This is a genomic window from Xenorhabdus budapestensis (assembly GCF_002632465.1).
Lineage (GTDB): Bacteria > Pseudomonadota > Gammaproteobacteria > Enterobacterales > Enterobacteriaceae > Xenorhabdus > Xenorhabdus budapestensis.
The window spans coordinates 171,942-287,284 of record NZ_NIBS01000003.1 but is presented as its reverse complement, the minus strand read 5'-3'; the positions used below and the strand labels follow the sequence as shown (position 1 = coordinate 287,284).

The 115,343-nt window shown below is 43.6% G+C and carries 94 protein-coding genes, 4 tRNA genes, 3 pseudogenes and 2 riboswitches (2 of these 103 cut by a window edge); of the genes and pseudogenes, 60 read left to right on the top strand and 41 right to left on the bottom strand.

Features of this window, described 5'->3' with window-relative positions:
* On the bottom strand, positions 1-725 hold the 5' portion of the coding sequence (locus Xbud_RS05590; protein ID WP_099135130.1) for an FCD domain-containing protein. Its footprint begins 25 nt before the window's first position; the window shows 725 of its 750 coding nt (coding positions 1-725); its start codon is at positions 723-725; the stop codon falls past the left edge of the window.
* A 119-nt stretch (positions 726-844) separates the two neighbouring features.
* Positions 845-1,837 (bottom strand): TRAP transporter substrate-binding protein, encoded by a 993-nt coding sequence (locus tag Xbud_RS05585; RefSeq protein WP_099135129.1) that lies wholly within the window; start codon positions 1,835-1,837, stop codon positions 845-847.
* A 266-nt stretch (positions 1,838-2,103) separates the two neighbouring features.
* Here Xbud_RS05585 and Xbud_RS05580 point away from each other — a divergent pair, with 266 nt between their 5' ends.
* From Xbud_RS05580 to Xbud_RS05550, 8 genes and pseudogenes are all read left to right on the top strand, one after another.
* Positions 2,104-2,610 (top strand): TRAP transporter small permease, encoded by a 507-nt coding sequence (locus tag Xbud_RS05580; RefSeq protein WP_099135128.1) that lies wholly within the window; start codon positions 2,104-2,106, stop codon positions 2,608-2,610.
* Positions 2,611-2,644: 34 nt separating this feature from the next.
* Entirely contained in the window at positions 2,645-3,943 is a 1,299-nt protein-coding gene (locus Xbud_RS05575; protein WP_099135127.1) for a TRAP transporter large permease, read from the top strand.
* Positions 3,944-3,957: 14 nt separating this feature from the next.
* A pseudogene (gene uxuA, locus Xbud_RS20135) lies at positions 3,958-5,139 on the top strand (mannonate dehydratase); the annotation flags it as partial.
* On the top strand, positions 5,131-6,606 hold the full coding sequence (locus Xbud_RS20130; RefSeq protein WP_211283497.1) for a fructuronate reductase: 1,476 nt from the start codon (positions 5,131-5,133) through the stop codon (positions 6,604-6,606). The pseudogene uxuA and the gene Xbud_RS20130, both read left to right, overlap by 9 nt.
* Positions 6,607-6,624: 18 nt before the next feature.
* On the top strand, positions 6,625-8,064 hold the full coding sequence (gene uxaC, locus Xbud_RS05565; RefSeq protein ID WP_099135125.1) for a glucuronate isomerase: 1,440 nt from the start codon (positions 6,625-6,627) through the stop codon (positions 8,062-8,064).
* Between the two features lie 3 nt (positions 8,065-8,067).
* On the top strand, positions 8,068-9,027 hold the full coding sequence (locus Xbud_RS05560; protein WP_099135124.1) for a sugar kinase: 960 nt from the start codon (positions 8,068-8,070) through the stop codon (positions 9,025-9,027).
* Between the two features lies 1 nt (position 9,028).
* A complete protein-coding gene (locus Xbud_RS05555) occupies positions 9,029-9,472 on the top strand; it encodes a type II toxin-antitoxin system TacA family antitoxin (RefSeq protein ID WP_244589856.1) in 444 nt (147 codons plus the stop codon).
* Positions 9,473-9,496: 24 nt separating this feature from the next.
* Positions 9,497-9,680: pseudogene (locus Xbud_RS05550) on the top strand (IS1634 family transposase); the annotation flags it as partial.
* A gap of 806 nt (positions 9,681-10,486) precedes the next feature.
* Here Xbud_RS05550 and Xbud_RS05540 read toward each other — a convergent pair.
* From Xbud_RS05540 to fruB, 5 genes and pseudogenes are all read right to left on the bottom strand, one after another.
* Positions 10,487-10,783 carry a plasmid stabilization protein gene (locus tag Xbud_RS05540; RefSeq protein ID WP_099135121.1) on the bottom strand — a complete coding sequence of 99 codons (297 nt, stop codon included), beginning with the start codon at positions 10,781-10,783 and terminating at the stop codon, positions 10,487-10,489.
* A gap of 65 nt (positions 10,784-10,848) precedes the next feature.
* Positions 10,849-11,076: pseudogene (locus Xbud_RS20385) on the bottom strand (type II toxin-antitoxin system Phd/YefM family antitoxin).
* A gap of 209 nt (positions 11,077-11,285) precedes the next feature.
* Positions 11,286-12,971 carry a PTS fructose transporter subunit IIBC gene (gene fruA, locus Xbud_RS05530; RefSeq protein WP_099135120.1) on the bottom strand — a complete coding sequence of 562 codons (1,686 nt, stop codon included), beginning with the start codon at positions 12,969-12,971 and terminating at the stop codon, positions 11,286-11,288.
* 28 nt (positions 12,972-12,999) lie between these two features.
* Positions 13,000-13,956 (bottom strand): 1-phosphofructokinase, encoded by a 957-nt coding sequence (fruK, locus tag Xbud_RS05525; protein WP_099135149.1) that lies wholly within the window; start codon positions 13,954-13,956, stop codon positions 13,000-13,002.
* A gap of 11 nt (positions 13,957-13,967) precedes the next feature.
* Entirely contained in the window at positions 13,968-15,131 is a 1,164-nt protein-coding gene (gene fruB, locus Xbud_RS05520) for a fused PTS fructose transporter subunit IIA/HPr protein (RefSeq protein WP_099135119.1), read from the bottom strand.
* Positions 15,132-16,102: 971 nt separating this feature from the next.
* Between fruB and potA the strand changes: the two genes are divergently transcribed.
* The 4 genes from potA (at position 16,103) to potD (ending at position 20,136) form a co-directional block, all read left to right on the top strand.
* Positions 16,103-17,218: a spermidine/putrescine ABC transporter ATP-binding protein PotA gene (potA, locus tag Xbud_RS05510; RefSeq protein WP_099135117.1), complete on the top strand. Its 1,116-nt coding sequence runs from the start codon at positions 16,103-16,105 to the stop codon at positions 17,216-17,218.
* Complete coding sequence (gene potB, locus Xbud_RS05505; protein ID WP_099135116.1) at positions 17,202-18,062, top strand: spermidine/putrescine ABC transporter permease PotB; 861 nt, start codon at positions 17,202-17,204, stop codon at positions 18,060-18,062. Before potA ends, potB begins: the two co-directional genes overlap by 17 nt.
* Positions 18,059-18,838 (top strand): spermidine/putrescine ABC transporter permease PotC, encoded by a 780-nt coding sequence (gene potC / locus Xbud_RS05500; RefSeq protein WP_099135115.1) that lies wholly within the window; start codon positions 18,059-18,061, stop codon positions 18,836-18,838. Before potB ends, potC begins: the two co-directional genes overlap by 4 nt.
* Before the next feature lie 245 nt (positions 18,839-19,083).
* Positions 19,084-20,136, top strand: coding sequence for a spermidine/putrescine ABC transporter substrate-binding protein PotD (gene potD / locus Xbud_RS05490; RefSeq protein WP_099135114.1), 1,053 nt, complete (start codon positions 19,084-19,086; stop codon positions 20,134-20,136).
* 57 nt (positions 20,137-20,193) lie between these two features.
* Here potD and Xbud_RS05485 read toward each other — a convergent pair whose 3' ends face one another.
* Complete coding sequence (locus Xbud_RS05485; RefSeq protein WP_099135113.1) at positions 20,194-21,066, bottom strand: phosphorothioated DNA-binding restriction endonuclease; 873 nt, start codon at positions 21,064-21,066, stop codon at positions 20,194-20,196.
* A gap of 189 nt (positions 21,067-21,255) precedes the next feature.
* Between Xbud_RS05485 and vapB the strand changes: the two genes are divergently transcribed.
* The gene (gene vapB / locus Xbud_RS05480) at positions 21,256-21,426 is read left to right on the top strand and encodes a type II toxin-antitoxin system VapB family antitoxin (protein ID WP_099135148.1); all 171 of its coding nucleotides are present in this window, start codon (positions 21,256-21,258) and stop codon (positions 21,424-21,426) included.
* Positions 21,427-21,666: 240 nt separating this feature from the next.
* A complete protein-coding gene (locus tag Xbud_RS21580; RefSeq protein WP_244589855.1) occupies positions 21,667-21,792 on the top strand; it encodes an RtcB family protein in 126 nt (41 codons plus the stop codon).
* Between the two features lie 55 nt (positions 21,793-21,847).
* Here the strand turns inward: Xbud_RS21580 and Xbud_RS05470 are convergent, their stop codons facing one another.
* Positions 21,848-22,837, bottom strand: a complete 990-nt coding sequence (locus tag Xbud_RS05470) for a 5-bromo-4-chloroindolyl phosphate hydrolysis family protein (RefSeq protein ID WP_099135112.1) — start codon at positions 22,835-22,837, stop codon at positions 21,848-21,850.
* Positions 22,838-22,919: 82 nt separating this feature from the next.
* Complete coding sequence (locus Xbud_RS05465) at positions 22,920-24,023, bottom strand: toxic anion resistance protein (RefSeq protein ID WP_099135111.1); 1,104 nt, start codon at positions 24,021-24,023, stop codon at positions 22,920-22,922.
* Positions 24,024-24,730: 707 nt separating this feature from the next.
* Here Xbud_RS05465 and Xbud_RS05460 point away from each other — a divergent pair.
* Both Xbud_RS05460 and Xbud_RS05455 read left to right on the top strand, forming a co-directional pair.
* Positions 24,731-25,045, top strand: coding sequence for a DUF3761 domain-containing protein (locus tag Xbud_RS05460; protein ID WP_099135110.1), 315 nt, complete (start codon positions 24,731-24,733; stop codon positions 25,043-25,045).
* Positions 25,046-25,726: 681 nt separating this feature from the next.
* Positions 25,727-26,500, top strand: coding sequence for a protein bax (locus tag Xbud_RS05455; RefSeq protein WP_099135109.1), 774 nt, complete (start codon positions 25,727-25,729; stop codon positions 26,498-26,500).
* A 104-nt stretch (positions 26,501-26,604) separates the two neighbouring features.
* On the opposite strand, the gene gntU is transcribed toward Xbud_RS05455, so the two are convergent.
* The 3 genes from gntU to gntR all read right to left on the bottom strand — a co-directional run bounded on the left by gntU (position 26,605) and on the right by gntR (position 29,695).
* Complete coding sequence (gene gntU, locus Xbud_RS05450) at positions 26,605-27,942, bottom strand: gluconate transporter (protein WP_099135108.1); 1,338 nt, start codon at positions 27,940-27,942, stop codon at positions 26,605-26,607.
* A complete protein-coding gene (gene gntK, locus Xbud_RS05445) occupies positions 27,942-28,478 on the bottom strand; it encodes a gluconokinase (protein WP_099135107.1) in 537 nt (178 codons plus the stop codon). The genes gntU and gntK overlap by 1 nt, the downstream gene beginning before the upstream one ends.
* Before the next feature lie 221 nt (positions 28,479-28,699).
* Positions 28,700-29,695, bottom strand: coding sequence for a gluconate operon transcriptional repressor GntR (gene gntR, locus Xbud_RS05440; RefSeq protein WP_099135106.1), 996 nt, complete (start codon positions 29,693-29,695; stop codon positions 28,700-28,702).
* A gap of 378 nt (positions 29,696-30,073) precedes the next feature.
* On the opposite strand from gntR, the gene Xbud_RS05435 reads away from it, so the two are divergent.
* From Xbud_RS05435 to Xbud_RS05425, 3 genes are read left to right on the top strand one after another with little or no spacing between them, the layout of a single operon-like run.
* Positions 30,074-31,075, top strand: a complete 1,002-nt coding sequence (locus Xbud_RS05435; RefSeq protein WP_099135105.1) for a hypothetical protein — start codon at positions 30,074-30,076, stop codon at positions 31,073-31,075.
* Complete coding sequence (locus Xbud_RS05430; protein ID WP_099135104.1) at positions 31,075-32,226, top strand: BamA/TamA family outer membrane protein; 1,152 nt, start codon at positions 31,075-31,077, stop codon at positions 32,224-32,226. Before Xbud_RS05435 ends, Xbud_RS05430 begins: the two co-directional genes overlap by 1 nt.
* A gap of 14 nt (positions 32,227-32,240) precedes the next feature.
* Positions 32,241-33,374, top strand: coding sequence for a DUF4056 domain-containing protein (locus tag Xbud_RS05425; RefSeq protein ID WP_099135103.1), 1,134 nt, complete (start codon positions 32,241-32,243; stop codon positions 33,372-33,374).
* Positions 33,375-33,599: 225 nt separating this feature from the next.
* Here Xbud_RS05425 and Xbud_RS05415 read toward each other — a convergent pair whose 3' ends face one another.
* Positions 33,600-34,637: a zinc-dependent alcohol dehydrogenase family protein gene (locus tag Xbud_RS05415; protein ID WP_099135101.1), complete on the bottom strand. Its 1,038-nt coding sequence runs from the start codon at positions 34,635-34,637 to the stop codon at positions 33,600-33,602.
* Positions 34,638-34,762: 125 nt separating this feature from the next.
* Entirely contained in the window at positions 34,763-35,422 is a 660-nt protein-coding gene (gene plsY / locus Xbud_RS05410; RefSeq protein WP_099135100.1) for a glycerol-3-phosphate 1-O-acyltransferase PlsY, read from the bottom strand.
* A 108-nt stretch (positions 35,423-35,530) separates the two neighbouring features.
* Between plsY and folB the strand changes: the two genes are divergently transcribed.
* Positions 35,531-35,884: a bifunctional dihydroneopterin aldolase/7,8-dihydroneopterin epimerase gene (gene folB / locus Xbud_RS05405; RefSeq protein WP_099135099.1), complete on the top strand. Its 354-nt coding sequence runs from the start codon at positions 35,531-35,533 to the stop codon at positions 35,882-35,884.
* On the opposite strand, the gene Xbud_RS05400 is transcribed toward folB, so the two are convergent.
* Positions 35,881-37,035 carry a multifunctional CCA addition/repair protein gene (locus Xbud_RS05400; RefSeq protein WP_099135098.1) on the bottom strand — a complete coding sequence of 385 codons (1,155 nt, stop codon included), beginning with the start codon at positions 37,033-37,035 and terminating at the stop codon, positions 35,881-35,883. The genes folB and Xbud_RS05400 overlap by 4 nt on opposite strands.
* Positions 37,036-37,065: 30 nt before the next feature.
* Positions 37,066-37,686 (bottom strand): TIGR04211 family SH3 domain-containing protein, encoded by a 621-nt coding sequence (locus Xbud_RS05395; protein ID WP_099135097.1) that lies wholly within the window; start codon positions 37,684-37,686, stop codon positions 37,066-37,068.
* Positions 37,687-37,995: 309 nt separating this feature from the next.
* Between Xbud_RS05395 and Xbud_RS05390 the strand changes: the two genes are divergently transcribed.
* The 3 genes from Xbud_RS05390 (at position 37,996) to hldE (ending at position 43,345) form a co-directional block, all read left to right on the top strand.
* Entirely contained in the window at positions 37,996-38,931 is a 936-nt protein-coding gene (locus Xbud_RS05390) for a CYTH domain-containing protein (protein WP_099135096.1), read from the top strand.
* Positions 38,932-38,956: 25 nt separating this feature from the next.
* A complete protein-coding gene (gene glnE, locus Xbud_RS05385; RefSeq protein WP_099135095.1) occupies positions 38,957-41,824 on the top strand; it encodes a bifunctional [glutamate--ammonia ligase]-adenylyl-L-tyrosine phosphorylase/[glutamate--ammonia-ligase] adenylyltransferase in 2,868 nt (955 codons plus the stop codon).
* A 96-nt stretch (positions 41,825-41,920) separates the two neighbouring features.
* Complete coding sequence (hldE, locus tag Xbud_RS05380) at positions 41,921-43,345, top strand: bifunctional D-glycero-beta-D-manno-heptose-7-phosphate kinase/D-glycero-beta-D-manno-heptose 1-phosphate adenylyltransferase HldE (protein WP_099135094.1); 1,425 nt, start codon at positions 41,921-41,923, stop codon at positions 43,343-43,345.
* A gap of 114 nt (positions 43,346-43,459) precedes the next feature.
* Here the strand turns inward: hldE and ubiK are convergent, their stop codons facing one another.
* Positions 43,460-43,738: a ubiquinone biosynthesis accessory factor UbiK gene (gene ubiK, locus Xbud_RS05375; RefSeq protein WP_099135093.1), complete on the bottom strand. Its 279-nt coding sequence runs from the start codon at positions 43,736-43,738 to the stop codon at positions 43,460-43,462.
* A 178-nt stretch (positions 43,739-43,916) separates the two neighbouring features.
* Positions 43,917-44,165, top strand: a riboswitch (FMN riboswitch).
* A 120-nt stretch (positions 44,166-44,285) separates the two neighbouring features.
* Between ubiK and ribB the strand changes: the two genes are divergently transcribed.
* Both ribB and ygiD read left to right on the top strand, forming a co-directional pair.
* Positions 44,286-44,939, top strand: a complete 654-nt coding sequence (gene ribB / locus Xbud_RS05370) for a 3,4-dihydroxy-2-butanone-4-phosphate synthase (protein WP_099135092.1) — start codon at positions 44,286-44,288, stop codon at positions 44,937-44,939.
* Between the two features lie 329 nt (positions 44,940-45,268).
* Positions 45,269-46,045: a 4,5-DOPA-extradiol-dioxygenase gene (gene ygiD / locus Xbud_RS05365; protein WP_099135091.1), complete on the top strand. Its 777-nt coding sequence runs from the start codon at positions 45,269-45,271 to the stop codon at positions 46,043-46,045.
* Between the two features lie 5 nt (positions 46,046-46,050).
* Here ygiD and Xbud_RS05360 read toward each other — a convergent pair whose 3' ends face one another.
* The 3 genes from Xbud_RS05360 to tolC form a co-directional block, all read right to left on the bottom strand.
* Positions 46,051-47,211: a glutathionylspermidine synthase family protein gene (locus Xbud_RS05360; protein WP_099135090.1), complete on the bottom strand. Its 1,161-nt coding sequence runs from the start codon at positions 47,209-47,211 to the stop codon at positions 46,051-46,053.
* A gap of 24 nt (positions 47,212-47,235) precedes the next feature.
* Positions 47,236-47,916 (bottom strand): DUF1190 family protein, encoded by a 681-nt coding sequence (locus Xbud_RS05355; RefSeq protein ID WP_099135089.1) that lies wholly within the window; start codon positions 47,914-47,916, stop codon positions 47,236-47,238.
* Positions 47,917-48,087: 171 nt separating this feature from the next.
* Positions 48,088-49,449 carry an outer membrane channel protein TolC gene (tolC, locus tag Xbud_RS05350; RefSeq protein WP_099135088.1) on the bottom strand — a complete coding sequence of 454 codons (1,362 nt, stop codon included), beginning with the start codon at positions 49,447-49,449 and terminating at the stop codon, positions 48,088-48,090.
* A 219-nt stretch (positions 49,450-49,668) separates the two neighbouring features.
* On the opposite strand from tolC, the gene nudF reads away from it, so the two are divergent.
* The 10 genes from nudF to folA all read left to right on the top strand — a co-directional run bounded on the left by nudF (position 49,669) and on the right by folA (position 61,906).
* The gene (gene nudF / locus Xbud_RS05345; RefSeq protein ID WP_099135087.1) at positions 49,669-50,340 is read left to right on the top strand and encodes an ADP-ribose diphosphatase; all 672 of its coding nucleotides are present in this window, start codon (positions 49,669-49,671) and stop codon (positions 50,338-50,340) included.
* 106 nt (positions 50,341-50,446) lie between these two features.
* Positions 50,447-51,286 carry a 3',5'-cyclic-AMP phosphodiesterase gene (gene cpdA, locus Xbud_RS05340; protein WP_099135086.1) on the top strand — a complete coding sequence of 280 codons (840 nt, stop codon included), beginning with the start codon at positions 50,447-50,449 and terminating at the stop codon, positions 51,284-51,286.
* On the top strand, positions 51,286-51,894 hold the full coding sequence (yqiA, locus tag Xbud_RS05335; protein WP_099135085.1) for an esterase YqiA: 609 nt from the start codon (positions 51,286-51,288) through the stop codon (positions 51,892-51,894). Before cpdA ends, yqiA begins: the two co-directional genes overlap by 1 nt.
* 140 nt (positions 51,895-52,034) lie before the next feature.
* Positions 52,035-53,930: a DNA topoisomerase IV subunit B gene (gene parE / locus Xbud_RS05330; RefSeq protein ID WP_099135084.1), complete on the top strand. Its 1,896-nt coding sequence runs from the start codon at positions 52,035-52,037 to the stop codon at positions 53,928-53,930.
* A 68-nt stretch (positions 53,931-53,998) separates the two neighbouring features.
* Entirely contained in the window at positions 53,999-56,245 is a 2,247-nt protein-coding gene (gene parC, locus Xbud_RS05325; RefSeq protein ID WP_099135083.1) for a DNA topoisomerase IV subunit A, read from the top strand.
* 84 nt (positions 56,246-56,329) lie between these two features.
* Positions 56,330-57,070 (top strand): 1-acylglycerol-3-phosphate O-acyltransferase, encoded by a 741-nt coding sequence (locus Xbud_RS05320; protein WP_099135082.1) that lies wholly within the window; start codon positions 56,330-56,332, stop codon positions 57,068-57,070.
* Positions 57,071-57,391: 321 nt separating this feature from the next.
* A complete protein-coding gene (ftsP, locus tag Xbud_RS05315) occupies positions 57,392-58,816 on the top strand; it encodes a cell division protein FtsP (RefSeq protein ID WP_099135081.1) in 1,425 nt (474 codons plus the stop codon).
* Positions 58,817-59,366: 550 nt separating this feature from the next.
* Positions 59,367-59,765 carry a JHE-like toxin PirA gene (locus Xbud_RS21090; RefSeq protein ID WP_339353669.1) on the top strand — a complete coding sequence of 133 codons (399 nt, stop codon included), beginning with the start codon at positions 59,367-59,369 and terminating at the stop codon, positions 59,763-59,765.
* A 102-nt stretch (positions 59,766-59,867) separates the two neighbouring features.
* Positions 59,868-61,145 carry an insecticidal delta-endotoxin Cry8Ea1 family protein gene (locus Xbud_RS05305; protein WP_099135080.1) on the top strand — a complete coding sequence of 426 codons (1,278 nt, stop codon included), beginning with the start codon at positions 59,868-59,870 and terminating at the stop codon, positions 61,143-61,145.
* A gap of 275 nt (positions 61,146-61,420) precedes the next feature.
* A complete protein-coding gene (gene folA, locus Xbud_RS05300) occupies positions 61,421-61,906 on the top strand; it encodes a type 3 dihydrofolate reductase (RefSeq protein ID WP_099135079.1) in 486 nt (161 codons plus the stop codon).
* A gap of 74 nt (positions 61,907-61,980) precedes the next feature.
* On the opposite strand, the gene apaH is transcribed toward folA, so the two are convergent.
* From apaH to lptD, 6 genes are all read right to left on the bottom strand, one after another.
* Positions 61,981-62,805 (bottom strand): bis(5'-nucleosyl)-tetraphosphatase (symmetrical) ApaH, encoded by an 825-nt coding sequence (apaH, locus tag Xbud_RS05295; protein WP_099135078.1) that lies wholly within the window; start codon positions 62,803-62,805, stop codon positions 61,981-61,983.
* 2 nt (positions 62,806-62,807) lie between these two features.
* Positions 62,808-63,185, bottom strand: a complete 378-nt coding sequence (gene apaG, locus Xbud_RS05290) for a Co2+/Mg2+ efflux protein ApaG (protein ID WP_099135077.1) — start codon at positions 63,183-63,185, stop codon at positions 62,808-62,810.
* 35 nt (positions 63,186-63,220) lie between these two features.
* The gene (gene rsmA / locus Xbud_RS05285) at positions 63,221-64,036 is read right to left on the bottom strand and encodes a 16S rRNA (adenine(1518)-N(6)/adenine(1519)-N(6))-dimethyltransferase RsmA (protein WP_099135076.1); all 816 of its coding nucleotides are present in this window, start codon (positions 64,034-64,036) and stop codon (positions 63,221-63,223) included.
* Positions 64,029-65,021 (bottom strand): 4-hydroxythreonine-4-phosphate dehydrogenase PdxA, encoded by a 993-nt coding sequence (gene pdxA, locus Xbud_RS05280; protein ID WP_209028814.1) that lies wholly within the window; start codon positions 65,019-65,021, stop codon positions 64,029-64,031. Before pdxA ends, rsmA begins: the two co-directional genes overlap by 8 nt.
* Positions 65,011-66,312 carry a peptidylprolyl isomerase SurA gene (gene surA, locus Xbud_RS05275; protein WP_099135074.1) on the bottom strand — a complete coding sequence of 434 codons (1,302 nt, stop codon included), beginning with the start codon at positions 66,310-66,312 and terminating at the stop codon, positions 65,011-65,013. Before surA ends, pdxA begins: the two co-directional genes overlap by 11 nt.
* Positions 66,313-66,379: 67 nt before the next feature.
* Positions 66,380-68,725: an LPS assembly protein LptD gene (gene lptD / locus Xbud_RS05270; RefSeq protein WP_099135073.1), complete on the bottom strand. Its 2,346-nt coding sequence runs from the start codon at positions 68,723-68,725 to the stop codon at positions 66,380-66,382.
* Between the two features lie 200 nt (positions 68,726-68,925).
* Here lptD and djlA point away from each other — a divergent pair, with 200 nt between their 5' ends.
* On the top strand, positions 68,926-69,735 hold the full coding sequence (djlA, locus tag Xbud_RS05265) for a co-chaperone DjlA (RefSeq protein WP_099135072.1): 810 nt from the start codon (positions 68,926-68,928) through the stop codon (positions 69,733-69,735).
* Between the two features lie 26 nt (positions 69,736-69,761).
* Here djlA and rluA read toward each other — a convergent pair whose 3' ends face one another.
* The 3 genes from rluA to Xbud_RS05250 all read right to left on the bottom strand — a co-directional run bounded on the left by rluA (position 69,762) and on the right by Xbud_RS05250 (position 76,134).
* Entirely contained in the window at positions 69,762-70,415 is a 654-nt protein-coding gene (gene rluA, locus Xbud_RS05260; RefSeq protein ID WP_099135071.1) for a bifunctional tRNA pseudouridine(32) synthase/23S rRNA pseudouridine(746) synthase RluA, read from the bottom strand.
* 217 nt (positions 70,416-70,632) lie between these two features.
* On the bottom strand, positions 70,633-73,542 hold the full coding sequence (rapA, locus tag Xbud_RS05255; protein ID WP_099135070.1) for an RNA polymerase-associated protein RapA: 2,910 nt from the start codon (positions 73,540-73,542) through the stop codon (positions 70,633-70,635).
* 243 nt (positions 73,543-73,785) lie between these two features.
* Positions 73,786-76,134 (bottom strand): DNA polymerase II, encoded by a 2,349-nt coding sequence (locus Xbud_RS05250; protein WP_211283493.1) that lies wholly within the window; start codon positions 76,132-76,134, stop codon positions 73,786-73,788.
* A 197-nt stretch (positions 76,135-76,331) separates the two neighbouring features.
* Between Xbud_RS05250 and Xbud_RS05245 the strand changes: the two genes are divergently transcribed.
* Both Xbud_RS05245 and Xbud_RS05240 read left to right on the top strand, forming a co-directional pair.
* Complete coding sequence (locus Xbud_RS05245; RefSeq protein ID WP_099135068.1) at positions 76,332-76,691, top strand: hypothetical protein; 360 nt, start codon at positions 76,332-76,334, stop codon at positions 76,689-76,691.
* Positions 76,692-76,811: 120 nt separating this feature from the next.
* Positions 76,812-77,174, top strand: coding sequence for a hypothetical protein (locus Xbud_RS05240; RefSeq protein WP_099135067.1), 363 nt, complete (start codon positions 76,812-76,814; stop codon positions 77,172-77,174).
* 50 nt (positions 77,175-77,224) lie between these two features.
* Here the strand turns inward: Xbud_RS05240 and thiQ are convergent, their stop codons facing one another.
* The 3 genes from thiQ to thiB are packed head-to-tail and all read right to left on the bottom strand — an operon-like array spanning position 77,225 to position 80,518.
* A complete protein-coding gene (gene thiQ / locus Xbud_RS05235) occupies positions 77,225-77,920 on the bottom strand; it encodes a thiamine ABC transporter ATP-binding protein ThiQ (RefSeq protein WP_099135066.1) in 696 nt (231 codons plus the stop codon).
* Positions 77,913-79,517: a thiamine/thiamine pyrophosphate ABC transporter permease ThiP gene (gene thiP / locus Xbud_RS05230; protein ID WP_099135065.1), complete on the bottom strand. Its 1,605-nt coding sequence runs from the start codon at positions 79,515-79,517 to the stop codon at positions 77,913-77,915. Before thiP ends, thiQ begins: the two co-directional genes overlap by 8 nt.
* A complete protein-coding gene (gene thiB / locus Xbud_RS05225; protein WP_099135064.1) occupies positions 79,493-80,518 on the bottom strand; it encodes a thiamine ABC transporter substrate binding subunit in 1,026 nt (341 codons plus the stop codon). Before thiB ends, thiP begins: the two co-directional genes overlap by 25 nt.
* Before the next feature lie 126 nt (positions 80,519-80,644).
* Positions 80,645-80,749: riboswitch (TPP riboswitch) on the bottom strand.
* 116 nt (positions 80,750-80,865) lie between these two features.
* Between thiB and rppH the strand changes: the two genes are divergently transcribed.
* The 12 genes from rppH (at position 80,866) to recD (ending at position 99,592) form a co-directional block, all read left to right on the top strand.
* A complete protein-coding gene (rppH, locus tag Xbud_RS05220) occupies positions 80,866-81,396 on the top strand; it encodes an RNA pyrophosphohydrolase (RefSeq protein WP_099135063.1) in 531 nt (176 codons plus the stop codon).
* A gap of 22 nt (positions 81,397-81,418) precedes the next feature.
* Positions 81,419-83,665: a phosphoenolpyruvate--protein phosphotransferase gene (gene ptsP / locus Xbud_RS05215; RefSeq protein ID WP_099135062.1), complete on the top strand. Its 2,247-nt coding sequence runs from the start codon at positions 81,419-81,421 to the stop codon at positions 83,663-83,665.
* A gap of 84 nt (positions 83,666-83,749) precedes the next feature.
* Complete coding sequence (lgt, locus tag Xbud_RS05210; protein ID WP_099135061.1) at positions 83,750-84,655, top strand: prolipoprotein diacylglyceryl transferase; 906 nt, start codon at positions 83,750-83,752, stop codon at positions 84,653-84,655.
* Complete coding sequence (thyA, locus tag Xbud_RS05205; protein ID WP_099135060.1) at positions 84,652-85,446, top strand: thymidylate synthase; 795 nt, start codon at positions 84,652-84,654, stop codon at positions 85,444-85,446. Before lgt ends, thyA begins: the two co-directional genes overlap by 4 nt.
* 360 nt (positions 85,447-85,806) lie before the next feature.
* Positions 85,807-86,295, top strand: a complete 489-nt coding sequence (locus Xbud_RS05200; protein ID WP_099135147.1) for a prepilin peptidase-dependent protein — start codon at positions 85,807-85,809, stop codon at positions 86,293-86,295.
* Positions 86,296-86,309: 14 nt separating this feature from the next.
* Complete coding sequence (locus tag Xbud_RS05195) at positions 86,310-86,933, top strand: prepilin peptidase-dependent protein (RefSeq protein ID WP_099135059.1); 624 nt, start codon at positions 86,310-86,312, stop codon at positions 86,931-86,933.
* Positions 86,926-87,387 (top strand): YgdB family protein, encoded by a 462-nt coding sequence (locus Xbud_RS05190; RefSeq protein ID WP_244589854.1) that lies wholly within the window; start codon positions 86,926-86,928, stop codon positions 87,385-87,387. Before Xbud_RS05195 ends, Xbud_RS05190 begins: the two co-directional genes overlap by 8 nt.
* Positions 87,384-87,755, top strand: a complete 372-nt coding sequence (locus Xbud_RS05185; protein WP_099135058.1) for a prepilin-type N-terminal cleavage/methylation domain-containing protein — start codon at positions 87,384-87,386, stop codon at positions 87,753-87,755. The genes Xbud_RS05190 and Xbud_RS05185 overlap by 4 nt, the downstream gene beginning before the upstream one ends.
* The gene (gene recC, locus Xbud_RS05180; protein ID WP_099135057.1) at positions 87,748-91,128 is read left to right on the top strand and encodes an exodeoxyribonuclease V subunit gamma; all 3,381 of its coding nucleotides are present in this window, start codon (positions 87,748-87,750) and stop codon (positions 91,126-91,128) included. Before Xbud_RS05185 ends, recC begins: the two co-directional genes overlap by 8 nt.
* 15 nt (positions 91,129-91,143) lie before the next feature.
* On the top strand, positions 91,144-94,029 hold the full coding sequence (ptrA, locus tag Xbud_RS05175; protein WP_099135056.1) for a pitrilysin: 2,886 nt from the start codon (positions 91,144-91,146) through the stop codon (positions 94,027-94,029).
* Positions 94,026-97,685 (top strand): exodeoxyribonuclease V subunit beta, encoded by a 3,660-nt coding sequence (gene recB / locus Xbud_RS05170; RefSeq protein WP_099135055.1) that lies wholly within the window; start codon positions 94,026-94,028, stop codon positions 97,683-97,685. The genes ptrA and recB overlap by 4 nt, the downstream gene beginning before the upstream one ends.
* Before the next feature lie 17 nt (positions 97,686-97,702).
* Positions 97,703-99,592: an exodeoxyribonuclease V subunit alpha gene (recD, locus tag Xbud_RS05165; RefSeq protein WP_211283496.1), complete on the top strand. Its 1,890-nt coding sequence runs from the start codon at positions 97,703-97,705 to the stop codon at positions 99,590-99,592.
* A 33-nt stretch (positions 99,593-99,625) separates the two neighbouring features.
* On the opposite strand, the gene argA is transcribed toward recD, so the two are convergent.
* Entirely contained in the window at positions 99,626-100,960 is a 1,335-nt protein-coding gene (gene argA, locus Xbud_RS05160) for an amino-acid N-acetyltransferase (protein ID WP_099135054.1), read from the bottom strand.
* Between the two features lie 300 nt (positions 100,961-101,260).
* Here argA and amiC point away from each other — a divergent pair, with 300 nt between their 5' ends.
* Positions 101,261-102,508 (top strand): N-acetylmuramoyl-L-alanine amidase AmiC, encoded by a 1,248-nt coding sequence (amiC, locus tag Xbud_RS05155; RefSeq protein WP_099135053.1) that lies wholly within the window; start codon positions 101,261-101,263, stop codon positions 102,506-102,508.
* 30 nt (positions 102,509-102,538) lie between these two features.
* Here the strand turns inward: amiC and Xbud_RS05150 are convergent, their stop codons facing one another.
* The 5 genes from Xbud_RS05150 to Xbud_RS05130 all read right to left on the bottom strand — a co-directional run bounded on the left by Xbud_RS05150 (position 102,539) and on the right by Xbud_RS05130 (position 104,028).
* Entirely contained in the window at positions 102,539-103,294 is a 756-nt protein-coding gene (locus tag Xbud_RS05150; RefSeq protein WP_099135052.1) for a hypothetical protein, read from the bottom strand.
* 246 nt (positions 103,295-103,540) lie between these two features.
* Positions 103,541-103,617 (bottom strand) — tRNA-Met (locus tag Xbud_RS05145).
* Positions 103,618-103,677: 60 nt separating this feature from the next.
* Positions 103,678-103,754 (bottom strand) — tRNA-Met (locus Xbud_RS05140).
* Between the two features lie 60 nt (positions 103,755-103,814).
* Positions 103,815-103,891 (bottom strand) — tRNA-Met (locus Xbud_RS05135).
* Positions 103,892-103,951: 60 nt separating this feature from the next.
* Positions 103,952-104,028: transfer RNA gene (locus Xbud_RS05130), tRNA-Met, on the bottom strand.
* 225 nt (positions 104,029-104,253) lie between these two features.
* Between Xbud_RS05130 and mltA the strand changes: the two genes are divergently transcribed.
* Entirely contained in the window at positions 104,254-105,351 is a 1,098-nt protein-coding gene (gene mltA / locus Xbud_RS05125) for a murein transglycosylase A (RefSeq protein WP_099135051.1), read from the top strand.
* A gap of 104 nt (positions 105,352-105,455) precedes the next feature.
* Positions 105,456-106,268, top strand: coding sequence for a tRNA cyclic N6-threonylcarbamoyladenosine(37) synthase TcdA (tcdA, locus tag Xbud_RS05120; RefSeq protein ID WP_099135050.1), 813 nt, complete (start codon positions 105,456-105,458; stop codon positions 106,266-106,268).
* Positions 106,269-106,270: 2 nt separating this feature from the next.
* Here tcdA and csdE read toward each other — a convergent pair whose 3' ends face one another.
* Together csdE and csdA are read right to left on the bottom strand one after the other, a co-directional pair.
* Complete coding sequence (gene csdE, locus Xbud_RS05115; protein WP_099135049.1) at positions 106,271-106,738, bottom strand: cysteine desulfurase sulfur acceptor subunit CsdE; 468 nt, start codon at positions 106,736-106,738, stop codon at positions 106,271-106,273.
* A gap of 7 nt (positions 106,739-106,745) precedes the next feature.
* Positions 106,746-107,984, bottom strand: coding sequence for a cysteine desulfurase CsdA (gene csdA, locus Xbud_RS05110; protein ID WP_099135048.1), 1,239 nt, complete (start codon positions 107,982-107,984; stop codon positions 106,746-106,748).
* Between the two features lie 467 nt (positions 107,985-108,451).
* Here csdA and Xbud_RS05105 point away from each other — a divergent pair, with 467 nt between their 5' ends.
* The 7 genes from Xbud_RS05105 to Xbud_RS05075 all read left to right on the top strand — a co-directional run.
* Positions 108,452-109,372 carry a transcriptional regulator GcvA gene (locus Xbud_RS05105; protein WP_099135047.1) on the top strand — a complete coding sequence of 307 codons (921 nt, stop codon included), beginning with the start codon at positions 108,452-108,454 and terminating at the stop codon, positions 109,370-109,372.
* A gap of 30 nt (positions 109,373-109,402) precedes the next feature.
* Positions 109,403-109,798: a DUF423 domain-containing protein gene (locus Xbud_RS05100; RefSeq protein WP_099135046.1), complete on the top strand. Its 396-nt coding sequence runs from the start codon at positions 109,403-109,405 to the stop codon at positions 109,796-109,798.
* Positions 109,791-110,888, top strand: coding sequence for a 23S rRNA (cytidine(2498)-2'-O)-methyltransferase RlmM (gene rlmM, locus Xbud_RS05095; RefSeq protein WP_099135045.1), 1,098 nt, complete (start codon positions 109,791-109,793; stop codon positions 110,886-110,888). The genes Xbud_RS05100 and rlmM overlap by 8 nt, the downstream gene beginning before the upstream one ends.
* A gap of 457 nt (positions 110,889-111,345) precedes the next feature.
* The gene (locus tag Xbud_RS05090) at positions 111,346-112,782 is read left to right on the top strand and encodes a serralysin family metalloprotease (RefSeq protein ID WP_099135044.1); all 1,437 of its coding nucleotides are present in this window, start codon (positions 111,346-111,348) and stop codon (positions 112,780-112,782) included.
* A gap of 166 nt (positions 112,783-112,948) precedes the next feature.
* A complete protein-coding gene (locus tag Xbud_RS05085; RefSeq protein WP_099135144.1) occupies positions 112,949-113,266 on the top strand; it encodes a protease inhibitor Inh/omp19 family protein in 318 nt (105 codons plus the stop codon).
* Positions 113,267-113,379: 113 nt separating this feature from the next.
* A complete protein-coding gene (locus Xbud_RS05080; protein ID WP_209028812.1) occupies positions 113,380-115,083 on the top strand; it encodes a type I secretion system permease/ATPase in 1,704 nt (567 codons plus the stop codon).
* A 105-nt stretch (positions 115,084-115,188) separates the two neighbouring features.
* Positions 115,189-115,343 carry the start of an HlyD family type I secretion periplasmic adaptor subunit gene (locus Xbud_RS05075; protein WP_099135042.1) on the top strand. The gene runs 1,198 nt beyond the window's last position, so the window shows 155 of its 1,353 coding nt (coding positions 1-155); it begins with the start codon at positions 115,189-115,191; the stop codon falls past the right edge of the window.

Genomic DNA, 115,343 nt, shown 5'->3' with positions numbered 1-115,343 from the left:
GACTCAAACAAATATCCATCAAAATTAGGGTCATCCACATCAGATAATTCAAGCAAACTTTGTTTCACATTTTCTAAATGTTGCCACATCGTTTGCTTCGCTGCTGCGGGATCTTTTTTGATCATAGCCGCCAAAATTGCCTGATGATCATTCAACCACGCTTTACGATAGTCAGTATTGGTAATTCGGCTGTGTAGTTTCATCCACATAGGATTATTCTCACGCCACGCCCAGGATTGTTTAAGTAATTCAACTAACATACTGTTATGTGTTGCCTGCGCGATGGCTAAATGAAACTCCCTATCACCGGATTCACTTGATCCAGAAAGCAGATCTTTTTTCTCTTTTTCCAATGCGTTACGCATATTAGCAATATCGTTCGGAGTAACCTGAAGCGCTGCAAACTCAGCGATATTACTTTCCAATAATTGACGCGCTTGTAATAACTCAAAAGGCCCAGCGGCATTGATAGTCGTATCGCTTGAATAAGAGCATGGCAGTTGGATGAGATAAATACCTGAGCTTTTGCGTACTTCAATGAGGTTTTCCAATTCCAATACAATTAACGCTTCACGAATAAGAGTACGAGAAACGCTGAACTTTTCTGCAATTTCACGTTCTGTAGGTAGACGATCACCGGGAGAATAATCCATCTCTATAATCATCTGACGTAATGATTGGGCTACTTCATGATAGGGACGTTTGGAGTCTGCAAAGTTCATCATTAATGCCGCCGTAAGGTAATATACTTAAGTGGAACGACTAAAAATGATGTTATTCTAAGACATCAATGCCAGAAATATAACCACCTATTCTTGTTGCAACAGGTGGTTTTGAAAGAAAATTATTCTACTTTACGCACTCGATTTACCATTTCGAATAATTCCGGTTGAGTTCTGGCAATATCGTCATACATAGGGTTAACCGCGTTTTGAAAGAGAGTCTTATCCACGACAATAAACTCAACACCTTGTTTTTCTGCTTTTGTACGCTGTTCCTGTTCTGATTTTTCCCAAAGTTGCATCATGTATTTTGAGGAGTTCAGTGCCGCTTTCTTCACAATCTCTTGCTGTGCAGTGGTTAATTTATTCAATGATTTGTTTGATATTAACAGGACATCAGGGATCATCGTATGCTCATCCAGGGAAAAGAATTTTGTCACTTCACCATGGCGGCTTAGCGTAAAAGAAGTAATGTTGTTCTCAGCCGCATCTACAACCCCTTGTTGCAATGCGGTATAGAGCTCACCATAAGCTAATGGCGTTGGATTTCCTTTCAATCCTTTCACCATCGCAATTGCTGTTGGACTGGGTTGTACGCGGATTTTCAAACCGTTTAGATCTTCAGGCGTTCTAATCGGTTTTTTCGCATAAAAACTGCGTGCACCCGCATCATAATAAGTGAGACCAATAAATCCCACGTTTTGACTTGAATCGAGGATTTCTTTACCGATATCACTATTGATGACTTGTTGATAGTGTGCTTTATCGCGGAATAAATAGGGCAGGTTAAAAATGGAATAAGCCGGAGAGAAGGCTTCTAATTCTGCCGCATTAGATTTAGCAATATCCAAAGCACCGTTTTGCATCAATTCGATGGATTCACGTTGGTTGCCCAATTGAGAATCAGAATAAATGCGAATACGGAGTTCCCCATTGGTTTTTTCTTTCACTTCGTTAGCGAACTCGGTCATGGCTTTATGAACAGCATGGTCTCGGTTCTGGTTATGGCTAAGTTTCAGCGTTGTCACGGCGAAAGCCTGAGATGCGCTCAGCATAAACATTACGCCAGCCGCTATGCTTGTTATACCTAAAACCTGTCGTTTGTTGTTCTGCATGATTGGTTCTCCAGAAATGAGCATAGGTTTTTGTTATTTTCTTCTGTGGGTAAATAATAATCAGATTTCATTTATTGGGCAAAGAACAAAATCAAGATTGGTATTCCATTGTCACAAAAATAGATGTTATTGGTTTGCCTTTTTTATTTTTTGGTCTATTACATTCCTTTCAGGTGCTTATTTCAAAATCTTTAGTTGCGATTAGTATAGATTATAATCTCTATGTGGTTTTTAATTGGTAAACCAAAATGACAGGAATGGGATAAATGAAAAACCTTGTAACGATTACCAATAAAAGTTTGGCGTTTTTTACCGTCTGCCTGCTGGCCTTTCTGGTTTTATGTGTGTCATGGCAGGTAATTTCACGTTATGTCTTAGACGTACCGAGTACCGAGACAGATGAATTAGCACGTTATCTGTTTATGTGGGTCGCAATGATTGGTGCTGCATATACCACCGGGCAGCATCGTCATCTTGCTATCGAGTTGCTGATGATGAAATTAACAGGAGTAAAGAAAAATATTATCGGCCTGATTATTCAAGCAGCAATTATTTCATTTTCTTCCATTGTACTGCTTTATGGTGGCAGCCTGCTTGTTTCATCGACACTGGAAAATGGTCAAATAACACCTGTATTAGGCTGGAAAATGGGGTATGTCTATTTATGTTTACCTATTAGTGGAATATTGATGATTTTCTATGCGCTCGTTGATGTGATCTCAATTGTTCAACATTTTTCTGGTCAACCACCCGTTGTGTCTGAGAATCATTAACTTGCAAGATGAAGGGTAGATAAGAGGGTAGAGTATGGATTGGTATGTCATTGCCGCACTCTTTAGTACATTTACAATATTATTGGTATTGAGTGTCCCCGTTTCTTTTGCAATCGGCTTATCTTCATTGGTCGCCATTACGATGACATTGCCGCTGGAATCTGCGATCACGGTTGTTGCACAGCGTATGGCTGCGGGAGTAGATAATTTCTCTTTATTGGCGATCCCGTTCTTTATTCTTGCCGGAAATATTATGAACCAAGGCGGGATAGCTGCACGTTTGATCAATCTGGCTAAAGTGATTGGCGGCCGTTTGCCGGGATCATTAATGCACGTCAATATTATGGCGAACATGTTGTTCGGGGCTATTTCAGGCTCGGCAGTGGCATCTGCTGCTGCGGTCGGGGGAACAATGGCGCCGATGCAGAGAAAAGAAGGGTACGATCCTGAGTTGTCTGCTGCTGTAAACATCGCTTCTTGTCCTTCTGGTTTGCTGATCCCGCCCAGCAACACCTTGATTGTGTACTCGTTGGTTTCAGGAGGGACATCTATTGCTGCCTTGTTCTTAGCGGGTTATATCCCCGGCATTATTATGGGGATTTCACTCATGATTGTGTCTGCCATTCTCGCCAAGAGGAAGCGCTATCCTGTTGCTGCTCGGCCAACATGGAGCGAATTTTTTGCTACAGCGTGGAAAGCAATACCGTCATTAATGCTAATTGTGGTGATTATGGGCGGGATTATTGCGGGGATCTTCACGGCGACAGAAGCATCAGCTATCGCCGTTCTCTACAGTTTTATTCTCGCAGTAGTTATTTATCGCGAAGTGAGTTTCAAACAACTGCCCAAAATTATTCTTGATTCTGCCGTGACCACATCTATTGTTTTACTGCTGATTGGCGTATCAATGGGCATGTCCTGGGCGATGGCCAATGCTGATCTGCCATATCTGATTGCGGATGCGTTGATGACGGTTTCTGATAATCCGCTGACCATTCTGCTAGTCATTAATATCATCCTGCTGATTGTGGGGATCTTTATGGATATGACACCTGCCATTTTGATCTTCACGCCGATTTTTTTACCCGTTGCGATGAGTATGGGTATCGATCCTGTTCATTTTGGCATCATCATGACATTTAATTTGGCAATTGGGATTTGTACCCCTCCTGTAGGCAGTGCCTTATTTGTGGGTTGCTCTGTGGGGGATGTGAGTATTGATAAGGTACTGAAGCCACTGCTCCCGATGTATATTGCGCTGATCTCGGCGCTGGCGCTGGTGACATATCTGCCGCAATTGAGTTTATGGTTACCTGAATTAGTCTTGAATTAGTTATAGGGGGAATTATGAAACAAACTTGGCGTTGGTATGGGCCTGAAGATCCTGTTTCATTAGCGGATATCCGTCAGGCGGGAGCAACAGGGATTGTGACGGCGTTGCACCATATTCCTAATGGCGAAGTTTGGCCTATTGAGGAGATAGAACAGCGTAAAGCACCGATTGAAGCCAGTCAACTTGAGTGGACAGTTGTAGAAAGTGTTCCCATTCATGAAGATATCAAGACGCATACCGGGGAGTACGATCGATGGATTGAAAATTATCAACAAACTTTGCGTAACCTCGCCGCCTGCGGGATCAAAACGATATGCTACAACTTTATGCCTGTTCTGGATTGGACACGTACTGATCTTGAATATGAATTACCTGATGGCTCAAAAGCGCTGCGCTTTGATCAAATCGAATTTGCGGTTTTTGATATCCACATTTTGCAACGCCGTGGGGCAGGAAAAGCGTATTCCGATGATGAAATTGTGCAAGCACAATCGCGCTTTACTTCAATGACAGAAGAAGAAAAACAAAAACTGACAAACACGATTATCGCTGGTCTTCCTGGTGCAGAGGAAGGCTATACCTTAGAACAATTTCGCCAACACCTAAAACGTTATACAGGAATTGATAAGGCCAAATTGCGTGAGCACTTTGCTTATTTCCTGCAAAAGATCATTCCGGTAGCGGAAGAAATCGGTATCAAAATGGCCGTTCATCCTGATGATCCACCGCGTGAGATCTTAGGCCTGCCACGCATTGTTTCTACGATCGAGGATATGCGTTGGATAGCCGAAACAATAGACAGCAATGCCAATGGCTATACGATGTGCACCGGATCTTATGGCGTGCGTGCGGATAATGATTTAGTGAAGATGATCAAATCATTTGGTTCCCGTATCTATTTCCTCCATTTGCGTTCAACCGTGCGTGAAGAAAACCCATCCACGTTCCACGAAGCGGCACATCTTGCTGGTGATGTGGATATGTATGAAGTGATCAAAGCGGTTGCGGAAGAAGAACATCGTCGGTTGGCGGCTGGTGGAAATCACCTGATTCCAATGCGGCCTGATCATGGTCATCAAATACTCGATGATTTGAAAAAGAAAATTAACCCCGGCTATTCGGCAATCGGCCGCCTGAAAGGGCTGGCTGAAATTCGTGGCCTTGAGTTGGGTATCCATCGTGCCATCATGGAAAAAAATCTTGTCACTGCGATAACCTCTGTTCTAGGCCCTCACTGGACAACCGAACGCCTGACTTCCCGCATTGTGCATTTAGGCTGCGGTGCATTTCATCGTGCGCATCAGGCGCTTTATACCCATCATGTATTAGAACAAACAGACAGTGATTGGGGATACTGTGAAGTTAATCTGACGCTAAATGGTGCTTCACTGATTAAAAATCTTAAAAAACAATCCATGCGCTATACCGTCTCAGAGAAAGGGCAGGGAGAAAACACATTAAAAATTATTGGCTCAATGAAAGAAGGGATGCACCCATTAATTGATGGTGCTCAGGCAATTATCGAAAAAATGGCGAACCCTGATGTCGCAATCATCTCTTTAACAATAACTGAAAAAGGCTATTGTACCGATGCCACAACAGGGCGTTTAGATCCAAATAATGAGTTGATTATTAAAGATATTGCTAATCCTGCTGTGCCGAGATCAGCCATAGGATATATCACTGCGGCATTAAAATTGCGTTTTGAACGAAGCCTGCCTGCCGTGACGATTTTGTCGTGCGATAACGTTCGGGAAAATGGGCATGTTGCCCGTGAGGCCGTGTTAGGTCTGGCGCGTTTGCAGGATGAAGAATTGGCACTATGGATAGAAAAACAAGTGACATTTCCCTGCACGATGGTGGATCGCATTGTGCCGGCTGCTACACCAGAAACGTTAACCGAAATTGCCCAACAGCTAGGTGTTGAAGATCCGTGTGCTATTGCCTGCGAACCTTTCCGTCAATGGGTGATTGAAGATAACTTCGTGAATGGGCGTCCCGATTGGGATCTGGCTGGTGCGCAATTTGTGGATGATGTGGCACCATTTGAAATGATGAAATTACGCATGTTAAATGGCGCTCACTCATTTCTGGCCTACCTGGGTTATTTGGGCGGTTATACGTATATTTCCGATACCATGAAGAATGCTGATTATCGTCGGGCAGTGTATGCACTGATGCTGAATGAACAAGCACCAACACTGCCGATGCCAGAAGATAGCGACTTAATGGCTTACGCGGATAAATTGATCGAACGGTTCACTAACCCAGCGTTAAAACACCAGACATGGCAAATTGCGATGGATGGCAGCCAGAAATTGCCACAGCGCATGATTGATTCCATTGAATGGCATCTCGTGCAAGGAAGCGATTATCGCCATTTAACTCTCGGTGTAGCAGGTTGGATGCGTTATATCAGCGGCGTGGATGAGCAAGGCCAACCCATTGATGTGCGAGATCCATTAAAAGAAACCTTTGCTGCGATTTTTACCAAATACGATTATTCTGTTGCTGTGGTGGAAGATATGGTGAAAGAGCTGCTGGAAATTGAATCAATCTTCGGTAAAAAATTAATAAAAAATTGTGAGTTTATCGACAACGTAACCAAAGCCTACCAGAACTTATTGAATTTTGGCGCACGCCAAGCGGTTGCCGCCCTTTGACCATAGAGGAAAAACATAATGAAAACCTTTATGTGTGAAGACTTCCTGTTAAATAACGACGTTGCCCGCAGCTTTTACCATGATTACGCGGCGTTGATGCCTATCTATGATTATCACTGTCACCTCAATCCAAAAGAGATCGCGCAAAACCGCAGTTTCCACAATCTTGGTCAAATCTGGCTGGAGGGCGATCATTATAAATGGCGTGCGATGCGTGCGGCAGGAATTGAAGAAGCGCTTATTACTGGTACGGAAAGCAGTGATTACGAAAAATACCTCGCATGGGCGAACACCGTTCCCCTGACGATCGGCAATCCACTTTATCACTGGACACATCTGGAGTTGCGACACCCCTTTGGCATCAACGGAAAATTATTTGGGCCTGATACCGCAAAGGCTATCTGGCATGAGGCGAACGAGAAACTCTCTCAACCTGAATTTTCTGCCCGTGGCATTATGCAGCAAATGCAGGTACGCATGGCAGGAACGACGGATGATCCCATTGATTCTCTCGAATATCATCAACAGATCGCTAAAGATAAAGATTTCACCATCAAAGTTTTACCAAGCTGGCGCCCGGATAAAGTCTTCAAAATTGAATTACCGGGTTTTTGTGACTATCTCGAATGGTTAGGAGAAGCCGCAGATGTCGCTATCGGGCGTTTTGCTGATTTATTGCAAGCATTAGAGCGTCGCCTCGAACACTTTCAGGATCACGGTTGTGTGGCATCGGATCATGGAATTGAACATTTACGTTATGCGCCGATACCTGACGAAAAAGTGTTAGATATCATTTTGCAAAAGCGCAGACAAGGGCAATCACTCAGTGAATTAGAAATCGCGCAATTCACAACAGCGGTGTTGGTTTGGTTAGGTAAGCAGTACGCAAAACGCGGCTGGGTAATGCAAATGCATATTGGTGCCTTGCGTAATAACAACACACGTATGTTTAATCGGTTAGGGCCAGACAGTGGCTTTGATTCCATCGGGGATAATCATATCGCTTACCCATTATCTCGCTTGCTGGATGAGATGGATAAAACAGACCAATTACCGAAGACCATCCTCTATTGCTTAAACCCTCGCGATAATGAAGTGATAGCTACCATGACGGGCAACTTTCAGGGCGGAAGCTTTGTGCAAGGCGGGAAAAATCTCGGGGGCAAAATCCAATTTGGATCGGGCTGGTGGTTTAACGATCAAAAAGACGGTATGCAGCGTCAATTAGAACAACTCTCCCAATTAGGATTATTAAGCCAGTTTGTCGGTATGCTGACAGATTCACGCAGTTTCTTATCCTATACCCGCCATGAATATTTTCGTCGCATTCTCTGCAATATGCTGGGGAACTGGGTAGAAAATGGCGAAATCCCTCATGATGAAAAAATACTGGGGCAGATAGTTCAGGATATCTGCTTCAATAATGCTGAACGTTATTTTCAGGCCGTGAAGGATTAAAGAATGCAGATGCGGAAAATTGCCCTGATTGGCGAATGTATGATTGAGTTAAATGGCATCCCATTTGGTGCCATGATACAGAGCTATGGCGGCGATGTGCTGAATAGTGCGGTTTATCTGGTTCGCGCTGGAGGCGATACGGTTGATGTTCATTTCGCCACGGTGATGGGCACTGATCCCTTGAGTGAAGGCATGATCTCACATTGGCAGCAAGAAGGCATTAATACATCGTTAGTGTTGCGTGATAGCGCGCATCAACCCGGTTTATACTTGATCCAACTTGATGAAAAAGGTGAGCGCACGTTTCTTTACTGGCGCAATAACTCGGCGGCGCGTTATCTCTTGCGCCATCCTGATTACCCCAGATTGCGCCAGCAATTGCAGAACATGGATGTGCTTTATCTCAGCGGGATCAGCCTGGCTATTTTGCCTGAACATGATCGCCAATTGTTGCTAATTGATTTGAAACAGTTATCTTCTGAAGAAAAAGTGATTTTCTTTGACAGTAACTATCGTCCGGCCTTATGGGGAAATGAAGCGCAAGCCCGTGAGTATTATCAGCAAATGTATGCCATCACTGATATTGCGTTAGTCACTGACGATGATGAAGCGAGCCTATGGGGAGATACTTCAATTAAGGAGAGTTTTAATCGCCTGAAAAGAATGGGGGTTAAACAAGCTGTTATCAAAGCGGGTGAACGGGGCTGTTTTTATCGTGACTTAAGCGGTTGCAATGCCACGCAACATATTAAGACTCAACCTGTTACACCTGTCATTGATACCACGTCGGCAGGTGATGCTTTTAATGCGGGTTTTATCGCGGGGCTGTTAAATGGGAAATCCATTTATGATTCAGCATTAATGGGACATCAGCTCGCAGGAGTTGTAATACAGCATAAAGGTGCGATTGTGCCGCAGGCAGTGACACAAGGAGTTACCGCGCGTTTTTTAGGAGATAACTAAAATGCAAGAAATGATAATACGTTTGCGTCAGATTAAAATCGTGCCGGTGATAGCTATTGAAGAAGCCAGAGATATCATTCCTCTTGGTCACGCACTAGCAGATAATGGCCTGCCTGTTGCTGAAATGCCCATCTACTCAAAACGCAAAGAAATCCATTTAGTTGCACAAACATCTTTAGAAAAACAAGAGATTATACAAAGAACAGCCGATTATTCTGGCGCAACGTTTTCTCAATTTCTTATTGAAGCGCCAATGGATAGAGCCAAAAATGTTAATGTTATTGAGCGTACTGAAACATTACAACTCTCAATGGCTGGCGCAAATGCGCTATTTGCAGCGTTAGAAAATCCGCCAAAAACAAATGAGAAACTAATAAAAGCAGCAAAATACCATAATAATGTTATGGATATCTATGATAATGGAAGAAATAACTCAACAACATAATTGTAAGGTATTTGATTATGGAGTTTAACTACCAATGGAATGGCTGACGAACGGCTCGATATTGAAGCATTGCTAGCTAATTATAAGGCCCAACAAAAGGTTAAGCGGGATTTTCGATTCCTGAAAAAACCAAGAACGGATAGAGGCGTTATTGATGGTCATGATATGCTGTTTAATGATGTATGCGACGCTGGAGCATAAAATTCGTATCGAGCTTAAACAAAGGGTTCCCTTTTCCCGGATATGAAGATCTGTTATTGAATATATTCTATACAGACAAAGTTGTGAGTGTGGCGAAATGTATCATATGGTTTTCTTTGTACTAGACTTGACCACCCAAAGAGAGTGTATAGCATTAGAGTTGATCGTAATAATTGAAAAGTGATTATGGGATCGCATGTAATATTTGATCTGGTAATTACACAAATCTACGTATAGGCTCTCGTTATAACGCTCAACCAATGCCTGAAAACGACGGGAAAAATTGACACACTGCAATTGGTTGATCTTTTTAAATCGCTAATCGCTTTTGTGGATAGGTAACCAACAGAAATTCTGAAAATATCACGCTAAACTTCTTAGTAGGATGTTTCTATCATATGACGCAGAGATTGTAGTAAATTAAACTCTATGAGGTTGTATCCGAGTATTCATAATTGTATTCATAATTTTCTTTGCTGTACATTAGCCTTGGTAAACCTGATTCGACAAAATGGGAGGAAACTCGTGGGATGGGTTATTGGTGTAATAATTTTATTGGTGGTTTTGGGAGCAATTTTTAAGCCAAGTAGATGTGACGTTTGTAACACTAATTTCAAAAGAAAATATTACACGTGGAAAATCGAAGGTAAAAAACAGTATTTATGCCCTAACTGTAATAGTCAGATGAACAGAAGAATTAGCTCGAAAAAATTTAAAGATAGGTTTGGTTAATTGGTGCAGGGCTAATGGGTTTGCATCATATTATTCTTCAGATTCCCACTGTATTGATATAAATTAAAAATTGGAATTGTATCAATATAAAATAATCCTATTAAAAAGCAATTCTTGTATATCCTGCCTTTTATGAATAATGACGTGGGCAATAACAATATCTGAAGACTCGTAAGAATCAATAGAGTAGATTGCTTTATAACCATTTTGAGTATTACATTCACGATAGTCTGTTACACCTAACTTGGCCAATTCAAGTGATATTTGGCGGCAGGTTGGTGAAAAATTGACTTTTTTCTCAAACTCATCCAATATTTTTCGAATGATTGGTAATGGTTCAAGTTCTTTTGCACGCAAATACGATGCAATTTCACCCAAAGAATGTTTAAAAGTTTCCGTATACTTAATTAAAATATCAGGTATTTTTTCTAACTATTTATTATTTACAGATCTTCCAATAGCTGTTCACGTGAATATAGTTTTCCTGCATCTTTATCTTTTTGAGAAATTGCCAATAGTTTCAATAATGCAATTGCATCATCTCTTTTTTTCTTTCTTAATATGATTCAATTACATAAGCTGGTAAGCCATTCTGAGTGGCTAATATTGGTTCTGATAATTCTAGTGTTGCAGAGTGCTTTTTTTATAAAGGAAATAGTTTCAATTTTCATTTAAAGCTCCTGGTGAGCATCTCCTGTTCGCACCACTTAGAGTGACATTACGTTCAATAATAGGTTTTAATTTAGTCTATATAAAGACCATGGTCAATGTCTGTTTTTTGTTCTATTGTGGCGTTGTTCTAACTCTGTTAGGTATATCTATCCGGTAATTAGAGGAGTTTTGGAGTTGCAGATAACCGCAACTCCTCCCCGCAAAAACCTCAACCAATTCCCCCAACATTTTTTCTCTTTACCACCCCATAAACCCCTGCCGTCAACACCGTGCCAACCAAAATCGCCCCTAAATACGGCAACACGGGTGTAATTGCTCCCGGAATTAACAACACAAACAATCCGCCATGTGGTGCCATTAGTTGTGTTCCGAAGTACATTGAGAGTGCTCCGGTCACCGCGCCGCCCAGAATGCAACTCGGCAATACCCTTACCGGATCTTTCGCCGCAAAGGGAATTGTCGCTTCGGTAATAAAACACAGCCCTAACACTAGTGCTGCTTTTCCGCCTTCACGTTCACTTTGGTTAAATTTATTTCTCGCAATTACTGTCGCCAGCCACATGGCTAATGGTGGAACCATGCCCGCCGCCATAATTGCCGCCATCGGGCCATAACTCTGTGCGCTCAACAATCCCACACCGAACGCATAAGCTGCTTTGTTCACTGGCCCGCCCATATCAGTACACATCATGCCGCCCAGTATTGCGCCGAGGATAATGGCGTTGGTGGTTCCCATTGATTTCAGCCAATGGGTCAGCCACTCCATAATTGCTGCAACGGGTTTTCCTACAACGTAAATCATGGTTAATCCTGTTACCAACGTTGCGACCAGCGGAATGATCAGAATCGGTTTTAATGCTTCCATGCTTTGCGGTAGATACAGTTTGGTTGTCAGTAGGCTGGCAACGTAACCGGCAAGGAATCCTGCGATGATCCCGCCGAGGAATCCTGCCCCGGTACTGATGGCGAGCATACCGCCGACAAGGCCGGGAGCCAGTCCGGTACGTCCTGCAATGGAGTAGGCGATGTAACCTGCGAGTACGGGCACCATCAGGGCAAGTGCGGAGCCGCCGCCGATTTGCATCAGGGCTGCCGCCAGTGTGCCAGGTTCTTTAAATGCTTCGATACCGAAGACAAATGACAAGGCGATGCACAGTCCACCCGCGACGACCATCGGGAGCATATAGGAAACGCCGGTCATCAGGTGTTGATAGACGCTGGTACTTTCCTGTTTTTTGTTGTCGGATACGGGATTGTTGTCTGTGGCGGTGTAAGTCTTGGCTTCGGTCAGGGCCTTGTCCAGCTCATTGGCAGTTTTTTTCAAGGCTGCGCTTGTGGAGGTACGATAAAGGCACTTGCCGGAGAATGGTGAGAGATCTACGTCGATATCTGCCGCCACAATCACCAAATCCGCTACCGCGATTTCAGTATCGGTTAGGGTGTTATCGGTTCCCACGGAGCCACGGGTTTCCACTTTGATTTTCCAACCGCGTTTTTGTGCTTCCGTTTCCAATGCTTTGGCCGCCATAAAGGTATGGGCGACACCAGTCGGGCAGGCGGTGATGGCAACGATGTTTATTGGTTTTTGCTGAGTGACATTCTCTGTTGTGTTGGCTGAGTACTGTTGTTGATAAACACTGGCTTCTGTTTTGGCATGGTGGAGAAACGTTACAGGTTCGCGGATCGCTTGTTCTGCGGAGCCGATAAAAACTTTTTTGCCGTGCAGGTTAAGGCTAATTGGTGCAGATCCCCCAATGATGATTACCAATTTGGCCTTGTTTATATCGGTAGTGAGGATCAAGCTGTGTTGGGCAGCGATATTTTCTAGTGTATGTTTGGCGAGGTAAGCGCGAGCCTGTTTCTGTTTATCGTTGCTAATAATCAATGTTTTCATGAAATTCTCTTCTTTTTATTGTTTTTTCTTAATTTTTCGGTGATTGGTTTTTTAACGAAATGAGTTCTACTTTTGTCATCAATTGAGCGAGTTGTTGGCGGTCGATATTGCCAACATTGCTCTGGCTGACGGTCATGGCTGAAATGGCGGTGGCGAGGCGTAATGTATGTTCGCAAGGTTGTCCCATCATCAGGCCGTAAATCAGGCCACCGACCATGGCATCGCCCGCGCCGACGGTACTGACGATTTCACAGTGTGGTGGTCTGGCGAGCCATGATCCCGTTGAGTTGACTAAAATGGCGCCTTCTGCCCCTAAGGAGACGATGACATGTGAGATCCCCTCTGTGCGCAGTTGATAGGCGGCCGAAATGATGTCTTCTTGTGTGGGCAAAGGTCGGCCAATCCAGAGCTCTAGTTCATGTTGGTTCGGTTTGACCATCCACGGTTGGGCTTTGATTCCGGCAGTGAAGGCTTCCCGACTGCTATCGAACACGACACACATGCAAACTTCGCGCAGGCGCTGCATCCAATCGGTAAAGTCATCCAGTTCAACGCCTACTGGCAGGCTGCCGCTGACGCATACCATGTTGAATGCTCGAAGCCATGTGAGGGAATTTTCGGCAAAGTGCTGCCACTCTTCTTTGCTGACAGTAAAGCCTGAAAAGTTGAAATCGGTGACAAGGCCGTTTTGTTCGGTAAGTTTGACGTTGATGCGTGTCCGGCCTTCCACTATCTGGAAGTGGTTGGTCATGCCGAGCTCTGCGAAGGTTTTTTGAAAGCTGGTTTGGTTCTCTTTACCCAGAAAGCCCCCCACAGTAACGTCAATGCCAAGGGTTCTGAGGATCTTCGCAACGTTGATACCTTTGCCAGCCGGATATAATCCAGCAGTCTGGATACGATTAACTTCGCCGATTTTAATATTTCCGGTTAATCCGACCAAATCATAAGCCGGATTCAGGGTAATGGTTGCGACTCTTTTATTGATGCTGTCCGTACTCATGCCATCTTCTCACCCAGTTTGTTGTCAATCAGAGATTCGATGGCGGTCAGTGCTTCTTTGGCATCTGAACCAATAGCGGTAAAGCGAATTCGTTCTCCTTGTTTGACTCCCAATCCAGCGACTTGCATCAGTTTTCGTCCATCAATGGGAATGCTATTGCCGTCAAGATGGGCGATGGTGATTTGGCTGCGGAATTGTTTGATGGTGTTAACCAGCAGTGCGCTAGGGCGGGTATGCAGGCCATGTTCATTGGGCAGAATAAAATCTGCGGTCAGGGCGTTTTCTTTTTGTGGTACTGGTTTTTGTAGGGGGATATCTGTTGTTAGTAGTGCAATAAGAGCTGCGTGATCCTGAGCGCATATCAGATGTTCTCCATTCCCTTGTTGAAGCAGGGTGTTGAGATGGTTCAACAGATTATGCAGTTGCTCGTCGGCGTAGGCGATGGTGAATAGCAGCCCGACAGGCTGTTTATCAATAGTGTTTGTATCTATAGTAAAAGGTTTTTTAGGGCGGGCGATGGCAACAGTATTACGCAGGCTGCCTTGCGAACTGTCATTTAACCAGATCCCTTGTCCGAGGTATATTGGTGGGGTGGTGAGAATATCGGCAATAAATTCTGTAGTTACTGCGCTGATTTGTTGCAAGCGGGCGATGTTCAGAGCCTGCAAAGTTGTCAGATCATGTACATCAATATCCAATGTGATGGTGGAAGTGTCCAGCAGGTAGGCTTGTCTTGGGTTCATGAATAAGTGGTATAACTCATCAACTGAGGTGGCTTTTGCCATCTGTTTGGTACAGTTTTCATCACTGATAATGGGGATCAGTTGATGCAGAAGTTCAAGGTGTTCGTCAGATCTTGCAGCAATCCCGATAACGATGTAGACGGTTTGGCTGTCGCTCCATGTAACGCCATTTGGGAATTGCATGACTTGTACGCCTGTATTCAGCACGTCATTGCGGGTGGCATGGGTTCCATGTGGAATGGCAATACCATTACCCAGATAGGTTGAAGACTGTGTTTCACGTTCCAGCATCCCGTCAACGTACTCTTTACTGGCATATCCCGCAGCAGCCAGAGCGTTGGCAACTTGTTGAATAGCATTTTCTTTGTTGTCAGCATGTGCTGCCAGATGGATATCTTGTAATGTTAGATGAAACATTTTTCCTCCCTTTCCCTGTTATCTTTCAAGTTGCAGTGTTGTTGGTTACGCTGCATCTTGAAACCCAAGGGAATACAGTTTATTGAAACGATTCAGTTTTTTGAGTGAAAGAAAGAATGACATTGAATAAATTCACGTTATTTTTGTTATTGAATAAGCCGAATAGTTTTATTTTTCATATTGAGATCGCATTAATACTAATGCTGGCTAATAAATGCTGGCCAATATTAGAAGAGCAAGAGTATAATGCGATCTTAATTGATGACAATTTTTCAAAGTTACTAATTAATTATTTATTTTTTGATTTTTAACAATACAAACAGATATTGCTAATTATCTATATTATTTGGAAAGTATCTCTAAAGCGTTAAAGAGTAAAGTAAGGTTTTTGATTATTTTTCTAAAGGGTGATAGCGATCTTAATTATTTGTATCTCAGTGAAAATAATTAATTATAAAATTCATTATTAAAATAATAAAAAATAATTCTAATAAACGAATGTATTACATCAACAGAAAAGAATTTTTTGTATGGTGATCATTGGTATGAAAAAGGCGTCAGTATGTTATGACGAAAGGAGAATATCAGTATCCTGTTGGTTGGTGGCTTTAGTGAGTTGGATAATGAAATGATTGAGGTGAAGGAAGGTTTTGATAGTCTTAGTAATCTTTTGAAAGAAAAAAGGTTTTTTAGTGTAAAAAATAATCAATAAAAATTATTTCCAACTGGATAATTTGGGTTCAGAATGGCATGAAATGTCACCATTCATGAAATGTTAATAAAAAATGGCTTATTGCCATTATTTCAGCTTTCAATTTCGGCGTACTGCGTTTATTATGCGCGCTTCGTAATTTCAACCGGCGCCACTGGCTTTGAGCTTCAGCGGAGAAATGATGCCTCCTGCTAGCTGACACAGTCTTTTCCCGTGGCGGTTCTATCTGCATTATTCCAAGGGATAGATGATAGCATAAATGACTGAGAATACCTCTCTGATACCACTCGTTGAACTAAAAGCCTTGAGTAAGGGCTTCGACGGCAAACAAGTTATTTCACAGCTCGATCTGACAATCAATGATGGCGAGTTCTTGACCATTCTTGGGCCATCCGGTTGTGGTAAAACCACAGTACTTCGTCTGATCGCCGGGCTGGAAGATGCTGACAGCGGCAAAATTTTACTGGAAGGGCAGGATATTACCGATATTCCCGCCGAGCACCGTCACGTTAATACGGTTTTCCAGAGTTATGCCCTGTTCCCCCACATGACCGTATTTGAAAATGTTGCTTTTGGGCTACGTATGCAAAAAACACCGGAAAAAGAGATTGCTCCGCGTGTTGAAGAAGCATTACGTATGGTGCAGCTTGAAGAGTTTGCCCAGCGTAAACCCGCCCAGCTTTCCGGCGGGCAGCAGCAACGTGTGGCGATTGCCCGTGCGGTTGTGAACAAACCGAAGGTTCTTCTGTTGGATGAATCGCTGTCTGCGCTCGATTATAAGCTGCGTAAGCAGATGCAGAACGAATTGAAAGCGCTCCAGCGTAAACTTGGTATCACCTTTATTTTCGTGACGCATGATCAGGAAGAAGCGCTGGTGATGTCTGATCGTATTGTGGTTATGCGTGATGGATATATTGAACAGGATGGCACACCCAGAGAGATCTACGAAGAGCCGAAAAATCTGTTTGTTGCCCGCTTTATCGGTGAAATCAATATTTTTGATGCCCAAGTATTGCATCGTGTTGATGAGCAACGCATACGTGCTGATGTGGAAGGTCATGAATGTGACATCTTCACACCTCTGCCAGTAACCGCCGGACAAACGTTGAAGGTACTGCTACGCCCGGAAGATTTGCGTGTAGAGGAGATCAACAATGGTGAGCAGGTGTCAGGTCTGATTGGTTATGTGCGTGAACGTAACTACAAAGGCATGACGCTGGATTCAGTGGTCGAGATGGAAAACGGCAAAATGGTCATGGTGAGTGAGTTCTTCAATGAAGATGATCCCGATGTTGACCATTCCCTGAACCAGAAGATTGCTGTCACTTGGGTAGAAAGCTGGGAGGTTGTGCTGGTTGATGAAGAAGACGCGTAAACTATTCCAGAATATTGTCATTACAGGCATAGTTTTTTGGCTGATGCTGTTTGTTTTTCTGCCGAACTTGATGATTATCGGAACCAGCTTTCTGACTCGTGATGATGCTAATCTGGTACAGATGGTCTTTTCGCTGGATAACTATACCCGCTTGTTCGATCCGCTATATGCCGAGGTGCTGATACACTCGCTGAATATGGCTATCGTTGCAACGTTGTGTTGTCTGGTGATTGGCTATCCATTTGCCTTTTTTATGGCGCGGATGCCGAAAAAGCTGCGCCCACTGCTATTGTTCCTGCTTATCCTGCCATTCTGGACGAATTCTTTAATCCGTATTTATGGTTTGAAGATGTTTCTCAGTACCCGCGGTTATATGAATGATTTTTTGCTGTGGACTGGGATTATCGATAAACCGCTGCGCCTTATGTATACCCCCGAAGCAGTGGTGTTGGGTCTGGTTTATATTCTGCTGCCATTTATGGTGATGCCTCTCTATTCCAGTATTGAGAAGCTGGATAAATCCTGTCTGGAAGCGGCACGTGATCTGGGAGCAGGAAAAGTGCAGACTTTTATCCGTATCATCATACCGCTGACTATGCCGGGTATTATTGCTGGCTGCCTGTTGGTTCTGCTGCCTGCGATGGGGCTGTTCTACGTGGCTGATTTGATGGGTGGGGCGAAAAACCTGCTGATTGGTAATGTGATTAAAAGTCAGTTCCTCAACATTCGCGATTGGCCGTTTGGCGCAGCGACCAGTATCTGTCTGACGTTGGTCATGGGGCTGATGTTATGGGTTTACTATCGTGCGGCTAAACTGCTGAACAAGAAGGTGGAACTGGAATGATCGGACGCTTGTTGCGCGGTGGTTTTATGATCATCGTTTACGCTTACCTGTATATCCCGATTATTATTCTGCTGGTAAGTTCGTTTAACCAGTCACGCTTTGGTATTAGTTGGCAGGGGTTCACGACAGAATGGTATAGCCTGTTATTCAGTAATGACAGCCTGCTGCAAGCCGCAGGGCATTCTCTGACAATGGCGGTTGTTTCCGCCACATTTGCTACGATGATTGGGTCATTGACTGCGGTTGCCCTGTATCGTTATTCATTCCGTGGCAAAAAGTTTGTTAGCGGTATGCTGTTTGTGGTGATGATGTCGCCGGATATTGTGATGGCGATTTCATTGCTGGTGCTGTTTATGCTGCTGGGCGTTTCACTGGGATTCTGGTCACTATTGTTTTCTCACATCACTTTTTGTTTACCGTTTGTGGTGGTGACTGTCTATTCCCGTCTGAAAGATTTTGATGTCAAAATGCTGGAAGCAGCCCGCGATTTAGGAGCGAGTGAACTGACTATCCTGCGTAATATTATCCTGCCGTTGGCGATGCCAGCAGTTATGGCGGGATGGTTGCTGAGTTTTACCCTGTCGATGGATGATGTCGTTGTTTCTTCATTTGTGACGGGGCCGAGTTATGAAATCCTGCCACTTAAGATCTATTCAATGGTAAAAGTGGGCATTTCACCGGAAGTAAACGCACTAGCCGCTATTTTATTGGCTATGTCACTGGTATTAGTGCTGATTAGCCAGCTTGTGATGCGTGATCGTACAGGTAAGTCTTAACTTTAATTTAAGCGTAGTCACAAGTTGGCTGCGCTTTTACTTCACTAATAACATCATTTTTATCTCAATTAACCAGAATTTCTTTCCCAATCTCCAATTTAACAAGGAATAAGTGGCTTTACCCCATGAAATGACGCTCTTATAATAGCCGTTTTTTTGGGGTAGGTTCATGTCGAACCTGCTATGTACGGTAATAACGCGATAATTACGCACTAACTGCGGGGAAACACTACATGAAAAACAGCATGAAAAAGTGGTTCTATCTGTTAGCCGCTGGGATGATGGCATTGAGCATTAGTTCGGTGAATGCTGCTGCCGCTGATGATGGCAAGACACTCTATTTCTACAACTGGACTGAATATGTTCCGCCTGGTTTGCTCAACCAGTTCACTAAAGAAACTGGGATTAGGGTGATTTATTCCACCTATGAATCCAATGAGAGCATGTATACCAAGCTGAAAACCTATAAAGATGGGGCTTATGATTTAGTTGTGCCATCCACTTACTTTATCTCCAAAATGAGTAAAGAAGGGATGTTGCAAAAAATCGATACAAGCAAACTCAGCAATTTCCACAATCTTGATCCTAATCTGCTGCATAAGTCTTTTGACCCGAAAAACGAATATTCCATCCCTTATATTTGGGGAGCGACTGCTATTGGTGTCAACAGTGATAGTATCGATCCCAAAACCATTACTTCCTGGGCTGATTTCTGGAAGCCTGAATATAAAAATAGTTTGGTATTGACGGATGATGCCCGTGAAGTTTTCCAGATCGCGCTGTTGAAACTGGGCTACTCTGGTAATACTACTGATCCGAAAGAGATTGAAGCGGCGTATAATGAACTGCAAAAGCTAATGCCAAATGTACTGGCATTCAATTCTGATAACCCTGCTAATCCATTTATGGAAGGTGAAGTTGATGTCGGCATGATGTGGACGGGCTCTGCTTATGTTGCGCGTCAGGCTGGAACACCTATCGATATTATCTGGCCAAAAGAAGGCGGAATTTTCTGGATGGATAGCCTGGCTATTCCGGCAAATGCTAAGAATGTCGATGGAGCGATGAAGCTGATTGACTTCCTGCTGCGCCCGGAGATTGCGGCACAGGTTGCTGAAAAAATTGGCTACCCGACACCAAACCTGGCTGCGAAAAAACTGCTGCCAGCCGCTGTATCAGGGGATAAGTCACTGTATCCTGATGAAGCAATGATCCAGAGAGGGGAATGGCAGAGCGACGTTGGCAATGCTAATGTCCTGTATGAAAACTATTTCCAAAAACTGAAAGCGGGTCAGTGATCCGGGATTTAATTAGAATGAAAGGGAGAGTCTGGCTCCCTTTTTAATTCTTACGGATTACTGTTTAAAGACTTGGTTACGATGCCAGTTAGTGAAACCTTCCAAGGGGTAATAGTCTCTGTTTTTAGGAAGTAATATTGGCTGTTTTGCAAAATTCCAGAAAAGTTGCTTAACCATCGGGCCACCATTAATACTTTCTGAAACCAGTAACTGCATATTATCGTCAATACTGATAGAGCCCATATCGAATGCAGAATGATGCAGTGAACATAGTGCAAGCCCATTATTTATGGTACATGGTCCACCATATTGTTTCCATTTGATGTGTGCTGCTTCCAGACCGACAGGTGTGTCGTCATGTCGCAGGTTGTAGCCACATATTGCACACTCATAATTATAGGCGCGCAGTATCTGCTGGCGAAAATGGGGATCACGTATTCTGCGGATATCACTCAAAGAGAAATTCAATTGATTGGCGAGCAGTTCCTGTACGCTATCAGGAAAATGTTCACTGAGAATTTGTTGTGCCAGTTTATCGATTAAGGCAGGTTTATTACGTAATAACTGATAGCTTTGTTGGTCGAAACCGCCTTTGACGCTGAATTCAATCAACTCGCGTTTCGGTGGCTCTTTGCTGCCTTTTTGTGGTGTGCAAAGTTCTGTATTCTGCAACTCCCAAAAACCATCACCACGCAGTCGCCAGAAAGGTAAGGTGGGATAGTGATTTTTACGTCTTGGGCCAAAATGATTAAGGAGATTCAGTAATGGCTGGTGGATCTCCTCTCCATAATCAAACAGTCGTTCATGGCCTTTCTGGTATTGAGAGAGTACATACAACAACAATAATGGTTTATGTGGTGCACGCTGATCACCCTTGCGCCATACAGAAAGGTTTGAGATCGCAACTTGTAGTTCTTTGATTGTAGACATGTAAGTTGTTTGATTAATGGATAAAGGTATTGCGATCATGCTCGCAAAAGTGGTGAAGGGCAAGGTGTTGGTTGAATGAGTAATACTATCTGGTATTCAATGGAACTAAGACAAATCAAGCAACGTATATCCCATTAACCTATCCCATAAAAAGCTATTCTTTTCGATGAACCTAATCGGAAGGTTTATATTGGAGGTCAGGCTGTACGTTTACCCAAAGCAGTTGCTTTACCGGAAGATGTAAAACACGTTGATATTATTGCTATTGGTCAAACCAGTATCATCACTCCGGCAGGAGAAACTTGGGATAGCTGGTTTGATGGTGAAGATGTCACTCCTGATTTTATGATTGATAGATAACAACCAGGTGAACAGGTCAGGGAAGCTTTTTATCAACATTATGGTCAGCTATGCATCAGCTCATCACATTGATGGAATTAATTTATGGTGCTTGTGACAAATAATATCCGTGAATTTGAATGAGTTTTAGGATTAAGAGTTGAAGATTGGGTGATGGGATAATTCTATTTACAACCTGCTCAGGACAAAAGTCGGCTGCTTGTTGACCTCTCATATAATATTATTTTTCCTGAGCAGGGAATGAAGCTCCACCGTAAAGGTGCAACGCCAGCGCGAGCAGGTGAATTGGCGTTAATTCCCGGTTCAATGGGAACAAGCGGGGCTGATTCAATCAGTAGCAAGGATCAGACCGTGGATCACATTTAAAGCCTGATTTTTAAATAATAAGGCTGGTTTTGATCAGCCTTATTATTTAGATTAGCTATTTTTTCGATTCAAAGCCCTGCGCACGTATCAATTGGTTCATTGATTTCAAATCAGCCATTAGATCATCGACATTGTTACTCAACAAGTTTTGGTGCATTTCACTAAACGCAACACTCATTTCCTGCAAGCTCTGTATGGTCAATAAGTTAGCTTCTTGGAATTGAGAGCTGCTAGCCTGATGCTGTTTGAGTGTCGTGAAAGATTCCACGGCATTCCTGATCATAGGTAAATAGCGGTTAAGGAATGTTGTTCCCTGTGGGATATCCCGTTCATCTTCTTTCATACAGTCGATGATTGCTCGAGTTTTTTCTTCTATTTTCCCAAGGTAAGGCCACATCTCATCCGAAACATTAGGCTGGTAGGCCATGATTAAAGCTAATTGATGATAATATTCTCTAAAAGCATCTGGTGTATTTTCTTCTTCCTGCTCGTGGTTTTTAACAACTGTTTTTCTTGTGGTCTCTTCTGCTGCTTTTTTTATCTCATCTTCAACTTTTTTTATTTCTTCATTGAGTTTTTTTCGCTCAAAATTACAGGCTACAAAAAGTAGAACAGCATATGTGATACAGAACCAGGTTGGAAATAGTTGAAAATATTGTATCAATGCTGATACGAGAGTAAGACATCCCATTATCAATAGAGCAAACCGCCCACCTTTTACTGATTGCTTACCAATGGATTTGATAAGCAACATAGCAAGGCCTGTAAGTAGAATGAACACAGGTAATAAGTTAGCAAACGCACACAATATCAACAGTAATACGATAATGAAAGATTGCCGAACATCGGAACTATGCTCATTACGAGGAGGCCAAAGAGCAACCGTGCCAATATAATTAGAGAGAGCAATTAGTCCTTCAATAGATGAGTTATAAGTCCCTTCCCAAAGTTTCGAATTTGTCGTTATACCAATGACTATAGAGCTAGTAAACAGCCCCATGACATGAATTAACAAGCGCTTAATAAATGCTTTTATGGTATCCACAATAAAGCCATTCCTTAAAAGCCTTCCCGTAAGAGGAAAGCTCCTATTTTAAAAAATTAACATGTCTTTATGAACAAGCCGATTATTGATATTTTGTCACTGCGGCGTTTAAACGCTGGCGTAGATTTTCTTCCATATTGGCAAGTTCAACCTCCACTTGAGTACGCTTGCTTTTCGCATCAGAGGCAATGCGCATAGTCTCTTCAATTGTATTGACCAGACGGTCTTGCACTTCACGTAAGGTTTCTGCATCAATAATGGAACGTTCAACTTCTGTCGCTACGGCAATGCTGTTCTGTTGCAGGATTTCGGCATTTTTGCGCAGTAATTCATTAGTAGTATCACTAACTTCTTTCTGCAATTTGGCTGCCTTGCCTTGTGCATTCAGAGACAATTGCAATACTAACTGGCTCTTCCAGATTGGCAGGGTAGTCAGGATACTGCTTTGGATTTTTTCAGCCAGTTGTTGGTTATTGCTTTGTACAATACGGATTTGCGGTGCAGTCTGAACCGCTACGGCTTTTGATAGTTCCAAGTCATGGATACGGCGCTCAAACCGGGTGATGTTTTCCATCAGATCTTTCACACTCTGCGCATCCATCATGTCTTTGGACATCTCTGCTTTCATGCGCAGTTCAGGCAGAAGTTCGTTTCTCACCTGTTCCAGCTTTTGTTTACCGGCTTCAACATAGAGTGTAATGTTTTTATAAAAATCCAAATTGCGGGTATAGAGCTGTTCCAGTACATTAATATCCCGAACCAGCGTAGTCATTGCATTATCAAGATGGACGGTAATTGTATCCACCTGTTGAGTTAAGGTTCTGCTATCAATAACTGCGCACTCTGCTTTTTTGAACAGGCCACCAATCAGAGGAAGGTTTCTGAAAAAACTACTTGTTTTTTCTTCTTCGGTCAGTGCGCCATTCTCACGTACAAACATGACCAGATCAGATAATTTCTTACCGACAGCGCCGGCTTCTTTTGAACGAACATTCTCCAGTAAAGAATCAGCAAAGCGGGCAATCTCACCCATAGGTTTAGCGCCATAGCTAATGACCGCAGTTGGTTGGAAAATATCAATTTTCTCTATCAGAGCGTTGACTTTTTCCTGATCAATCCGATCCGCGAGTTGTGTAGAGTTGGTTTGGCGATCGAACGATGGTATAGGCATAGATTCCGTATTCATGAAGTAGTCCAATTGTAAAATGAATGTATATCCGTTGTTTTTCAAGTGGTAGCTTTGTGGGTTGGTTGAGTTCCTTTACCATCGCGCTCTGTCTTGAAATCCATAGGGCATAACTAGGTATAATATAAAGAATATTATACGATTTTTTCTGTTTGTTTAAAACCAATTCACTTAAGAATATGGTATTTCCATTTAATAGATAAACATAATAATTTTTTGATTTAAAATTTTGGGGGTATTTCAGGGGTTATTGACGTTAAAGTTATTTTTAGTAAGATGATTGCTCTTGAATGGTCCTGTGCTTAGTCCTTAGCTTTGGCTTTTTGTGGTAATCCTTCACAGTATTTATCCGTTTAAATAAAATATATACCAAGCTCCATTTTGGCTTGTTTTAATCGTTGGTCGAGAAGTGAATACATTATGGAGATTCGAGCATATCATTCTTTTATTTTTATTACTTTCATTTAATCAATAGATTTATCCGGTAGAAATAAAATTGAACTGATATCGGTTTTAAATTTTATGATTCAATGAAATTGGTTTAAGGAGTATTATTACTAAATACAGCATAATTAGAAAGCTGTTTTTATGAGTCTTCAAATGATAATTGTTGTTTATATCAGATTTGTAATCGCATCATTCAAAGCTATACTCCAAACTACAAGAGTTGATTTCGGGTTAAATACTCTAACCAGAGGATACATATTATGAAAAGCTTGAAGTTATCAGTTGCAGCATTACTGGTGTTGTTTTCAAGTGCAGTAATTGCAGCGCCCACGGTATCAACAGATCACACTGCCAAAACTGGCACAACAGTGGAAAAGAGTGTCAAAAAGACCAAAAATAAAATGAGTTCGTTAGAAAAGAAAGCGGGTGAAAACAGCAAGAAATCAACGAAGAAAGGAAAAACTAAAGCTAAAAAAGGTGTGAATACTGCGCTTTGTAAAGATGGAACTTATAGTAAGAGCAAATCGCGTAAAGGCGCATGCTCACGCCACGGTGGTGTCGCCAAATGGTTATAGTTTTCCGGTGACTTTTTATTATGTCTAATTTAGGGGGCTAAGGCCCCCTAATTACTTCCCAATAAAAATCTCTTTTTTAATTTTTATGCTTTATACACCAGTTATTGTGAAAATAATATTTTTCTCGATATTGCCAGTGCATTGTTAATTCTAAAATGCGTTAGATCAGAATAGAAGCTTAAAGATATTTCCTTCACTAAGAAGAGAAGATGTAAGGAGGTAATATTAAATCAATTGATTTAATATTGCTTTCTTATTTATTTAATCTAACTATTAAAACATAATTGACCACTAAAATAGATAACTAAAAATAGATAAAATCATATCTGATGATTCACATAACAAAATTAATTTCTGCATTGATGATTTAAGATGGGTGCGAAATGATTTTTTTATTAAAAATAAATGAGTTAATCATAATGTTGTGAATCAAATATTCTTTATTTTAGATAAAAAATAGTAGGAAGATATGCGATAAATAACACTATTTGCCAGATAAAATCTCAATAATTATTACACTTATTTACGGTATTAAGTAAAAAATATAGATTATTGTCAGTAACGTGCTAATATTCGTTACGTAATTAACCTTACGAATCGCGAATAAAGATAGCTATACATTGATTGCTTTGTTAATATTCGTGTGTTTTTTATCCAGAGTAATAAAACGAGGAGAAGCAAATGCCCTCTCGAATGATGATGAGGACAACTGCGGTCTTCGCTTTCTTTCTCTCTTTAATCTTTACTGGATTGAGCGATGCTTCAACCAATAGCTCAAAAGTGAAAGAGTATTCTCACAATGGCATAAAGCATCATTTGCCTGATTTGCGAAAATATCCTTCAGGTACACCCAGGAAGAAAGCGTTTTTAAATATTGTTGTCCCTGTAATTGATAAGCATAATCAACAGATTATGCAAGACCGCACATGGCTCCTGTCACACCATGAATCACATAAATGGTCTGCACAGGATATCAAGAGATTGCAGAGGATCTGCACAGATTACAAAATGACTTGTACCTTACTAAAACGGGTTGATTGGCATAATTTGTTGAGTAGGGTTGATATTATTCCGACCCATTTTGTTGCTACTCAGGCTGCCGCAGAATCAGGATGGGGAACATCAGAACTTGCGCAGAAAAACAATAACCTGTTTGGAATGCGTTGTCGCTCATGCGGCAAGGCTAAAGGGAAAATTAAAGGTTATTCAGTTTATGATTCGATTGAAGACTCTGTCGTCGCCTATATGAAAAATATGAATACGCATCGTGCTTATGAGTCACTGCGTACTTCACGTGTAAGGCAGAGAATAGCACAAGTGCCACTTAATACCAGCAAACTGATCGATCATCTTAAAGGTTATTCCGAATTAGGTGCTGGCTATAATCGTTATTTACATAAGGTATTTAATGGCAATAAGGAATTGATTTCACAAGTACAGGAATACGGGAAGTGATTGCCAATAAATATGAGTAATATGGTCACTTTTCAATAATCCACACTGTATTAATTACAATGTGGATTATTTTTTATAATGATAGTCTAAAAACCGTTAGAACATCATAACATCGCGAAATAGATCATGCCGACAATTGCTCCTGTTGTACCTAAAATAGTTTCCATGATTGTCCATGTTTTTAAGGTTTGTCCTTCTGTTGCCCCAGTAAATTTACCGAACAACCAGAAACCAGAATCATTGACATGGCTGAAGATCAATGAGCCACCAGCGATACATACAGAGAGTGCTGCCATTTGTGCACCGGAATAGCCGAGTTCACCGATAACAGGCAGTATCAGGCCGACAGTGGTCAGGCAGGCAACAGTGGCTGAGCCTTGTATTACACGTACAGCACCTGCCAGAATAAAACATGCCAATGCGATTGGCAGGCCGATACCAATCAATGCGTTACCCAACGCAGGCCCTACACCGGAATCAATCAACACTTGCTTGAAGACACCACCCGCACCTGTGACCAGTAAGATAATTCCCGCTGGTTGGATTGCCGCAGAGCAGACATCCATTACTTTTTCTTTGCTCATGCCACGACGAATTGCCAAGCCATAAATCGCCACCAGACAGGCAATTAAAATCGCGGTGAAAGGATGACCGATAAATTCCAGCCACTGATACAGTACAGCTTGTTTATCAACAAAACGGGCACCAATGGTTTTCAATCCAACTAATACTAATGGAAATAGCACCAGTGCCAGACTGAACGCAAAAGAAGGCATTTGGTTCTTACTAATGCTTGGTGTGCTCAAATCTTTGGGTAAATCCAGAGTGACATATTTGCTGATGAAATTGCCGTATATTGGGCCTGCCAGTAACATACCGGGGATTGCCGCACTCAGGCCAATCAGGATCATCCAGCCAAAATCTGCTCCCATTTGAGAAGCCAGCATCATTGGAGTTGGCCCCGGAACCAGAAACGCAGCCGCCGCTGCCACACCGGCAAACAGTGGAACTGCCAGTTTTACCACATTACCGCTAGTTCGACGTGTAACAGCAAAAACCACGCCGATCAACAGTACAACCGCTACATCAAAAAACAGTGGTAATGCACAGATAAGGCCGGCAATACCTAGCGCATAATGAGCCCTGTTTTCACCAAAGCTACCCAGTAATTTCACGGCTATTTGATCAAGTGCGCCTGTTTCATGCAGGATTTTGCCAAACATGGCCCCTAGTGCGACTACAATAGCAAGGAAGCCCAATGTGCCTGACATACCGTTTTGCATAGTTTGAGCGATTTTTTCTAATGGCATCCCGGAAAAAATACCAGCTCCCATTGAAACCAACATTAAGGCGATAAAGGCGTGTATTCGGGCTTTCATCACCAAAAACAGCAACAGAAGAACAGAGCCGACAGCTGTCAGCACCAGCGTTAATGTACTCATTAATGCTCCTCAGTAATATGGTGGATTATTTTAATTGTGTTTTTAATTACTTCATCAAGAGCTGGTTTGATATCAATAAAATGGACATCTTTCTCATCACTCGTCGGTTCTTCTAATGCCTCAAATTGGGAAATCAGCATTTGTGGTCTGAAAAAATGTCCTTTACGTGTTTTCAGGCGGCTCTCAATTAATTCAAAATCCCCCTGCATATACAGGAATGACAAGTTTTTGTTACCGTTACGCAGAATATCCCGGTAGCGTTTTTTCAGGGCTGAACACACCAGCAAAGAGATGTTACTGGTACGTTGCATGGCAAAAATGGCATCATTAAGCGCTTCTAGCCACGGTTGACGATCATCGTCATTCAAGGCATGGCCTTCTGCCATTTTCTTAATATTGGCGCGGGGATGAAGGAAATCTCCATCTAAAAATGCGGTATCCAGTTTATGGGCAACACCATTGGCAACGGCAGATTTGCCGCTGCCGGATACCCCCATCAATATAAAAACATGGCTTGGCTGCCGGGTATCGCTCATATCAAACTCCTTTGTGCAGATTTTGTCACTTGGTCGTCCTTGTGATCGAACTGCAATATTTTCTTTGTGAAATATTATCCGTTTAATGTTACCGGTAACTATCTATTAGCAACATTATCAGCAGCAAAGGAAAGTGAGCAATCAATCAAGATTGGTAAGAAAGGAAAATGTGAGGCCTATCGCAATTGAAGATGGGGAAATATCATTTTAAGCTACAAAAATTAAACACTTTCACCTAATGAAAGCGTAAATCCAACGTCAATAAGGGTTTGTTCTAGTTTTTCGCCCTTCAGGCGTGCAAGCAATGCTTCTGCTGCCTTGTGTCCCATTTGGTCACGGGGAGTCAGTACGCTGGCAAGCTTGGGGGTCATTACCTGACCGACATCATGTCCATGGAAACCGGCTACAGCAATGTCTCCTGGTACTTTGATCCCCTGACGCTGACATTCAAATATTGCTCCAATCGCGATATCGTCATTGGTACAAAACAGGCCGTCAACATCTGGATATTTCTGGTAAGTTTCCTGTAAGAGTCGGGCACCCAATGAATAAGATGAATTGGCCGGCGTCATTACTTTTCTTGGTTGTAATCCCGCACTGCACATTGCCACTTCATATCCTTCCAAACGGATCAACGTTCTTTCATCCTGTCGTGCACCGAGATAGACAATATTCTGGCAACCACGTCTGAGCATGGATTCTGTCATCTGACGTGCTGCTTCAAAATTATCGATACCGACGGCGACATCAAGGCAGGGCGATACACTGTCCATCAGTTCTACAACAGGGATACCAGTGGTCTCCAATACTTTTAGGGTTTTGGGAGTATGTGTTCGTTCGGCCAGGATCAGGCCATCAATATTATAGGAAAGCAGGGAGAGCAGACGCTCTTCTTCTTTCTGTGCTGAATAGCCATAATGCGCGAGCATAGTCTGATAGCCATGACGGTCTGTCACATGTTCAATACCGCGGATAACTTCGGCAAATACCTGATTGGTTAATGAAGGAAGTAACACTCCGATTGTCCGGCTGGTGGAATTGGAGAGAATATCCGGCACGCGATTAGGAATGTAGCCCAGTTGATCCACAGCCGCAGCAATCCGCTCCCCTAACGCTTCGGAAACCTGACTTGGATTACGTAAGAAACGGCTGACCGTCATTTTTGTGACTCCAACGAGGTCTGCAACATCTTGTAAAACGGCGCGTTTTTTCTTCATTTTCAATGCGGTGCAATCAATATTGGGAGGAGCAAGCTAATTAAGTGTGGTTTTAACACATTTAGACACCCTAATAATACGGTTTTTAGCAAAAAATTCTGGCTGACTCACATTCCATAGAGACTGCATTTATTCGTCAACTGCCATAAAATTTTTTTCTGATATAGATATCAGGAATAGTTATTTACTCAGATCCAGTCAATTTATCGAGAACATATAGAAATTATTAGAATAAAAAAATCAATCTGAAATTATTTATACAAAAGTCACTCATTAAAATATTTTCTATAACTTATTAATTTCAAGCACTTTTGGATAATCGTGCACAAGGTGGCTCATGCTAGTCTGCCGAGTCTTTCATTTTACTTTGAGTGTATTATGACCTTAACTAACTTTAGCAAATTGTTAGCCGCTACATTCTGTCTCGTAACTTCATACAGTTATGCAGAAAATGAGCGCCCACTTTTTTCATTGACGATGACTGAATCTGGTGTATCGCAAACGAATAGCGATGGTAGTTTGTCCCGCTCTGCAAAATCAGAATCTCGTGTTCTGCCGATTTGGGGGGATGAAGCTCGAGCCAAAGGCTATGATCTTCCTGAGCCATTTGGTGTCGGTTATGGGTATATGAATCTGCGTCAGGATGTTATTGTAGATAGTATTAAGTTTGGATTTGATAACCCAATGTTAAAACCTTTTGAAGAATTAACTACTATTAAAACAGGTAATACTCGTCAAAAAAGTGAATCTCATATGCTTAAATTAGATACTTGGGTTTTACCTTTTTTAAATGTATATGGTTTATATGGAAAAACCAAAGGTACATCAAAAACCATCTTGGATGGTATCTACTTAGGGAAAAATAACATCTTAGAGAATGGTACAACGCCTTTCGTACTAAATTTTAAGGGTAAGACTTATGGTGGAGGTTTTACTCTTGCAGGGGGATATAACCAGTTTTTTGCTGTCTTGGATACTAATTATACCCGCACTAAACTGGATATTTTAGATGGAGAACTTAGTGCTCTTGTTATAAGCCCTCGCATTGGTTATGAGTTTGTATTTAATCCATTATTTGATGGTCAAGGTAACACAAAACTCCAATTGTGGACGGGTGCTATGTATCAGGATATTACTCAGCGTTTTCAAGGCGATGTTCGCAATCTTAATAACTTACCCACTGAAATAGCTAATTGGATTAGTTTGACAGAAATGTGGGGTGGAGGTGACATCAAATTCGACGTCAAACAACACCTTGCCCATAAATGGAATAACACTGTCGGTGCTCGTTTCGAAGTCACTCGTAATTTCAATATATTATCTGAAGTTGGCTTTGGTAACCGAAACAGCTTCTACGTTTCTGGGGAGTTCCGATTTTAATGTTGGGCGTTACGACGATCAAAAGGCTGGTAATATCCAGCCTTCTTATTTTTACGGTCACATCAGCGCATGCGGATATTTTGCCTGATCGGCAAAAAATTGATGGCTGGCTCGAAAAGTTAGGTGGCAATAATCAATTTGATGCCAGCAAGAAAATTGACTGGGGTGTGCTGCCCGGCCCTTTTTATACACCTGAAATGGGAGTGGGGATTGGCGTGGCGGTAGTCGGGCTTTATCGCCCTGACAGTAACGATCATATCAGTCAGAACTCTTCTCTGGGGCTCAGTGGCTTTGGCTCATCCACTGGCGCATTTGGCCTGAATTTTACCAATTACAATTTTCTTGCTAATGATCAGTGGCGGTTATTTATTTCCGGTACGCTAAATAACATACCTACCTATTATTGGGGGCAAGGTTATCACGCCGGGAAGAATAATCGTAATAAAGAAAGCTATCGCTCGCAGGAGTTTGATATTCGTCCCCGTGTGCTTTATCGCGTTGCTGATGCAACCTATATGGGATTAGGCTGGAATTTCTCATCCGTCAATGCCAGTGACACCGATGTTCAGGCGAAAAAATATTTTGCACAGTCCGTTGGTGGGGCTTCTGTCATAAGTTCTGGTGTCAGTGCATACTTCAGTTATGACACACGGGATTTTCTGCCTAACCCTCAGCATGGCCAAACTATTGAGCTTATTTATACTTATTTTTCCCCTGAGTTAGGGGGCGATCATCATTTCCATGTCACACAATTACAGTTTTCGACTTATCACCAACTATCTGAAAAAACTGTGCTAGCCTTTGATAATTATGCCCGTTTCAGTGCAGGTGATGTACCGTGGAACCAGTTATCCCTGTTGGGGAATAGTCGGCGTATGCGTGGCTACTATGAAGGGCGCTATCGTGATAAAAACATTTTCACCACTCAATTGGAGTTGAGACACAAACTGGATTGGCGCCACGGTGTTGTTGGTTGGATCGGTACGGGAACATTGAGTGATACCCCTTCAAAATTGGGTGACAGGCATTGGCTCCCTTCAGTTGGTGTGGGCTATCGTTTTGAGTTTAAACCACGTATGAACGTCAGGTTAGATTTTGGTATCGGGAAAGACAGCACCGGGTTCTATTTTCAGGTTGGAGAAGCATTTTGAAGTGTTTGGTAACAATGTTTTTAGCAACATTGTTTTTAAGTTTTCTGTTGATAGCATGCCAAAGCAAACCAGCTCCTGCGACACCTGTCGAGCCAATGCTCAGAAGTGAGACATATGAACAGGCGGAAACCGATTGGCCAGTTCTGAGTCCTCTCGATCCTCCTGAAGGGTTAAGAGCGTGCTGTGTATTTGGTTACAATCTTAAAGCAGAGGCATTGGGGATCCCGATGCCTCTCTTTGGTATCGACAATATCGTTGAAGCTGAAAAATTGGGAGAGCACCACTATAACGATAGCGTTTTGGGAGCGAGTGCTGCGTTATTGGGGATCAGTAATGAAAAAATCGGTTTGTTATATACCGAGAAAGGCGGGTTTATTGATATTGCCCATGTAAGGGATACCGCAGACTATACCCTTTATTTCTTTAGCCAAATTTATGCTCACCTTGGGCAAGAGTGGGTGCTGACGCTGGATAATGAGCTTGCGGCGCGTAAGATCCACTTTTTTGCATTTACACCGCCGGAAGATCCCGCTGAAAGTTATACTCTGAGTGTTTATCTGGCCGCAAAACTGGCATTTCAGTTAGCCGCCTGGCATGAAATTGCCCAATGGTACGGCTATCAGTCTATTCCAGGATTCTCAGAAGCTGTTTCGGCATTTTCCCCGGAAGACCTCTATTCCAATCTGTTGGGCGCGAGATTGGCGCTGACGCTGATTTTGCAAGGTCAGGCATCTTCCGTCAGTCAGTTTTCTGCTGCCATCGCAAATATTCTGCCAATCGCATTACATGAACTGGGCGCTTACGATAGATCAGGCACAAAAGAGATGTTTGATCAGGTTGATGGTATATGGTGGAACAGTTATCAGCGGATTTCTAAAAAATTTCTGCTGCTGCGCAGGAACTATGAAACCCAGGATGATCGCTATCCATTAATGCCATTTGATAAAGAGAAGTCTGCTTTGCGTCTTTCTTTACCTGAATCTTATCAACATTTCTCGCTGGATAAGTTGGCAGAATTCCAGTTATGGCCAACGGATAAGATGAAAAACCTACCTGTGCCACAACGCTATTGGACAGTGAAAGATTTTCCAATGCTGGCGGAAAAAGCTGAAAAGCAGGACATGAAGCAGTTGTTGAATAATAAATAGCTGTTTGTGTTTTATACCCTTTGTCTTTCAAGTTGTCTCTTTGTTGGCTGTGCGCGCTCACCCCGGTCACCGTTTTTATAAACATACGGTTATCTATGCTCCCGACTATATAAGGTTAAATACTAATTCCCAAGTAACTGTAATGCCTAAAAGCCAATTTTGGATAGACCTCAACGCCAGGGATTTAGCAGGAAGTGTGGTTAAGCTACACTTCCTGCTAATCAATTATGCTGACAAGACAATTTTCAATGCTTTTTCTTGCGCTGCATTATTAAATACGTCATAAGCGGTTTCTATTTCATTCAATGGGTAATAATGAGTGACCAGCTTTTCAGGTGCGATTCGGCCGGATTGAACGCTTTTCAGCAACATCGGAGTACTGCTTGTATTGACCAGTCCAGTAGTAATAGTGATGTTTTTGATCCAGAGATTTTCCAGATGTAAATCGACGGATTTACCGTGGACTCCCACATTAGCAATAAATCCACCCGCTGCAATGATGTCCTGACATATTTTGAAAGTTGCGGGGATACCCACACACTCAATGGCAACGTCTACACCAAAGCCACCAGTCAGTTTGTTGATGATTGCTACTACGTTTTGTCGTGTCGGATTGATCATTGTGTTAGCGCCGAGCTGTCGGGCGACGCTAAGACGGTTATCATCAGTATCGATCATGATGATATGTGCCGGAGAGTAAAACTGTGATGCCAGCAGTGCTGATAGTCCGACAGGCCCTGCACCAATCAAGGCGATAGTATTTCCGGGTTGAACTCTGCCATTAATAACACCAATTTCAAAACCTGTTGGCAGGATGTCACTCAGCATTAAGGCAGCTTCTTCATCGACACCCTCTGGCAGGAGATGAAGACTATTATCAGCATGGGGAATACGCGCTTTTTCTGCTTGTGTACCATCAATCTTATGCCCCAGGATCCAGCCCCCATCTTTACAGTGCGCATAAAGCTGACGTTTACAATGAATACAACTACCGCAGACGGTGATACAGGAAATAATCACTTTATCACCGACCTTGATATTGCGGACTGATTTTCCAACTGACTCAACGATCCCAATGCCTTCATGTCCTAATGTCCGGCCGTGTTCTACGGTAGGAACGTCTCCTTTGAGGATATGCAGATCTGTGCCACAGATTGTTGTTTTGACGATGCGGACGATAGCATCTGTTGGTTCGATGAGTTGGGGTGGCGCTTTTTCTTCCCAGAGTTTTTTTCCGGCTCCGTGATAAACAAGTGCTTTCATATAACCCCCTTCACAGGTGATGGTTGTCACTTACGTTACTAGTTGTTCAAAGTTTAGCAGACTCTGGAAGGAGTGAAACAGGACAGAAGCAGGGCAGAAGCAGCCCCTTGTTGGGGCTGTATGTGTCATTCGTCTTGTTGTTCTTGCTCTTTAGCAGCCTGGAGTTTCTCTTTATCTGTCATTTCCTGTTTCTTTTTCAGTTTCTGCCAGATGCGGCTTTCCTGACCTCGCCAGAGACGTTGGATGTTATCGTGGTGTCGCATAAGTATCAGGCATGAAAGCATTGCGACAGGAAAGGTAAATTCCGGTTTGAACCACCAGACGTAGAAAGGCACGACGAGGGCACTGATGATTGCGCCTAATGAGGAGTAGCCGCTCAATAATACGGTCAGCACCCATGTTCCGGCAACCAACCCCATTAAATCCCAGCCAATGGCAGCAATAGAGCCGAATGCGGTGGCGACACCTTTGCCTCCCTTGAAATGGAAAAAGATTGGGTAAATATGCCCTAAACAGGCAGCAATGGCGATAATGCCTAAATAAAAAGGTTGAATGTCGAGTTTATATGCCAGCCAAACAGGGATCATGCCTTTCAGGACATCGCAGATCAGTACTGCCAGCGCGGCGGCTTTGCCGCCAATACGCAGTACATTTGTTGCTCCCGGATTACCGGAACCATGCTGGCGGGGATTGGGTAATCCTGCCAGACGACAGATCAATATCGCGCTGGATATAGAGCCACACAGATACGCGAAGATGATCATACCAAGCGCGATAGCACTCATAAGATATCTCCAATGAATAAAGGTCGTTTTCTTTACTATAACAATGGATAATACGCACATTTAGCCGGAAGTGGTATCCGGTGAACCGAAAAACGGAGAAACGGCGTGATGGATATCGTATTTATTGAACAATTAAGCATCATTACTACCATTGGCGTATATGATTGGGAACAAACAATTAAGCAAAAGCTGGTGTTTGATATCGAAATGGGCTGGGACAATAAACGTGCAGCTTCCAGTGATGATGTTGAGCACTGTCTGGACTATGCCAAAGTCAGTGAAACAGTGATCTGGCATGTGGAAAATCAGCGGTTTGCTTTAGTTGAACGCGTGGCAGAAGAAGTAGCTGATATTTTGCTGAATCAGTTTAATGCGCCGTGGGTCAAAGTTAAAGTCACTAAACCAGGCGCAGTAGCACAAGCAAAAAGTGTGGGTGTCGTGATTGAACGCAGAGCGAGTTAATGCTGATTTTGTTGCCAGTGAGTAATGGCGAGCTGGCGTTGTCGTTCTAACTCTGTACGGATTTCAGCCCCCTGAAAACCACGGGCAATGATCTGTTGAACATTAACCTGACTGGCAATAGCAAAGGCTTCCCGCAAATATTTTTCGGGTGGATAAACAGACGCTTTTAGCCCTGTACAGGCAAAGGCATCGGCTTTGCTACAGACAGCTAAATGCTCGATACGTTGGGGTTTTCGCCATGCGTCGATGGTATTGAACAGTATCAACAATTTTTCTGCCGGTAACTGTTCGGCAGTGTGTACCCAGTCATAGTATTGCGCCACGATGCCGGCAAGGTCACGTGTTGAATTAGGTATGCGCAACCGTTCGCACATCTGCTTAATCTGCTTGTTTCCAGTGTGAATGCAAAGTGAGGCGAAGCGGATATCGATATCAGTACTCAGTTGAGTGGATATTTGCAGGATATTCAGAGAATGAATCCCCATATCCGTCTCCATAGAAGGCACACCAAACAGATTATCGATTTCAGGGAAAAGGATCGCCAGAGCACCGCAGTCGCGTAAGACCTGGAAGTAAACGTGTGGAGATTGTGAGGCGAGCGCTTTTTCAGTCTCCCGCCAAACCCGTTCAGGTGTTAACGACGATAACTCACCTCTCGCTGTCATTTCAGAGATCAGTGCTTGAGTTTCTGTAGCAATGGAAAAGCCTAAATGAGCAAATCGGGCAGCAAAACGTGCCAGACGGAGTACACGTAGTGGGTCTTCTGAAAATGCTTCCGAAACATGACGCAGGATACGATACTTAAGATCTTCTATACCGTGATAAGGGTCGATCAATTCACCTTCAGGAGTTTGTGCAATGGCATTGATGGTCAGATCCCGACGTAACAGATCTTCTTCCAAAGTAACATCGGGAGCCGAGTAACAGGTAAAGCCGGTATACCCCTGACCGGATTTTTTCTCTGTCCGTGCCAGCGCATACTCTTCATGAGTATTGGGATGCAGAAAAACCGGAAAATCTTTTCCAACCTGTTGGTATCCCTGAGATAACAGCTCTTCCAGGCTGCCGCCAACGACAACCCAGTCTCTTTCTGTAATCGGCAGATCCAGCAGTTGATCACGAACGGCACCGCCAACCAAATAAACTTTCACTCTTGTGTCCTTAAACTTACCGTCCTTAAATCAGCTCATCCAACGATCTTTGCGTTTACGGCGTGGAACGATATGTGGCAATACAAGACCTAACAATAAACCAATACCTGCAACTGCACCACCATACATGAACCACTGCAAGATAATGGCTCTTTGCTTATCATCCAGTTGTAAGTTGGCGATTTCGACTTTTTTCTCCGCTACAGTCAGCTTGCTCTGGAGCTTCGCATTCTCTGCTTTTAAATCATTAATGATTTTATCGCTGGCCGCTACTTTGTTCTGCATCTCTGCGGTACGTTGATTCCAGCTATTATCAATATTAGCCAATTGTTCGGTCAGAGTTTTGATTTTCTGCTCCATGGCGGGAATGCGTTCACGTAGGCTAGGAATAGCGCTGAGCTCACTGGTTAAGATCCAGTTTGTACGCCCTTTATTATCCCTTATTTGTGAATAGCCATTCTCTGATTTTGGATTTACCAGAATAACCTCAGCACCGGCATTCAATGAACCCATAATGCGATGTTGATTACTGGGGCCGCTGCGAATATAAGCTGATAATTCATCAGAGACGTAACGTTTTTCCTCAGCATACACGGATAATGGAAGTGTAATACTGAGTAATAAAATAAGTAATCGATGTAGTTTTTGCATTCTGTCTTCTACTGTTTTTGGTGTATGGGTTACAAACTGATAGGGTTGCAAACTGATAGTAAAGAGTAAAGTTTGCGGGTGCAATCAGTAAACCAGAATGAATCCTCATTTAACTGATCGAATACAGGCATTGTTAGCGCTTTTTTGGCGGAGTAATACGATTACTTGGCGATGTAACAGAATTATTGTTGAGATAACACAATCATTGTTGAGATAACACACAGTTGTGGTTTATTTTTCCTGTTCCTGAAAAAAGTTGTGGTTAGGGTTAAACATGATCCGCCCTGTGTTAATTGAGAGAGAAAAAATATGCGTTCTGTAGAGATAGAGTTGAAACTGTCTGTAAAACCCGAAACGATATCGGCAATTCGTAACCAGTTGTTTCAGCTTCCTAATCATTACACTTCACCACAACATTTAACTAATATTTACTTTGAAACACCGAATAGTCAATTGCGTCGTTGGGATATGGGATTGCGTATCCGTAGTTTCGATGAACAGTATGAAATGACTATCAAAACAGCGGGGCGAGTTATCGGAGGTCTCCATCAGCGGCCGGAATTTAATGTTGCTCTTCAGCAGCCAGAACTGGATTTAGCCCGCTTTCCTGCTGAAATCTGGCCTGAGAATACTGACCTTACCCGATTGCAGGCTCAGTTGACTGAACTGTTCAGTACAGATTTTTGCCGTGAAAAATGGGTTGTGAATTATGGTCAGAGTGAAATTGAAGTTGTGTTGGATCAAGGGGAAATCCGGGCCGGAGAGAGAACCTCGCCAATTTGTGAGTTTGAACTGGAGCTGAAAACAGGCGATGTGTCAGATGTGTTGTTATTAGCAGATGAACTGGCAATACAGGGTGGTTTGCGGCTGGCGAACAAAAGTAAGGCTGCACGGGGATATGCTCTTGCCAGTAATAGATCTCCTGCCAAGTTGGTGGAAGGAAAGGCACTTGAAGCACTCGAATGGCAGCAACCGTTATCTGTTCTTCTTGCCGGAATTCTGGATCAGTGGCAGGCGCAGGAGGAAGAGTGGTTGGCAGGAATAGCCACAGGAAAAACAGGATTAGAACAGACTCTGGAATGGGTAAAACTTCTGACTGAAAAGCAGGGTGAAACGGCTCCGGCACTGGGTTTATTACCTGAATTAAAAGAGGCACTTTCTACAGGTGATGCAGAAGTATTGTGTTACAGCGCAAAATGGTTGCAATGCAAACTGGCGTTGATTCAGTGGTTGATGGCTCAATAACAATTTAAAAAGGGAAGCCTTACTTATGTTGCCACTTTCATCAATTTTAACTCACCAATTACAACATGTTATTGCGAATTTCCAGCAAGCGATAGAAACGACAGAAGCCTTTGCACCTCATGAACAGGTAGTATTGGCACTGAGTGATTTTGTCGCAGAAAACATACTGTCACGTCCTGTATGGTTGGTTGAAATTTGTCAGAATCCCCCTCAGCCTGATGAGTGGCAACACTACGCAGATTGGTTGAATCAGGCTTTGTCAGCAGTGGGGGATGAGAATTCATTGATGCGGACTCTGCGTCTTTTTCGTCACAAGATGCTGGTAAGAATCGCATGGTTGCAAGCACTGCAAATAAGCACGACAGAACAAACATTGCAACAATTGAGTGTGTTAGCTGAAAGTCTGATTATTGCTGCCCGCGATTGGTTGTATCGGCATTGTTGTCAGGATTGGGGAACACCGACTGATCAAGCGGGTGTAGCGCAGCCGCTGTTGATCCTTGGCATGGGGAAACTGGGAGGAGGAGAACTTAATTTTTCCTCTGATATCGATCTGATTTTTGCGTATCCAGAAAATGGTGTGACACAAGGTGGTCGCCGCGAGATGGATAACTCTCAGTTTTTTACCCGATTGGGGCAGAAACTTATCAAGGTATTGGATCAACAGACGGTGGATGGTTTTGTTTATCGTGTTGATATGCGATTGCGTCCGTTTGGTGACAGTGGGCCGTTGGTGTTCAGCTTTCCGGCGCTGGAGGATTATTATCAGGAACAGGGACGGGACTGGGAGCGTTACGCCTTGATAAAGGCCCGGATTTTGGGGTCTGATGATCAGGCATATTGTCATGAGCTACGTCAGATGTTGAGGCCATTTATATTTCGTCGTTACATTGATTTCAGCGTGATCCAATCTTTACGCAATATGAAAGGCATGATTGAGCGGGAAGTGCGCCGACGGGGTTTAAAAGACAACATTAAACTGGGAGCGGGAGGTATCCGGGAAATTGAATTTATCACACAGGTATTTCAATTGATCCGTGGAGGACGGGAGCCAAGCCTGCAATCCTGCTCATTATTGTTGACACTGAAATCCATTGAAACATTGGCGTTATTGACCACAGAGCAGGTCAGGCAACTGGAAGAAAGTTATCTGTTTTTGCGTCGGTTGGAGAATTTGCTGCAATCCATTCGTGATCAACAGACACAAACTTTACCGGAGAATGAGCTGGATCGTGCCCGTTTATCCTGGGGTATGGGATTTGCTGACTGGAATGAATTAATCGTGGAAGTAGAGAAAAAAATGTCTGCCGTCCGGGGCATTTTTCAGCATCTTATAGGAGATGAAACGGAGGAAAATAATGAGGAAGCTGCACATGTACCGTTTAAAAGTTTATGGCAGGAAAGCCTGAACAGGGATGAACTAATGGTACTTGCTCCTCACCTGAATGAGTCTGAAACTCAGAAAATGTTCGATATGGTTGCCCTGTTACGCCACGATATCAGTAAGCGCACCATTGGCCCACGGGGGCGTGATGTACTGGATCATTTGATGCCGCGTCTTTTGGCAAAGATTGCTGCAAAGAAAATGGGTGCAAGGGAAGATACAAATACTGTGCTGGAGCGGATTATTCCTTTGCTGCTCAGTATTGTCAGCCGAACAACTTATCTGGAGCTGATGCTGGAATCAGAACAGGTGATGACCCACGTTATTCGTCTGTGTGCTGCTTCTCCGATGATTGCCAGCCAACTTAGCCGCCATCCTTTATTATTAGATGAATTACTCGATCCTGCGTCATTGTACGAGCCTTTGCCTCTGGAGGCTTATCGGGATGAACTGTATCAATATTTATTGCGCATCCCTGAAGATGATGAGGAACAATTGCTGGAGGCGTTGAGACAATTCAAACAGGCGCAATTATTGCGGATAGCCGCAGAAGACATAGCAGGTGCCCTGCCGATTATGAAAGTCAGTGATCACCTGACTTATCTGGCAGAAGCGATTATCGGTGCGGTAGTTCAACAGGCCTGGCATCAGATGGTAAAACGTTATGGTGTACCGACACATTTATCTCAGCGTCAGGGGCTTGGTTTTGCCATTATTGGTTATGGCAAATTGGGCGGTTGGGAACTGGGTTATGGTTCTGATTTGGATCTAGTATTTTTACTGGATTGTCCGATGGGCGTAATGACTGATGGCGCTCGTTCTATTGATGCCCGTCAATTCTATTTGCGTCTTGCTCAGCGCATTATTCACTTGTTCAGTACCCGGACGGCTTCGGGCGTGTTGTATGAAGTTGATGCTCGTTTGCGTCCGTCCGGTGAATCAGGGATGTTGGTCAGTACCCTTGAAGCTTTTGATGATTATCAGAAAAACGAAGCGTGGACGTGGGAGCATCAGGCATTGATTCGGGCCCGTATGGTATTCGGCGATGAAAAAATGCGGGCGGATTTTGAACGTATTCGTCGGGAAACGTTATGTATGCCACGTGAGCCTGATCTGCTGCGTCAGCAGGTACGTGAGATGCGGGAAAAAATGTATCGGCATTTGGGAAGTCATCAAGATAGCCAGTTTGATATTAAAACTGATCCCGGTGGGATCACCGATATTGAATTTATCGCTCAATATCAGGTACTGCGTTATGCACAGGAAAATGCCAGATTGACCCGCTGGTCTGATAATGTACGCATTTTTGAACTCATGGCTGAACACAATATTATGGATGAACAGGAAGCAGTGGCATTGAAGCAGGCTTATATCACCCTGCGCAATGAACTACATCATCTTACTTTGCAGGCGTTATCCAATTGTGTCTCTGCTGAACGTTTCAGCCAGCAGAAAGCACTGGTGCACAATAGCTGGCAGAAGTGGCTTGGCGCTAATCAGGAAGAATAAGCCAGAGAGAAATAGGCTTTTTCTGAGGTTCTTGCTGGCATTTAGGCTGGTTATGGTAATATCCGCAACAATTTATTTTGATATTTGGAGCATGGGATGAACGTAGCACTCCCTGATTTTCACCGTGCAGGCGTTTTGGTTGTTGGTGATGTTATGTTAGATCGTTATTGGTACGGCCCAACCAGCCGCATTTCACCGGAAGCTCCGGTTCCTGTCGTTAAGGTCGATACCATTGAAGAGCGTCCGGGAGGAGCGGCTAACGTCGCCATGAATATCGCGTCACTGGGTGCCCATTCACATTTGGTGGGATTGACGGGTATTGATGATGCTGCGCGGGCATTGAGCGAAAAACTCAGTAGCGTGAAAGTTAAGTGTGATTTTGTTCCTGTGGCAACGCATCCAACCATCACCAAGCTACGTATTCTATCCCGTAATCAGCAACTGATCCGTCTGGATTTTGAAGAAGGGTTCCAGGGCGTAGACGCACAGCCAATGTTGGAAAAAATCCAGCAATCCTTGCCACATATCGGAGCGCTGGTGCTTTCAGATTATGGCAAGGGAGCGTTGCATCAGGTTCAGGCAATGATCAAATTGGCGAATGACGCGGGTGTCCCAGTTTTGATCGACCCCAAAGGCAACGATTTTGAACGTTACCGGGGTGCAACATTGCTGACACCGAATATGTCAGAATTTGAAGCTGTGGTTGGTCATTGTAAAGATGATGACGAGCTGGTGCAGAAAGGCACACAACTGGTGCAGGATCTGGAACTGAAAGCCCTGTTGATCACCCGTTCTGAACGAGGTATGAGTTTGCTATGTGTGGGACAGCCACCTCTGCATTTGCCAACTCAGGCACAAGAAGTTTTTGATGTAACGGGGGCTGGTGACACAGTGATTGGTGTTTTGGCAACGGCAATTGCAGCAGGAAAACCATTGGCGGAGGCCTGTTATCTTGCTAACGCAGCCGCAGGAGTCGTGGTTGGAAAATTGGGAACATCTACTGTTTCTCAGGTGGAACTGGAAAACGCAGTACGTGGTCGTGCAGAAACAGGCTTTGGTGTGATGAATGAATCACGTCTGAAAGAAGTCGTCGAACAGGCGCGTCAGCGCGGTGAACGTATCGTGATGACTAATGGTTGTTTTGATATTCTCCATGCTGGTCATGTATCTTATTTGTCCAATGCCCGTAAACTGGGTGATCGTCTGATCGTGGCGGTGAACAGTGATGCTTCAACCAAGCGCCTGAAAGGGGAAACACGGCCAGTGAATCCACTGGAACAACGGATGCTCGTATTGTCTGCGTTGGAATCGGTGGATTGGGTAGTGGCATTTGAAGAAGATACTCCACAGCGCTTAATTGCGGGAATTTTGCCTGATATCCTGGTCAAAGGTGGAGATTATAAGCCAGAAGAGATTGCCGGTAGCAAAGAAGTCTGGGCTGCTGGTGGAGAAGTGAAGGTATTAAATTTTGAAGATGGGATCTCAACGACCAATATCATCAAAATGATTAAAAATCAGTAAGTTTACCTGCATTATAATGCCGTTATGTTCCTTTCGTGATTTAACTTGTAACATAAACGGCATTGCTTGAAGAATTGGGAGAATTGTGTCTTGTAGTAATTCTCCTTAATACCGTTATTCAGCTTTCTTTTCAGCACTCGGTTGTTGGCTTTCGAGACGGGCTTCCAGTTCACTCAGGCGCTGTTCCATACTAACCAATTTTTCACGGGTACGCAGTAATACCTGAGTCTGGATATCAAACTCTTCACGACTGACGAGATCCAGTTTACTCAGTTGGGATTGCAATATAGTACGCAATTTTTTCTCTACATCATCACCGAACTCTTTTACGCCTTTCGGCATAGCACTGTGGATTTGGCGGGCAATTTGTTCAATTTTTTTTGGATCAAGCATGATGATAATCCTTTTAATGGCTGCGTTGTTGAAATGACAGGGCTGTTAAATGAATAACAAAACAGTGTTGTCGCTATTTTAATACCTGTTGGCGAAAGCACAAATGAATGATTGAGAGAGCGGTTTTATATTTGCTTTTGTCGATTACCCTGATAAATTATAAACGTTATAGTCAAATTGTTTATCTCAGGGCAGGGTGAAAGTCCCTACCGGCGGTAAAGTGAAATGACTTCTGGTGATTTCATGAAGCCCGCGAGCGCTCTGTTTGTCGTTATCCTTTTATTGCTAGAAACGTGTTGTCAAAAATTGGTTGTCAGAAACTAATTGTCGTAACTGGTTATCGTAACAACTGAGGATAAAACAGAGGTCAGCAGATCCAGTGTGATTCTGGAGCCGACGGTGATAGTCCGGATGGGAGAGAATAACAGCATCAACCGGGTGCTTGCGCTCGTCTGTTGTTTTTATTGCTATATTTTTAAGCAATATTAACTCCTCAAAATCGCCCTGATTCTGGTAATCCATATATTTTTAAAGAGGCTTCTTTACCATGAATCAGACGCTACTTTCTTCCTATGGTACTCCATTTGAACGTGTCGAACGTGCGATAGCTGCTTTGCGTGCAGGCCGTGGTGTAATGGTACTGGACGATGAAAATCGTGAAAATGAAGGGGATATGATTTTCGTTGCCGAAACTATGACCGTGGAACAAATGGCATTAACTATCCGCCATGGCAGCGGGATTGTGTGCCTTTGTATGACGGAAAAACACCGTCAGCAATTGCAGTTACCTATGATGGTCGAAAACAACTCCAGCCAATATCAGACAGCTTTCACTGTCACTATTGAAGCTGCACAGGGAGTGACAACCGGAGTTTCCGCCGCAGATCGTATTACTACCATTCGTGCAGCCATAGCAGATGATGCACAACCAAATGATCTGAATCGCCCAGGGCATGTCTTCCCTCTGCGGGCACAGAATGGGGGGGTGTTAACCCGTCGTGGTCATACCGAAGCGACGATTGATTTGGTGAAACTCGCGGGTTTCAAACCAGCAGGGGTGCTGTGTGAACTGACAAACGATGATGGCTCAATGGCCAGAGCGCCTGAGGTTATCGAGTTTGCAAAACAGCACGATATGCCAGTGGTCACCATTGAAGATCTGGTTGATTATCGTATTAAGCTGGAAAAAGCGGTTAGTTGACTCAGCATAGTTGTTTCTTACTACTGAGATTTTCTTCCACTAGCATGGAATCCCCCATAGTTCTCAATACGCAGCCAATAAAACTGCAAATTGAAGGATGAAGGGTAAAAATAGTTCGGCATAAAGCGCCGGACGGGGTAGAATATATCAGTTATATCGCATGTACGCTTGTAAGGCCGCAGCCCACACCCTGTGGCCTTTCAGTATTTTTGAAGTGCTCCATTATTTTTTGATTGGTCATATTCAAGGAAGAAGCTTCATAATCTTGCCATAATTTTTTTGTCATTATCATAATTTATCGTGTTTGATTTGCCGCATGAGGGACGAAAATGAGTCTCCTGAGAATACCCGCATTATTCATTGGTCATGGTAGTCCAGTGAATGCCATTGAAGACAACTGTTATTCACGTGCCTGGTTCGGATTGGGACAAAAGTTACCCAGACCAAGGGCAATTCTGGTGATTTCTGCACATTGGTATACAAACGGCACGGCTGTTACGGCAATGGCCCGACCAAGAACTATCCATGATTTTGGCAATTTTCCCAGAGAGTTACATGAGAAACAGTATCCAGCGAAAGGTTTTCCTGAACTGGCTGTATTGGTACAGGATATTCTTGAACCCATTGAGGTCGAAACTGATTTTGAAGAATGGGGATTAGATCACGGCACTTGGGGAATATTAGCTAAAATGTATCCTGATGCGGATATTCCTGTCATCCAATTGAGTATAGATCGTAATCAATCCGCTTCTTTCTATTATGAGATGGGTAAAAAATTATCTATGCTCCGTGATGAAGGCGTTATGATCATAGGAAGCGGGAATGTGGTGCATAACCAGCTTGCAGAGCAGGTAGGAGCTGATCCTTATTCGTGGGCTCTGTCTTTTGAGCAGTTTGTGAGAGAGAATTTGACCAGCCTTGAGGAACCACATCCTTTATTGCAGGCCCTGGACAGGGAAGATGGTAAGTTATCTCACCCGACATCAGAACACTTTCTGCCACTTTTCTATGTGTTGGGAACATGGGATAAAAAAGAGCCAATTTCAACGCCTGTTGAAGGTATTGAAGACGGCTCTTTGAGTATGTTGACAATCCAATTCGGATAAATAACTTAATCCAGAATAATGTGCGGGTAGAAACGGGACAGATCTTGTGTGATTAATTCACGATCTTCACGAATACAGATACCCGCCGCTTGATCATTGACTAACCAGCTACCTACCAGCGCATGACTATCGCCGAATTTCGGCAGAGCATGAAACTGCTGAACGATCATCCCTTCTTCACCATATGGGCCATCGGCGTTGGCAACTTCCCGGCCATTTTCGATAATACGAATATTGGCCCCTTCACGGGAGAAGAAAGGCTTAATTACATAGCTGTTCATCTCTGACGGGCGTTCATCAGCAAAATAAGCAGGCAACAGATTTGGGTGATCCGGGAACATCTTCCACAGCATTGGCAGTAACGCTTTGTTAGAAATAATGCTCTTCCATGCAGGCTCCAGCCAACGGACTCCTGCATCAGCCAGCTTGGTCGAGAAGATTTCACGCAGCATGAATTCCCACGGATACAGCTTAAACAGATTACCGATCACTTGATCCTGCAAGTCGGTAAACTGTCCCTTTTCACCAAGACCAATATCTTCAATAAACAAAAATTCTGTTGCAATACCTGCTTCTGAGGCACAATCCTGTAGATATTGGATTGTGCCACGATCTTCTTCACTATCCTGACAACACGCCATATGCAACAGGCCAAACCCGTGTTTTTCACGTAACTGCTCAAAACGCTCAATCAGTTTTTCTTGCAAGCTATTGAACTGATCTGCATTTGAAGGCAGATTGCCGGCATTCATCTGGTCTTCCAGCCAGATCCATTGGAAGAAAGCAGATTCATACAGCGATGTCGGGGTATCTGCATTGTTTTCCAGCAATTTTGGTGGATTCTGGCCGTCATAGACTAAATCCAGGCGGGAATAGAGTGAAGGTTGGCTGGTTACCCATGAAGAACGGACAAATTCCCAACAATGCTTAGGGATCTGAAACTTTGTCAGCAATTCTTCACTGTTGACGACTTTTTCCACAACCTGCAAACACATCTGATGCAGTTCTTCGGTGGTGCCTTCAATTTCTTCAATCTGGCTCAGATTGAATTGATAATAAGCTTCTTCACTCCAGTAGGGCTGACCATACATGGTGTGGAAATTGAAACCATATTCTGTTGCTTTTTCGCGCCAGTCCGGGCGCTCAGTAATATTAATGCGTTTCATCTTTATTTAATCACTCACGTTGACTTAACCGCCCATTGAACGGGAAGAGCTGGAGCTTGAGCCAGCAGATGAACGCTGCATACTAGATTGTTTTGCTACTGTATCACCGAACCCACCACGAGTAATGGTCGTTGTGGTTGCTGGTTTTGGTGCCATTGCTGTTTTGGGTACAGACATGGTACGACCGCCAGCCGTAGCCGGGCCATAACTCTTACCTGTTGCATCAACAAACTTGCCATTAGCCGGGCTGCTGGCAGATTTTGATGAGAACAGCGGTTGTGAAGGGGCTGAGTTACCGCCCATCAAGCGACCCATCATGTAACCTGCCATCAACGGCATCCAGAAGCTACCGCTGCTGCTTTGTGCCTGAGCCTGATTACCAACGCCTGCCTGTGCAGGGGCCTGAGCACATTGTTGTTCACCAAACTCAGCAACACAGTCTTCACGGGTTGCATATTTCGGTGCCGTTTTTTCCGCTTCTTTCAGAGCGTTGTTATAAGCGATAGTGCATTGTTCACTTTGAGAAGGATTTGCCTTGGAACACTCATCGGCATTGGTATAGAGCGATACCGTTTCATCGTTCTGTTCACAAGCAGAAAGCATGAAAACCGCACTGACAGCGATTGCCACAGGTGCAAGACGATAATTTCGCCATGCTTTACGAAAATTATCACGGTTAATCTCTTTTGTCCGTTTCATTGTCATAGGGGACATCCATCTTAAAGGTATCAGATTAAGAGCAAATCCCACCAATGATGCGCAATGGGATGGCTCCCGGGGATCTTATTAAAAAATAGCCCACACAACGGCGGGCTGCTTTTTTAGTATAGCTTCTTTAATGTAACGTTTTTTAATTGAAAACGATAGTGCATTAATTCATCGAATTGATGGCGTTTTCATCTCTTTAATAATACTGCTGGCGGAAGTTGGAACCTGTGAACCTAACAGGTTGTTCAGTGCCGCCAGATCCTCTTCATTTAAAGTACCGCGGGCCTGCTGATTAATTAACAGATTGATCAGGTAAGTATAACGCGCTTGAGAGAGACTCCGTTTCGTCTCGTACAGCTTAGAGGTGGAATTCAGTACGTCAACGATGGTACGGGTTCCTACATGATAACCAGCCTCTGTGGAGTGTAATGAGCTTTCGGCAGAGAGTACAGCTTGTTTGTTAGCTTCAATGCTACTGATAGAGGCCGAAATATTATTGGAGGAAGAACGTACATCCTGAATTACCTTGCGGTAAGTATTTTCCAGCTCTTGGCTACTGGCGACAAAATCATATTTGGCCCGCTCAACTTGAGAACTGGTTGCACCGCCGCTATAAAGTGGCAGATTTAATGACACACCGACAGAATTATTTCCAGAATATCGATTGCTGTATTGACCGTTACGGGAATGTTCATTATCGACCCCTGTACTTGCCGATAATCTGATGGTTGGCATATAGCCAGTCTGTGCCTCTTTAATTTGCTCGCGTCTCAAATCTTGTGTCAAACGTGCGGATAACAAGCTCAGATTGCGGGTTTCAGCTTCTTTTAGTATAACTTCGGCAGGTTTTGGTTTATTTGTCTTGAAGCGTTCAATATTTAATGAAGCCAGCTGTGGATAATAAACTCCGGTAATCAGACGTAATTGTTCCAGAGAGTTGTCCAGGTTGTTACGATCAGAAACTTCCTGTGCCAGAATGGTGTCATATTGGGCACGGGAGTTCTGCACGTCAGTAATGGCGGCTAGTCCTACATTGAAGCGTTGGGTTGTTTGATCTAATTGTCGATACAGTGAAGCTTTCTGGGCGTCGGTATAGGTCAGAGAATCAATCTTACTCAGAACATCAAAATAGGCTTTGGCAGTATCCAGAATTAATTGTTGCTGGGTTTTTTGGTAAGTAATATCGGCAATTCCCGCATTCTTTTCAGCCTGACTCAGTTTGTTCCATATGGACATATCGAAAATCGTCTGGCTCAGAGTTAACTTCGCATCAGTACTATAGTTTTCTTGTTTGCTATTGCGAAAACTTTTGCCATAGTTAACTCCCGCCCCTAACTCTAATTGAGGTAACAAAGGACTACGGGCTATATTAATTCCTTCAAAAACCGAATTGCGGTCAGCCAGCGCCTTAAGCAATTCAGGGTTAGTTTCTTTTGCCTGTTTGTAAATTTGCAATAGATCTTCTGCATGGCTTGAGGTACTGAAACCTACCAGATTTATAGCGATAAAAAGAGATAGCAATTTTTTCATTTGCGTTCCTTGTTGTGCAGCTATTTTGCCTAAGTTGCCTCTGCATAAAAAACAATATTACAGATTCTAGCAGAGAATACTTGCAGGACAGGGTGGCTGTTTGTGCCATATTGCCTTATTTTCCGGTCTGTTTGTATCTTCAAAATGAATTTATTTAGACCAATATGACAAAATACATTTTAATAATAGGTAATTAAAAGATAACAATCAGGAGTCTTTATGCGTGAAGATCTTACCTCACCGCTTGTTTCTGCAAAATCTCTAGTTTCTACAAAACCACGTACTTTTACGAAACAAGATGTTGAAGTTATTTCTCGCAAACCGCTCTACCGTGGTTTTTTTAAAATGACGGAATATCAATTCAGGCACCGTCTGTTTTGTGGAGGATGGAGCGAAACCATTAAACGTGAAGTGTTTGAGCGAGGTCATGCAGGCGTTTTGTTACCTTATGATCCGATACGTGATGAAGTAGTTCTGATTGAACAAATCCGCATTCCGGCAATTGAAACCAGTCAGACGCCGTGGTTGCTAGAAGTGATTGCAGGCATGATTGAAGAAGGGGAAGATGCCGAGCAGGTTGTTCGCCGTGAGGCGATGGAGGAAGCGGGTATTGAGGTCAAACGTTGTCAACCGACATTGAGTTACCTTTCAAGCCCCGGAGGAACAACAGAGCGTATGCATATTTTTGTTGGGGAAGTCGATTCTTCTACTGCTTTTGGTATTCATGGTCTGGAAGGTGAAAATGAAGATATCCGGGTGCTGACTGTCAGTCGTGAACAGGCTTACCAATGGGTAGAGGAGGGAATTATCGATAATGCGGCTTCAGTTATTGCAATACAGTGGTTGACGTTGCACCATGAAAAACTCAAAAAAGCGTGGTTGGAGATATAATCTCTAAATTTGCCTTGGGAAACGTGAAGTGTGCCCCAGTCAGCAGATCTTATGTGAAAAGGTACGTTAGAATAATCTCCTATGATCGACAGGAAAAGGAAACCATTTGGAACGCCTGCTTGAAATACCTGTGGCAAAAGGTGCCACAGCAAGAATATTGCAAATCACCGACATGCACCTTTTCGCTAATAAGGGTAACTCGCTGCTAGGTGTTAATACCTACTGCAGTTATCATGCTGTGCTGGATGCGATCCTTGAGCAGAATCTCGATATCGATTTGGTAGTTGCTACAGGTGATTTGGTTCAGGATCAAACTATCGGTGCTTATCAACATTTTGTTGAAGGCGTTGCCCGTTTGTCTGCCCCTTGCGTTTGGTTGCCCGGTAATCATGACTATCAGCCTGCAATGGTTGATGTACTGGCAGCTGCGGGTCTCCCTCTTTCTAAGCAAATATTCATTGGTCAACACTGGCAATTAATCATGCTGGACAGTCAAGTGCAGGGAGTTCCTTACGGTGAATTAACGGATTATCAGCTTGAGTGGATGACAAAATGCCTGGATGAGCACAGTGATCGTTATGCGATTGTCATGTTGCACCACCATCCTGTACCATCGGGTTGCACCTGGCTGGATCAGCATTGTTTACGTAATGCTCCTGCATTAGCAGAATTCTTGAAAGATAAACCGCAGGTGAAAACAATGCTGTGTGGGCACATTCATCAGGAACTGGATGACATGTGGAATGGTATTCGTGTTATGGCGACGCCATCAACCTGTGTGCAATTTAAACCACATTGTACTAATTTTATGCTTGATACAGTGGCCCCGGGTTGGCGTTATCTTGAATTGTCTGTGACTGGCGAGGGAGAAGCGAAATTGCAAACGCAGCTTCACAGGCTCAAGAGTAATGAATTTTGCCCGGATTTAGATTCGGACGGGTATTAATGTCAACGTTACTTTATCTACATGGTTTTAACAGTTCGCCACAATCAGAGAAAGCAAATACGCTGAAAACATGGCTGCACCAGCAGCATTCTGAAATAGATATGTTGGTGCCACAATTACCTCCTTATCCTGAAGATGCAGCCGCCTTGCTGGAAGAACTGGTAATAAGTCGTGCCGGGGAACACATTGGTTTGGTCGGTTCTTCACTCGGTGGCTATCTGGCGATTTGGCTTTCACAATGTTTTGGCCTGCCAGCTGTAGTCGTTAATCCTGCGGTTCGCCCATTCGATATTCTTCAGGATTATCTCGGGGAAAACGTGAACCCCTATACCAAAGAGCGGTATACTCTTGAACAAAGCCACATCTATGATCTCAAAGTGATGCACATTGACCCGTTGGAGTCACCGGATCTTATCTGGTTATTGCAACAAACCGGGGACGAAGTGCTGGATTACCGTCAGGCAGTTGCATACCTGATGCAATGCAGGCAGACGGTCGAATCAGGTGGGAATCATGCTTTTATTGGTTTCGAATACTATTTTCCTCAAATCATTGACTTCTTGGGGCTAACCAGTGGTGATAGTAAAAAAATTGCCAAAAACAAGTAAGTGACTGGTATTATCAACAGTATCTACCCAATGGATTTTCGGGTGAGGCCGCAACCAATAAATCGGTAACCCGGGAAACGCAGGGTAATCAATACTGATTGACCCTCTTTAAATCATGAAGCAACCGACAGAATTACAACATGACTCAATCTAGTTATAACGCAGAGGCCATTGAAGTCCTCAGTGGCCTGGAGCCAGTTCGTCGTCGTCCAGGAATGTATACCGACACAGCCCGTCCGAATCATCTGGCACAGGAAGTGATCGATAATAGTGTGGACGAAGCGCTAGCTGGTCACGCGAAGCATATTGAAGTGATCCTCCACAGCGATCAGTCTCTGGAAGTGATAGATGATGGCCGTGGTATGCCGGTTGATATCCATCCTGAAGAAAAAGTATCAGCAGTTGAGTTGATCCTGACCCGCCTGCATGCAGGTGGCAAATTTTCCAATAAAAACTACCAATTTTCTGGCGGCTTGCATGGCGTGGGGATTTCAGTAGTTAATGCCCTGTCCAAACGAGTTGAAGTGACCGTTCGTCGTGACAGCCAGGTTCATCAGATCGCTTTTGAAAATGGCGATAAGGTGCAGGAGCTGGAAGTTATCGGCAGTTGCGGAAAACGTAATACAGGCACCAGTGTTCATTTCTGGCCGGATGAAAGTTATTTCGATACTCCTCGCTTCTCGACTTCGCGCTTGACTCACCTTCTGAAAGCGAAGGCGGTCTTGTGTCCGGGTGTGGAAATTGTCTTTAAGGACAAACTGGCAGGAACAGAACAAAAATGGTGTTATGCCGATGGTCTGACAGATTATTTGCTGGAAGCCGTCAATGGGCTGGTGACATTACCGCAATCGCCATTTGTGGGCACTCTCAGCGGTGAAACCGAAGCGGTTGACTGGGCTTTGCTCTGGCTGCCGGAAGGTGGCGAATTGTTGGGAGAAAGCTATGTTAACCTGATCCCGACGATACAAGGCGGAACCCATGTCAATGGCTTGCGTCAAGGGTTGTTGGATGCAATGCGTGAGTTCTGTGAATTCCGCAACATACTGCCTCGCGGTGTTAAACTTTCCGCAGATGATATCTGGGATCGCTGTGCCTATGTGTTATCCCTCAAAATGCAGGATCCACAGTTTGCCGGACAGACTAAAGAGCGCTTATCATCGCGCCAGTCTGCGGCCTTTGTTTCCGGTGTTGTCAAAGATGCTTTCAGTCTGTGGCTGAACCAACATATTCAGGAAGCCGAACAACTGGCTGAAATGGCAATTGCCAGTGCACAGCGCCGTATGCGTGCAGCAAAGAAAGTCGTGCGTAAAAAACTGACCAATGGCCCTGCACTACCGGGTAAACTGGCAGATTGTACGTCACAGGATCTGAATGTCACTGAACTGTTTCTGGTGGAAGGGGATTCCGCAGGCGGTTCTGCCAAACAAGCACGTGATCGTGAATTTCAGGCGATTATGCCTCTGCGCGGTAAGATCCTGAACACATGGGAAGTCTCTTCAGATGAGGTACTGGCTTCACAGGAAGTGCATGATATTTCTGTAGCCGTCGGTATTGATCCTGATAGTGAAGATATCAGCCAACTACGTTACGGTAAAATCTGTATTCTGGCGGATGCGGATTCTGACGGCTTGCATATTGCAACACTTTTGTGCGCCTTGTTTGTCCGCCATTTTCCGATATTAGTAAGACGTGGTCATGTTTATATGGCAATGCCACCATTGTATCGCATTGACCTTGGTAAAGAGGTGCACTATGCACTGGATGAAGGTGAAAAGAGTGCGATATTGGACCGCCTGAGCCGCAAGCGTGGCAAACCGAATGTTCAGCGCTTCAAAGGGTTGGGTGAAATGAACCCAATGCAATTGCGTGAAACTACATTAGATCCCAATACTCGCCGTCTGGTGCAATTGACTATCAACGATGAGAATTATCAGGAAACCCTCTCCGTTATGGATATGCTTCTGGCGAAAAAACGCTCGGAAGATCGCCGTAATTGGCTGCAAGAAAAGGGTGATGCCATCGAGATTGAGTTATAGCGCCGCTTAGGGTAACCAACAGAAGCATAGCGCACGGTAGTCAAGACAGATTCTGAGGAAATTAATACATGAGTGAGATAACTCACGATGGTGTAGAGCGTCAACCGCTCCACACATTCACTGAAAACGCCTATTTGAACTATTCCATGTACGTCATCATGGACAGGGCGCTGCCTTTTATCGGTGATGGCTTAAAGCCTGTTCAGCGTCGTATTGTCTATGCGATGTCAGAACTTGGGCTGAATAACAGTGCAAAATTCAAAAAATCTGCCCGTACTGTCGGTGATGTACTGGGTAAATACCATCCACATGGAGATGGAGCCTGTTATGAAGCGATGGTCTTGATGGCACAGCCTTTCTCCTACCGTTATCCATTGGTGGATGGTCAGGGGAACTGGGGTGCTCCGGATGATCCAAAATCTTTTGCGGCGATGCGTTATACCGAATCCCGCCTGTCTAAATATGCAGAATTACTGCTGAGTGAACTTGGTCACGGTACTGTAGATTGGGTGCCAAACTTTGATGGTACGTTGCAGGAGCCCAAAATGCTGCCCGCGCGTCTGCCGAATATCCTGTTAAACGGAACTACGGGTATTGCTGTTGGTATGGCGACCGATATACCTCCACACAATACACGTGAAGTAGCAAACGCGCTGATTGCTATGTTGGATAAACCTGAATGTTCACTTGATGAAGTCATGGAGTATGTGAAAGGGCCGGATTATCCAACAGAAGCGGAAATCATCACTTCAAAAGAAGATATCCGCAAAATCTACAAAAATGGCCGTGGTTCAATACGTATGCGTGCCGTGTGGTCAAAAGAAGAGAGCAATGTTGTTATTACGGCTCTGCCACATCAAGTATCCGGTGCGAAAGTGTTGGAACAGATTGCAAGCCAGATGCGTTCGAAGAAGCTGCCGATGGTAGATGATCTACGTGATGAATCCGATCATGAAAACCCGATACGTTTGGTGATTGTGCCAAGAACGAATCGTGTGGATGTTGAGCAGGTTATGAATCATCTGTTTGCAACTACTGATCTGGAAAAAAGCTATCGTGTTAACCTCAACATGATTGGTCTGGATAATCGTCCAAGTGTAAAAGGTTTGGTCGAAATTCTCAGTGAGTGGTTGGTTTTCCGGCGTGAAACGGTACGTAACCGCCTGAATCACCGGCTGGAAAAAGTACTTAAGCGTTTGCATATTCTGGAAGGTTTGCTGACAGCGTATCTTAACATTGATGAAGTTATCCATATCATCCGTAGTGAAGATGAACCAAAACCAGTGCTGATGCAGCGTTTTGGATTAACGGAAACACAGGCGGAAGCGGTTCTGGAACTGAAACTGCGTCATTTGGCGAAGCTGGAAGAAGTTAAAATCCGTGGTGAGCAGGATGGGCTGGCAAAAGAGCGGGACAAACTTCAGGCTATCCTTGGTTCTGAGCGTAAGCTGAATACCCTGCTGAAAAAAGAAATTATTGCGGATGCGGAAAACTATGGTGACGAGCGCCGTTCTCCGCTGAAAGAGCGTTCAGAAGCGAAAGCCATGAGCGATCACGATATCCTGCCATCTGAGCCGATCACTGTTGTTATGTCTCAAATGGGTTGGGTGCGCAGTGCGAAAGGGCATGAAATCGATCCGGCGGGTTTAAATTACAAATCTGGTGACAGTTTCCGTAGTGCTGTTCGTGGTAAGAGTAATCAGCCGGTGGTCTTTATTGATAGCACGGGGCGTAGTTATTCCGTTGACCCATTGGACTTGCCATCTGCCAGAGGGCAGGGGGAACCTTTGACCGGCAAACTGGCATTACCGGCAGGGGCATCTGTTGAACATCTGTTAATGGCGAAAGAAGATCAAAGATTCTTGATGGCATCCGATGCAGGTTATGGTTTCATTTGTACTTTCAATGACCTGATTGCTAAAAACAGGGCGGGGAAAGCGCTGATCACGTTGCCACAAAATGCTAAGGTCATGCCACCATTGGAGATCACCAATGAGCAGGATGATATGTTACTGGCGATCACTAAAGCAGGACGTATGTTGATGTTCCCGGTCACAGATCTTCCACAGCTTTCAAAAGGTAAAGGCAACAAAATTGTTTCCATTACCGCTGCTCAGGCCGCTTCAGGAGAAGATATGTTGAGCTGGCTGCTGGTACTGTCTCCGAAATCTTCAATTACGCTTTATTTCGGTAAGCGCAAATGGCAGCTTCACCCTGAGGATTTGCAGAAATTCCGGGCAGAGAGAGGACGCAAAGGAACTTCACTGCCACGCGGATTACAGCGCGTTGAACGTGTAGAAGTGCTGAGTGTGTAATAAATAGAAACATCTCAAATAACCTTAATAGCGGGCCAGTATGATGCTGGCCTGCCTTGCTACAGGAAACCGCAAGAGAAAACTATGTTAACCATTATTCGTGGGATCATTGTTATTTTGTTCACCATTTTGATCTGTATATTTGGTGGAATTTACTGTTTATTTAATCCGCGTAATCCGAGCCATGTGATGACCTTTGGCCGGGCATTTGGCAAGCTACACAAAATATTCGGTATCACATTGATAGAGCGCATTCCTGAAGATACTTCTCAATATGGTTCGAGCATCTATATTGGTAATCACCAGAATAACTATGACATGATAACCATGTCGAATGCCGTGCAGCCACGCACGGTGACTGTTGGTAAGAAGAGTTTGCTCTTTATTCCTTTTTTTGGCCAGTTGTATTGGCTGACGGGGAATATCCTGATTGACAGGGAAAACCGAACAAAAGCGCACGGAACGATTTCACAAGTTGTGGATCAGATCAAAAAGAATCGAGTTTCTGTCTGGATGTTCCCGGAAGGTACTCGCAGCCGTGGACGTGGTTTACTGCCGTTTAAAACTGGTGCTTTTCATGCGGCCATTGCGGCTGGTGTACCGATTGTACCTGTTTGCGTCTCCTCAACCCATGACAGAATAAAACTCAATCGTTGGAATAATGGTGCTGTTATTGTTGAGATGTTGCCTCCCATTGATACGGCGAAATATACAAAAGAGCAGGTGCGTGAATTGGCTGAACATTGTCGCCAAATGATGCAAGCCAAGATTGAAGAGCTGGATAAAGAAGTAGACGAACTTAACAAACGTAGTCAGTTGAATTAAAACTAAATATTCTAGCGTTACAGTCCCTTCCTTTCTGGTTTGGGGATGAATTCTGACTATAAATTTAAGATAGTTTTAGAATTTATCCCCTATTCGCGATATGATTGTTTTTTAATAAGTTAACGTTTTTATTAAACGCAATCGATAAAACGTAATCAACAGAACATAATTCGACAGAATAATAAATCCTAATATCCCCACATTGGGGAATTCATGCACTTGTCACCGTGATGTAACTCGAAATCTATTGAGTATGCATAAGCAATCAATTGGGATGCTATTCTTTCTTGTCGTGGAGATTATTCCTGCCGTGGAGAAAATATGTCACTGAGTCGGCGCCAATTTATTCAGGCATCTGGTTTGGCAATGTGTTTAGGGGCGCTCCCTTTTGCGGTTCGAGCTAATAAAGATCAACAAACGGTATTGCCTGTTCCCCCTTTGCTGGAATCCCGCGGCGGACAGCCTCTGTTTTTGGCTCTACAGAAATCCAACTGGTCTTTTGATGGGAAAAATAAGGCTTCGGTATGGGGTATCAATGGGCTTTACTTGGGGCCGACTATTCGTGTCCGTAAAGGAGATAACGTTAAGCTGATATATAGCAACCGCTTGTCAGAGCCTGTTTCAATGACGGTAAGTGGGTTACAAGTACCCGGAACATTAATGGGTGGAGCATCACGTCTGATCCCCTCTAACGGAAATTGGTCGCCTGTCATTCCCATTGAGCAGCCGGCAGCGACATGTTGGTATCACGCTAATACACCACACCGAATGGCGAGACAGGTTTATGCAGGGTTAGCGGGAATGTGGTTGGTAGAAGATGAAAGCAGTCGTAACTTGCCTTTGCCTAAACATTATGGGGTTAATGATTTCCCAGTTATTCTGCAAGACAAACGGTTGGATAATTTTGGTACTCCCCGGTATGACAAAGCCTCAGCTGGTCAGGGCTTTCTTGGTAATACATTAGTTGTTAATGGTGTGGAAGATCCCTTTATTGAAGTTGCCAAAGGCTGGATCAGACTGCGTTTATTGAATGCAGCCAACGCTCGCCGATTCCAATTGCAGCTCAGTGATGGTAACCCTTTTTATATGATTGCGACTGATCAGGGATTGTTGCCTGCCCCGGTTGCAGTACAGACACTTTTTCTTGCACCGGGAGAACGTCGTGAAGTGCTGGTGGATATGTCAAAAGTGGATAGTGTGGTTATTACCGCAGGTGAATCTGCTGGCATGATTGATCGCCTGAAAGAGATGTTTGAACCATCCAACAAATTACACTCAACGAATGTTCTGACCATTAAATCGGGGGGATTATTACCCCTGGTCACGGAAGCGTTACCCTCTCAGCTTGTAGTGGATACGGCGGAAATTAATACTTCGATTCGCAATCGGCAGATCGTTTTAGGGGATGAAACACAAGGGATAAATGGCGCATTATTGAATTCAGGCCGTATCGATATAACCAGCCACCAGGGGGCATGGGAGCGTTGGGTAGTCACTACCTCGGTTCCACAACCTTTCCATATTGAAGGTGCCAGATTCAAGGTCATCAACCACAACGGTGTGCGGCCAGAGCCTCAGGATTATGGCTGGAAAGATACTGTCTGGGTTGATGGCAGAACAGAGTTGCTGGTGAATATGATGCAGCCATCGTATGAACATTACCCTTTTATGTATTACAGCCAGATATTGGAAATGGCGGATCATGGGGTGGCAGGGCAATTGGTTGTTAGTCCGGCGGGGATGTAAGGTCTCTTATGAGGCCTTTTTCATGGTCGTTAGCATGTCTGATTTGAAGGAGAAATAAAGAAAACGGGTATTGATAATAATCAATAAACTGTATTATTCAAATCTTTCTTATGGAAATATCTTCGGTTTAGATAAATAAATACGACTGTAACACTAATAATAACAACAGTACTTAGCACTTACACTATTAAGATTAATATTTATCAATAAATATTATCCGCATCTACTTATTGAAGTATACACTTAAATAAGTAATATAATTTTTAAGCCGAGTTGCCATTTTTTATATTTCATACTACCTTGTCAATATGTTTAGAATACCCGCGGCAAAAAATATAGGTTCAATATATCCATTAATAAAATAAACTATTAACTGTAAGGAGAAACTATTCATAATTATAGATAAACCTATAATTATATAATGATATATGAAAAAATCATGAAAATAAAAATAGTTAATATTCTACAAACGAGAAATTATATTTTCACTGCTCATTAACAATAGGAAAGGATTTTATGATCACAATAAATATAAATACAAACGGTGTTAATGGTATTACAATTACAAATAGTAATAATGAACCTACTCCAGTATCGACAACTTACGGTCCAAATACACCAGCATCAGAACCCCCTACAGTCAGGTAATTATAGTGATATAACAATAGAACCACATTCTTCTGTGCAGGCAACAAGAATTGATACGCCTATTATTCCTGAAGCACGTCCCGATTACTATGTAGCCAACTCTGGCCCTGCACCAACAGTTAGGGCTGTTTTTTATTGGTCTCATTCTTTCACATCAGAATGGTTCGAATCTTCCTCTATCATAGTGAAAGCAGGAGAGGACGGAATATTAAAGGCACCTGGAAACTCTTTATATTACAGTAAAGTCGTAATTTATAATGACACGGATAAGCGGGCCTTTGTTACTGGATATAATAAATAATGATATAAAAACTATTTATAACCAATGGATTTTAATTTAAGAAATATCCAAAAGTTATTGTTTAACTACAGCTTAATTAAGGTATTAAGGTAAAATAACATTATGAATACCACACCTATTACTGTATCTACAAATGAAACATTGCCTTTACTGACTGACGTAATGCCCATGGATCTTTATGCAATGTCCACACCTGATTATGAATGGGACATGTCGTCAATCATAAAGGATGCTGTTATTGGTGGCATAGGATTCATTCCAGGTCCGGGCCCAGCAATATCCTTCCTGTTAGGACTATTTTGGCCTCAGCAGAAAGATAATACTTGGGAGCAAATTCTCCAAAAAGTAGAGCAGATGATAGAGAATGCTGTTCTACAAACCATTAAAGGAATACTTAATGGAGAAGTACAAGAGATCAAAGGGAAAATGGAACATGTAGAATCTATGCTGAAAAACTCGCCTGGCAGTCAGGAAAGTCATGATGCATATATGTTCCTGGCAAGATATCTGGTTAGTGTAGATGAAAGATTCAAATCTTTTGATAATAGAACAAATTATCAGATTCTCCCAATGTATACTAACACTATTATGTTACAGATCCCTTATTGGAAAATGGGAATAGAGAAGAAAAAAGATATTGGGTTAACAGATATTGAAGTTAATGAATTAAAAGAACTTATCGATAAATTAGTTGGTAAGGCCAAGAACTATATTCATACGATGTATACTAATGAATATAATGATGCTATAAACACATCAACAGCTGAGAGTGTCACTAATAATTTATTATCTGTAAGAGGATATTGTTTATTACATGGTTTAGAATGTATTGAGTTAATCGAGCATATACAGAATAATAGCCTTGAAAGTGGTTTCTATCCTAAAATTATCAGTTATTCGACTGTATTTGATCGTCCGACTAACAAAATGAGAATTCAGGCTCTTACAGAAGACGATGCAATGCAGGAGCCTTTCAAACCATCTTTAATCAATGGGAAATACAATAAAATACAATCCTTGATTGGATATGTACAAAGAATTGGGAATGCACCTAGAGTTGGTGGTATTAAAATTACATTTACCAACGGCTCATCTTATATACTTGGTACGGTGACCTCAGAAACGAGTTCGATTGAACTAAATGATAGTGTTATCGAAAGTTTGGAAGTATGGGGAAATGGTGCTGTTGATGAGGCGTTATTTAAGTTAAGTGATGGGCGTTTATTGCGTATTGGTGAGCGTTACGCGAAAAAATACAGAAAATATGCTGTTGATCATCACTATATTGCGGGGATTTGCTTAGCCAGCGATGAGCCTTCACTTGCTGGTCAAGCCGCAGGTATTGCCGTTTCATATCATATGATGGCTGACAAAAAATAATATTTGCGAATAGAATTAGAATTGTAATTTGGTTGCAAGTTATTGTTTAGTTGCAAAGAGTCCCCCTGGTCACATAGTTATTGATGTGATCAGGGGTAATCTTTCCTATTCTAAATAAAGGCTAGTTTACTTTTTTGTTGCGATGTAACTTGAAATCTATTAGATGTATAGGCTAATTATTTGTTCTGAATAAAATTGCTAATCTTATCGACTGTAACTACCCCTTTCCGTATAGTGTCCACAGTTTTTATACTACATGCCTGTAAGGTGACTTAATGAATATCAGCTTGATTGCTGCGATGGCTATGGATCGAGTTATTGGTATGGAAAATACCATGCCGTGGGCTCTGCCGGGCGATTTAGCCTGGTTTAAACGTAATACACTCGGAAAACCGATCGTAATGGGAAGGGTAACTTATGAATCGATTGGTCGTCCTTTACCGGGGCGTCTGAACATCATAATCAGCCGTCAGCCAGCCAGTGACGATCGTGTCACTTGGGTAAGCTCAGTCGAAGAAGCATTGGCTGCGGCAGGTGATGTTGAGGAAGTTATGGTGGTAGGCGGAGGTAAAATTTATGAACAATTTATTCCTCTGGCTAATCGCATGTATCTGACACATATTGATGCAGAAGTGATTGGTGATACTCATTTCCCTGATTATGAACCAGATGAATGGAACTCGATCTTTACCGAATACCATGATGCAGATGAACATAATTCGCATGGCTACTGTTTTGAGATCCTGGAACGGCGCAAGTGATCTTATTTGCCAATCAGATTTGAGATACGGAGTGTCAAAAGACACTCCGGCATTACTAAGCATCACGAGTCTAATCAACCTGAAGCTGTAACTAAGGCTGGTTGGCTGAAATACTGCTTATCTTCCCAACGTAAAAGAGTCAGTTTGCCTCCCCAGCAACAACCTGTATCCAAGGCATAGATACCAGCAGGCGTTCCCCGCCCTTCCAGCGCCGCCCAGTGGCCGAACGCAATGGAATAATCCTCAGGGATATTGCGTGGTAATTCAAACCAGGGTTTCAGAGGAGCAGGAGCATTTTCAGGTTTAGACTTGCAAATCATATCTAGCTGACCATTCGGGAAACAATAGCGCATCCGTGTTAATACGTTAGTACTGTAGCGCAACCGTGCTAATCCACTTAATTTGGGCGACCAGCTATTGGGCATATCACCATACATAGCGTTAAGAAACAGGGGATAACTGTCACTGAGCAGAATCGCTTCCACTTCACGGGCACACATTTTGACTGTATCCAGATCCCATTGCGGGGTCAGCCCTGCATGTGTCATAACCAGCTTTAGTTCATCATCGATCTGTAATACCGGCTGTTTTCTCAGCCAATTAACCAACTCATCGATATCTGGAGCAGCAAGCAACTCATCCAATTGATCTTTGGATTTATTGTGGCTGATTTTGTTATACACAGCCAGCAGATGCAGATCATGGTTGCCTAAAACCAGCTTAACGGCGGAACCAAGCTGTTTAACATAACGCAGAACTGCCAGTGAATCAGGGCCACGGGCGACTAAATCCCCCGTTAGCCATAACGTATCTTTGTCAGGATGAAAATCGACTTGTTGTAAGAGCGCAATCAGCTCACGATAACAGCCGTGAATATCGCCGATAAGGTATGTAGCCATAGTTAATTTATCAGTGTCGGAATAGCCAATCGGAACACCGGAATAATCGCACGAAACGAATGACCACTGTGATCAATCATCTCATAGTGACCTTCCATTGTGCCCAAAGGTGTTTCAAGAACAGTTCCGCTATTGTAGCGATATTCTGTTCCGGGTGGGATTACCGGTTGTTTTCCTACAACCCCTTCCCCCTGAACTTCTGTTTGGTGACCATTACTGTTGGTAATACGCCAGTAACGGCTAATGAGTTGCACGGGGGAATGCCCAAGATTGCGAATTGATATTGTATAAGCAAACACAAAACGTTGCCGTTCCGGCTCTGATTGGCTTTCTACGTAAGTGCTTTGAACTTGAATATAAACTCTTGGTTCGTTGAGCATAGCTGCCTCCTGTTACTGCAACGGATGTTCGGTAATTAGACCGTTTCAGGTTGAGACGATAACCAGTTAGCCATCTTACAGTATTGTTCGACCGAAATATTTTCAGCTCGTGTACTTGGATCGATTCCCAACTCAGATAGCTGTTCGACTGAAAATAGATCACTCAGGCTATTACGGATAGTTTTGCGTCGTTGATTAAATGCTTGGGTGGTGATCCGGGCCAACTTGCGAATATCCTGAACCGGATAAGGTATAGATTTATGAGGGATTAACCGCACGATGGCTGAATTCACTTTCGGAGCCGGGGTAAATGCTGTAGGTGGTACTTCAAGAACAGGGATTACGTGGCAGTAGTACTGTGCCATTACACTTAAACGCCCGTAGGCTTTACTACCAGGCCCTGCAACAAGACGATTCACCACTTCTTTTTGCAACATAAAATTCATATCAGCGATAGCATCAGTATAGCTGAAAAGATGAAACATCAATGGAGTAGAGATGTTATAGGGCAAGTTACCAAATACACGCAGAGGCTGTTCTTGCGCTTTAGCAATCTGACCAAAATCAACGGTCATGGCATCTTGCTGAATGATAGTCAGCTTGTCTTTCAATTTGGGATGGACGTGTAAACGAGCCGCCAGATCACGGTCAAGTTCGACGACAGTCAATTTATCCATACGCTCGCCGACCGGTTCGGTTAGGGCTCCCAAACCCGGCCCAATCTCTACCATAGCCTGTCCCGGCTGTGGATTCATAGCATCGACAATGCTATCAATAATAAACTGGTCGGTTAAGAAATTTTGCCCAAAGCGTTTACGGGCATGATGCCCTTGGTGGACTTTATTATTCATTACTGTTTTGTATCATTTTAATTGCTAGATTCAATGCGGTGATAAAACTTCCCACATCAGCTTGACCTGTCCCCGCCAGCTCCAATGCTGTGCCATGATCGACAGACGTTCGGATGAATGGCAGCCCCAACGTGATATTCACTGCTCTGCCAAAACCCTGGTATTTTAACACGGGCAGCCCCTGATCGTGATACATAGAAAGCACAGCATCAGCATGATCCAGATATTTTGCCTGAAACAGGGTATCGGCAGGCAATGGGCCTTCCAGCCAAATACCTTCTTCCCTTAAGCTGTCTAATGCCGGAATGATTACATCTATCTCTTCACGCCCCATATGCCCACCTTCACCTGCATGAGGATTCAAGCCACATACATAAATATGAGGGCGCAGGATACCAAATTTGGTTTTTAGGTCATGATTGAGGATAGTCACCACTTCCCGCAGAGAATCAAAGGTAATCGCTTTAGGAACATCCAAAATGGGCAAATGTGTTGTCGCCAATGCTACCCGTAACTCTTCTGTCGCCAACATCATAACGACTTTTGAACACTGGCTATGATCAGCAAAAAATTCAGTATGTCCGGTGAAGACTATCCCTGCATCATTGATAACGCCTTTGTGAACGGGGCCTGTCACCAATGCTGAAAACTCACCACTCAAGCAACCATCGCAGGCTTTTGCCAGTGTTTCTGTGACATAACTGCCATTTTCTCGGTTTAATTCGCCAGTAATAGCTGGCGTATGGAGAGAAACGGGCAGAATGGTCAGTGTTCCGGCAGCCTGTGAGGAAGGTGGGTGTTCAGGAGAATAAGGTTGTAATTGCAGTGGAAGATTCAATTGTTTGGCACGAGAAAGCATAAGCTCAGGATCGGCACACACAACCAGTTGGATAGGCCACTCAAATTGAGCAAGGGCAATAACTAAATCAGGACCAACCCCGGCTGGTTCGCCGGGGGTAATAATGATGGGTTTATTATTGTGCATCGTTACCATTTAAAATTTTCACATAAGCGGAGGCACGTAATTCCTGGAGCCAGGTTTGCACTTCTTCATTGAATTTACGGTTGAACAGTAATCGATAGGCGCGATCTTTTTGTGCCGCATCAGTTTTGTCTACTTTGCGGGTATCCAGCAATTGGATCAAGTGCCAGCCAAAAGAAGAGTGAACTGGTTGGCTGATTTCACCTTTCTGAAGTTTAACCAAAGCATCGCGGAAAGCAGGGGCATAAGCACTTGGTAAATTCCAGCCTAGTTCACCGCCACGCTGGGCAGAACCCGGATCTTCAGAATACTCTTTTGCTGCTTTTTCGAAGGTGGTTTTATCGCTTAAGATTTCTTCCCGAACCTGCCTCAATTTATCGCGGGCCTGATCATCATTCATAACAGGTGATGTTTTTAGCAGGATATGACGGGCATTGACTTCAGTAACAGCAACGGATGCATTACCGCCACGGATATCATTAACTTTCAGAATGTGAAAACCAACACCAGAGCGGATTGGCCCAATCACCTGTTCTCTCTGAGCTGACTGGAGTTTTTCAGCAAATAGTGATGGCAGCTCTTGTAATTTGTTCCAGCCCATATTGCCGCCTTTTAAGGCTTGTGTATCGCTGGAGTAGGTGATAGCCAGTTTACCGAAATCGCTGCCGTTTTTAAGTTCAGACAAGATTTTATTTACAGTGGCTTCTGCTTTTTCGGCCTGAGCATGTGTCGGATTTTCTGGCAGAGGGATCAAAATCTGGCTGATATTCAATTCAGTATTCTGGTTATCATTGCTGCTGAGCTGATTAGCTATAGAATCAACTTCTTGTGGCAGGATAGAAACACGACGGCGTACTTCGTTGTTACGTACTTCTGCAATCAGCATCTCTTTGCGGATTTGATTGCGGTAGGTATCGAAATTCATACCGTCCGCAGCCAGACGTTGTTTCAGTTGAGCAACGCTCAGATGATTCTGCGCAGCAATATTTTCGATAGCAGAATCCACGTCCTTCTCAGGGACAGAGAGCTGCATTCGTGTTGCCATTTGCAGAATGATGTCATCTATAATCAGGCGTTCAAGGATCTGGTGACGCAATGCTTTCGCATCTGGTACTTGTTGACCAGCTTGTTTTGCGTTGATTTTAACGGATTCTAAACGGTTGTTGATGTCACTTTCCAGTACGACATCGTTATTAACAATGGCAGCAACCTTATTGAGTTCCTGTGGAGCAGCAACTGCGGTAGTGTTCATTGCAAACAGCAACCCGAGAATAATCGTTCTCCAGTTCTTCATATGTTTCCCATCATATCAATCCCGCCATAAGACGGGGTTATTGTGTTTACATTGTGTTTAATTGGTATCAGAAAGCACGTTGATAAGGCAAAATACCTTGTTGCAGCATCTTCAGGCTACCTAAACTGTAATTATTGCTTAAGCCACGGAGTTCAACATTGAGTGACCATTTATTGTCATATTCACTTTGGTTGTTCTTCCAGTTTACGATTTTACGTTCGTAACCGACATTCACAGCCCAGCAACAGGTACTATATTGCATACCAACCATCTTACTGGCAGGTTGCTTCTTTTTGGTATCGTAGTAATACGCTCCCACGAGCGCCCACCGATCACCTAACGGCCAACTTCCTACCATACCTACCTGAGAAATGCCCTGCTGGTACGCCGGAGCGCTCCTGAGGGTAGCCTGAATATAATCGCGATCAACAAAGCGATAGTTTAATTGTATCAGACGGTCAGCATCACGTCGGTATTCCACTACCGAATTACCTATTGCGACTTTGCTCAGGCGGGTATCGTACTGAACTCCACCTTTGAATCCCCATGATGAGCTGATCTTCCATTCAACATCACCGGCCCAGGTTGTAGACCCTGTTCTTTTCTTAGTACCAACGGTACTTTGGCCTGTCTGAGTAGGCTCTATATCTTTAACACGCGGAGCTTCAAAGTAATAGATTTGACCTACAGACAGGCTAAAACGTTCAACTAAATCTTCATCATAGATGCGGGTAGTGATACCGCTTGTAAACTGGTTGGCTGATGAAATGCGATCCAGACCACTGTAGAAACGGTCACGGAACAAGCCAGTATAGTTGGCTTGCAGCAAAGAAGAATCGTAGTTGTAAATGTTATTCTGGTTCTTATAAGGAACGTAGAGATACTGGATGCGGGGTTCCAGTGTCTGGGTATAAGCCGGATTAAAATACATGGCGCGTTCAAACACCATCTTCGCATCTGATTTAAATTGTGGCAGAACGCGATTTGCTGATTTTTCTAATTGAGAATTTTTTTGAGCAGCAGGAATATCTTGCTGATAATAGGTTGCCATCAACTTAATTTCGTTATTGAGGCTCGCCCAGCCATTGGAAAGTGGCAGATTAATAGATGGTTCCAGATGCCAGCGAATTGCGTTTGGCTGCTCTTTACCTACGCTGGTAAATTTGGCAAATTGCGCATAAGTGCGGAAATCAAATGGTCCTAAATCATTCTTATAATAATTCAGATCCAACTGAGGTGTCGCCCGGTAAGCTTTTATGCTGTCACTGACTGTAAAAATCTGGAATTGTTTGGTTGTTAAGGTTGCATTCCAGTTTCGTTGTGCATAACCAATACTGAATTTTTGTGTCGCATAGCCGTCAGTACTAGTACCGTATTGAGAATTGAAGTCAGTAAAATAGTGAGGATCACTGACCTTAGTATATTCGGCATTGAAACGCCAAACCTGGTTCATGACACCGCTGTGGTTCCAGTAGAATAACCAGCGGTTGTTGCTATCCCGTTCAGGTCTGAGATTGAATTTTTTATCATCTGTGTACAGGCGGTCATTACCAATCCAATCCAATGCGACAGTTCCTGAACCTGCTTTCGTTAAGTAACGGAATTCATTATTGAACTTAAGCCCACGTTTGCTGATCAGATGTGGAGTAATGGTAGCATCATAATTAGGGGCAATGTTCCAGTAGTAGGGTAACAGGATCTGAATGCCGTTTTTATTGGAAAAACTGGCGTTAGGGATCAAAAAACCAGAGCGGCGTTTATCACCAATCGGCAGTTGCAGGTAAGGGGTATAAAATACGGGGACATTGGCGACTCTGAATCGAGCATTCCAAATCTCAGCCACTTCTTCCTGACGATCCAGAATGACTTCTGAACCCGCAACACTCCAGCTATCATTGCCCGGCAGGCAGGAAGTAAACACCCCATTATTTAAAATGGTATAGCGGTTTTCATTGCGCAGCATCATTTTATCAGCGTTGCCACGTCCCTGACGGCCGACCATTTGGTACTTGCCTTGTTCCACGTCTGTGTCTTTAGTGGTTAAGTTGGACCAGGCCCGTGGCCCTTTCAGGATAATTTGAGGGTCATCATATCTGACATTCCCTGTTGCGGTCATAGTCCGTACCGGAACTGAATCTTCTGTTTGTTCGAATCTGACTCTGTCGGCTGTCAGCGTTTTATTGCCTTGTTGGATATCTACATTGCCGACAAATTCAACCGCAGAGGGATATTCACCATGTGTATCATCAGATTGAATATGAATCGGGAGTTTATTAGGGTCCCCTGTAATAATGGGTTTGTCGTAAACAGGGACGCCCAGCATACACTGTGCTGCAAGGTCAGCGTGTGCTTGCTGACTGTAAAGTGCTGCCCATACCATAGTGGCTAGCAAAGTGGGGTAACATTTATTCATAGATGCTTATGCGGTTCCATCATCAGTGGCATCACGCCGACAAACGCTGAGAGACTAACGCACTTGATAGATATGCGCCAGAGTAAAGTTAAATTTCACTAATCTTGCTGTTAGGCACAGAGCTTAATGAATAGTATGATAATGATGAACAGTATGATAATGCAAAATTTCGCTCAGGGCATTGAGGAATTGAAGAGTATATGCAGTATTGGGGAAAATTATTAGGGTTAATATTTGGTATTGCATCTGGTGCCGGTTTCTGGGGCATTGTTATTGGGGTATTGCTAGGGCACATTCTTGATAAAATCAGAATAAGCAATCAGGGAACATCAGCCAAAAAACCATCCCGGCAAGCGCTGTTTTTCCGTAGTACCTTCCAGATATTGGGGCATCTGACCAAATCGAAAGGTCGGGTGACTGAAACAGATATTCAGTTAGCAAGTCAGCTTATGGATAGAATGCAACTGCATGGTGAGGCACGGATTGCAGCGCAGCGGGCATTTCGTGAAGGCAAACATCCTGAATTTCCACTGCGTGAGACATTGAGACAACTTCGTCGGGCCTGCTTTGGACGCTTTGATCTGATCAGAATGTTTCTCGAAATTCAGCTTCAGGCAGCATTTGCTGATGGTGAGCTGCATCCGAATGAAAGAAAAGTGCTGTTTGTGATCGCGGAAGAACTGGGGATTTCCCGTATTCAATTTGAACAATTTCTTGCCATGATGGAAGGTGGCCGCCATTTCGGCGGACAATACCAGCAGCACGGTCATTATCAGGGGCCTGGTCAACAACGGGCGACGTTGGAAGATGCATGTAAGGTGTTGGGTGTTAACCAAAATGATCAGGCTACAACGATTAAACGGGCTTATCGGAAACTGATGAGTGAACACCATCCCGATAAGCTGGTGGCAAAAGGTTTACCACCAGAAATGATGGAAATTGCCAAACAGAAAGCACAGTCTATTCAATCCGCTTACGATTTGATCAAAAAAGAGAAAGGCTTCAAATAGTAGTAATTGAAGATTAATAGTTGCAATCAGAAGTCAGCCTTACACTCAAAATGCATCGGAGAGCCGTAGGCCGGATGAGTGATCGATAACTCCTGAGCATGTAATTGCAGGCGAGGTGCCAGTTCCCTGGCCTGCTGATGGGCATAGAACCGATCTCCCAGAATGGGGTTCCCCAGTGCCAGCATATGTACGCGAAGCTGATGGGAGCGTCCGGTGATAGGAGCCAGCCTGACGCGGGTTGCCTGAGCTTCATGTTCAAGTACCTGATATTCTGTCTGTGCCGATTTTCCCGTTGCAAAGCAGACCTTTTGTTTCGGTCGGTTCGGCCAGTCGCAGATCAGCGGTAAATCAACCAGCCCCTGTTCCTGCTCCAATTTCCCCCAAACGCGTGCGATATAGACTTTTTTCGGTTCACGCTCACGGAATTGCCGTTTAAGTTCACGCTCTGCCGCTTTAGTTAATGCGACCACCATGATACCACTGGTTGCCATATCCAGCCGGTGAACAGATTCCGCAGTTGGAAATTCAGCCTGGATCCTCGTCATGATACTGTCTTTGTGCTCTTCTGCTTTACCCGGCACAGAAAGCAACCCGCTTGGTTTATTGACAACCATAATGTGCTCATCCTGATAAAGCACATGTAACCAAGGGGCAGTCGGGGGATTGTAAGACTCCAGCATAGTAGCTCCAATGGGTTCGGAAAAGATTTGCTCAGAAAAATAACGGGGCGCATTCTAGCAGTATATGATTAAGGGGGTGAGATCAAAATAACGTGAACTGACCAAGATAAAACGGATAAGACAAAAGTAAGTAAAAAAACTAAGGGATACCTCTTTGAGGATATCCCTTAGTTGCAAGATAAGTGTTATTGATCGTCAGTTGTTGGTCGATAGTTATTTACTGGTGAGAAACTACAACCAAGCGGATCGCATCCAGACGCCAGCTTGCCTGGTCAAGGTTCAGCAGCAGGTGCTTATGCTCAGATTCAATCGCTTCCAGCTCATCACCACGGATGTTCGGGTTAACCGCTTTTAATGCTTCCAAACGTGACAACTCAGCGGACAATACTTCATCAGCTTCTTTTTTCGCTTTTTCGATCAATTCACGTGCCTGTTGCTCAACTAATGGTTCAGATTGCTGCAAAATAGCATGAACTTCCTTTTGAACTGCATTAACCAGCTTGCTGGCATTATGGCGGTTGATGGCATTCAACTGACGGTTGAAACCTTCAAACTCTACCTGAGATGCCAGATTGGTGCCTTTCAGATCCATCAACAAGCGCAATGGTGTTGGTGGCAGGAAGCGAGTTAATTGCAGATGTTTAGGTGCCTGAGCTTCAACAACATAAATTAACTCAACCAACAGTGTGCCGACTGGCAGTGCTTTGTTTTTCAGGATAGAAACTGCGCAGCTTCCGGTATCTCCTGACAGGATAAGATCTAAACCATTACGGATGATTGGATGTTCCCAGCTTAGGAACTGTGTATCTTCACGGGACAACGCTTTTTCACGATCAAACGTGACAGAACAACCATCTTGCGGCAACCCTGGGAAATCAGGCACCAGCATGTGATCAGATGGATTGAGGACGATAATATTATCGTTGCGGTCTTCCTGATTAATACCAATGATATCAAACAGATTCAGGGCAAAATTCACCAGATCGGTATTATTATCCTGTGCGGCAATAACTTCAGCCAGTTTTTGTCCTTGCTCACCACCGTTGGAATTCATCTCCAGCAGACGGTCACGGCCCTGCTCCAATTGCTGTTTGAGTTTCTCGTGGTGTTCGCGACATTCGGTAATAAACTCCTGGAAGCCTGTTTGCTCATTGGGTTTGGCAAGAAAGTTCAACAGTGTTTCATAATATTTGTCATAGATGGAACGACCTGTCGGACAGGTGTGTTCAAAAGCATCCAGACCTTCGTGATACCAGCACAGCAGGACAGATTGTGCGGTGCTTTCCAGATAAGGAACACTGATCTTGATATTGCGGCTTTGACCGATACGATCCAAACGACCGATACGTTGTTCCAGCAAATCAGGATTGAAAGGCAGATCGAACATCACGAGCTGATTAGAGAACTGGAAGTTACGACCTTCGGAACCGATTTCAGAACAGAGCAGCACTTGTGCACCTTCTTCTTCGGAAGCAAAGTAAGCAGCGGCACGGTCGCGATCCAGCAGGGAGAGCCCTTCATGGAATACTGCGCTGCGGATACCTTCACGCTCACGCAGAACTTGTTCTAATTGCAGAGCGGTTTGTGCTTTGGCGCAGATCACCAGCACTTTTTCATCGCGATTTGCCAGCAGGAAGCCAAGCAGCCATTCCACACGAGGGTCAAAGTTCCACCAGGTCGCGTTCTCGCCTTCAAACTCCTGATAGATACGCTCAGGGTAGAGCATATCTTTGGCGCGTGCTTCCACCGATTTTTTAGCACCCATAATTTCAGATACTTTAATGGCAGTCTGATATTGGGCTGGCAATGGCAGTTTAATTTCGTGTAATTCCCGATGTGGGAAGCCTTTCACGCTGCTGCGGGTATTACGGAATAGCAGGCGGCTGGTGCCGTGGCGATCCATCAACATAGAGATCAGTTCACGACGGGCGTTCTCACTCTCTTCATTTTGATTACTGTTAGCCGCTTTCAGCAGAGGTTCAATATCCTGTTCGCTGATCAGTTCAACAATCAGGTTTTGCTGGTCATTGCTCAGTGTCTTGCCGGATAGTAACAAAGTTACCGCATCAGCAACCGGGCGGTAATTTTGTTGCTCATCAATAAAAGCCTGATAATCGTGGAAACGGTTCGGATCGAGGAGACGCAAACGGGCAAAATGGCTTTCTTGGCCCAATTGCTCTGGAGTTGCGGTTAGCAGCAGTACAGATGGGATTTGCTCTGCCAATTGCTCGATAACATGATATTCGCGGCTTGGCGCTTGCTCACTCCATGCCAGATGATGGGCCTCATCCACGACCATCAAATCCCAGTTTGCTTCCAGCAGATGTTCAAACCGCTGTTTGTTGCGGCGAACAAAATCCAGAGAGCAGATAACCAATTGTTCTGTTTCAAATGGATTATCGCCATCGTGCAGGGCTTCGGCGTAACGGTCATCGTCAAACAGCGAGAAACGCAGATTGAAACGGCGCAGCATTTCCACCAGCCATTGATGCTGGAGGCTGTCTGGCACAATGATTAATACACGTTCTGCACGGCCAGCCATCAACTGTTGATGAATAATCATCCCGGCTTCAATGGTTTTACCTAAGCCGACCTCATCTGCCAATAATACGCGGGGAGCGTGGCGCTTGCCGACTTCGTTGGCAATATGTAACTGATGAGGGATCAGGCTGGCACGAATACCACGCAGTCCACTCTCTGCCAGTCGAAATTGTTCGCTCTGGTGCTTACGGGCACGGAAGCGCAATGCAAAGCGATCCATTCGATCAATCTGACCGGCAAACAGGCGATCTTGTGGCTTATTAAATGTCAGCTTACTATCCAGCAACACTTCCCGCAGGCTGACATTTTCTTCTTCAGTATCTAAACGAGTACCGACATAGTTCAGCAGGCCATTTTCTTGCTGAACTTCATCGATCTTGAGTTTCCAGCCTTCGTGACTGGTCACGGTATCGCCCGCATTAAACATAACACGGGTAATAGGGGAATCATTGCGTGAGTAGAGGCGGTTTTCTCCGCTGGCTGGAAAAAGCAATGTCACCATGCGCGCGTCGAGCGCCACGACTGTACCTAATCCAAGTTCGCTTTCTGTATCGCTTATCCAGCGTTGACCAAGAGTAAATGGCATAAATTTTGGCTCAGTTTTCTGTTAGATAATGTTATTTATGGTTGCAGGATGGCTGCTTTTGTTGGATATCGATTATTATTGGTTATCGATAGGGTTAGTTTTTATGACTAGCTTTTCTGACTAGTTTCAGTGACACCTTTCATCACCTTTTTCGGAAAAAATAGATCATAAAAGGGTCATTTCCCTTTAGAGGGGCGTTATGTTAATTCAAGCTGAGCAAGTCGTCACCTGCAAAAATATCAATTAATCAAAAGACAGGTTCATTTGCCCCGTCAACAGGGTTATAAAATCATCCCGAAGAAATGGCAAGATGGCATCGGCAATCGGCATAATCTGTTTTTTGATGTAGTGTTCATAATCTGGCAGTGAAGTCAGGTTTTCCAGTGGTTGAGGCCCGGATTGCGTGATGATATAGCTGATCCAACCGCCATTTTGATACTGCAATGGGCGATTTTTCCGCTGATTATACTCATCAGCCAGACGTGCTGCTCTGACATGAGGGGGAACATTGCGCTGATAATCAGCCAGCTTTCGACGTAGCCGTTTTCGATAAATCAGTCGGTTATCAAATTCACCTGCCAATGTGAGGGCGACATAATCACGAATATAATCCTGATAAGGTTGCTGGTGAAAAATAAGGGAATACAACTCTTGCTGGAATGTTTGTGCTAATAGCGTCCAGTCGCTTCTTACCGTTTCCAATCCTTTGAATACTATCTTGTTGCCACTCAAACCAGCATAACGTTTTTTACTGCCTTCCTCTGTACCCCTTACTGTCGGCATAAGAAAACGTCGATAGTGGGTTTCGAATTCCAGTTCCAGTGTGCTTTCAAGATTGAATTGGGTTTTGAGATGATTCTTCCACCACTGATTGACAAACTGTGTCAGCGAGTGACCAATCTGGCTGGCCTCTTTTTTGGAATGAGGGCGTTTCAGCCAGACAAACGTGGAATCCGTATCGCCATAAATAACCTGATACCCTTGTGATTCAATCAAATCGCGGGTTTGGTGCATAATCTGGTGCCCACGCATCGTAATGGATGACGTCAGGCGTGGATCAAAAAAGTGGCAGCCTGAGGCTCCGAGTACACCATAGAAGGCATTCATAATAATTTTCAGGGCCTGAGCCAGTGGGACATTCTGCTGTTTTTTTGCCTTGTCACGCTCATGCCAGATTTGCGTGACAATATCAGGCAGACAGTGTTGTGTACGGGAGAAAAACGCTTGCCGGAAACCGGGCACAGAATGTTTATTATCTGGATGGGCAAGGCCTTCCACCATACCGACGGGATCGATAAGGAAAGTACGGATAATGGAAGGGTAAAGGCTCTTGTAATCCAATACCAGCACCGAATCATACAAGCCCGGAGATGAATCCATCACAAAACCACCCGGACTGTGATCTGTGAAATCCGTTGGCTGAACGGGAGCGACATAACCAATACGGTGCATTCTCGGCAGATAAAGATGGGTGAATGCGGCAACAGAACCTCCGGCCCGATCCGCAGCCAATCCTGTTACCGTCGCTCGTTCCAGCAAGAATGCCATGAGGTCTGCTTTCTCAAAAATTCGGTTGACCAGAATACAGTCCTGCAAATTGTAGTGGGCGAGAGCAGGCTTATCTTCCTGAAAGCGACGGTTGATTTCATCCATCCGATCATAAGGGCTATCAATCGCTTTCCCTTCTCCCAATAACTCCTGAGCAACATATTCAAGACTAAACGAGGGAAAATTCCAGGTGGCTGTTTTCAGTGCATCAATACCATCAATGATCAAACGGCCTTCTGTTGATGCAAAAAAATGTCCAGACTTAAAACTGTGCTCGCGCCATTCCAGCAGGCTACCATCACGACCAAATCGCAGAGGAATGTTATAGCGTTCGCCGTGTTGCTGTAGAACCTTTAAATCAAATTGGATCAGGCTCCAACCGATAATGGCATCGGGATCATAAACTTTCAGCCACTCATTCAGTTTTTCCAACAGTTGTGGGCGACTGGCAACATACTCCAGATTAAAATCCAGTTCTCGCTTTTCACCATTTTCCGGCCCCAGCATAAACACGGTTTTCTCACCACAACCTGCTAAACCGATGGAATACAATTCACCATGCTGGCTGGTTTCGATATCCAGAGAAACCCATTTCAAGTTGGGACGATAGTCGGGATTGGGTTTCATCTGATAGCCCCCGTCTGGTTTCTGATGGAACCAAACAGGGGCGGTAATAAAGCGTTCCATCATAAAACGATCCGGAGGGCGGATATCGGTTTCGTAAAGCGGAATGTCCTGCTCCCTGAATACTTTTTTCAAATGTTGTAATTGACGATATTGCGAACAATACAAGGCGGAGACAGCTTGGCGATTAAAATCTTTCAGTGGTAATGTCTTTAACTCACAAGATCGCTCTTGTGCCAGCAGAGGCTGCGCTTTATGCAAATCACGTTGAGGGATAAAAGCGATGGCTTTTTGGTGAGGAATGGTAATGCGTCGGCTACCTTTATCTGTAGCTAACCAATACACCAATTCGATACCAGATGGCGTATCTTTCCAGTGACGTGATAGGATGAAGCCTTGTTCAACAGGATTTATCTGCATAATATTTCGGTATTAAGACAATAACCTGAATTATAGCATTTCATGTTTATTTATACAGTTGTTTTTGGATCGGTTGGCAGGATTTTTACTTATCGGGTCTTTTAATTTTAAAAACTATACTAATGAATACACTATTTTAAATAACAGGTGATATAAAAAATCATTTTAAATATATTGGGTATTGAGTAGGGTAATATATGCCATTTATTCCTCCTTATAGAGAAAAGTTTTATAAAGGTGATTTAATATATGGGTTATCTAATGAAATAATAAGGAGATATAAACATACAGTCGAATTTTTTGAAGATACAAAAAATCATTATGATAATAAAGATTATCCTCCGGTAACGATTGCTAATTATTTAATTCCTTCAGAATTAGAAGATATGGCTAATTTTCTTGAAAGTATGGATGAAAAAAATCCGACACATGTAGAAATACGCCGTGATATTTATAAGGAATTCCAATACATTGAAAATGATAAATACAAAAAATATGAAGAAAGCTTCTTTAGACATCTAAATCTGGATAATAAATATCGAAGTGTGACTGAATGAACAACATACAGACGTAAACTTATAGGAAGAAAATGTAAAGGTGGAATATCGTGGATAAGCATAGGTGATAATGAATTAACTCGGGATATACATATACATTTCATACTTGATGGTATTAATATGGAAAGCATCATTGGAAAGTATGATCTAAACATAAATAATGATGGTATAAACACAAACACAAACACAAACACAAACACAAACACAAATAATAGTCAGTTTGTGAGTGTGAGTTTAGAGGGAAAGAGAAGTGGAAATATAAAAAGTATAACCGGAAAAGAGTTAAGATGGCTGTTCAGACACCGAGCCAATCCCAGAGTCGCAGGCAAAGTACAATTTTGGAAGAATAAGCGTCCCACTACTCCACCTTGGATTGGAGAAGGATGCCTGATATGGGATAAGTATGCTATGCATCTGGAGAATGAAGAAAAGGTAGATGAGGAAAGATATGACGGCTTATCCCAATTATTTGATATTCTTTGACACCGCCGAAAATGTTTAATGGGTAATTTGAGTGATTAATATACAATCAATTATACTATCCCCAAAACCCTTGCCTCAGGCACTTCGCCATTCACCAATTTCTCTGTTGCACCATCATAATGAATTGTTCCATCCACAATCAGCAGAGAACGCGGTGCGATTTTGGCGGCATCATCAAGATTATGGGATACCATCAGTAACGTGAGTTTTCGGTCACAACATACCTGATCCAGCAATGCCAGCATTTCATTACGTAAAGCGGGGTCAAGTGCTGAAAAAGGCTCATCCAGTAATAAAATAGGTTGCTGGCGTACTAAACAGCGAGCCAGTGCCGCGCGTTGGCGCTGCCCACCGGAAAGCTGGGCGGGCAGGCGATTCAAATATTCTGTCAGTGAAACTTGCGATGCAATTTGTTGCAGCGTCTGCCGTTGTTGAGCATTTAATTTAAGACCGGGGTGTAAGCCCAAACCAATATTCTGCTCAATGGTTAAATGGGAAAACAGATTGTTTTCCTGAAACAGCATGGATACTGGGCGCTTGGAAGGAGCTGTATTTGTATGATTTTCTCCATCCAACCAGATATCACCACTCTTCGCGAATTGAAAGCCTGCCATTAAACTTAATAATGTACTTTTGCCCGCCCCACTGGGGCCGAGGATTGCAATACGTTCGCCCGCTTCGACGTTGACATCGAAACGCATGGCAATCTGCTCATAGGTGTAAGTAACATTTTCAAGTTTAATCATGGCGTCGACCCGGTAATCGTTCAAGAACACTAAATAAAATAAAACAGAGAAGCAGTAGCAGGAATGCAGTCACAGCACCATCTTGACTGCGATATGCCCCGATTTGCTGATAAAGGTAGAAAGGCAGTGTGCGGAAATTCTCGTCTCCAAATAATGCGACAACACCAAAATCCCCGATTGACAGCACGCTGGCAAAAGCCAGTGCCTGCGCTAATGGGATTCTCAGAGCTTTAAGCTCAATCCAGCGTAAACGGTGGATGCCCTGAATATTTAAAGAGCGGCATAGCGGATTATAGCGTTCAGCCAGATCACGCATTGGATTATCCAGCACTTTTAAAGCATAGGGAATTGCCATCAACGCATTGGTCAGGATAATCAGTTCATAAGGGGAATCCGGCAACCCAACAGTATTATTCAGCAGAATAAAAAAGCCTGTTGCAAGGACAATACCGGGCATAGCAAGAATTAATAATCCACTGCTTTCTATTGCTTGTCCCCAACGGGATAAATGACGCAGGCGTAACTCACGGCTGCTCCATAACAGCATCATAGTCAGTAAAACACATAAGAAACCAGCGCCCAGTGCGATAATTACGGATGTTGTGAAAGCCCGCCACAAGGCGGGTTTACTGAGGACATCAAACACGGCACTGTTCAAACCATCTACAATGACGGCCAGTAAAGGAGGGAGCAAAAACAGCAATGCTGTGGTGATAAGCAATCCATCACATAGTTTTTTCAGCCATGAATCCTGTGGATTACGCCATTGTTGTTGATGACCATACCCCACCGAAAGAACTCCTTTGAGCTTTTGGCTCAGCAAAACCAGACCAAGACAGCAAAAGAGTTGGATCAGCGCGAGCAGAGCAGCCTGACCAAGATCGTAGTCATACTTAATAGCCTGATAAATAGCGAGTTCAATTGTAGTTGCAGAAGGGCCGCCTCCCAATGCGAGCACCGCGGCAAAACTGGCAAAACACAGCATGAAAATCAGCGCTGCGGTTGGCAAGATCTGACGGCGTAGATAAGGCCATTCGACAAAGCGAAAATGTTGCCATTCATTCATACCAAGCTGTGCTGCAAGTTGCCGTTGTTCTACTGCGATACCTTCCAGCGATTGGAGCAGTAATCGTGTTGCCATTGGCATATTAAAGAAAATATGCGCCAACAAAATACCTTGCAGGCCGTAAAGGGTAAAACGGTATTCAATTCCTATCCATTGGCAAAGATTAGCCAGCCAGCCAATACGCCCATAAACAGTCAGTATGCCAAACAGGGCGACTAAAACAGGAAGTACCAGCGTCATGGCGCATAGACGTAAAAAAAGCGTTCTGCCCGGAAAACGACGGCGATAGAGCGCTCTTGCCAGAAATATTGCAGGTGTGACTGAGAATAAAGCAGACAAAAACGCTTGCCAGAAAGTAAAACGAATAACATGCCACAGATAGCTGTCACTCAAAAATGCCTGCCAGTGGCTTTCAGGTGCATTAAACCAAAGTACCCCGAAAGCTGACAGGGCAATGAGAAGCAGCAGGCCGGAGGCAATCACCCCCGGCAGTAACCAACCTGCAATTAACGGCTTACAGCACTTTGCCATGTACGGATCCATTGTGTACGGTGTTTGGCTACATCTTCTGCGTTGAATTGCAGTGATTTCTCAGGCACAGGCAGTTGTTTGAAAACCTCAGGTAGAGGTACGTCAATCACGGGATACATCCACTGGGTGGTCGGAATAGCTTGCTGGAATGCGGGTGAAACCATGAATTGCATGAATCTTTGTGCCAGTTCAGGCTGTTTGCTGGAAGCCAACTGGGCGGCGACTTCAATTTGTAAATAGTGCCCCTCGTTGAATATAGCAGCGGCGTAATTATCTTTTTTCTCGGATACGATGTGATAGCCCGGTGATGTGGTATAGCTAAGCACCATATCCCCTTCACCTTTCAGGAATAACCCATAAGCCTCACTCCAGCCTTTGGTGACAGTCAGTGTTTTTTTGGCGATTTTCTGCCACTCCTGCGCAGCATTATTACCATAGATATCCTGCATCCAGAGTAAAAAACCTAACCCAGGAGTACTGGTACGTGGATCCTGATAAATAATCTTCCAATTCTGGTGGCTGTTAATAAGCTCTTCCATGCTTTTGGGGGGATTAGGCAAGGTATTTTTGTTGTAAATAAAGGCAAAATAACCGTAATCGTAAGGAATAAAGGTATTGTTATTCCATGTGACAGGCAGTTTTAACTTTGTTGTATCAACATGGCTGGGAGTGAATAATTCAGTCTGTTGGGCAGCTTGGATCAGGTTATTATCTAACCCCAGAACAACATCTGCCGATGCTTTTTTGCCTTCCATTCTTATACGGTTCAGCAAAGATACACCATCTTCCAGGGCGACGAGTTTCAATTCACAGTCACATTCCGCTTCAAAATCTTTTTTGATAACAGGGCCGGGGCCCCACTCAGAAACGAATGAATCATAAGTATAAACGGTTAATGTGGGTTTTGCTTGTGCTGCTTGAGCAAAGGCACATGCAGAAATCGATAATGCACTTATCGCAATAAATCTCGCAATAAATCGGAAAAATAGATGCTTAAACACTTTGCTCTCCTGTAGTTATTAATAGTAGTTATTAACAGTAACTATTAGCACTCATAATTAAATGAGTTATTAGCAAATTGGCAAAGGATTTGAGAAAGTGCCAGATAAAATTACTATTTATATATCAATGAATAGCAACTCAAATCCCTACGCCGATATCAGCCGGATCAGGTTCTACGGGTTTGTTCTCAGCGATGTTGCCCGGCAACAATCGCACCCCGTTGAGATGACCGTATTGTAGAGACTTCAGTTGTAACTGCAAAGCCCCATCATAGAGGTTTACCGTTTGAGATGAGTGTGAAACAATTAACTATCTTTTCAAATTCGTTTTATCAAGAGGTAGTCTGGTGATCGATGATGATGGCTACCGCCCGAATGTAGGAATTGTAATTTGTAATCGTCAAGGGCAGGTTCTCTGGGCCCGCCGTTATGGGCAGCATTCCTGGCAGTTTCCTCAAGGGGGCATCAATCCGGGGGAATCACCAGAACAAGCGATGTATCGTGAGTTGTTCGAAGAAGTTGGTTTAAATCGCAAAGACGTACGGGTTCTCGCCTCCACCCGTAGCTGGTTGCGTTACAAATTACCCAAACGTTTGGTGCGTTGGGATACAAAGCCCGTTTGTATCGGGCAAAAGCAACGCTGGTTTTTATTGCAGTTGCTTTGTAATGAAATAGATATTAATGTTCAGCGCAGTAGTACACCAGAGTTTGATGGATGGCGTTGGGTGAGTTATTGGTATCCTGTCAGGCAAGTTGTTTCGTTTAAACGAGATGTATACCGCCGTGTGATGAAAGAATTTTCTTCTATTGTGATGCCAACGCAGGAATCTACTTCACAATCCTATTCAACCTATATATATCGTCGTAGAAGAAGTTAGATAATTAATTTAGGTAATCGTTATGCTCATGCGCTTACGGGAAATTGTTGAAAAGGTTGCGATGGCAACAAATTTATCAGAAGCGCTTGAGTTATTAGTCAATGAAACCTGTTTAGCAATGAACACGGATGTTTGTTCTATTTATCTGGCAGACCATCAGCGTCGTTGCTATTACCTGATGGCTACTAAAGGGTTGAAAAAGCCGGGAAAACAGGGGATAAGCCTCTCCTTTAATGAAGGCGTTGTGGGGGAAGTCGGGCATTTGTCGGAATTAATCAACCTTGCTGATGTGCGTGACCATCCTAGTTTCAAATATATTCCTCAAGTAAAAGAAGAGAATCTGCGGGCCTTTTTAGGGGTTCCGATTATTTATCGTCGCCAATTGCAAGGGATTTTGGTTGTTCAACAGAATGAACGCCGATTATTTGATGAAAGTGAAGAATCCTTTATGGTGACACTTGCTATGCAATTGGCTGCGATCCTTGCTCAAGCGCAGACCCGGGAGCTGTTTGGTCAGTATCGCCAGACACGTATCAAGGCACTGGCGGTTTCCGATGGCATTGTCATGGCTCAGGGATGGCAGGATTGTTCTCAACCATCGCTCGAACAAATATTTGAAGCATCAACACTGAATTATCAAGCTGAACGTTCTCATTTAACCCGAGCCCTTGAACTGGCAACCGCAGAATGTCGTCGAATAAGTAAACGATTTACAGCCAGTTCACAGAAAGAAAGTGCTGCCATTTTTGATCTCTATTCCCATTTACTGAACGACCCCAAACTTAAACAAGATCTGTTTCATTCCGTTGATAACGGTTTTATCGCAGAATGGGCAGTGAAGACCGTAATTGAGAAATACGCTGAACAATTCGCCAGCCTGCAAGATGCTTATATGCGGGAACGAGCCTCTGATTTACGGGCACTTGGGCAGCGGGTGTTGTTCCATCTGGATGATGCTTTTACTGGCAACAGCCAGTGGCCTGAACATTTCATTCTGGTTGCCGATGAACTCAACGCCAATTTACTGGCCGAAATACCACAGGACAAGCTGGCTGGTATCATTGTACGGGATGGGGCAACTCACTCTCATTCCGCAATATTGGTCAGGGCAATGGGAATACCTGCGATTATGGGGGCAGATATTCAACCAGAACTATTGCATAACCGGATGTTGATTCTGGATGGTTATCGCGGAGAATTTTTTATTGAACCAGAGCCGCTGGTTGTTCAGGAATACTGTCAACTTATCGAAGAAGAGCAAGTGCTCAGCGAATTGGCTGAAGGTGAATTGCAACAAAAAGCACGTCTCAAAAATGGGGAAAGAGTACTGGTTCAGCTCAATGCGGGTTTGAGTTTGAAATATGAGCAACAAATGGGTGATAGTATCGACGGCGTCGGGTTGTATCGTACTGAGATCCCTTTTATGCTGCATAGTGGTTTTCCATCAGAAGATGAACAGAAAAGCCGCTACCAAGAAATGCTCACACTTTTTCCTGATAAGTCAGTCGTATTGCGGACGTTGGATGTTGGTGCTGACAAAAACCTTCCTTATATGCCAATCAACGAAGAAAACCCTTGTCTTGGCTGGCGGGGAATTCGCATAACACTGGATCAGCCGGAAATATTTTTGATTCAGCTCAGAGCCATGTTGAAAGCCAATGTGCAGACGGAGAATCTGAAAATATTGCTGCCGATGGTGAGCAGTATTGAGGAGATTGATGAAGCCAGAAAGTTGATCGACAGGGCAAAAGCAGAAGTTGAACGATCAGTTGCTACAACTATTGTGATGCCACAGGTCGGGATCATGGTAGAAGTTCCTTCCCTGATCCTGCTGCTGCCACAATTGAAGAAACGAGTTGATTTTATCTCTATCGGTACAAACGACTTAACCCAGTATTTGCTTGCGGTGGATCGTAATAATACACATGTCGCTTCTCTGTATGACAACCTGCATCCGGCAGTAATCAGAGCTTTAAAACAGATTATTGATGAAAGCCAGCGTATTGGCTTACCCGTTAGTGTTTGTGGTGAAATGGCAGGTTTGCCGATGGGGGCGTTGATTCTGATAGGTCTTGGCTATCGTAGCCTGAGTATGAATGGTCGAAGTGTCCCGCGTATCAAGTACTTGCTGCATCATTTAGATGCCGGCGAACTCAATCATTTTGTTAAAGAAGTATTGGAGGCGGAAACCAGCCAACAGGTGAGAGAGATTTCCTCTGCATTTATGGAAACCCACGGTCTTGGTGGGTTGGTGCGTGGTGGCATTTAACCGCCCATGCTATTATTTACGATTATTTGTCTTAGGGCATTAACACACAAATTCATTCACACAACATTTTTTTAGTGGGGAACGATGAGCACTAGCTACCTGGCATTTCCTAATATTGACCCTGTCATATTTTCAATCGGCCCCGTATCTCTCCACTGGTACGGTTTTATGTATCTGGTTGGTTTTGTTTTTGCTATGTGGTTAGCAAACCGTCGCGCGGCAAAACCAAACAGTGGCTGGAATAAAAACGAAGTAGAAAACTTGCTGTATGCAGGTTTTGCCGGGGTATTCATTGGTGGACGCCTCGGTTATGTTCTGTTCTATAACCTGCCGATGTTCCTGAATAATCCTCTGTATCTGTTTAAAGTCTGGGACGGTGGTATGTCTTTCCACGGAGGATTGGTTGGCGTCATTTGTGCAATGTGGTGGTTCTCGCGCAGAACTAAACGCCACTTCTTGCAAACTGCTGATTTCGTTGCGCCATTGGTTCCTTTTGGCTTAGGTATGGGGCGTATCGGTAACTTTATTAATGGCGAGTTGTGGGGGCGTGTTACGCTTGATACACCGTGGGCAATGCTGTTCCCGGGTTCTCGCAGTGAAGATATCGCACTGGCAACCACCAATTCCTCGCTATGGCCTGTTTTGGAAAAGTATGGTGTCCTGCCGCGCCATCCTTCACAACTGTATGAAATGGTGTTGGAAGGCATTGTACTGTTTATCATCCTGAATTTATTTATTCGTAAACCGCGCCCGATGGGAAGTGTTTCAGGGCTATTCCTGATTGGTTACGGTGTATTCCGTATCATCGTTGAGTTTTTCCGTCAGCCTGATGCCCAACTTGGATTATTTGAAGGGATCAGTATGGGGCAGATCCTTTCCATACCAATGATTTTAGTGGGGATCCTGATGATGGTATGGGCATATAAGTGTTCCCGCAACAATAATACTCGCAATAATATGCGAAACGATAAGGTACAAGAGGCAAAATGAAACAGTATCTGGGTTTAATGAAAAAAGTGCTGGAAGAAGGTACAGCAAAAGATGACCGTACAGGCACAGGAACACTTTCAATCTTTGGTCATCAGATGCGTTTCAATTTGCAAGCAGGTTTTCCGCTGGTAACAACTAAACGCTGCCATCTCCGCTCTATTATTCATGAACTGTTGTGGTTCCTGAATGGTGATACCAATATCAAATACCTGCATGATAATGGCGTTACTATCTGGGACGAATGGGCTGACGAAAATGGTGACTTAGGGCCAGTTTATGGTAAACAATGGCGCGCCTGGGGAGCAGCGGATGGTCGTCAAATCGATCAATTAACCCAAGTTATTGAGCAGTTGAAGAGGGATCCTGATTCTCGCCGGATCATTGTTTCTGCATGGAATGTTGGCGAATTGGACAAAATGGCTTTGGCACCATGTCACGCATTTTTCCAGTTTTACGTGGCAGACGGTAAGCTTTCCTGCCAACTTTACCAGCGCTCCTGTGATGTATTTTTAGGGTTACCATTTAACATTGCCAGCTATGCTCTGTTAGTTCACATGATGGCTCAGCAGTGTGATCTGGAAGTGGGGGATTTTGTCTGGACTGGCGGTGATACCCACCTATACAGCAATCATATGGAGCAGACGAAACTGCAATTGAGCCGTGAACCCAGAACTTTGCCAAAGTTGGTTATTAAGCGTAAGCCTGCATCTCTGTTCGATTATCGATTCGAAGACTTTGAAATCGTAGATTATGATCCGCATCCGGGTATTAAAGCTCCGGTTGCGATTTAATTCTGCATTATCCTTTCCATCCCCTATTTGGGGATGGAAATATTATTTACCCGAAAAAATAATTTATACCTTATATTTCTGCCTGAAAATCTTCTATTTCCTATTGCCAACATCATAGAATAAATAACTTTTTATCTTTCAATCACTAAGTTGAAATCGTTAATTTGTGCAGATTTTAATCTCGATTGGCTATGTTGTTGGGCTGGTTCGCAAATAAAATGTAACAAAGCAATATACTGATTTTTCTCTTCAAATCCCCTCGCATAAATAAAAACTTAGGCTTTTTATTTCCTCCCAAATTGAAGATATTTTCGCCAACAAGAATTTAAACGGGTAAGCAGAGACATAAGCTGGATGCTGATGAGTGATAAATACACTGACAAACAAAGTGGATTTACATTGTTAGAGTTAATGATAGCAATGATCTTAATCTCAATGAGTTTGCTCTGGGGATTGCATAGCTGGGTAAATTACCAAAGCGGTTTGCATTTACAATCAGCCGTGCAGAATGTGTTGTCCTTTATGGAAAGGCAGCAGGCTCTGGCGAATTATATGAATCAGGAACGAACATTGTGGCTGGTGATGGGGCAATCATGGTGTCTGATTTCATCAGTAACCGAAAGTAAGGATTGTCACGGGGGAGAGGGAGAGCGAGTCAAATCACCGCATGATGATGTGGTTCTGGCTTCAGCAACCAGCAATAAAATCGATTTTTATGGTGTCAGAAATACCGCGATGCCAGCCAGCTTTGTTTTGACAAACGCTGCCGGAGAAATAAGTGTCGTGATTTCAGGGCGAGGAAGAATCAGGACATGCAGCAATAATATAAGTCGGCTGCCTCATTGTTAGGGAATAAAAAAACTATGATATGGATGATGTGTCGTTTCAGACAAAAACAATCAGGTTTCTCCTTGCTGGAAGTTCTGGTTTCCATGTTGATTGGCAGTGTGATTTTTATTGCGATGGCAAAGATTTATCCTGTTTTATCCGGTCAGATATTCGATCTCTACCGCCAATACCGTCTTCACTATCTGGTGAATCGGGTAGCTCATATGATGGAAAAAGATCTCAGGCGGGCAGGATATTGTCAGGACAGTAAACGGTGTAAAGGAGAAGCGTTGGTGATTCACAATAAAAATACTGAACCTACCAACTCTTGTTTTATTGTTGCTTTTGACCTTAATTTAAATAATCAATGGGAAGAACCTGAACATACAGCCTCTGAATTCTTTGGTTACCGATTAAATAATCGTGCTCTTGAATGGAAAAGAGGAACAGGAAGTTGTCAGGAAAATAGCTGGGAACGGCTTTTTGATCCCAAAGAAGTCACTATTGACGCTTTTCACCTTGAAAAATCACAGCCAAAAAATAGGCTGATATTTATAGCATTGTCCATCAAAGCCAGTTGGGTGAAGTCTCCTTCTGTTGTCTATCACTACCAAACCACAGTTCGGTTGCGCAACATAAGGAAATCATCTGGTGAATGACTTAGGGCAACAGCATGAAAACCAAAGAGGTAATGCGCTGTTGGTATCGATTCTTATGATGCTGACATTAAGCTTAATGATGCTGAAAGCACTGCATTACCAACAGGAAAATGCCATGTTGATGATGTTTGACGAACAGAAATATCTGAATGCTTTTCAACAGGCAGAGTCATCATTGGCATGGGGTTCAGTACAGCCATGGCCGCTTAATTCACGGGAGTTGGAGAACTGGCTCTGTTTACAGAAATCAGGATCTTATTTGCAAAGTTGCCTCAGGCGCTATCAGGATGATCTTTTCCTGTTAAAGGGAATAGCGCCGTTTTCTGCCGGAGAACATCTTGAACTTTATCAATGGATGAAACAGATGAAAGGTTCAAATCAAGATACACTTACTTCTGTTAAAAGTGGCTGGTTGGATTTTTGTCCTGTCATAGCGGTTGAATTTTGTTTATGAAAATATTTCGCAGACATAAGCAGCAGGATGGCATAAGTTTGCCGGAAGTCATGGTGGCATCTGTTATGTTTGCTGTCTCTCTGTTAGGTTTAATGCGTTACCATCAGGCTCTGTTATCAAATTTCCAGCAGTATTGGTTACAACTTAAGGCAGTAAAACTGGCACATGAGCAGTTGGAACAATATGAGCCATTAAAAGGAAAGATGATCGGAGGTGAAAAGGGAGCACAACAAGGGTGGGAAACCGAGTTTCGACAGGAATTTCATTCATTGGGGTGCTATCAGATAACGGTAACAGTGACAAAAAGCTATAATCCTTCAGGTAAATTAGAACGTTGGTTTTGTACAAGTGGGAGCATTGATGTTTAAAGTTTATCATTCAAATCAACTCGATATTCTGAAAGAGTTGATGGCGATATTTATCAGGAAAAACCCCCTTGCTAACCCATTTGACAAAGAAGTGATCCTGGTTCAAAGCCCCGGTATGTCACAGTGGCTGCAAATTCAACTGGCAGAGAAATTGGGGATTGCTGCAAACATGGAATTTCCTTTGCCGGCAACGTTTATCTGGCAGATGTTTACACAGGTATTGCCTGATGTTCCCAGAGAAGGGGCATTCAGCAAAGATGCTATGAAGTGGAAGCTGATGACACTTTTACCTAACCTGTTAACAGAGCCTGAGTTTATGGCACTCAGGCATTATCTTGATCAGGATAATGATAAACGTAAGATCCACCAGTTGGCTGGCAGGGTTGCTGACCTGTTTGACCAGTACCTGGTTTATCGTCCTCAATGGCTGGAGAGCTGGGAAAGTGGGCAGCTCGTTGATGGACTAAGTGCGAATCAGGAATGGCAGAAACGGCTCTGGATTGAGCTAATAGAGTACACGCATCAACTACAGCAACCTCTGTGGCATCGTGCCAATTTATATCATCGATTTATTTCAGCATTGGAAGATGGAAATTTTTCACAGGAAAAACTACCTTCACGGATCTTTATTTGTGGCATATCTTCCTTACCACCCACCTACCTGCAAGTAGTCAAGGCACTGGGTAAGCAGATTGATATCCACCTGATGTTCACTAACCCGTGCCAATATTATTGGGGTGATATTCAGAATTACGCATTTCTTGCTAAGTTGAACAGCCGTAAACCCAGACATTACCGCAGCCAGCAATCATTAGAACGGTTCAGAGATCCAGATAATGCGCCATCCCTTTTTAATGAAGAAGGGGAACAGAATCTGAGTAACCCTTTACTGGCTTCATGGGGAAAATTAGGAAGAGATAATCTTTACCTGTTGTCCCAGTTGGAGCCGGATGCTGACATCCATGCTTTTGTTGAACTGGAGCCAGATTGTATTCTGCATCAACTCCAGCGGGATATCTTGCATCTTGAAGATCATGCTCAAATTGGCTCTACAGAAAGTACATTCAAAAACAGTCTGAAGAAACGACAGATTGTCTGGGAAGATCGTTCTCTGTCTTTTCATTCGTGCCACAGTCCACAGAGAGAAGTCGAAGTTTTGCAGGATCAAATATTGCGTCTGTTAGATGATAATCCTTCTCTGACACCGAGGGACATTATCGTCATGATGGCCGATATCGACAATTATACGCCCTATATTCAGGCCGTATTCGGTAACGCACCGGGTGAACGTTATATTCCTTTTGCCATTTCTGATCGTAAAGCCCGTCAAGCACACCCGGTATTGCAGGCTTTTATTACTCTATTGGATTTACCTCAGAGCCGTTTTACAGCCGAGCAGGTATTAGCATTATTGGAAGTGCCTTCTCTGGCTGATAAATTCGCAATTCAGGAAGATGGGCTACGTTTATTGCGGCGTTGGGTAAAGGAATCCGGTATTTGCTGGGGGCTGGATGATGACAATATTGAAGCACTGTCACTACCTGCCACCGGGCAGAATACCTGGCATTTTGGTCTGACACGCATGTTACTAGGTTATGCAATGGATAGCCACGCAGGCCCGTGGAATGAAGTTTTACCTTATGATGAATCCAGTGGCCTTGCCGCGGAGCTGGCTGGGCAACTGGCTGAATTTTTGATGGAATTAAATCGCTGGCGCAGGATCCTGAGTGAAGAGCAATCATTAACGGACTGGCTTGGTATTTGTCCACAATTGCTGGAAACCTTTTTTATTGTGGATCATGAAACCGAGCTGGTATTGGCATTGATCACCCAACAATGGCAGAAGGTGATTGAGAATGGCCTGCATGCACATTATGGCAAAAAGATACCCCTGATCTTACTGCGTGATGAATTGGCTCTTCGTTTTGATGATGAGAAGATCAGTCAACGTTTTCTGGCGGGATCTCTGAATTTCTGTACTCTGATGCCAATGCGCTCTATTCCCTTTAAAGTTGTTTGTTTGTTGGGAATGAACGATGGTATTTATCCACGAACAATCCCACCGCTTGGCTTTGATCTGATGACAGAAAAAAGCCAGAGAGGGGACAGGAAACGGCGTGACGATGACCGTTATCTGTTTCTGGAAGCACTGATGTCAGCGGAAGAGTGTTTGTATATCAGTTACATTGGTAAATCAATTCGCGATGATACAGAATGTAACCCTTCCGTATTGGTCAACGAACTGCTGGATTATGTTTGCCAGAGTTGCTGCTTGCCGGGAGATGAGATGCTCAATGTGGATGACAGTGCAAAAAAAGTCAGAAATCATCTGTTGCGGCAACATACGCGTGTCCCTTTTGCTACGGAAAACTTTCAACCTGATCATGAGCTGCAAAGTTATGCGGTTGAATGGCTACCGGCAGCCAGTTTGCAAGGCACTTCCCCCGTTAACTTTGGTCAGCCATTAGATTGCGATTCTCGTGAGGTAACAGAAGTGACGTTGGATGATCTGGTTCGTTTTTATCGCCATCCAGTCAGGGCTTTTTTTCAGCAAAAATTGAAAGTTCATTTTGTTATCGAAGAAACGGAATTACCTGAGGAAGAACCCTTTGTATTGGATCATTTGCAGCGTTATCAATTCAATCAATTGTTATTAAATATTTTGCTTGAACAGAGGCAACCTGAACCACTGTTTTATCATCTCCGTGCATCGGGTGGGTTGCCACACGGTGCATTTGGTGAGGTATATTGGCTGAATCAGCTTGAGGCGATGCAGCCATTGGCAGATAAGATACGAGAAGAGAGAATGGACTCTTCTTTCATAGAGTTACGCCATGAATTAGATGCTGTTACTCTGACCGGAAAAATTAACCAAGTTCAATCTGATGGAATTTTATGTTGGCGTCCAGCGAACTTAACTGCCAATGATGGTATCCAACTATGGATTGAACATCTTGCCTACTGCTTCTCAGGAGGAGAAGGTGAAAGCCGAATGTATGGAAGGGAAAACAGTGCATGGTGTTTTTCACTATTGACAACCGATGAAGCCAAGAACCATCTCAATCAATTGGTTGCTGGCTATTTTCAAGGGATGTCCGAGCCTCTTCCTCTGTTCTGCCGAAGCGGTTGGGCATGGCTGGAGGCTTGTTACGACAAGGGAAGCCAGCAGATCGATTTTAGTGAGGAAGCTCAGCAAAAAGCGGAAAGCAAATTGATGCAGCAATGGCTGGGAACACAAGGAAAAAATGGTGAATTTAATGATGCTTATACTCAAAGAGCTTTCAGGCAGGTGGATCAATCATTTTGGGCACGCATGAAACGCGAAGTGCAGAGCTACTTATTGCCTATGGCGTACTATTTAAAGAAGAAATAGGGAGAATATTAGGTCATGCCTAAATATGTCATTCGCATCATGATGATGCTTTTTTTATTTTTCTGGGGAGTAACAACTTATGCCGAATCGCCTTGGCAACCGTTACTGGAAACGATTCATAAAAGTGAACGTGATTTCCGTGAGTATAGAGCTATCCAACTGAAAAATGGCATGACAGTTCTGCTGGTTTCAGATGAAAAAGCAGTTAAATCATTGGCTGCTGTGGCAATCCCCATTGGTCATATGCAGAATCCGGATAATCAGCTTGGACTGGCGCATTATTTGGAACACATGGTGTTGATGGGATCTAAACGATATCCTCAGCCCGGCAGTTTTGCAGAGTTTTTGCAGAAACACAGGGGAAGCCGCAATGCTAGCACCTCAGCTAACCGTACAGCCTTTTATCTGGAGGTGGAAAATGGCTCTTTGGCAGAAGCGACCAATCGTCTCGCTGATGCTCTTGCGGAGCCTTTGCTGGATCCTGTGAATGCTGATCGTGAGCGTAATGCTGTTGATAACGAGATGACCATTGCTCGTGCCGGAGAAGGGCATCGCATCTGGCAGATCCGTTCTGAAACTCTGAATCCGGCTCATCCGAATTCCCGTTTTGCGGGGGGAAATCTGGAAACCCTGAAAGATAAACCAGACAGTAAGTTACAGACTGCGCTGGTTGATTTTTATCGGCGTTATTACTCTGCCAATTTGATGAAAGGCGTTCTATATGGTAATCAGCCGATAGAAAAATTGGCTCAGATTGCGGTGGATACTTTTGGCCGTATTCCGAATCGACATGCTTCAGTCTCTGCCATTACGGTTCCGGCGATAACAGATAAAGAAAAAGATATCATTATCCATTATGTGCCATCTAAACCTTATAAATCGCTGCAACTGGAGTTCAGGATTGCTGATAACAGCGCTGATTTTCGCAGTAAAACCGATGCCTATATCGGCTATCTGATTGGTAATCGTAGTGAAAATACCCTATCTGACTGGTTGCTGAAACAGGGATTGGCCGAAGGAATTAGTGCCAGTGCCAGCCCGAAAACAGATGGTAATTCTGGCTCATTTGGTATTTATGTCACATTGACAGACAAAGGGCTTGAACAGCGTGATCAGGTTATTGCTGCTATCTTTTCTTACATTAACCTGTTGAAGCAAAAAGGTATTCAAAAGAGCTATTTTGATGAAATGGCTAAAGTATTCAATTTATCATTCCAGTATGCGTCAATCGTACGGAATATGAACTATATTCAGTCGTTAGCTGATGCCATGCTACAGGTTCCTGTTTCTCATGTTCTGGATGCTGGCTATCTTGCGGATGAATACAACCCTCAGGCCATTGCCAGCCGTTTGGCTCAATTGACACCTGAGAATGCCCGCATCTGGTTTATTAGTCCGAAAGAACCACATAATAAAGAGGCTTATTTTGTTCAGGCACCTTATCAGATTAATAAAATCACTCAACAACAGCGTGCGGAGTGGCAAAAACTGGAGAAAGGTACTTCATTCTCTTTACCAGAACTGAACCCTTATATTCCTGATAATTTGTCCTTGATTAAGGCATCTGGCAGCCAGAAACATCCTCAAATGATCCTGGAACAATCGAATGTGCGTCTGCTGTATATGCCAAGCCAATATTTTGCCGATGAACCGAAGGCAAGCATCGCATTGGATCTGCGTAATGCTAATGGTGTGAAGAGCGCCAAAGAACAGGTGACTTACGCTCTGTTGTCTTATTTATCTTCTCTTGCACTGGATCAGCTTGGTTATCAGGCAGCCGTCGGAGGTCTGGCGATTACAACCGGATATGCGGATGGGTTGCAAATCGGGGTATATGGTTACACCCAACATTTACCTGAATTGTTAACTTCTGCTATCAGCCAGTATATGGCGTTTACACCAACCTTGACTGAACTGAAACAAGCGAAGTCCTGGTATCGTAACCAATTGGAAATCTCCAATGAAGGCAAAGCCTATGAAATGGCAATGCAGCTGGTTTCTTATTTATCCAGTGTTCCTTATATTGAGCAGGCTGAACGCTTAAAGGCGCTGGATAGCATCAATGTTGATGATATTGTCAAATACCGTCATGAGATGATCCAGAGTTCTGCTTTACAGGCGGTAGTCTTCGGTAATTTAACCGAAAAACAGAGTATTGATATTGTTATATCTGCACATAAGCAGCTCGCCAACCGGGGTACTGTGTGGTGGAGTGGCGAAAGTATCGAATTGAAGCGTAATTATGCCGTTAACTTTGAAGGCACTGCCAGCAGCACTGATAACGCACTGGCGGAAGTCTACATCCCGACGGGATATGATCGCATTAACGGATATGTCTATTCCAATCTGTTAGGTAGCATTTTATCGCCTTGGTTCTTTGATCAATTAAGAACAACAGAGCAATTGGGCTATGCGGTTTTAGCCTTCAATACAAGGGTAGGAGAACAATGGGGGCTTGGCTTCTTATTGCAGAGTAATAGCAAACAGCCAGATTACTTGCACCAGCGTTACCAGAGTTTCTATCAGCAAGCTGAGAAAAAATTGCAGGTGATGCCTGATGCTGAATTTAAGCAGTATAAAACAGCATTGCTGACAGAAATGCGTCAGCCACCGCAAACTTTTTCTGCGGAAGCATCCCGTTACAGCAGTGATTTTGGCCGTAATAACTTCAAATTTGATTCAAGAGAGAAAATCATTGCTGCTCTGGAAAAAGTAACTAAAGCACAGTTGCTTGAGTTTTACGATAAAGCAGTGATGAAACGTCATGGATTGGCACTGATTTCACAAATTACAGGGAAGAAAGGCTCGCTTCATCAATATGCAGAGTTGAAAGGCTGGAAGACTTACCCGAATGTATCCACTTTCCAGAAACAATTATCGGTTAAGGTGAATGCTCAGTGAGCACAGAAATACCCCGTAACATAACGTCTCATAAACTTAATCCGTTAACATTGCCGCTGCATGGCCAACGGCTGATTGAGGCTTCAGCAGGTACGGGAAAAACCTATACGATAGGTTTACTCTACCTGCGTTTGTTACTTGGATTGGGCGGCAATGCCGCCTTTTCCCGTCCGCTTAATGTTGAAGAGATCTTGGTTGTAACTTTTACCGAGGCAGCAACGGATGAATTGCGTGGGCGTATTCGTGAAAATATCCACCAGTTGCGACTGGCGTGCATTCGGCAGGATAACGCGGTGAATGATCCGGTTTATCAGCAATTGCTGGCAGAGATCCCCGACAGGCAAAGTGCGGCGGATTGGTTACTGGCTGCTGAACGTCAAATGGACGAAGCGGCAATTTACACCATTCATGGCTTCTGTCAGCGCATGTTGGTGCACAATGCGTTTGAATCCGGCATTCTGTTTGAGCAAACGTTGATTCAGGATGAATACCCACTTCGTAAGCAAGGTTGTGCTGATTTCTGGCGGCGTCACTGTTATCCGTTATCGCTATCAATGGCGACGGTGATCAGTCAGGAATGGAGCGGGCCAGAAGCCCTGCTGGAAGATATAACTGATCATCTGCGAGGGGATATACCTTATATCGTCAACGCGCCGGACGGTGATGAAACCTTAGTCAGCCGCCATGAAAAGATCATTGCTTTGATTGACGGGGTCAAACAGCAGTGGAATGAGGTTGTACAGGATTTACAAGCGCTAATTGATAACTCTGGGGTGGATAAGCGCAGTTACAGTAAGAAGAATTTACCTAATTGGCTGAATAGCGTTTCTGAGTGGGCTAAATCGCAAACCAGAGATTATCAGCTTCCTAAAGACTTGGATAAATTTTGCCAGTCAAGGTTGGAAGAAAAAACCAAAAAGGGTGAAGTTCCCCGACATCCCGTGTTTACGGCCATTGATGATTTATATCAGCAACCACTGACCTTACGGGACATTATCATTTCCAAAGCGATTGTTGAAATACGCCAGTCCATCAATCAGGAAAAGCTGATGCGTGGGTATATGGGCTTTGACGACTTGCTGATGCGATTGGATATTGCTTTGAAACGTGAAGGTGGAGAAAAACTGGCGGAAACCATCCGGCAACGTTACCCCGTTGCGATGATCGATGAGTTTCAGGACACTGACCCGCAGCAGTACCGAATTTTTCAGGCCATATATCGTCATCAAACGAAAAATGGTTTGTTGTTCATTGGTGACCCTAAACAAGCAATTTATGCATTTCGCGGGGCGGATATTTTCACCTACATTCAGGCGTGTGCCCAAGTGAGTGCGCATTACACGCTGGAAACAAACTGGCGTTCTTCCGCTCCGATGGTACAAGCGGTCAATAAGTTGTTTTCCCATACAGACCGCCCATTTCTGTTTGACCAAATTCCGTTTATTCACGTCAACTCAGCAGAGAAAAATCACAACCTGAAATTCTTGCTCCATAAGCAGGAACAAACAGCCTTGCAGTTCTGGCTCCAGTCTGGAGAGGGTGTTTCAAAAAGGGATTACGAACAGGGCATGGCACGACTGTGTGCTGCCCAAATCAGGGATTGGTTACTGGCAGGACAGGAAGGGAGTGCGCTGTTGCAGCGGGGCGAAAAAAATCGGCCTGTTACAGCGGCGGATATTACGGTACTGGTGCGTAGTCGCCGTGAAGCCGCACTGATTCGTGATGAATTGAATGAATTGCAGATTCCGTCTGTCTTCCTTTCCAATCGTGAGAATGTATTTGATACGCCGGAAGCTAAGGACTTGCTCTGGCTTTTGCAAGCGGTGTTATCACCAGAAAAGGAACGTGTACTCAGAAGTGCATTAGCCAGTAGTTTATTTGGCTTAAGTGCCCGGCAGATTGATCAGCTAAATCATGATGAAACGGCATGGGATAAGCTGGTGGATGAGTTTGACGGTTATGCCCGGTTGTGGCGCTCACGTGGTGTTTTACCGATGTTACGGGCGGTCATGGGGAAATACCGGATTGCAGAGAATTTGTTGGCAGGATATGACGGTGAGCGTCGTCTGACTGATATTATGCACATTAGTGAACTGTTGCAGGAAGAATCGTTGCAATTGGATAGCGAACATTCAGTGGTTCGCTGGTTGGCACAGCAGATTTCCCGTCCTGATCCACAGCTAGAAAGTCAGCAAATGCGTCTGGAAAGTGATAAACATCTGGTTCAGATTTGTACCATCCACAAATCAAAGGGGCTGGAGTACCCTTTAGTCTGGTTGCCTTTTATTTGCAGCTTCAAAAAACAGGAACGGGCCATTTATCACGATCGTCAGAATTTTGAAACCCATTTCAGTCTCTTTGAGGATAGTGAAAAGCTGGCATTAGCCGATGAAGAACGGTTGGCGGAAGATTTGCGTCTGCTCTATGTGGCTTTAACGCGAGCTGTGTATCACTGTAGTGTCGGTGTTGCGCCATTGATTCAGGGTAATAAGAAAAAAACCGGAGATACGGATTTACATCTTTCCGCCCTTGGTTATTTGGTGCAAAAAGGGCAGAAAGGTGATGCAGAGTTACTGGAATGCAGCTTAAATGAACTCAAAGATGACAATATTCAGGTGATACCGATAAAGGATATCGGAGATGAAAGATGGGAACCCAAAAGTGAAGATGTGCTATTGCTGGCTGCCAGAAAATTCCGGCGTTCCATTCGGGATGACTGGCGGGTGACCAGTTATTCCGGCTTACAGGGTTCGATTTCCCATAATTACATCAGTTCCCAGGCTCATGTCAGTGCGTTTGGCGAATCAGTAGAAGTGATTGTCCAATCCATTGCACCGAAACTTGATATTGACGTCCGTGGTGAAAAACAAGTTGAACCGTCATTGCTGATGACACCGCATACTTTTCCGCGCGGGGCAACAGCCGGAACGTTCTTACATTCAGTTCTGGAAGAGCTGGATTTCAGCTCCCCACCGGATCAGATCTGGCTGGCGGAAAAGCTGACAACCGCAGGTTTTGATGAGAGTTGGGCATCCGTATTGCAGCAATGGATGACGGATATCCAGACCGCAGAGTTAAATGAACAGGGAATGCGGCTTGCTGATATTCCACATTATCATCAACAAAACGAAATGCAGTTTTATTTGCCTGTTGATAATTTACTGCGTTCCAACGCGCTGGATGCCTTGACTCATCGTTATGATCCCTTGTCAGCACAGTGCGCTCCTTTGTCCTTCCATCAGATCAAAGGCATGTTGAAAGGGTTTATTGATTTAGTGTTTTGTTTGCAGGATAAGTTTTACGTGGTGGATTACAAATCGAACTGGTTGGGAGAGAGCAGCGAATCATACACTCAGGAAGCCATGGCCTCAGCCATGATAGAGCATCGGTATGATTTGCAGTACCAACTCTATACGCTGGCACTGCACCGTTATTTACGCCATCGGTTGGCGGATTATGATTATCGGCAGCATTTTGGCGGGGTGATATATTTGTTTCTGCGTGGCATTGATAACAATAATCCGGGGCATGGTATTTATCGCTATTTGCCACCCGTTGAATTTGTTGATGCACTGGATGCGCTCTTTAGTACCGTCGATTGTACTGTTGACTGTATAAACGATGACTGTGCAACTGATGAGGAACAAAGTGCATGAGTGCAGCCATGAATGGAATAATGCCATTATTGCAGCAAGCTGTTGCCCAAAAATTGCTGCGTCCGTTAGATGTGCAGTTTGCCTATGCGATGATTGAAGATGAAAATCCATTGTTATTGCTGATCACTGCCTATTTGAGTGCAGAAGTGGGGGCTGGTCATGTTTGCCTGCTTTTGAACAGGATCTCACCTGAACATTTATTTGAAGGACGACACACTGAGTTAGTGGCATCACTGTGGACTTTCGTAGGAGAACCTAATCAACAACAAATGATTGCTGCTTTGCAGGCATGTCCGGCAATAGGCGATGGGCAATCTCCTACACCGATAATACTTTCTGGTTATCGCCTTTACTTGCAGCGGATGTGGCAAAGCGAACGTCGGATAGCCGCGTTTTTTGCTGATGTGGCATTGGCTGATGATATTGATGAAATTCAGCTACGGAAAATTTTAGATGAGCTTTTTGGTGTTGCTGCTGCAAGTGAAATCGATTGGCAGAAAGTGGCGGCAGCAGTTGCTGTCACCAGTCGTATTTCTGTTATCTCTGGTGGGCCGGGAACCGGAAAAACAACGACGGTAGCGAAATTACTGGCCGCATTGATTAAATTGAACGAAGGAAAGCCATTGAATATTCAACTGGCGGCTCCTACAGGGAAAGCGGCTGCCAGGTTGACTGAATCGCTTGGTGAGGCTGTCAACAAACTTGCTTTGACAGATGAACAACGGTGCAATATCCCTGAGCAGGCACAAACCATCCATCGCTTGCTAGGTGCACAGCCTGAAAGCCAAAAACTCCGTTACCACCGTGATAATCCGCTTGCCCTTGATATCCTGATTGTTGATGAAGCCTCCATGGTAGATTTACCCATGATGGCGCGTTTGATTGATGCCTTGCCAGCAAAAGCAAAAGTGATTTTTCTGGGAGATAAGGATCAGCTGGCTTCTGTAGAAGCGGGAGCGGTATTGGGAGATATCTGTCGTTTTGCTGAACAAGGATACAGTGTCGATCGTGCAAAACAACTGACGAAGTTAACGGGTTGTCAGTTAGTGTCATATTCAGTGTCTGAGCCAGAAGATTTAACTTTGGCAGTGCGGGATTGTTTATGTTTGCTGCGTAAAAGCTATCGTTTTAATTCTGCCTCTGGTATTGGGCAACTAGCTTCAGCAGTCAATCAGGGGGACAGTAAGTGTGTTGCTGCTGTATTAAGGCAATCTCTGCCTGATGTGAATTTTAATCCCCTGGCAGAAGATGAAGATTATCAGCGTTTGTTGATTGAAACCACAGAAGGTTATTACCGCTATTTGGCGCTGGTGAACGAAAAGGCATCTGAAAAGACTATCCTGGCAGAATTTAACCGTTTCAGGTTGTTATGTGCTTTAAGAGAAGGGCCGTTTGGTGTCAGTGGATTGAACCAGCGAGTGGAACAATTGCTGCATCGTAAAGGAATGATTGCTTTGCCCAAATATACGGGAAATCAGTTTATGGAGAATAGGAGCTATGCCGGACGGCCGATCATGATCTTGCGCAATGACAGCACATTGGGATTATTTAATGGTGATATCGGTATTATGCTTAAAGATCAGAATAATGAGTTGAAAGCCTATTTCCAGTTATCTGACGGGCAGATAAAACCTTTTCAGCCAAGCCGTCTGCCCTTACATGAAACGGCTTATGTAATGACAGTGCACAAATCACAAGGCTCTGAGTTTGAGCATACTGCATTAGTGTTGCCAACCCAGTTTTCTCCTGTTGTTAGTCGCGAGCTGGTTTATACGGCTTTGACCCGCGCCCGTGAGAAATTGACGCTATACGCACACAAGGTGGTTTTGTCCAAGGCAGTTGCGACACCCACTCAAAGGCGGAGTGGGTTAGTGGATTCGTTCTCTTGCCGTCGTGACGCAACTTGAAATCTATTGGATATATATGTGGGTGGAGTTATGTCAATGAGTTTTCAGATCCAACATCAAAATTTTGGAACGGCGTTGGTAATTGTACAGCGCCTGTTTTTCCACTGGTAACATAGTAATTTCTGCGGGTTCAAAACCTTTCTCCTGAAACCAGTGAATACTTTGAGTTGTAAGGACAAATAATCGTTCCAGTCCGATTTGTATGGCCTGATTAATAATAGCGCCTAATAACACCTCGCCACGTGAAGAATTTTGGTAATCCGGATGTACGGCAACACAGGCCATTTCACCGATTTTTTCCGCAGGATAAGAGTACAGGGCAGCACAGGCGATAGTGACATTATCGAGTTCTATCAGGGTAAACTTATCGATCTCCATTTCCAGTTGTTCCCGTGAGCGGCGAACCAGGATCCCATTTTGCTCCAGTGGACGGATCAGTTCGAGAATGCCTCCTATATCGTTGATATTGGCGCGACGGATCTGCTCAGAGCGCTCCATAACAATTTGGGTTCCGATGCCTTCGCGGGAGAATAATTCCTGGATTAGTGAGCCATTCTCCTGATAACTGATCAAATGACTGCGCCGAACTCCGCGGCGGCAGGCTTTAATGGCGCCACGTAAAAAACGTACTGCCCCGGAGGAGTAATCCCCGGTGCTTTCCAGTTTATTCAACAGTATTTCCCCCTCATTGGGGAAAATTTCTGACAAGGTATTCCCTTCCGTATCGGTGACGCCTTGTGATGAACAGAATCCTATCAGCTTTTCGGCTTTTAATTTAATCGCCAGTTGTGAAGCAATTTCTTCGGTCGTCAGGTTGAAACTTTCGCCGGTAACGGAAACAGCAACAGGCCCGATTAATACAATGGAATGGTTATCTAACTGCTGATTTATGGCTTCATCGTCAATCCGGCGAATTTTACCACTGTGGTAATAATCAATACCATCATCGATCCCTAAAGGCTGAGCGATGATAAAGTTGCCGCTGACCACGTTAATATGCGCACCTTGTAATGGCGTATTATTGAGGCTCATGGAAAGTCGGGCTGTAATATCAAGCTGTAACACGCCAGCGGCTTGTTTGATAAAATCCAGCGTTTTAACATCAGTAACCCGAGTGTATTTATGATAAATCGGTTGATAGTGATGTTGGGTGAGGTTCTGATCGATTTGTGGCCGAGCACCGTACACAATAACTAAACGAATGCCGAGGCTATGTAATAAACCGATATCATTAACGATATTCGGAAAATTTTCATGGGCGATAGCTTCACCGACCAACATAATGACAAAAGTTTTGTTACGATGTGCATTAATATACGGAACCGAATGCCGGAAAATTTCGACCAATTCGGTACGGCGTTCTTTCATGATATTTCCCTCAATTGCATTTTTATTCGTATTTTTTATATTTTTATTCTTTAGAAGGGAAATGGCAAGAGGGAATATAGATAAAAACAAAGCTATTATTTATATTGATATTTATGTTTGTTATCTCTCAGGTCGCAGCTTTGTTGGCTACGCTGCATCTTGAAATTCATAGAGTATAGCTGTTGAGATAGCAGAAAATGCTTTTTTTGATGACAGTCCCTTTATAATTAATTAGAGTCTTCCACCTAACTGTCTCTTAGATAAAATTTACTGTCTGGTTGTTTTTAAATGGAATAAATAATGAGTCATTCAGACCATAATTCTTCACGTCGCCGTTTGTTGAAAGGAGCAGCAGCGCTTTGGTTGTTAAGTATTAGCCCGATAGGGTATGCAGCAACGTCACAAGTGATTGCTGTGCGTATTTGGCCTGCATCAAGTTATACCAGAGTGACGCTGGAGTCTAATATTCCGCTTAAATACCGCCAATTTTCACTTTCAAATCCCAACCGAATTGTTATTGATTTGCAGGGTATCCAGCTCAATAGTGTCCTGAGCAGTATAGGATCGCAGGTTCAGCAACGTGATCCTTATCTGAAACTGGTACGAGCCGGGCAATTTGATCCCAAAACTGTGCGTTTGGTGTTTGAAATTAAGCAGCCGATTGCACCACATATTTTTACTTTGCCGCCTATTGCGAAATTCAAGCATCGTTTGGTGTTAGATTTCTATCCAAAGGTAGCGAAAGCCAATGATGATCCTTTGCTGGCACTGCTTGAAGAGTACAACAGTGGAAATCTGGAAAAGCATATGCCACCGACAGAGAGGAAAAAAACAGGCAAGGCCGGGAAGAACAGGCCAATTGTGATTATGCTTGATCCCGGTCATGGTGGTGAAGATCCTGGCGCTATCGGGAAATACAAAACCCGTGAGAAAGATGTTGTTTTACAGATTGCCCGCCGTCTGCAAGCCCTTATAAAACGTCAACCGGGGATGAAAGTGTATATGACCCGTAATGAAGATATTTTTATTCCGCTGACAGTCAGGGTAGCAAAAGCACGTAAGATGCAGGCGGATCTGTTTGTTTCCATCCATGCTGATGCTTTTACTAATCGTGCCGCTAGGGGATCGTCCGTATTTGCTTTGTCAACGAAAGGGGCAACCAGTAATGCTGCCCGTTTTCTGGCCCAAACGCAGAATGAGGCTGACTTGATTGGTGGGGTGAGTAAAAGCGGTGATAAATATTTGGATCATACCATGCTGGATCTGGTTCAGACTGTGACGATTAATGACAGCCTGAAATTTGGGGATGAAGTGCTTAAGCGAATGGGTAAAGTGAATAAACTGCATAAAAACAGTGTCGATCAGGCGGGGTTTGCCGTATTAAAAGCACCGGATATTCCTTCTATTCTGGTTGAAACTGCATTCATCAGTAATTTGGAAGAAGAACGAAAACTACGTACTGCGAAATTCCAGCAACAAGTGGCTGAATCTATTTTTGCCGGTATTAAAGCCTATTTTAAAAATGGAGCAGAATTAGCACGGCGGTGAAATATCCACCCATATAAAATAAAGAAAACATTATAGAGCGTTAAATAATAGGGAAAGTGTTTCAGAGTAGTCATCTTGGCATACATAATTTTTCCATAGAGTTGATCCTGTTCCTTCCCAAGGTGGAGTAGTTGGGGTGTCATTCAGCCAAAATTGTATTTTTTTAGCGACGTTAGGATACTCTCTGTGTCTGAAAAGCCATCTTAATTCTTTTCCAGTGATATTTTTGTCGTGTTTATAAACTACACTATCCATATTTATACCATCAAGTATAAAGTGGATATGCATATCATGAGGTAAATTTCCATTGACTATGCTTGCCCATGATAATCCGCCTTTACATTTTCTTCCTATGTCTATCTTATTATATTCATTGATGTTTTCAGTAATAGTGCGGTATTTATGGTGACTTTTCAGATGATTAAAGAAATCTCTTTTATAGTGATTATATTTGTCTTCATCCTCTTGCTTTTTGGGTTTTTCATACCAGTATCTTCTGCTGTATTCTTCCGCTCTATTTTGAAAACTGGATTTTTCCTCGTTATTTATCCAATTATTTTTTTTGTTTTTTCCTTGATAATTTTTCATAAAATTTTTCATATGGTTTAATTCGGCAGGTGTTAAATAATTATCAATAAATATTGGTGGATAAAGAGCTTCATCATTACAATGTTTAGCAATCAGAAAGTTTTTACTTTCATTAACATATTTTTTCCTGCTATCAGTTAAACCATATATTAAATCACCTTTATAAAAATTTTCTCTAAAGGGACGAAAAAATGGCATGTTGCTACCCTTATTTTAGGTCGGTTTTAAAATAGCCTAACTATAATAACAACTTGTTAATTAAATGTATTATTTTTGTATGGTTTTATAAATTATTTTAATGGAGGAGATGATTTTTGTTTACAAACAGGGGATTGACTACCCTGTGGTTGTAATATTACGCATTGAATATATACAAATAATGAATAAAAAAGAGTGATAAACAGGTTGAAAATTTGATAAGAAGTGAGATTTTAATCAGAAAGTTGGTTGCGGGGGCCGGATTTGAACCGACGACCTTCGGGTTATGAGCCCGACGAGCTACCAGGCTGCTCCACCCCGCGTCCGTCTGCAAATGCTACATTATATCTATAAAAACAGTATCGATAAAAACGATACCGAATTGGTTGCGGGGGCCGGATTTGAACCGACGACCTTCGGGTTATGAGCCCGACGAGCTACCAGGCTGCTCCACCCCGCGTCCGTCTGCAAATGCTACATTATATCTATAAAAACAGTATCGATAAAAACGATACTAAATTGGTTGCGGGGGCCGGATTTGAACCGACGACCTTCGGGTTATGAGCCCGACGAGCTACCAGGCTGCTCCACCCCGCGTCCGTCTGCAAATGCTACATTATATCTATAAAAACAGTATCGATAAAAACGATACCGAATTGGTTGCGGGGGCCGGATTTGAACCGACGACCTTCGGGTTATGAGCCCGACGAGCTACCAGGCTGCTCCACCCCGCGTCCGATGTCGGCACACTATACTCCGGATCGATTCCGTTGCAAGCTTTTTTGTTGATATTTACCAATTTTGTTTGTTTTTTTGCTTAAAAATAAAGCTTGTTGTTTTATTTTTGTTCTCTTGTGATTTAAGCAGAGTAATCTATTTTTTTCTAACTACATTTTATTATTTATTGGGGTTTGATATTGTTTGCTGTCGAAACGGAATGGCAGGAGATAAAGTATAATATGAAACTTTGGGGCAAATATCTTTTATGTGGTGTTGTCGTTTCTCTGTTATCTGCTTGTCATTTGCGCCCGACGGAGCAAGGTCAGCAGTATAAAGATGGTCACTTTACCCAGGACTTCCGGCTTGTTAATACGCCAAATGCGCAAGGCTCTCCCGTCAATGCCGGAGATTTTGTCACTCAGGTCAAATTAATCAGCGAGTCTTCTCCCCAATTGTATGCCAATCAACGCGCTACCTTTAATGCCATCGAAAACTGGATGCAATATGGTGGAAATATTCGCAATTTAGCTCAGTTTGGTTTGCTCGTTTATCAGATGGAAGGCGAAGATAATTACGGTAATGTCAAATTTACCGGCTACTATACCCCTATATTGCAGGCTCGCCATATTAAACAAGGTGAATTTAAATATCCTTTGTACCAAATGCCAGATCAAGCGTATTCTCGCTTGCCGGATCGTGCGGCTATATATAATGGGGTTCTCGATAAAAAGTGGATCATTGGCTACAGCAACTCTCTAATAGATAATTTTTTGATGGAAGTACAAGGGAGTGGTTATGTGGATTTTGGTGACGACAAACCATTAACCTTTTTTGGTTATAGTGGAAAGAATGGTCATGTTTATCGCAGTATAGGTAAAGTGTTAATTGATAGTGGAGAAATTCCCCAGGAAGAAATATCAATGAGAGCCATTCGGCAGTGGGCTGAAAAGCATAATGAATCTGAAGTTCGGCAAATTCTGGAACAGAATCCTTCTTTCGTATTTTTTAAGCCTGAACCTTATACCGCAGTGCGGGGAGCCAGTGCAGTGCCTTTAGTCGCAAAAGCTTCAGTAGCATCGGATAAGGCATTAGTTCCTCCCGGAACAGTGTTGCTGGCGGAAGTACCGATATTGGATAACCTCGGCAAGTTTACCGGACAGTACCGAATGCACCTGATGGTGGCACTGGATGTCGGGGGAGCAATTAAAGGACATCATTTCGATATTTATCATGGTGTTGGCAGTCTTGCCGGAGAAATGGCTGGTTTTTATAACCACTATGGACGTGTTTGGATATTGAAGAAAGCATTATCTGGCTTTTTGGCAGCAAACCAGTAAGATCCTGCTCAGTTCAAACAATCGTTACCTATCTCTGCCTGATATTTTCGCGCGGAAAATAAAGTGTGTCTGATAGCATAGGTTTTATTCAGGATTTATTATTGATGCAAGTTTCTCTCTCTGATGCTTATCTTCAGCGTTTTGCTGGTACTGCACGATTATATGGCCAGAAAGCGCTTTCATTATTCTCCCGTTCACATGTTTGTGTGGTTGGCATTGGAGGTGTGGGTTCATGGGCAGCGGAAGCATTGGCTCGCACAGGTATTGGGGCGATTACGCTGATTGATATGGATGACGTCTGCACTACCAATACCAATCGTCAACTGCATACATTAGTGCAGAATGTGGGGTTACCAAAAACCGAAGTGATAGCTGAGCGGATACGGGCGATTAACCCTGAATGTCAGGTCACTTGTATTGATGATTTTGTTACGCCTGATAATGTGGCGGAATTGATCTCTGCGGATTTTGATTATGTTATTGATGCTATTGACAGTGTTCGCCCGAAAGCAGCTCTGCTGGCTTATTGCCGCCGTTATAAGATCCCTGTGGTGACAACGGGTGGTGCGGGTGGGCAGCTTGATCCAACCCAGATTCAGGTCGTGGATTTAGCCAAAACAGTGCAGGATCCTTTGGCCGCTAAATTGAAAGAACGCCTGAAATCTGATTATCGGGTCGTGAAGAACGGTAAAGGAAAATTGGGCATCGACTGTGTTTTCTCAACGGAACAATTAGTGTATCCACAATCTGATGGTACGGTTTGCGCGGTCAAAAGTACGGCTGATGGTTCAAAGCGGATGGATTGTGCCTCTGGTTTTGGTGCCGCAACGATGGTTACGGCGACTTTTGGGTTTGTTGCTGTATCTCACGCATTGAAAAAAATGGTGGCTAGAGCGGAGCGGGAAAGCTGTCTTTAATTTTAGTATGAACAGTTTTGATACGAGCGGGCAATTTCCTGCACGGCATTAATCAAAGATTTTACGCCGTTGAGCCGCGATCCACTTAATTGCTGTTCGAGACCTGCTTGCTGAAACAGCTCGGTTAATGGCGTTTGTAAAACCTGCTCCGCCGTTTTTCTTTCCACTGTGGTCAGGATAAATGCTAATAAACCTTTCACGATGCGCCCTTCGCTGTCACCATAAAAATGCAGGCGGTTTTCAGTAAGCAATTGATGTCCTAACCAAACCCGGTTTTCACAGCCGGAAATCTCAATCTGCTGTTGTTTTAACTCATCGGGCAGGTCCGGTAGCTTTTTAGCAAGCCCGATGAGTTGCCGATAGCGATCTTCCCACAGCCGGCATTGCTCAAACTTTTCAATCAGTTGTTGCTCCGTAATTTCTGTACCAAACGGATGTGGGGCAAGGATAGGAGTTGGCAGTGATGTCATTGGTGATTTATTCCTCAAGTAGTGACAGAGCGAATTTTACTGCACTGACTAATTTATCTGCATCTTGTTGGGTGTTATAAGGCATAAAAGAAGCCCGCAGGCAACCGTTGATCCCCAAAGCATCAAGCAGTGGTTGGGCGCAGTGCTGCCCTGAACGCAGGGAAATATTCTGTTCAGCGATCAGCGTTGCCAGATCATTATGATGTATGCCTGCAAAGTTGAAGGCCAATAGGCTGGCTCTTGTCGCACGATAACTGATAAAACCCGGTATCGCGCTGAGTTGCTGCTCAGCATAATCTGTCAGGGCAACAGCATAGGATTCGGCAAGTGAAATATCGAGTGTTTTTAACCATTCCAACGTAGCAGCAAACCCGATGACTCCGGCGACATTCGGTGTGCCGGCTTCAAAACGATAAGGTATTGCTTCTGGTGTAAAACTGTCGAAGGAGACTTGAGTCAGCATTTTCCCGCCCCCTTGCCACGGAGACATGGCATTCAGCAGTGATCCTTTTCCATACAATACTCCCAACCCATTAGGTCCATAGAGCTTATGTGCAGAGAAAGCATAAAAATCGATATCTAACTGTTGTACATCGGCGGGAGTGTGAACAATGCTTTGAGCCCCATCGACCAGTACCAGACAGTTATATTGATGGGCGAGGGTTGTGACTTGTGTTAAATCAACAGTAGCTCCGGTCACATTTGACATTTGGCTGATAGCAACTAACCGACTTTTTTCATTGAGCAGTTCTGCCAGCGTTTCAATTTCTGGCTGATACTGTTTTTGTTGACATCGTTTTCCAATCGGCCATTTAACGATCTTAGCACCGGTTTGTTCTGCCAGAATCAGCCACGGTAGTAGATTGGAGTGATGCTCTTGTTCACTGACAATAATCTCATCATGGGCTGATAAGCGGGAACGAAAATACCCTTGTGCAACCAGATTAATGGCTTCGCTGGTGCCTTTGGTCCAGATAATATTTTCAGGTTGCGGTGCATTGAGCAATTCAGCGACTAAAGAACGTGCCTGTTCATAACGTAAGGTCATTGCTTGTGCAGTCTCGTGTTGACTGCGATGAACAGTTACACTGTGATTCTGGTAATAGCGTTGAGTTGCCTCAATCATACATGTGGGTTTGAGAGAAGTCGCTGCGCTATCCAGAAACACAGTAGGTTTTGGATACTCAGAGGATGGCTGTAAAGCAGGAAATTGTCGGCGAAATTTTTCTGAATCAAAGGCTTTCATAAATTATGTTAATTTGAATGCTATGTCGTATACCTTTCGTTCTACAATCCAGAAGGTATAAAAGAATAAATTTTTCTTTAATCAAGTTTGAGGGATTTTACAGCAAAGCAGGGAAAAAAAGCACCGCAATTGCGGTGCATTAAAAAAATCACTATGGACAGACAGGGTAAATGTACAGGAAGTGAAAAAAACAGTAGCATACGCTACAAAGCCTGGTTGTCCCAGACAACTTGCAAACACAACATCACAACCACAAAGCCAAAAGTATCTATGTGCTTTTACAAATTTATATCACTCCAAATTTGCCTCGCGACAGAGCTACTTTTCGTTCCGGCTTAGGAAGTGCGCACACTATAGGGATTTGCTGGTATATCATCAATGGACAAATTATAATGATTCGGATTATAAAAACTAATACCTGAACGAAAAGAGTTACCGGTATCGTAACCATCATATAAGAAACCAACATGTCCAAACGTTTACCACCACTCAATGCGTTACGAGTTTTTGATGCTGCCGCTCGTCATTTAAGCTTTACTAAAGCGGCAGAAGAATTATTTGTCACTCAAGCTGCGGTCAGCCACCAGATGAAAAGTCTGGAAGATTTTTTGGGACTGAAACTGTTTCGTCGCCGTAACCGTTCTTTGTTGCTGACGGAAGATGGGCAAAGTTACTATCTGGATATTAAAGAAATCTTCACGGCTATCAATGAAGCTACCCGAAAACTTCAGGCACGTAGTGCCAAAGGGGCGTTGACGGTAAGTTTATCCCCTAGCTTTGCGATTCAATGGTTAGTGCCGCGGCTTTCTGGTTTTAACCAGAGTTTTCCGGGGATTGACGTCAGAATTCAGGCTGTGGATCGGGAAGAAGATAAGCTGGCAGATGATGTTGATGTGGCGATTTTTTATGGACGGGGTAACTGGCCGGGGTTGCGGACAGACCGTCTTTATCCTGAATATTTGCTGCCTGTATGTTCTCCTTCTTTGTTAATGGGGGAGTGCCCACTGAAAACACCGGCGGATCTCGCCAACCACACTTTATTGCATGATTCTTCCAGACGGGACTGGCAAGCCTATGTTCGCCAACTTGATATACAGCAGTTGATCAACGTGCAACAAGGGCCGATATTCAGCCATAGTGCAATGGTCATTCAGGCTGCGGTACATGGGCAGGGCATAGCACTTGCGAATAATGTGATGGCACAGAATGAAATTGATGCAGGTCGTCTTGTTTGTCCGTTCAATGATGTTCTGGTCAGTAAGAATGCATTTTATTTAGTTTGCCATGATAATCAGGCAGAATTGGGCAAGATTGCGGCTTTCCGTAAATGGATCCTTGCACAGGCTGCAAGCGAGCAGGAAAGATTAGGCTTTATTACTAATGAATGATACTAAACGAATGAGAGCAGGAGCAGATCGATGAACAGTCGTGCGATGCTTATTTTTTCCGGGATCAGTGGTTTCTTCTACGTGGCCTTTGGTGCAATAGGTGCCCATCTTCTGGCACCGGTGTTGCGGTCACAGCAAATGGAATGGGTTCATACTGGCCTGCAATATCAAGGATTACATACATTGGCGATGATGGCACTGGCGGCTGTGTTGATATGGCAGCCATCGGTGCAATTCAGCCGGGCAGGAATATTTTTTGCTGTGGGGATCGTACTGTTTAGTGGCAGCCTTTATTGCCTGGCCTTTTTACCGCTAAAATATTTGGTTTATCTGACACCTGTCGGTGGGCTGAGTTTCCTCATCGGTTGGTTATGTGTATTAATTGGCGCTTTGCGTCTAAGGAAATTGGCGCCTAGCCATGAATAAAGTTGCTTTGTATTGCCGCCCTGGGTTTGAAAAAGAGTGTGCGGCAGAAATTACAGATAAAGCGAGTAAGAAAGAAATTTACGGTTTCGCTCGTGTGAAAGAAAACAGCGGTTATGTGCTGTTTGAATGTTATCAGTATGATGATGCTGACCGTCTTATTCGTGAAATTCCATTTCGTGAATTGATTTTTGCCCGCCAAATGTTGGTTGTCGGTGAGCTGCTGAAAGATTTACCGCAGGAAGATCGTATTACACCGATCATTGGGATGCTGAGCGGTGTTATTGAGCGCGCGGGTGAACTGCGTGTGGAAGTGCCGGATACCAATGAAAGCAAGGAATTGATGAAATTCTGCCGCAAGTTTACGGTTCCTTTGCGTAATGCGATGCGGCAGGAAAAGATCCTGTTGGCAAAGGAAAACTATACCCGTCCAGTGGCTCATGTGTTTTTTATTGCTCCCGGATGCTGTTATGTGGGGTATTCCTACAGTAATAATAATTCCCGTTTTTACATGGGGATCCCACGTCTGAAATTCCCATCGGATGCTCCGAGCCGTTCGACACTGAAGCTGGAAGAAGCTTTTCATATCTTCATTCCTTATGACGAATGGGAAGAGCGTCTCGATAGTGGTCTGTATGCCGTAGACTTGGGGGCTTGTCCGGGTGGATGGACTTACCAGCTTGTGAAGCGCAGTATGATCGTTCATGCGGTAGATAATGGGATAATGGCTGATAGCCTGATGGATACTGGTCAGGTAAAGCATCATCGTGTGGATGGCTTTAAGTTTGAACCACCGGTAAAAAATATTTATTGGTTAGTGTGCGATATGGTTGAGAAGCCGGCTAAAGTTGCTCAGCTTATGACGGATTGGTTGGTTAAAAGCTGGTGCCGGGAAGCTATTTTCAACCTCAAGTTGCCGATGAAAAAACGTTACGAAGAAGTTGCTAATATTTTACAAAAAATTGAACGACAATTGAAAGAAAATGGCGTTAATGCCAAAATTCAGGCGAAACATTTGTATCACGACCGTGAAGAGATCACAGTGCACGTTCAACGTATCTGGTCTGTTTATGCAATGAACCGCGATTATTGATTATTGTTTGATATATCCGTCTTTATTTTTCCCGCCGTTGTTGCTTAAAGTGATCTGAAAATGCCCCGGTTATCGAGTTTCTTGCGTAACCGGGGCATTTATTTATTTTTTCTTTTATTAAAATAAAACCAATTAGCTATATTAATTTTAAGGTAACTCTTCATTTAAATTAATTTCAATCAGGTAGAAATTAATTTGTGTATTGTTAAGAAAATATATTTTTTTGTTAACGCAAACGTTTAATCAAAAATTAATAATTAGACATATAAATTAATTTTGTTTAATGTATTTTTTAAAATGATATCTTAATCATTTTTACATGGTCAAAAACTGGCGTTATTTTATTCAAGGGTTTTATTTCTAATACCTTACTTAGGAAGAATAAAAAAACTCAAGTACCCGTTATAGCTGATATATCGGGTCTGAGATTATGAGTCTTTTTTTACAGGAGATTTACATGACCTCAAAGAAAAAATATACCTATACGGGGTTATCTGACTCTAACTCTGTTCAGGATGTGAAAGCACTACTCTCAGCCTACGTTCCAAACTCTGATATGAATATTCGTGTCATGCATAAGCCTTTGGGGGATAAGGCCCCAGATGAACTTTTGCGGACTGATTTTCATTGGCAGGACAGTAAAATCGGGCCTTCTGGCACGCTGGAATTGTCCTATCATTTTCTAAAAACTGCGCCTGCTTTAATAATGTCGAAATTTGGTATTGCAGGTTTCAGTGCTTTTAATGAGGAACAAAAAGAAGCCGCAAAACTTTCATTACAGTCTTGGTCTGATGTTGCTAATATAAAATTTACTGAAGTCAGCTCACGTTTCGATGCCAATATTACTTTGGGCTTTTTTGATTATAGTGAGACTGATGATTATGCATTTGCAACTTTGCCGAGAGGACAAAAAACAATGTACTCTTGGTATCATGCTAAAGACGAAACTTTCAAAACAAATGATATTGATGTGAATGGTTATGGACGGCAGACGTTTGTTCATGAAATAGGGCATACTCTGGGTCTGGAACATCCTGCTGAATATGACGCTTCCGATGTCGTAAGACCAAGTTATATCACTGTCGGTGAATATTTCGAAGATAGCCGTGCTTATACCGTGATGAGTTATTTCAACGAGAAATACACGGGGCAGGATTTCAAAGGAAATTTCTCATCAGCGCCTTTGTTGAATGATATCTCTGCCATTCAGGCTTTATATGGTGCCAATACTGAAACCCGTAAAGGTGACACAGTATATGGTTTTAATTCCAATACTGACCGTGATTTTATGACAGCAACAGATGCTGATAGCAAACTGATATTCAGTGTTTGGGATGCGGGTGGAGAAGATACATTTGATTTCTCCGGTTTTACCCAAAATCAGCGCATTAACCTGAATGAAGGCGCTTTCTCTGATGTAGGCGGCTTGAAAGGTAACGTTTCTATTGCGCGTGGTGTAGTCATTGAAAATGCGATTGGCGGCAGCGGTGACGATATCATTGTTGGTAACAGTGCAGACAATACCCTGAAAGGGGGGGCCGGAAATGATGTCATTTATGGCGGCTTAGGCGGTGATCATCTCTGGGGTGGAGCAGGCAAGGACACATTTGTCTATCTGGATGGCAAAGAATCCCTAAAAGACAACCCGGACTGGATCCATGATTTTGTGTCTGGCGAAGACAAAATCGACTTGTCTCAGTTTAACTTCGGGGGCAAGGGGGATCTTAAATTTGTTGATTCATTTTCAGGTAAGGCAGGTGAAGTTTTACTGACTTATAACGAATCAACAGATGTAACGGATATGTCTATCAGTCTTGGAGGAGAGTTAGCTGACAACGATTTTCTGGTGAAAATTATTGGTCAGCCATCACCTGAAGCTGATTTCATTGTTTAGTAACATTCATTTTAATAAAACAAGCTGCTGCCTGTTGCTCAGGCGGCAGCCTTTTATAGGAGGGGCAATGTTACAACGACATTTAGTTTCCTTCAATGCGTTGTTTGCTTTGTTGAAATCTTGCACTTTATCAATAATGTTATCTTTGTTTTTGATTGGAGGATGTATGGCCAGTAGTTTGAATCTCCCTAAACCGACTGAACTGACAGGAATATGGCAGATATCGGATAAACATCAGGTGTGCAGCGTTGAACTCACGGATACACGTTTGCCAGAAGGCTCTATCTGGGCACTGAAAAGTGACGCTTGTCTGACAAAACTGGTAGGAAATACTGTTGCAGGCTGGCGACCGACTCCTGATGGCATCACTTTGACAGATGCTGACGGTAATAGCCGGGCCTTTTTTGGTCAGGAATCTGAACAATGGGTGGCATACCTTGTTGATGGCAGGGAACTTGTCATGACACTCAAGAAGAAGATGTAACTGTGATCAAGAAAGCGATATTAAAAAATAATATAAAGATAAGAACATAATTAAACTATTTTGCTTCTGATAATGAAGGGATTTCTGTGAAATTACGCCAGCCAAAAGATGAAATGACGGATGTTATCCGTGCACGCAGCAAAGTATTCTGGACGATTGGTTTGTTTACAGCATTTATTAACTTACTGATGCTGGTTCCCTCCATTTATATGCTTCAGATATATGATCGGGTACTGCCATCCGGTAACGAGATGACTTTGCTGATGTTGACGCTGATTACGCTTGGCATGTATGCCATCATCGGTGGGTTGGAATATATCCGAAGTATGGTAGTGATCCGGGTCGGTAGTCAGTTTGATATGTGCCTGAACCAGCGTGTTTATACCGCATCATATGAATCCAATCTGAAAAATGGCTCTACGGATGCGGGGCAGATGCTGAATGATTTATCAACAATTCGTCAATTTCTGACGGGTAGTGCATTATTTGCCTTTTTTGATGCCCCTTGGTTCCCTGTTTACCTCGGTGTCATTTTTCTGTTCAGTCCATATTTAGGGTTGTTGGCGTTGATTGGGGCACTTATTTTGGTAGCTTTGGCGGTATTAAATCAATGGTTATCTCAGTCTCCGCTGGCGGAAGCTAATAAGCTCTCTTTACGTTCCGCTAACCTTGCCAGTACCAACTTACGTAATGCCGAAGTAATTGAAGCATTGGGTATGTTGCCTACATTACGTCAGCGTTGGTTTGGTCTGCATGAGCGTTTTCTCAATTTTCAGCGTATTGCCAGTGAACGGGCAGTATCCATTACCGCAATCACTAAAACAGTACGTATGGCTTTGCAATCATTAATCCTTGGCCTCGGAGGATGGCTGGCAATTGGAGGCGATATCACGCCGGGTATGATGATTGCTGGCTCAATTCTAATGGGACGGGCATTGTCTCCGATTGAACAACTCATCCAGGCATGGAAAAGCTGGAGTTCTGCCCGTCTATCATGGCAGCGACTGGATAAATTACTGCAAGCACAGCCAGAGCGTGAAAGTGGTATGACATTACCCGTACCTAAGGGAGCATTGTTGTTAGAGAAAGTGTTTGCCACTCCTCCCGCTAAAACTAAAGCAGCTCAACCAATTGAAAAGAATAAGCAGGTTTTGCAAGACATCAATTTTTCTCTGGAAGCCGGGGATATTCTGGGAGTGATTGGCCCCAGTGCATCAGGAAAATCCACTCTGGCCCGTTTGTTGGTGGGAGTCTGGCCAGCTCAGGAGGGAGTGGTGAGACTTGATGGTGCAGATATTTATCAATGGAACAAGGATGAACTGGGAGCTTTCATCGGTTATTTACCGCAGGATATTGAACTGTTTGCCGGAACAATTGCGGAGAATATCGCACGTTTTAATGACCTTGATCCGGAAAAAGTCATTGAAGCGGCACAGAAAGCAGGCGTACATGATCTGGTCCTTAATCTTGAACAAGGTTATGACACCGTCATCGGTGCGGGAGGGATGGGGTTGTCTGGTGGACAAAAACAGAGGATTGGGTTGGCTCGGGCATTGTACGGTAATCCATCGTTAGTTGTGCTGGATGAGCCTAATTCCAATCTGGATGATATTGGTGAAAAAGCACTGAGCGGTGCGATTGGAGAATTACGGGAACAGGGAAAAACAGTTGTGGTAATTACTCACCGTCCGGCATTGCTCTCCCAAACAAATAAGATTTTATTGCTAGTACAGGGAAAAATGAAACTGTTTGGCCCATCTCAGCAAGTTATGGCGGCATTAGCACAGTCAAAGGCTGCTGAGCGTACTGCATCATGACCTGCCATCATTTTTCATAGCTTTAATACAGTTTCAGCATGGTTTTAGCATGGCTTCAACATAGTTTTAGCTGCTAGCCGGGGAAAAACTTGTCCGGGAGTAAAGATGTCCTATCAGACCAAAGTTGTTCAGACTGACATAAAGAGTGCACAAAATGATAAGCCAGGATTATTACCGCTGGATGCAAATCGCTATCTGCGGCTAGGCTGGTTGATTATCGGCATTGGCATACTGGGATTTTTCATCTGGGCGGCATTTGC

Coding starts and splice junctions, on each gene's coding strand:
- Xbud_RS05585 (WP_099135129.1), bottom strand. CDS start 1,837: ATGCAGAACAACAAACGACAGGTTTTAGGTATAACAAGCATAGCGGCT.
- Xbud_RS05580 (WP_099135128.1), top strand. CDS start 2,104: ATGAAAAACCTTGTAACGATTACCAATAAAAGTTTGGCGTTTTTTACC.
- Xbud_RS05575 (WP_099135127.1), top strand. CDS start 2,645: ATGGATTGGTATGTCATTGCCGCACTCTTTAGTACATTTACAATATTA.
- Xbud_RS20130 (WP_211283497.1), top strand. CDS start 5,131: ATGGAAAAAAATCTTGTCACTGCGATAACCTCTGTTCTAGGCCCTCAC.
- uxaC (WP_099135125.1), top strand. CDS start 6,625: ATGAAAACCTTTATGTGTGAAGACTTCCTGTTAAATAACGACGTTGCC.
- Xbud_RS05560 (WP_099135124.1), top strand. CDS start 8,068: ATGCAGATGCGGAAAATTGCCCTGATTGGCGAATGTATGATTGAGTTA.
- Xbud_RS05555 (WP_244589856.1), top strand. CDS start 9,029: ATGCAAGAAATGATAATACGTTTGCGTCAGATTAAAATCGTGCCGGTG.
- fruA (WP_099135120.1), bottom strand. CDS start 12,971: ATGAAAACATTGATTATTAGCAACGATAAACAGAAACAGGCTCGCGCT.
- fruB (WP_099135119.1), bottom strand. CDS start 15,131: ATGTTTCATCTAACATTACAAGATATCCATCTGGCAGCACATGCTGAC.
- potA (WP_099135117.1), top strand. CDS start 16,103: ATGACTGAGAATACCTCTCTGATACCACTCGTTGAACTAAAAGCCTTG.
- potB (WP_099135116.1), top strand. CDS start 17,202: ATGAAGAAGACGCGTAAACTATTCCAGAATATTGTCATTACAGGCATA.
- potC (WP_099135115.1), top strand. CDS start 18,059: ATGATCGGACGCTTGTTGCGCGGTGGTTTTATGATCATCGTTTACGCT.
- potD (WP_099135114.1), top strand. CDS start 19,084: ATGAAAAAGTGGTTCTATCTGTTAGCCGCTGGGATGATGGCATTGAGC.
- Xbud_RS05485 (WP_099135113.1), bottom strand. CDS start 21,066: ATGTCTACAATCAAAGAACTACAAGTTGCGATCTCAAACCTTTCTGTA.
- Xbud_RS21580 (WP_244589855.1), top strand. CDS start 21,667: ATGAAGCTCCACCGTAAAGGTGCAACGCCAGCGCGAGCAGGTGAATTG.
- Xbud_RS05465 (WP_099135111.1), bottom strand. CDS start 24,023: ATGAATACGGAATCTATGCCTATACCATCGTTCGATCGCCAAACCAAC.
- Xbud_RS05460 (WP_099135110.1), top strand. CDS start 24,731: ATGAAAAGCTTGAAGTTATCAGTTGCAGCATTACTGGTGTTGTTTTCA.
- Xbud_RS05455 (WP_099135109.1), top strand. CDS start 25,727: ATGCCCTCTCGAATGATGATGAGGACAACTGCGGTCTTCGCTTTCTTT.
- gntU (WP_099135108.1), bottom strand. CDS start 27,942: ATGAGTACATTAACGCTGGTGCTGACAGCTGTCGGCTCTGTTCTTCTG.
- gntK (WP_099135107.1), bottom strand. CDS start 28,478: ATGAGCGATACCCGGCAGCCAAGCCATGTTTTTATATTGATGGGGGTA.
- gntR (WP_099135106.1), bottom strand. CDS start 29,695: ATGAAGAAAAAACGCGCCGTTTTACAAGATGTTGCAGACCTCGTTGGA.
- Xbud_RS05435 (WP_099135105.1), top strand. CDS start 30,074: ATGACCTTAACTAACTTTAGCAAATTGTTAGCCGCTACATTCTGTCTC.
- Xbud_RS05430 (WP_099135104.1), top strand. CDS start 31,075: ATGTTGGGCGTTACGACGATCAAAAGGCTGGTAATATCCAGCCTTCTT.
- Xbud_RS05425 (WP_099135103.1), top strand. CDS start 32,241: ATGTTTTTAGCAACATTGTTTTTAAGTTTTCTGTTGATAGCATGCCAA.
- Xbud_RS05415 (WP_099135101.1), bottom strand. CDS start 34,637: ATGAAAGCACTTGTTTATCACGGAGCCGGAAAAAAACTCTGGGAAGAA.
- plsY (WP_099135100.1), bottom strand. CDS start 35,422: ATGAGTGCTATCGCGCTTGGTATGATCATCTTCGCGTATCTGTGTGGC.
- folB (WP_099135099.1), top strand. CDS start 35,531: ATGGATATCGTATTTATTGAACAATTAAGCATCATTACTACCATTGGC.
- Xbud_RS05395 (WP_099135097.1), bottom strand. CDS start 37,686: ATGCAAAAACTACATCGATTACTTATTTTATTACTCAGTATTACACTT.
- Xbud_RS05390 (WP_099135096.1), top strand. CDS start 37,996: ATGCGTTCTGTAGAGATAGAGTTGAAACTGTCTGTAAAACCCGAAACG.
- glnE (WP_099135095.1), top strand. CDS start 38,957: ATGTTGCCACTTTCATCAATTTTAACTCACCAATTACAACATGTTATT.
- hldE (WP_099135094.1), top strand. CDS start 41,921: ATGAACGTAGCACTCCCTGATTTTCACCGTGCAGGCGTTTTGGTTGTT.
- ubiK (WP_099135093.1), bottom strand. CDS start 43,738: ATGCTTGATCCAAAAAAAATTGAACAAATTGCCCGCCAAATCCACAGT.
- ribB (WP_099135092.1), top strand. CDS start 44,286: ATGAATCAGACGCTACTTTCTTCCTATGGTACTCCATTTGAACGTGTC.
- ygiD (WP_099135091.1), top strand. CDS start 45,269: ATGAGTCTCCTGAGAATACCCGCATTATTCATTGGTCATGGTAGTCCA.
- Xbud_RS05360 (WP_099135090.1), bottom strand. CDS start 47,211: ATGAAACGCATTAATATTACTGAGCGCCCGGACTGGCGCGAAAAAGCA.
- Xbud_RS05355 (WP_099135089.1), bottom strand. CDS start 47,916: ATGACAATGAAACGGACAAAAGAGATTAACCGTGATAATTTTCGTAAA.
- tolC (WP_099135088.1), bottom strand. CDS start 49,449: ATGAAAAAATTGCTATCTCTTTTTATCGCTATAAATCTGGTAGGTTTC.
- nudF (WP_099135087.1), top strand. CDS start 49,669: ATGCGTGAAGATCTTACCTCACCGCTTGTTTCTGCAAAATCTCTAGTT.
- yqiA (WP_099135085.1), top strand. CDS start 51,286: ATGTCAACGTTACTTTATCTACATGGTTTTAACAGTTCGCCACAATCA.
- parE (WP_099135084.1), top strand. CDS start 52,035: ATGACTCAATCTAGTTATAACGCAGAGGCCATTGAAGTCCTCAGTGGC.
- parC (WP_099135083.1), top strand. CDS start 53,999: ATGAGTGAGATAACTCACGATGGTGTAGAGCGTCAACCGCTCCACACA.
- Xbud_RS05320 (WP_099135082.1), top strand. CDS start 56,330: ATGTTAACCATTATTCGTGGGATCATTGTTATTTTGTTCACCATTTTG.
- ftsP (WP_099135081.1), top strand. CDS start 57,392: ATGTCACTGAGTCGGCGCCAATTTATTCAGGCATCTGGTTTGGCAATG.
- Xbud_RS21090 (WP_339353669.1), top strand. CDS start 59,367: ATGGTATTACAATTACAAATAGTAATAATGAACCTACTCCAGTATCGA.
- Xbud_RS05305 (WP_099135080.1), top strand. CDS start 59,868: ATGAATACCACACCTATTACTGTATCTACAAATGAAACATTGCCTTTA.
- folA (WP_099135079.1), top strand. CDS start 61,421: ATGAATATCAGCTTGATTGCTGCGATGGCTATGGATCGAGTTATTGGT.
- apaH (WP_099135078.1), bottom strand. CDS start 62,805: ATGGCTACATACCTTATCGGCGATATTCACGGCTGTTATCGTGAGCTG.
- apaG (WP_099135077.1), bottom strand. CDS start 63,185: ATGCTCAACGAACCAAGAGTTTATATTCAAGTTCAAAGCACTTACGTA.
- rsmA (WP_099135076.1), bottom strand. CDS start 64,036: ATGAATAATAAAGTCCACCAAGGGCATCATGCCCGTAAACGCTTTGGG.
- pdxA (WP_209028814.1), bottom strand. CDS start 65,021: ATGCACAATAATAAACCCATCATTATTACCCCCGGCGAACCAGCCGGG.
- surA (WP_099135074.1), bottom strand. CDS start 66,312: ATGAAGAACTGGAGAACGATTATTCTCGGGTTGCTGTTTGCAATGAAC.
- lptD (WP_099135073.1), bottom strand. CDS start 68,725: ATGAATAAATGTTACCCCACTTTGCTAGCCACTATGGTATGGGCAGCA.
- djlA (WP_099135072.1), top strand. CDS start 68,926: ATGCAGTATTGGGGAAAATTATTAGGGTTAATATTTGGTATTGCATCT.
- rluA (WP_099135071.1), bottom strand. CDS start 70,415: ATGCTGGAGTCTTACAATCCCCCGACTGCCCCTTGGTTACATGTGCTT.
- rapA (WP_099135070.1), bottom strand. CDS start 73,542: ATGCCATTTACTCTTGGTCAACGCTGGATAAGCGATACAGAAAGCGAA.
- Xbud_RS05250 (WP_211283493.1), bottom strand. CDS start 76,134: ATGCAGATAAATCCTGTTGAACAAGGCTTCATCCTATCACGTCACTGG.
- Xbud_RS05245 (WP_099135068.1), top strand. CDS start 76,332: ATGCCATTTATTCCTCCTTATAGAGAAAAGTTTTATAAAGGTGATTTA.
- Xbud_RS05240 (WP_099135067.1), top strand. CDS start 76,812: ATGGAAAGCATCATTGGAAAGTATGATCTAAACATAAATAATGATGGT.
- thiQ (WP_099135066.1), bottom strand. CDS start 77,920: ATGATTAAACTTGAAAATGTTACTTACACCTATGAGCAGATTGCCATG.
- thiP (WP_099135065.1), bottom strand. CDS start 79,517: ATGGCAAAGTGCTGTAAGCCGTTAATTGCAGGTTGGTTACTGCCGGGG.
- ptsP (WP_099135062.1), top strand. CDS start 81,419: ATGCTCATGCGCTTACGGGAAATTGTTGAAAAGGTTGCGATGGCAACA.
- lgt (WP_099135061.1), top strand. CDS start 83,750: ATGAGCACTAGCTACCTGGCATTTCCTAATATTGACCCTGTCATATTT.
- thyA (WP_099135060.1), top strand. CDS start 84,652: ATGAAACAGTATCTGGGTTTAATGAAAAAAGTGCTGGAAGAAGGTACA.
- Xbud_RS05200 (WP_099135147.1), top strand. CDS start 85,807: ATGAGTGATAAATACACTGACAAACAAAGTGGATTTACATTGTTAGAG.
- Xbud_RS05195 (WP_099135059.1), top strand. CDS start 86,310: ATGATATGGATGATGTGTCGTTTCAGACAAAAACAATCAGGTTTCTCC.
- Xbud_RS05185 (WP_099135058.1), top strand. CDS start 87,384: ATGAAAATATTTCGCAGACATAAGCAGCAGGATGGCATAAGTTTGCCG.
- recC (WP_099135057.1), top strand. CDS start 87,748: ATGTTTAAAGTTTATCATTCAAATCAACTCGATATTCTGAAAGAGTTG.
- ptrA (WP_099135056.1), top strand. CDS start 91,144: ATGCCTAAATATGTCATTCGCATCATGATGATGCTTTTTTTATTTTTC.
- argA (WP_099135054.1), bottom strand. CDS start 100,960: ATGAAAGAACGCCGTACCGAATTGGTCGAAATTTTCCGGCATTCGGTT.
- amiC (WP_099135053.1), top strand. CDS start 101,261: ATGAGTCATTCAGACCATAATTCTTCACGTCGCCGTTTGTTGAAAGGA.
- Xbud_RS05150 (WP_099135052.1), bottom strand. CDS start 103,294: ATGCCATTTTTTCGTCCCTTTAGAGAAAATTTTTATAAAGGTGATTTA.
- mltA (WP_099135051.1), top strand. CDS start 104,254: ATGAAACTTTGGGGCAAATATCTTTTATGTGGTGTTGTCGTTTCTCTG.
- tcdA (WP_099135050.1), top strand. CDS start 105,456: ATGCAAGTTTCTCTCTCTGATGCTTATCTTCAGCGTTTTGCTGGTACT.
- csdE (WP_099135049.1), bottom strand. CDS start 106,738: ATGACATCACTGCCAACTCCTATCCTTGCCCCACATCCGTTTGGTACA.
- csdA (WP_099135048.1), bottom strand. CDS start 107,984: ATGAAAGCCTTTGATTCAGAAAAATTTCGCCGACAATTTCCTGCTTTA.
- Xbud_RS05105 (WP_099135047.1), top strand. CDS start 108,452: ATGTCCAAACGTTTACCACCACTCAATGCGTTACGAGTTTTTGATGCT.
- Xbud_RS05100 (WP_099135046.1), top strand. CDS start 109,403: ATGAACAGTCGTGCGATGCTTATTTTTTCCGGGATCAGTGGTTTCTTC.
- rlmM (WP_099135045.1), top strand. CDS start 109,791: ATGAATAAAGTTGCTTTGTATTGCCGCCCTGGGTTTGAAAAAGAGTGT.
- Xbud_RS05090 (WP_099135044.1), top strand. CDS start 111,346: ATGACCTCAAAGAAAAAATATACCTATACGGGGTTATCTGACTCTAAC.
- Xbud_RS05085 (WP_099135144.1), top strand. CDS start 112,949: ATGGCCAGTAGTTTGAATCTCCCTAAACCGACTGAACTGACAGGAATA.
- Xbud_RS05080 (WP_209028812.1), top strand. CDS start 113,380: ATGACGGATGTTATCCGTGCACGCAGCAAAGTATTCTGGACGATTGGT.